The 91,016-nt window shown below is 61.6% G+C and carries 82 protein-coding genes, 1 tRNA gene and 1 pseudogene; 32 read left to right on the top strand and 52 right to left on the bottom strand.

Annotated features, from left to right (window positions below):
• Window positions 1-202 precede the first annotated feature (202 nt).
• From DEM27_RS29705 to DEM27_RS29660, 10 genes are all read right to left on the bottom strand, one after another.
• On the bottom strand, window positions 203-1,555 hold the full coding sequence (locus tag DEM27_RS29705) for a bifunctional folylpolyglutamate synthase/dihydrofolate synthase (RefSeq protein WP_109461873.1): 1,353 nt from the start codon (window positions 1,553-1,555) through the stop codon (window positions 203-205).
• Window positions 1,556-1,581: 26 nt separating this feature from the next.
• Entirely contained in the window at window positions 1,582-2,541 is a 960-nt protein-coding gene (gene accD, locus DEM27_RS29700) for an acetyl-CoA carboxylase, carboxyltransferase subunit beta (protein ID WP_245446218.1), read from the bottom strand.
• Window positions 2,542-2,598: 57 nt separating this feature from the next.
• Window positions 2,599-3,438, bottom strand: coding sequence for a tryptophan synthase subunit alpha (gene trpA, locus DEM27_RS29695; protein WP_109461872.1), 840 nt, complete (start codon window positions 3,436-3,438; stop codon window positions 2,599-2,601).
• 4 nt (window positions 3,439-3,442) lie between these two features.
• A complete protein-coding gene (gene trpB / locus DEM27_RS29690; protein WP_109461871.1) occupies window positions 3,443-4,663 on the bottom strand; it encodes a tryptophan synthase subunit beta in 1,221 nt (406 codons plus the stop codon).
• 3 nt (window positions 4,664-4,666) lie between these two features.
• The gene (locus tag DEM27_RS29685; RefSeq protein WP_109461870.1) at window positions 4,667-5,335 is read right to left on the bottom strand and encodes a phosphoribosylanthranilate isomerase; all 669 of its coding nucleotides are present in this window, start codon (window positions 5,333-5,335) and stop codon (window positions 4,667-4,669) included.
• Between the two features lie 75 nt (window positions 5,336-5,410).
• A complete protein-coding gene (locus DEM27_RS29680) occupies window positions 5,411-6,172 on the bottom strand; it encodes a M48 family metallopeptidase (protein ID WP_109461869.1) in 762 nt (253 codons plus the stop codon).
• A gap of 93 nt (window positions 6,173-6,265) precedes the next feature.
• Entirely contained in the window at window positions 6,266-6,703 is a 438-nt protein-coding gene (locus tag DEM27_RS29675; RefSeq protein ID WP_109461868.1) for a DUF2852 domain-containing protein, read from the bottom strand.
• Between the two features lie 157 nt (window positions 6,704-6,860).
• Window positions 6,861-8,141, bottom strand: a complete 1,281-nt coding sequence (locus DEM27_RS29670; protein ID WP_109461867.1) for a polyhydroxyalkanoate depolymerase — start codon at window positions 8,139-8,141, stop codon at window positions 6,861-6,863.
• A 253-nt stretch (window positions 8,142-8,394) separates the two neighbouring features.
• Window positions 8,395-9,822, bottom strand: a complete 1,428-nt coding sequence (locus DEM27_RS29665; protein WP_109461866.1) for a pyridoxal phosphate-dependent decarboxylase family protein — start codon at window positions 9,820-9,822, stop codon at window positions 8,395-8,397.
• A 72-nt stretch (window positions 9,823-9,894) separates the two neighbouring features.
• Window positions 9,895-10,848, bottom strand: coding sequence for a glutathione S-transferase family protein (locus DEM27_RS29660; RefSeq protein ID WP_109461865.1), 954 nt, complete (start codon window positions 10,846-10,848; stop codon window positions 9,895-9,897).
• A 172-nt stretch (window positions 10,849-11,020) separates the two neighbouring features.
• Here DEM27_RS29660 and DEM27_RS29655 point away from each other — a divergent pair, with 172 nt between their 5' ends.
• Window positions 11,021-11,620 (top strand): nitroreductase family protein, encoded by a 600-nt coding sequence (locus DEM27_RS29655; protein WP_109461864.1) that lies wholly within the window; start codon window positions 11,021-11,023, stop codon window positions 11,618-11,620.
• 190 nt (window positions 11,621-11,810) lie between these two features.
• Here the strand turns inward: DEM27_RS29655 and gyrB are convergent, their stop codons facing one another.
• From gyrB to DEM27_RS29630, 5 genes are all read right to left on the bottom strand, one after another.
• On the bottom strand, window positions 11,811-14,246 hold the full coding sequence (gyrB, locus tag DEM27_RS29650) for a DNA topoisomerase (ATP-hydrolyzing) subunit B (RefSeq protein WP_109461863.1): 2,436 nt from the start codon (window positions 14,244-14,246) through the stop codon (window positions 11,811-11,813).
• Between the two features lie 148 nt (window positions 14,247-14,394).
• Window positions 14,395-14,760 (bottom strand): helix-turn-helix domain-containing protein, encoded by a 366-nt coding sequence (locus tag DEM27_RS29645; protein WP_109461862.1) that lies wholly within the window; start codon window positions 14,758-14,760, stop codon window positions 14,395-14,397.
• Window positions 14,757-15,320: a Smr/MutS family protein gene (locus DEM27_RS29640; protein WP_109461861.1), complete on the bottom strand. Its 564-nt coding sequence runs from the start codon at window positions 15,318-15,320 to the stop codon at window positions 14,757-14,759. The genes DEM27_RS29645 and DEM27_RS29640 overlap by 4 nt, the downstream gene beginning before the upstream one ends.
• A complete protein-coding gene (mltA, locus tag DEM27_RS29635; RefSeq protein ID WP_109461860.1) occupies window positions 15,320-16,438 on the bottom strand; it encodes a murein transglycosylase A in 1,119 nt (372 codons plus the stop codon). Before mltA ends, DEM27_RS29640 begins: the two co-directional genes overlap by 1 nt.
• Complete coding sequence (locus tag DEM27_RS29630; RefSeq protein WP_109461859.1) at window positions 16,435-17,136, bottom strand: Tim44/TimA family putative adaptor protein; 702 nt, start codon at window positions 17,134-17,136, stop codon at window positions 16,435-16,437. Before DEM27_RS29630 ends, mltA begins: the two co-directional genes overlap by 4 nt.
• Before the next feature lie 152 nt (window positions 17,137-17,288).
• On the opposite strand from DEM27_RS29630, the gene DEM27_RS29625 reads away from it, so the two are divergent.
• Together DEM27_RS29625 and secB are read left to right on the top strand one after the other, a co-directional pair.
• Window positions 17,289-17,810, top strand: a complete 522-nt coding sequence (locus DEM27_RS29625) for an FxsA family protein (RefSeq protein WP_109461858.1) — start codon at window positions 17,289-17,291, stop codon at window positions 17,808-17,810.
• 104 nt (window positions 17,811-17,914) lie between these two features.
• Window positions 17,915-18,379: a protein-export chaperone SecB gene (secB, locus tag DEM27_RS29620; RefSeq protein ID WP_109461857.1), complete on the top strand. Its 465-nt coding sequence runs from the start codon at window positions 17,915-17,917 to the stop codon at window positions 18,377-18,379.
• Between the two features lie 81 nt (window positions 18,380-18,460).
• Here the strand turns inward: secB and dnaQ are convergent, their stop codons facing one another.
• Genes dnaQ through DEM27_RS29595 form a run of 5 tightly spaced genes read right to left on the bottom strand, consistent with a single transcriptional unit; the run spans window position 18,461 to window position 22,069 of the window.
• On the bottom strand, window positions 18,461-19,165 hold the full coding sequence (gene dnaQ / locus DEM27_RS29615; RefSeq protein ID WP_109461856.1) for a DNA polymerase III subunit epsilon: 705 nt from the start codon (window positions 19,163-19,165) through the stop codon (window positions 18,461-18,463).
• Window position 19,166: 1 nt separating this feature from the next.
• On the bottom strand, window positions 19,167-19,766 hold the full coding sequence (gene coaE / locus DEM27_RS29610; RefSeq protein ID WP_109461855.1) for a dephospho-CoA kinase: 600 nt from the start codon (window positions 19,764-19,766) through the stop codon (window positions 19,167-19,169).
• On the bottom strand, window positions 19,763-20,623 hold the full coding sequence (locus tag DEM27_RS29605; protein WP_109461854.1) for a shikimate dehydrogenase: 861 nt from the start codon (window positions 20,621-20,623) through the stop codon (window positions 19,763-19,765). The genes coaE and DEM27_RS29605 overlap by 4 nt, the downstream gene beginning before the upstream one ends.
• On the bottom strand, window positions 20,616-21,215 hold the full coding sequence (locus tag DEM27_RS29600) for a Maf-like protein (protein WP_109461879.1): 600 nt from the start codon (window positions 21,213-21,215) through the stop codon (window positions 20,616-20,618). Before DEM27_RS29600 ends, DEM27_RS29605 begins: the two co-directional genes overlap by 8 nt.
• A gap of 32 nt (window positions 21,216-21,247) precedes the next feature.
• Complete coding sequence (locus DEM27_RS29595; RefSeq protein WP_109461853.1) at window positions 21,248-22,069, bottom strand: pyruvate, water dikinase regulatory protein; 822 nt, start codon at window positions 22,067-22,069, stop codon at window positions 21,248-21,250.
• Window positions 22,070-22,492: 423 nt separating this feature from the next.
• Between DEM27_RS29595 and hemE the strand changes: the two genes are divergently transcribed.
• From hemE to DEM27_RS29555, 8 genes are all read left to right on the top strand, one after another.
• Window positions 22,493-23,509 carry a uroporphyrinogen decarboxylase gene (hemE, locus tag DEM27_RS29590; RefSeq protein ID WP_420028867.1) on the top strand — a complete coding sequence of 339 codons (1,017 nt, stop codon included), beginning with the start codon at window positions 22,493-22,495 and terminating at the stop codon, window positions 23,507-23,509.
• Window positions 23,506-24,042: a protoporphyrinogen oxidase HemJ gene (gene hemJ, locus DEM27_RS29585; protein ID WP_109461851.1), complete on the top strand. Its 537-nt coding sequence runs from the start codon at window positions 23,506-23,508 to the stop codon at window positions 24,040-24,042. The genes hemE and hemJ overlap by 4 nt, the downstream gene beginning before the upstream one ends.
• 182 nt (window positions 24,043-24,224) lie before the next feature.
• Window positions 24,225-25,490 carry a transcription termination factor Rho gene (gene rho, locus DEM27_RS29580; RefSeq protein ID WP_109461850.1) on the top strand — a complete coding sequence of 422 codons (1,266 nt, stop codon included), beginning with the start codon at window positions 24,225-24,227 and terminating at the stop codon, window positions 25,488-25,490.
• An 87-nt stretch (window positions 25,491-25,577) separates the two neighbouring features.
• A complete protein-coding gene (gene mnmE, locus DEM27_RS29575) occupies window positions 25,578-26,897 on the top strand; it encodes a tRNA uridine-5-carboxymethylaminomethyl(34) synthesis GTPase MnmE (RefSeq protein ID WP_109461849.1) in 1,320 nt (439 codons plus the stop codon).
• 61 nt (window positions 26,898-26,958) lie between these two features.
• Window positions 26,959-28,830, top strand: a complete 1,872-nt coding sequence (mnmG, locus tag DEM27_RS29570; protein ID WP_109461878.1) for a tRNA uridine-5-carboxymethylaminomethyl(34) synthesis enzyme MnmG — start codon at window positions 26,959-26,961, stop codon at window positions 28,828-28,830.
• A 4-nt stretch (window positions 28,831-28,834) separates the two neighbouring features.
• Window positions 28,835-29,485: a 16S rRNA (guanine(527)-N(7))-methyltransferase RsmG gene (gene rsmG, locus DEM27_RS29565; protein WP_109461848.1), complete on the top strand. Its 651-nt coding sequence runs from the start codon at window positions 28,835-28,837 to the stop codon at window positions 29,483-29,485.
• A 5-nt stretch (window positions 29,486-29,490) separates the two neighbouring features.
• The gene (locus DEM27_RS29560) at window positions 29,491-30,285 is read left to right on the top strand and encodes a ParA family protein (RefSeq protein WP_109461847.1); all 795 of its coding nucleotides are present in this window, start codon (window positions 29,491-29,493) and stop codon (window positions 30,283-30,285) included.
• A 32-nt stretch (window positions 30,286-30,317) separates the two neighbouring features.
• Window positions 30,318-31,202, top strand: a complete 885-nt coding sequence (locus DEM27_RS29555) for a ParB/RepB/Spo0J family partition protein (protein WP_109461846.1) — start codon at window positions 30,318-30,320, stop codon at window positions 31,200-31,202.
• A gap of 37 nt (window positions 31,203-31,239) precedes the next feature.
• On the opposite strand, the gene holA is transcribed toward DEM27_RS29555, so the two are convergent.
• The 3 genes from holA to leuS are packed head-to-tail and all read right to left on the bottom strand — an operon-like array spanning window position 31,240 to window position 35,428.
• On the bottom strand, window positions 31,240-32,277 hold the full coding sequence (gene holA, locus DEM27_RS29550; protein WP_109461845.1) for a DNA polymerase III subunit delta: 1,038 nt from the start codon (window positions 32,275-32,277) through the stop codon (window positions 31,240-31,242).
• Window positions 32,278-32,286: 9 nt separating this feature from the next.
• A complete protein-coding gene (gene lptE / locus DEM27_RS29545) occupies window positions 32,287-32,808 on the bottom strand; it encodes an LPS assembly lipoprotein LptE (protein WP_109461844.1) in 522 nt (173 codons plus the stop codon).
• Entirely contained in the window at window positions 32,798-35,428 is a 2,631-nt protein-coding gene (leuS, locus tag DEM27_RS29540) for a leucine--tRNA ligase (RefSeq protein ID WP_109461877.1), read from the bottom strand. Before leuS ends, lptE begins: the two co-directional genes overlap by 11 nt.
• 182 nt (window positions 35,429-35,610) lie before the next feature.
• Between leuS and DEM27_RS29535 the strand changes: the two genes are divergently transcribed.
• Together DEM27_RS29535 and DEM27_RS29530 are read left to right on the top strand one after the other, a co-directional pair.
• Window positions 35,611-36,273: a YggS family pyridoxal phosphate-dependent enzyme gene (locus DEM27_RS29535; protein WP_109461843.1), complete on the top strand. Its 663-nt coding sequence runs from the start codon at window positions 35,611-35,613 to the stop codon at window positions 36,271-36,273.
• A gap of 107 nt (window positions 36,274-36,380) precedes the next feature.
• Window positions 36,381-38,294, top strand: a complete 1,914-nt coding sequence (locus DEM27_RS29530; protein WP_109461842.1) for a propionyl-CoA synthetase — start codon at window positions 36,381-36,383, stop codon at window positions 38,292-38,294.
• A gap of 72 nt (window positions 38,295-38,366) precedes the next feature.
• Here DEM27_RS29530 and DEM27_RS29525 read toward each other — a convergent pair whose 3' ends face one another.
• Window positions 38,367-39,068, bottom strand: a complete 702-nt coding sequence (locus DEM27_RS29525; protein ID WP_109461841.1) for a DUF1013 domain-containing protein — start codon at window positions 39,066-39,068, stop codon at window positions 38,367-38,369.
• A 204-nt stretch (window positions 39,069-39,272) separates the two neighbouring features.
• Between DEM27_RS29525 and acs the strand changes: the two genes are divergently transcribed.
• Window positions 39,273-41,231 (top strand): acetate--CoA ligase, encoded by a 1,959-nt coding sequence (gene acs, locus DEM27_RS29520; protein ID WP_109461840.1) that lies wholly within the window; start codon window positions 39,273-39,275, stop codon window positions 41,229-41,231.
• Window positions 41,232-41,362: 131 nt separating this feature from the next.
• Here acs and DEM27_RS29515 read toward each other — a convergent pair whose 3' ends face one another.
• Both DEM27_RS29515 and DEM27_RS29510 read right to left on the bottom strand, forming a co-directional pair.
• Entirely contained in the window at window positions 41,363-41,836 is a 474-nt protein-coding gene (locus DEM27_RS29515) for a thermonuclease family protein (protein WP_109461839.1), read from the bottom strand.
• Window positions 41,837-41,912: 76 nt separating this feature from the next.
• The gene (locus DEM27_RS29510) at window positions 41,913-42,137 is read right to left on the bottom strand and encodes a DUF1674 domain-containing protein (protein WP_109461838.1); all 225 of its coding nucleotides are present in this window, start codon (window positions 42,135-42,137) and stop codon (window positions 41,913-41,915) included.
• A 129-nt stretch (window positions 42,138-42,266) separates the two neighbouring features.
• On the opposite strand from DEM27_RS29510, the gene htpX reads away from it, so the two are divergent.
• The 4 genes from htpX (at window position 42,267) to purH (ending at window position 48,118) form a co-directional block, all read left to right on the top strand.
• Window positions 42,267-43,229, top strand: a complete 963-nt coding sequence (gene htpX, locus DEM27_RS29505; RefSeq protein WP_109461837.1) for a zinc metalloprotease HtpX — start codon at window positions 42,267-42,269, stop codon at window positions 43,227-43,229.
• Window positions 43,220-44,623 carry an RsmB/NOP family class I SAM-dependent RNA methyltransferase gene (locus tag DEM27_RS29500; RefSeq protein ID WP_420028866.1) on the top strand — a complete coding sequence of 468 codons (1,404 nt, stop codon included), beginning with the start codon at window positions 43,220-43,222 and terminating at the stop codon, window positions 44,621-44,623. Before htpX ends, DEM27_RS29500 begins: the two co-directional genes overlap by 10 nt.
• Before the next feature lie 114 nt (window positions 44,624-44,737).
• Window positions 44,738-46,423 (top strand): heparinase II/III family protein, encoded by a 1,686-nt coding sequence (locus tag DEM27_RS29495; RefSeq protein WP_109461835.1) that lies wholly within the window; start codon window positions 44,738-44,740, stop codon window positions 46,421-46,423.
• Between the two features lie 78 nt (window positions 46,424-46,501).
• A complete protein-coding gene (gene purH, locus DEM27_RS29490) occupies window positions 46,502-48,118 on the top strand; it encodes a bifunctional phosphoribosylaminoimidazolecarboxamide formyltransferase/IMP cyclohydrolase (RefSeq protein ID WP_109461834.1) in 1,617 nt (538 codons plus the stop codon).
• A 59-nt stretch (window positions 48,119-48,177) separates the two neighbouring features.
• On the opposite strand, the gene DEM27_RS29485 is transcribed toward purH, so the two are convergent.
• Both DEM27_RS29485 and DEM27_RS29480 read right to left on the bottom strand, forming a co-directional pair.
• Window positions 48,178-49,572, bottom strand: coding sequence for an MFS transporter (locus DEM27_RS29485; protein ID WP_245446214.1), 1,395 nt, complete (start codon window positions 49,570-49,572; stop codon window positions 48,178-48,180).
• A 34-nt stretch (window positions 49,573-49,606) separates the two neighbouring features.
• Window positions 49,607-54,391, bottom strand: coding sequence for an NAD-glutamate dehydrogenase (locus DEM27_RS29480; RefSeq protein WP_109461832.1), 4,785 nt, complete (start codon window positions 54,389-54,391; stop codon window positions 49,607-49,609).
• A 254-nt stretch (window positions 54,392-54,645) separates the two neighbouring features.
• Between DEM27_RS29480 and pdxY the strand changes: the two genes are divergently transcribed.
• The 3 genes from pdxY to DEM27_RS29465 all read left to right on the top strand — a co-directional run bounded on the left by pdxY (window position 54,646) and on the right by DEM27_RS29465 (window position 57,994).
• Window positions 54,646-55,521 carry a pyridoxal kinase PdxY gene (gene pdxY, locus DEM27_RS29475; protein ID WP_109461831.1) on the top strand — a complete coding sequence of 292 codons (876 nt, stop codon included), beginning with the start codon at window positions 54,646-54,648 and terminating at the stop codon, window positions 55,519-55,521.
• A gap of 53 nt (window positions 55,522-55,574) precedes the next feature.
• Complete coding sequence (locus DEM27_RS29470) at window positions 55,575-56,267, top strand: carbonic anhydrase (RefSeq protein ID WP_109461830.1); 693 nt, start codon at window positions 55,575-55,577, stop codon at window positions 56,265-56,267.
• Between the two features lie 134 nt (window positions 56,268-56,401).
• Window positions 56,402-57,994 (top strand): GGDEF domain-containing protein, encoded by a 1,593-nt coding sequence (locus tag DEM27_RS29465; protein WP_165823670.1) that lies wholly within the window; start codon window positions 56,402-56,404, stop codon window positions 57,992-57,994.
• A 120-nt stretch (window positions 57,995-58,114) separates the two neighbouring features.
• Here the strand turns inward: DEM27_RS29465 and DEM27_RS29460 are convergent, their stop codons facing one another.
• From DEM27_RS29460 to DEM27_RS29450, 3 genes are all read right to left on the bottom strand, one after another.
• The gene (locus DEM27_RS29460) at window positions 58,115-58,936 is read right to left on the bottom strand and encodes a lytic murein transglycosylase (RefSeq protein WP_109461828.1); all 822 of its coding nucleotides are present in this window, start codon (window positions 58,934-58,936) and stop codon (window positions 58,115-58,117) included.
• Between the two features lie 209 nt (window positions 58,937-59,145).
• Window positions 59,146-60,180 carry an aspartate-semialdehyde dehydrogenase gene (locus tag DEM27_RS29455; RefSeq protein WP_109461827.1) on the bottom strand — a complete coding sequence of 345 codons (1,035 nt, stop codon included), beginning with the start codon at window positions 60,178-60,180 and terminating at the stop codon, window positions 59,146-59,148.
• A gap of 308 nt (window positions 60,181-60,488) precedes the next feature.
• On the bottom strand, window positions 60,489-61,055 hold the full coding sequence (locus DEM27_RS29450; RefSeq protein ID WP_109461826.1) for an NADPH-dependent FMN reductase: 567 nt from the start codon (window positions 61,053-61,055) through the stop codon (window positions 60,489-60,491).
• A gap of 249 nt (window positions 61,056-61,304) precedes the next feature.
• On the opposite strand from DEM27_RS29450, the gene DEM27_RS29445 reads away from it, so the two are divergent.
• Entirely contained in the window at window positions 61,305-63,188 is a 1,884-nt protein-coding gene (locus DEM27_RS29445) for an MFS transporter (RefSeq protein WP_109461825.1), read from the top strand.
• A gap of 73 nt (window positions 63,189-63,261) precedes the next feature.
• Here the strand turns inward: DEM27_RS29445 and lpxE are convergent, their stop codons facing one another.
• The 5 genes from lpxE to DEM27_RS29420 all read right to left on the bottom strand — a co-directional run bounded on the left by lpxE (window position 63,262) and on the right by DEM27_RS29420 (window position 67,284).
• The gene (gene lpxE, locus DEM27_RS29440; protein WP_109461824.1) at window positions 63,262-64,002 is read right to left on the bottom strand and encodes a lipid A 1-phosphatase LpxE; all 741 of its coding nucleotides are present in this window, start codon (window positions 64,000-64,002) and stop codon (window positions 63,262-63,264) included.
• Window positions 64,003-64,073: 71 nt separating this feature from the next.
• Entirely contained in the window at window positions 64,074-64,859 is a 786-nt protein-coding gene (locus DEM27_RS29435) for a phosphatase PAP2 family protein (protein WP_109461823.1), read from the bottom strand.
• Window positions 64,860-64,979: 120 nt separating this feature from the next.
• Complete coding sequence (leuB, locus tag DEM27_RS29430) at window positions 64,980-66,092, bottom strand: 3-isopropylmalate dehydrogenase (RefSeq protein ID WP_109461822.1); 1,113 nt, start codon at window positions 66,090-66,092, stop codon at window positions 64,980-64,982.
• A 223-nt stretch (window positions 66,093-66,315) separates the two neighbouring features.
• Window positions 66,316-66,921 (bottom strand): 3-isopropylmalate dehydratase small subunit, encoded by a 606-nt coding sequence (gene leuD, locus DEM27_RS29425; RefSeq protein WP_109461821.1) that lies wholly within the window; start codon window positions 66,919-66,921, stop codon window positions 66,316-66,318.
• Between the two features lie 135 nt (window positions 66,922-67,056).
• Complete coding sequence (locus DEM27_RS29420) at window positions 67,057-67,284, bottom strand: hypothetical protein (RefSeq protein ID WP_109461820.1); 228 nt, start codon at window positions 67,282-67,284, stop codon at window positions 67,057-67,059.
• Between the two features lie 112 nt (window positions 67,285-67,396).
• Here DEM27_RS29420 and DEM27_RS29415 point away from each other — a divergent pair, with 112 nt between their 5' ends.
• Window positions 67,397-68,305 carry an HpcH/HpaI aldolase/citrate lyase family protein gene (locus DEM27_RS29415; RefSeq protein ID WP_109461819.1) on the top strand — a complete coding sequence of 303 codons (909 nt, stop codon included), beginning with the start codon at window positions 67,397-67,399 and terminating at the stop codon, window positions 68,303-68,305.
• Complete coding sequence (locus tag DEM27_RS29410) at window positions 68,302-68,508, top strand: DUF1737 domain-containing protein (protein ID WP_109461818.1); 207 nt, start codon at window positions 68,302-68,304, stop codon at window positions 68,506-68,508. Before DEM27_RS29415 ends, DEM27_RS29410 begins: the two co-directional genes overlap by 4 nt.
• Window positions 68,509-68,606: 98 nt before the next feature.
• Here the strand turns inward: DEM27_RS29410 and DEM27_RS29405 are convergent, their stop codons facing one another.
• A complete protein-coding gene (locus DEM27_RS29405; protein ID WP_109461876.1) occupies window positions 68,607-69,047 on the bottom strand; it encodes a metallopeptidase family protein in 441 nt (146 codons plus the stop codon).
• Window positions 69,048-69,266: 219 nt separating this feature from the next.
• Here DEM27_RS29405 and DEM27_RS34800 point away from each other — a divergent pair, with 219 nt between their 5' ends.
• The 6 genes from DEM27_RS34800 (at window position 69,267) to DEM27_RS35125 (ending at window position 76,539) form a co-directional block, all read left to right on the top strand.
• Window positions 69,267-70,223: an ImuA family protein gene (locus DEM27_RS34800; RefSeq protein WP_245446211.1), complete on the top strand. Its 957-nt coding sequence runs from the start codon at window positions 69,267-69,269 to the stop codon at window positions 70,221-70,223.
• Between the two features lie 40 nt (window positions 70,224-70,263).
• Window positions 70,264-71,688 carry a Y-family DNA polymerase gene (locus DEM27_RS29400; protein ID WP_420028865.1) on the top strand — a complete coding sequence of 475 codons (1,425 nt, stop codon included), beginning with the start codon at window positions 70,264-70,266 and terminating at the stop codon, window positions 71,686-71,688.
• Complete coding sequence (locus DEM27_RS29395; protein ID WP_109461816.1) at window positions 71,685-75,113, top strand: error-prone DNA polymerase; 3,429 nt, start codon at window positions 71,685-71,687, stop codon at window positions 75,111-75,113. The genes DEM27_RS29400 and DEM27_RS29395 overlap by 4 nt, the downstream gene beginning before the upstream one ends.
• Before the next feature lie 246 nt (window positions 75,114-75,359).
• Window positions 75,360-75,713 carry a (2Fe-2S)-binding protein gene (locus tag DEM27_RS29390; RefSeq protein WP_245446220.1) on the top strand — a complete coding sequence of 118 codons (354 nt, stop codon included), beginning with the start codon at window positions 75,360-75,362 and terminating at the stop codon, window positions 75,711-75,713.
• Complete coding sequence (gene bfr / locus DEM27_RS29385) at window positions 75,679-76,176, top strand: bacterioferritin (RefSeq protein ID WP_128755593.1); 498 nt, start codon at window positions 75,679-75,681, stop codon at window positions 76,174-76,176. The genes DEM27_RS29390 and bfr overlap by 35 nt, the downstream gene beginning before the upstream one ends.
• A 102-nt stretch (window positions 76,177-76,278) precedes the next feature.
• Complete coding sequence (locus tag DEM27_RS35125; protein ID WP_337250488.1) at window positions 76,279-76,539, top strand: VOC family protein; 261 nt, start codon at window positions 76,279-76,281, stop codon at window positions 76,537-76,539.
• A 30-nt stretch (window positions 76,540-76,569) separates the two neighbouring features.
• Here DEM27_RS35125 and DEM27_RS35120 read toward each other — a convergent pair.
• From DEM27_RS35120 to obgE, 11 genes and pseudogenes are all read right to left on the bottom strand, one after another.
• Window positions 76,570-76,770 (bottom strand): annotated as a pseudogene (locus DEM27_RS35120) (helix-turn-helix domain-containing protein); the annotation flags it as partial.
• A gap of 69 nt (window positions 76,771-76,839) precedes the next feature.
• Window positions 76,840-77,370, bottom strand: a complete 531-nt coding sequence (locus tag DEM27_RS29375; protein WP_109461813.1) for an RNA pyrophosphohydrolase — start codon at window positions 77,368-77,370, stop codon at window positions 76,840-76,842.
• 40 nt (window positions 77,371-77,410) lie between these two features.
• Window positions 77,411-78,607 (bottom strand): divergent polysaccharide deacetylase family protein, encoded by a 1,197-nt coding sequence (locus DEM27_RS29370; protein WP_109461812.1) that lies wholly within the window; start codon window positions 78,605-78,607, stop codon window positions 77,411-77,413.
• A gap of 72 nt (window positions 78,608-78,679) precedes the next feature.
• Window positions 78,680-80,002 carry a S41 family peptidase gene (locus DEM27_RS29365; protein ID WP_109461811.1) on the bottom strand — a complete coding sequence of 441 codons (1,323 nt, stop codon included), beginning with the start codon at window positions 80,000-80,002 and terminating at the stop codon, window positions 78,680-78,682.
• Entirely contained in the window at window positions 79,992-81,395 is a 1,404-nt protein-coding gene (locus DEM27_RS29360; RefSeq protein WP_109461810.1) for a murein hydrolase activator EnvC family protein, read from the bottom strand. The genes DEM27_RS29365 and DEM27_RS29360 overlap by 11 nt, the downstream gene beginning before the upstream one ends.
• Window positions 81,396-81,520: 125 nt before the next feature.
• Window positions 81,521-82,003 carry a 23S rRNA (pseudouridine(1915)-N(3))-methyltransferase RlmH gene (gene rlmH, locus DEM27_RS29355; protein ID WP_109461809.1) on the bottom strand — a complete coding sequence of 161 codons (483 nt, stop codon included), beginning with the start codon at window positions 82,001-82,003 and terminating at the stop codon, window positions 81,521-81,523.
• A 102-nt stretch (window positions 82,004-82,105) separates the two neighbouring features.
• On the bottom strand, window positions 82,106-82,600 hold the full coding sequence (rsfS, locus tag DEM27_RS29350; RefSeq protein WP_109461808.1) for a ribosome silencing factor: 495 nt from the start codon (window positions 82,598-82,600) through the stop codon (window positions 82,106-82,108).
• 97 nt (window positions 82,601-82,697) lie between these two features.
• Window positions 82,698-83,285, bottom strand: a complete 588-nt coding sequence (locus DEM27_RS29345) for a nicotinate-nucleotide adenylyltransferase (protein ID WP_205908979.1) — start codon at window positions 83,283-83,285, stop codon at window positions 82,698-82,700.
• 37 nt (window positions 83,286-83,322) lie between these two features.
• Window positions 83,323-84,606, bottom strand: coding sequence for a glutamate-5-semialdehyde dehydrogenase (locus DEM27_RS29340; protein WP_109461874.1), 1,284 nt, complete (start codon window positions 84,604-84,606; stop codon window positions 83,323-83,325).
• On the bottom strand, window positions 84,599-85,762 hold the full coding sequence (gene proB / locus DEM27_RS29335; RefSeq protein WP_109461806.1) for a glutamate 5-kinase: 1,164 nt from the start codon (window positions 85,760-85,762) through the stop codon (window positions 84,599-84,601). The genes DEM27_RS29340 and proB overlap by 8 nt, the downstream gene beginning before the upstream one ends.
• A 1-nt stretch (window position 85,763) precedes the next feature.
• A complete protein-coding gene (gene obgE / locus DEM27_RS29330; RefSeq protein ID WP_109461805.1) occupies window positions 85,764-86,819 on the bottom strand; it encodes a GTPase ObgE in 1,056 nt (351 codons plus the stop codon).
• Window positions 86,820-86,903: 84 nt separating this feature from the next.
• Between obgE and DEM27_RS29325 the strand changes: the two genes are divergently transcribed.
• Window positions 86,904-87,764 carry an endonuclease/exonuclease/phosphatase family protein gene (locus DEM27_RS29325; RefSeq protein WP_109461804.1) on the top strand — a complete coding sequence of 287 codons (861 nt, stop codon included), beginning with the start codon at window positions 86,904-86,906 and terminating at the stop codon, window positions 87,762-87,764.
• A 145-nt stretch (window positions 87,765-87,909) separates the two neighbouring features.
• Here DEM27_RS29325 and DEM27_RS29320 read toward each other — a convergent pair whose 3' ends face one another.
• From DEM27_RS29320 to rplU, 4 genes are all read right to left on the bottom strand, one after another.
• Window positions 87,910-88,497 (bottom strand): GNAT family N-acetyltransferase, encoded by a 588-nt coding sequence (locus DEM27_RS29320; protein ID WP_109461803.1) that lies wholly within the window; start codon window positions 88,495-88,497, stop codon window positions 87,910-87,912.
• Window positions 88,494-89,123 (bottom strand): GNAT family N-acetyltransferase, encoded by a 630-nt coding sequence (locus DEM27_RS29315; protein WP_109461802.1) that lies wholly within the window; start codon window positions 89,121-89,123, stop codon window positions 88,494-88,496. Before DEM27_RS29315 ends, DEM27_RS29320 begins: the two co-directional genes overlap by 4 nt.
• Window positions 89,124-89,248: 125 nt before the next feature.
• Window positions 89,249-89,518 (bottom strand): 50S ribosomal protein L27, encoded by a 270-nt coding sequence (rpmA, locus tag DEM27_RS29310; RefSeq protein WP_109461801.1) that lies wholly within the window; start codon window positions 89,516-89,518, stop codon window positions 89,249-89,251.
• A gap of 29 nt (window positions 89,519-89,547) precedes the next feature.
• Window positions 89,548-89,862 carry a 50S ribosomal protein L21 gene (rplU, locus tag DEM27_RS29305; RefSeq protein WP_109461800.1) on the bottom strand — a complete coding sequence of 105 codons (315 nt, stop codon included), beginning with the start codon at window positions 89,860-89,862 and terminating at the stop codon, window positions 89,548-89,550.
• 303 nt (window positions 89,863-90,165) lie between these two features.
• Here rplU and DEM27_RS29300 point away from each other — a divergent pair.
• A tRNA-Ser gene (locus DEM27_RS29300) sits at window positions 90,166-90,255 on the top strand.
• The last annotated feature ends 761 nt before the right edge of the window (window positions 90,256-91,016 follow it).

The raw sequence follows: 91,016 nt of genomic DNA, 5'->3' as shown, positions 1-91,016 counted from the left end.
GATGCGTCTGGGCCTCGCAAAGGGCGCGGTTCGCTTCGAGGATGTCCTGTATTTCGAGTGAGCGCCTCCGCCAAAAAATGTGGAATCACTAAAATTTTAGCGATTCCACATTTACGTTAGTGGCTGGGCTTCGACCGGGCTTTTTTGTATTTTCAGAGCATTTCCGGACGCAAAACCGCTGCGCACTTTTGCTGGAATTGCTTTAGGTTGGCGGAGTGCCGTTTTCGGCAAGCACATTGCCGGCGAGATAAAGCGAGCCGCCGATCAGGATGCGTGGCGGTGGATCGCCGGCCTTGACCAGACGTCGTACGCCGGCCAGCGCTTCGCCGAGATTAGACACCGGTTCGGCGACCAGTTCGGCGTCGTAGGCGGCACTCGCCAGCACCACCGGATCGATGCCGGCATCGCTGCCGTGGATCGGAACGGCGAAGACATATTCGGCAAGGCCGCTGAAGGCGCGAAAATAACCGACCGGATCCTTGGTGTTGATCATGCCAATGATCAGGAACAGTGGCCGCGGCTGGCGTTCCTCGAAGGATGCCATGGTTTCGGCGATCACCTCGCCGGCACCGGGATTGTGCCCGCCATCCAGCCAGATTTCCGAACCTTCCGGCGCCTCGGCGACCAGCACTCCCTCGGTCAGCCGCTGCAGCCGGCCGGCCCATTCGACCGACGCCATGGCCTTGTCCATCATCGCTTCGGTGACGGTAAAACCGGCTGACCGGATGGCGCGGATCGCCGCCGCCGCATTGGCATATTGATGCCGGCCCGGCAGGCGCGGCAGGGGCAGATCGGACAGGCCGTGTTCGTCCTGGTAGATCAGCCGCCCGAATTCTTCGTAAGCGACAAAATCCTGGCCGAACACCTGCAGCGGGCAGCCGAGTCGTTCCGCCGTGGCGATCAGCACCTCGCGCGCCGCCTCGAACGGCTGCTGGCCGATGACGACGGGATGGCCGCGCTTCATGATGCCGGCCTTTTCCGCCGCGATCAGCTCGACGCTGTCGCCGAGATAGGCCTGGTGATCGAGCGAAATCGGCATGATCACCGAAACCGCCGGATCGGCAATGACATTGGTGGCATCGAAGCGGCCGCCGAGCCCGACTTCGATGATGGCGACATCGGCGGGCTGTTCGGAAAACAGGATGAAGGTGACAGCCGTCAGGATTTCGAAAACGGTGATCGTCTGGCCGCCATTGGCTTCCGCCACGCGGCGCACCGCATCGGCAAAAACCGCATCATCGACCAGCTGGCCGCGGCCGCCGCGCACGCCGACGCGATAACGCTCATGCCAGTTGACCAGATGCGGCGAGGTGTGGACATGCACGGCAAGGCCGGCGGCTTCCAGAAGCGCGCGGCTGAAGGCCGTCACCGATCCCTTGCCGTTGGTGCCGGCGACGTGGATGACCGGCGGCAGACGGCGCTGTGGATTGCCGAGCATATCCAGAAGCCGGGTGATACGGTCGAGCGAAAGGTCGAAACCCTTGGGATGCAGGCCGAGAAGCCGTTCGATTTCCCGGGCCGCCTCACTGGTGGCGGATTGGTGCATGGGGATCATCCCGCCACTCCCTTATGCTGTCGCCGTCAATTGACGACGGTTATCTCGGCCGTCTTGCCGGTGCGTGCTGCTGCATGCGCGCCATTGGCACCATTGCTGCCGTTGGCGCCATTCGTGCCATTGGCATGCAGGTCGGCCGGCTTGCGCATCAGGATTTTCAGCAACCGTGCCAGCGTCGAGGGAATATCGTGTCGCTTGACGACAAGATCGACCATGCCATGTTCGACGAGGTATTCCGAGGTCTGGAAACCTTCGGGAAGCTTTTCGCGCAGGGTCTGCTCGATGACGCGCTTGCCGGCAAAGCCGATTTCCGCACCCGGCTCGGCCAGGTGCAGGTCGCCCAGCATGGCGTAGGAGGCGGTGACGCCGCCGGTGGTCGGGTTGGTGAGCACGACGATATAGGGAAGACCGGCTTCCTTGAGCAGGTTGACGGCAACCGTGGTGCGCGGCAGTTGCATCAGCGACAGGATGCCTTCCTGCATGCGGGCGCCGCCCGAAGCCGGGAACATCACCAGCGGGCATTTTTCGGTTATGGCGCGCTCGAAGGCGCGAACGATCGCTTCGCCGGCAGCCATGCCGAGCGAACCGCCGATAAAATTGAACTCGTGCACGACGGCGACCAGCTTCAGGCCCTCGACCTTGCCGAGGCCGGCGAGGATCGTATCCTCCTGCTCCGTCTTCAGCCGGCTATCTTTCAGGCGGTCGATATATTTCTTGGAATCGCGGAATTTCAGCGGGTCCTGCGCCACCTTCGGCTGCGGCAGGGCCTCGTATTCGCCATTGTCGAACAGGTCTTCCAGGCGCGCCTTGGCCGGCATCTTCATGTGATAACCGGAGGCGGGAATGACCCACTTGTTTTCTTCCAGATCCTTGTGGAAGACCATCTCGCCGGTCTCCGGGCACTTGATCCAGAGATTGTCGGGGACTTCCCGGCGGCCCAGCATGGAGTTGATCCGCGGGCGGACGTAATTTGTGATCCAGTTCACTTGCAATACTCCTGATTGCCCGCGCCGAAACCGGCGCCGGGATGCTCTATGGAGAAACTATTCGGCAGCAACAGGGCGGGCGGCACGAACACCGGTCGAAAGTCCACGCACGAATGTAACGACGGAATTGACCGTATCCGGTGATGCCTTGCCGTCCGCCGTCAGGCTGCCGGCGATTTGAGCGACGATGGCGGTGCCGACGACGACGCCGTCTGCCGCTGCACCGATGAGACGGGCATGTTCGGCCGTCTTGACGCCGAAACCGACGCAGACGGGCAGATCGGTATGCGCCTTGATCTTCGACACGGCGGACGAGATCCGCGACGGATCCGGCAAGGCCGAACCGGTGATCCCGTTCATCGAGACGTAATAGACGAAACCCGACGTGTTCTTCAAAACCGCCGGCAGGCGCTTCTCATCCGTCGTCGGCGTCGACAGGCGGATGAAGTTGATGCCCTTGGCGAGTGCGGGAATGCAGAGTTCGTCATCCATTTCCGGCGGCAGGTCGACGACGATCAGGCCGTCGATGCCGGCTTCCAATGCATCGTCGAGAAAACGCTCGACGCCGTAGATATAGATCGGGTTGTAATAGCCCATCATGACGATCGGCGTCGCCTGGTCGCCCTTGCGGAACTCGCGGGCGAGATCGAGCGTCCTGGCAAGCGTCTGGCCTGCCTTGAGGGCGCGCTGGCCGGCAACCTGGATCGCCGGGCCGTCGGCCATCGGATCGGAGAACGGCATGCCGAGTTCGATGACATCGGCGCCGGCGCCCGGAAGCGCCTTGAGGATCTGCAGCGAGGTGTCGAAATCCGGATCGCCGCCCATGAAATAGGTGACGAGGGCCGGACGGCCTTCGGCTTTGAGATCGGCGAAACGTTTGTCCATACGGGCGGTCATGATCTTAAAGCTCCATACCGAGGATCTTGCCGACGGTGAAGATGTCCTTGTCGCCGCGGCCGGACAGGTTCATCACGATGATCTGGTCCTTGCGCATTTTCGGCGCGCGCTTGATGACTTCGGCCAGTGCGTGGCTGGGTTCCAGCGCCGGGATGATGCCCTCGAGCTTGGTCAGGACCTGGAAGGCGTCGAGCGCTTCATGGTCCATGATCGGCACATATTCGACGCGGCCGATATCGTTGAGCCAGGAATGCTCCGGGCCGATGCCGGGATAATCGAGGCCGGCGGAAATCGAATGGCCTTCCTTGATCTGGCCGTCGCTGTCCTGCAGCAGATAGGTGCGGTTGCCGTGCAGCACACCCGGCGAGCCGGCGGTGATCGAGGCGCAATGCTCTTCGCCGTCGAGGCCCTTGCCGCCAGCTTCGACGCCGACGATCTGCACGTCCTTGTCGTCAAGGAAGGGATGGAAGATGCCGATGGCATTCGAACCGCCGCCGACGGCCGCAACGACAAGATCCGGCAAACGACCTTCGGCGGCGAGGATCTGCTCGCGGGCCTCGGTGCCGATCACCGCCTGGAAATCGCGCACCAGTTCCGGATAGGGGTGCGGGCCGGCGGCGGTGCCGATCAGATAATAGGTGTCGTCGACATTGGTGACCCAGTCGCGCAGCGCCTCGTTCATCGCGTCCTTGAGCGTGCCGCTGCCGGCGGTCACCGGCACGACTTCGGCGCCGAGAAGCTTCATGCGGAAAACGTTCGGCGCCTGGCGCTGCACGTCGGTCGCGCCCATGTAGACGACGCAGGGAAAACCGAAGCGGGCGGCAACGGTGGCAGAGGCAACGCCGTGCTGGCCGGCGCCGGTCTCGGCGATGATGCGCGTCTTGCCCATACGCTTGGCGAGCAGGATCTGGCCGATGCAGTTGTTGATCTTGTGCGAGCCGGTGTGGTTCAGCTCTTCGCGCTTGAAATAGATCTTGGCGCCGCCCAGATGCTCCGTCAGGCGTTCGGCGAAATAGAGCGGGCTCGGGCGGCCGATATAATGGGCGCCGAGGTCCTTCAACTCCGCCTGGAAAGCCGGGTCGGTTTTCGCCTTGTTCCATTCGTCCTGCAGATCGAGGATCAGCGGCATCAGGGTTTCGGCGACGAAGCGTCCGCCGAAGATGCCGAACCGGCCATCTTCATCCGGGCCGGCGCGAAACGAATTGGGTTTTGGCGTCTCGTTCACTCTTTAGCTCCCCGCAACCGCTTTTCGCCCGGTCGCTTCTTTTACGGCGTCGAAAAATTCGTCGATCATCGCCAGGTCCTTGACCCCGGGGGCGTTCTCGACACCCGACGATATGTCGATGCCGGGCGCCTTCGTCACGGCCAGGGCAAGGCCGACATTCTCCTTGTTCAGCCCTCCGGAAAGCATGTAATCCACGCTTCCGTCAAGCGATTGCATCAGCGTCCAGTCGAAAGACACGCCGTTTCCGCCCGGCAGATCGGAGCCGGCGGGCGGCTTGGCGTCGAACAGGAAACGATCGACAATGCCTATATAGGCATCGATCCTGTCGAGATCAGCGGCCTCGCGCACGGAAAATGCCTTGATCACCGGCAGGCCGTACAGCGCCCGCACCGTCAGCACCCGATCCGGCGTTTCCGATCCGTGCAGCTGCAGCATGTCCGGCTTCAAGAGCGCGACGATCTCGTCGAGATCGTCATTATCGGCATTGACGGTGACGGCGACGATCTTCACCCGGCCACGCACGGCATCGGCAAGCTTGCCGGCGATATCCGGCTCGATGTTGCGCGGGCTCTTGCCGAAGAAGATGAAACCGATATGGGTCGCGCCGCGGCGAACCGCGCGGTCGATCGCCTCGGGCGTCTTCAATCCGCAAATCTTGATGTCGGGCTTCATGGGCTCGCAAGTGCCACGAAACGGGCAAAGAGTCGAGCCGAAATGCGACTTGCCGCCGTCCGGCCCCGGCTGCGCTCAGCCAAAATCGATGGCGTGCAGCATCGAACCGTGCCGTTTTAGCCAGGCTTTGGCCTCTTCCATCTCCGGGCAGAGTTTTTCGCACAGCGCCCAGAAGCGCGGACCGTGGTTCATCTCTTTGAGATGCGCCACCTCGTGGGCGGCGAGATAATCGATCACCAGCGGCGGCGCCATGACGATGCGCCAGGAAAAACTCAGATTTCCGTCGACCGAGCAGGACCCCCAGCGGCTGCGGGTATCCTTCATGCTGATCGAATTGACCGGACGGCGGATACGGTAGGCATGCGCATCCACCAGCGCTTCCAGTTCGCGCCGCGCCTCCTTCTTGAGGAAATCGGCAAGCCTGCGGCCCAGATGTTCCTCGAGGCCGCTGACGCGGATGACCGGTTCGCCGTCGACCAGCACCGCCTCCGTCAGCCCGCGCAGACGGCCGGTATGTTCGATGCGGTGCCTGACGCCGCGCAGCAGGATGGCGCTGCCAGAGCGCAGGCCGGCTTCCTCGGGGAATTTTGCCAGCTTGGTCAAAAGCCAGCCCTGGTGCCGGTCGAGGAAGGCGTTGACCTCGCGATCGGCGAGACCGGAAGGAATGGTCATCTTCAAGGCGCGGCCGCCGGGCTCGATACGTAGCGTGATGCGGGTTGCCTGGTTGTGCTGGCGGATCGTCAAGGGCATGGAGCGGCCGGCGACGTCGAGCACCCGCTTGACCGGGGCCGGCAGTGGCTTGGCGGCTTTCTTCGGCTTTTTCTTGAAAGGGAACATGCGCTGCTTTTATCCGATTCGCCCGTGGTCAAGGCAAATAAAAACCGGCATCGGAAGGATGCCGGTTTGCAAAATCACAGGATCTTCCTGACGTCAGGGCGTCGAAAATCCGGGAACGCCACCGGTGCTGTCATCGCGCCGGGAGGTGTTGCGCTCGCGCATAAAGCGGTCGAACTCTTCCTGGTCTTTGGCGCGACGCAGTTCGCGGACATAGCTGTCGAATTCGGCACGCATCTCGTCGAGCTTGCGGCGTTCTTCTTCCAGCCGGTCGAGTTCGGCCTTGCGCCAGTCGTCGAAAGCGACGTTGCCCGTATCGAAGTGCGGGCGGCGGCGATGCATGTTCTTGCGGCAGCCGGCAAAGAAGCCGTCCGTCGCCTCGTTGACGTCACGCTTGAAACCACGCAGGCGGTCGCCGAAAATGATGTAGGCAAGCATGGCCAGGCCTAGGGGCCAGAAAACCACGAAGCCGAGCACCATCAGAGCGATAGTAGCCGGCGTCCAATCCGGACGGAGCAATGCTGACTGATTCATCGTTCATAACCCTCGTTTCCAGGGGTCAGCCGTTTGCCAACCCTGGAAAACGATGTGGTTACCGCCGATCACCGCTTCAAGACAGCCTGTTCCCAAATCGGACAAGCCGTTGATTTGAAATTTCTAATTCAGCGTCTTCGGCAGCATGCGATATCCCTCAGGCGGACTTGCCGCCCTTGATGATACGCTTGATGCCGGGACGGGCAGTGATGGCGGAATGTTCGCGTGCGAAAGCGATGATGCGCGGTGCGATCTCGCGGCGGAACCGCGAGCCGTTGAAGACACCGTAATGGCCGACATCCGGCTGCATGTAGTGCATGCGCTTTTCGTCGGGGATGTTGGTGCAGATCGTCTGCGCCGCCCTGGTCTGGCCGACACCGGAAATATCGTCGTTTTCGCCTTCGACGGTAAGCAGGGCGACATTGCGGATGGCGCCGGTATCGACGCGCTTGCCACGATGCAAAAGCTCACCCTTCGGCAGAGCGTGCTTGATGAACACTTCCTCGACGGTCTGCAGGTAGAACTCGGCGGTCAGGTCCATCACCGCCAGATATTCGTCATAGAAGTCACGATGTTTTTCCGCCGGCTCACCGTCGTTCTTGACGAGGTGCAGGTAAAAATCCTTGTGCGCGATCATATGGCGGTCGAGGTTCATCGACATGAAGCCGGAGAGCTGCAGGAAACCCGGATAGACCGGACGCATGAAGCCAGGCTGCGGCCACGGCACCGTCATGATGACATTGTCCTCGAACCACTCGATCGGCTTGTTCTTGGCCAGCTCATTGACGGCGGTCGGATTGATACGCGTATCGATAGGCCCGCCCATCAGCGTCATCGAGGCCGGCGCCAGCGGATCGTTTTCCGCTTCCATGCGCGCCACGGCAGCCAGCACCGGCACGGAAGGCTGACAGACGGCAACGACATTGGTCTGCGGGCCGAGGTGATGGATGATGTCGATGACGTAGTCGATGTAATCGTTGAGATCGAAGTTGCCTTCGGTCAACGGCACCATGCGCGCATCGATCCAGTCGGTGATATAGACGTCGGCGCTCGGCAGCAGGGCTTCGACCGTGCCGCGCAGCAGCGTGGCATAATGGCCGGACATCGGCGCAACGATCAGGATCTTCGGATCCGAGGCATGGGCGGCAGGCAGGGCGCGCTCGAAATGCAGGAGATTGCAGAAAGGTTTCGACCAGACGACTTTTTCCGTCACTGCCACAGCCTTACCATCGACCGTCGTTTCCGGAAGGTTGAAAGCCGGCTTGCCATAACGGCGCGTGACGCGCTCGAACACTTCCAGCCCGGCAGCGACGGAACGGCCGACCGCCGTATAGGACAAGGGATTGAGCGGGTTGCGGTAGGCAAGCCGGGTCATCTCCGCGGCAGCCCGGAAGGGCGCCATGGCTGCATGGTTCATTTCATAGAGCTGATAAAACATAGGAAGCGCTACCTCTCTTGAGACAGTCCAAAAACGCCGCTCCCAATTCGACGTATAATGAGCCCGCCGATCGGCGGAAGGTGACAGACTAGCAGTTTTTTGCTGCATGGCAACAAAGTTAAACCTTGAAGGAAATCCGCCAGCCTTGCGCTGCAAACCCGGATTTCCCTCGCGGAAAGAATGGCATGGCATATATTAAAGTTCCGTCCCCGGAAGCTGGTTAACGATCCGGCTATCACAACTTGGCAGGATCCTACTCCCGGTTCATGGGGTGAGGCTTTCCTGCAAGCTCGGTGATAACGGAAAATGCGGTCTCCAGGTCTTCTTCCCGCATGTCGAACTGCCCGGCCTGGAAGCGGATCGCCAGCTGGCCGTCCACGCGGGTCTGGGTCAGGTAGATCCGACCGTCGTCATTGATGCCGTTGACCAGCCGCTGGTTATGGTCGTCGGCATCGGCGCCTTCCGGTGGCGTGTGGCGGAATGAAAAGAGCGACAGAACCGGTTCGGAGACGATCTCGAAACCTGGCTCCTGGCGTAGCCGCTCGCACAGGATCCGAGACCAGGCGACGTGATTGCGGATCATCGTGCGCAACTCTTCCAGCCCGTGATGGCGCAGCAGGAACCACAGTTTGAGCGCCCGGAACCGCCGGCCGAGCGGCACGCTCCATTCGGAATAGTTGACGATGCCGTCGCGACCATGAGTCTTCAGATATTCCGGCTGGATCGCCAGCGTCCGCACCAGATCTTCGGGTGCGCGCACGAACTGGACCGAGCAATCGAACTGCGCCCCCAGCCATTTGTGCGGATTGAAGACGATGGAATCGGCAGCCTCGATGCCGGCCCAGAGATCACGGAATTCCGGGCAGATCATTGCCGAGCCGGCCCAGGCCGCATCGACATGCACATAGAGACCGTGTCGATGCGCCACCGCGATGACTGCGCCGATATCGTCGCAGGCGCCGACGCTGGTACCGCCGACGCAGGCGATGACACCCGCAGGCAGCAAACCGGCCGCCTTGTCACGCTCGATCGCCGCTTCCAAGGCAGCCACATCCATGGCGCGCCGTGCGCCCGTTGCCGGAATACGCACGAGATTGTCCGAACCGACACCGGAAACCCAGATGGCCCGGTCGATGGAAGTGTGGACCTGATCGGAGGAATAGATGCGCACCGCCGGGTTCGCCGAAAGCCCCTTGCTGTTACCCTGCCACTGCAGCGCCTTTTCGCGCATGACGAGGACCGCGGCCAGGGTGGCGGACGAGGCGGAATCCTGGATGACGCCGGAAAAGCCCTCGGGCAGGCCGAGCGCCTGCCGCAGCCAGTCCACCATGCGGGTTTCCAGCTCCGTCGCCGCCGGCGAGGTTTGCCAGAGCATGCATTGCGCGGCCATCGCCGTCACCAGATATTCGGCGACCACGGAGGCCGGCGCGGCATTGGCCGGGAAATAGGCAAAGAACCGCGGATGCTGCCAATGGGTCATGCCCGGCACGATAAAATCTTCGAAATCCCGGAAGATGCTGTCCATCGCTTCGCCGGATTCCGGCGGTGCATCGGCGATCCTGCCGGCGATATCCCCCGGCATCGTTTTGGCGCGCACCGGCCTCTCGCGCAATGTTTCCCGGTATTGCGCGCCCCAAGCCGCTGCCTTTTCCGACCAGCGGCGAAATTCCTCGTCCTGCATCCAATGCCTCCCGAACTCCAACACACCGACCATAGGACGGCGCGTGGGCAGCGTCGAGACCCCGGAGGCGGGTTACAACACTTCGGAGAGATCCGGCCCGACCGGAACGATGCCGTTCGGATTGAGCGAGGCGATGGAATAATATCCCTGCTTGATGTGGTCGATATCGACCGTCTTCCGGATGCCCGGCCAGTCCAGCATCGCACGCACGAAGGGGCGCAGGTTGCGATAGTCGGCGACCCGCCGCAGATTGCATTTGAACAGGCCATGATAGGCCACGTCGAAACGCACGAGTGTCACGAACAGGCGAATGTCGCTTTCCGTCGGATGGTCGGCAAAGAGGAAACGCTTGCCCTCCAGCGCTGCGTCGACCTCGTCGAGGCAGCGGAAGACATCGTTGAACGCCTCTTCGTAAGCGACCTGCGTCGTGGCGAAGCCGGCGCGATAGACGCCGTTGTTGAGAGCGGGATAGATCTTGTCGCTGAAGGCATCGATGGCGGAGCGATGAGCCGCCGGGTAGAGATCGATGTCGTTTTTCGCCAGCGGACCAAAACCGGTGTTCAGCATGCGCAGGATATCGGCGGACTCGTTGTTGACGATGGTGTTCTTCTGCCTGTCCCACAACACCGGCACCGTGGCGCGGCCGGTATAGCGCGGATCGGCCTTGGTGTAGATCTCGTGCATATAAAGCGCGCCGTTGACCGCGTCGGTCGTGGCGCCCGGATAGGAGCCGAAGCGCCATCCTTCTTTGGTCAGGGCCGGCTCGACGATGGAAACGGCAATGACGTCCTCAAGTCCTTTCAGCGAGCGGCCGATGAGGGTGCGCGACGCCCAGGGGCAGATCAGGGCGACGTAGAGATGATAACGCCCCGCTTCGGCGGCAAAACCACCCTCCCCGGTCGGGCCGGCGGCGCCATCGGCCGTGACCCAGTTGCGGAACCCGGAGATCTGGCGGACGAAGCCGCCCTTGTCGTCCTTCGCCTGCACGGGATGCCAGTCGGCCGTCCATTTTCCTTCGACGAGCATCGATCTTCACTCCAATCCGGAACCTTTGCTTTTGTCGTTGCATAGCGTGATTTCGCAGCGCTGACCCGTTCTTTTCCGGCGACACAGTGTCAATCGAATGCGGATCTGCGCCTTGCGCTTTACAGGCGCCTGCCTATCTTGAAGAGGTTTTCCCACCACAACGGATCCCGACATGACGAGCAGCAACCACCGCCAATCCGAGCACGACATCGATGCGCTTTTTCTCGACCGCTGGTCGCCCCGCGCCTTCACCGGCGAAACCATCGACGAGAAAACGCTGCTGACGATCCTCGATGCTGCCCGTTGGGCGCCATCGGCCGGCAACGGCCAGCCCTGGCGTTTCGTCTATGCCCGGCGTGACAGCGCCGCCTGGCCGGTATTGCTCGACATTCTCGACGAGTCGAACCAGCGCTGGGCCAAAAATGCCGCAGCCCTCGTCATCCTGATTTCACGTACGCATAATATTTCCGCAACCACCGGCGAACGGCGCGCCGCCTATACCCATGCCTTCGATACGGGAGCGGCCTGGATGGCGCTGGCTTTGCAGGCGACGAAGCTTGGCCTCCACGCGCACGGCATGGGTGGTATCGACCGGGCGAAGGCAATGTCGGTGCTGGACGTGCCAGCCGAAGATTACCGCGTGGAGGCCGCCGCCGCGATCGGCCGGCTGGCAGGCAAGGAAACGCTCCCCGATGATCTGCGGGCACGCGAACTGCCGAGCCAGCGCAAGGCCCTTTCAGAGGTGGCTTTCGAAGGGAAATTCGCCGGCTAGAGTATTTTGTTTTTGCCGCATTGTCCGACGCCGAAGCGATTCCGCTTCGGCTGGAAATGCTCTAGCAGCCGGACTTTTGAGTTTGTTTCACGTGAATCATATTAACCATGATTCACGTGAAACACTAAGCGCTTGAATCTTTTGGCGGACTTTTTTGTCAACCTATAGCGTCCGCCATCCCCAGAAAAGACTAGATATCCAGGTTTGCGACGCTGAGGGCGTTTTCCTGGATGAACTCGCGGCGCGGCTCGACCTCATCACCCATCAGGCGGGAGAACAGGCCGTCGGCATTGGTCGCATCGGTGACGCGGACCTGCAGCAACGAGCGGACGTTGGGATCCAGCGTCGTTTCCCACAGCTGCTCGGCGTTCATTTCGCCAAGGCCCTTGTAGCGCTGCATCGAGAGGCCCTTGCGGCCGGAAGCGAAGATCGCGTCGAGCAATGCCCGCGGGCCGGAGAGTTCGATGCGGCCTTCCTTGCGCACCAGCGCCGGCGGGGCGGCGTAGATGTCCTTGAGCCGCGATGTCATCTGGTCGATGTAGCGGGCATCCGAAGAGCCGATCAGCGCCATGTCGAGCACCGCGACTTCCTTGACGCCGCGCACCATGCGTTCGAAACGCAGGCCGCCGTCGGCAGCCACGTGGCCGGTCCAGCCGCGCTCGGTCTCTTCGGCGATCAGATCCAGCCGCTGGGCGACATCGGCCGCCATCTGTTCGACCCGCGCACGATCGGTGGTCAGTTCGACATTCAGGGCGCCGGTGATCGCCGCCTGTTCGACGAGCGAACGGCTGTAACGCGAATGCAGGCCATCGATCAGGCTGCGCAGACGCAAAGCGTCCTGCACCACTTCGCGCAGGTCATGACCGGTGCGGACTTCACCCGAGGCGAGATGCAGTGCGGCATCGTCCAGGCCCATGCCGATGAGATATTCTTCGAGACCCTTCTCGTCCTTGACATACTGCACCGACTTGCCGCGCGTCACCTTGTAGAGTGGCGGCTGGGCGATGAAGAGATGGCCGCGCTCGATCAGCTCCGGCATCTGGCGGAAGAAGAAGGTCAGCAGCAAGGTGCGGATGTGGGCGCCGTCGACGTCGGCATCCGTCATGATGATGATCTTGTGGTAACGCAGCTTGTCGGCGTTGAACTCGTCCTTGCCGATCGAGGTGCCGAGCGCGGTGATCAGCGTGCCGATTTCCTGGCTCGATAGCATCTTGTCGAAACGGGCGCGCTCGACATTGAGGATCTTGCCGCGCAGCGGCAGGATGGCCTGGCTTTCGCGCGACCGGCCCTGCTTGGCGGAACCGCCGGCCGAATCACCCTCGACCAGGAACAGTTCGGACTTCGCCGGATCACGCTCGGAGCAATCGGCAAGCTTGCCGGGCAGCGAGGCGATGTCGAGGGCACCCTTGCGGCGCGTCAGTTCGCGGGCGCGGCGGGCGGCTTCGCGGGCGGCAGCGGCTTCGATGACCTTGCCGACCAGAACCTTGGCATCGGCAGGGTGCTCCTCGAGCCAGGTGCCGAGCGCTTCGTTGACGAGGCTTTCGACCACCGGCCGCACTTCCGACGAGACAAGCTTGTCCTTGGTCTGCGACGAGAATTTCGGATCCGGCACCTTGACCGACAGCACGGCCGTCAGGCCCTCGCGGCAGTCGTCGCCGGTCAGCGACACCTTCTCCTTTTTCGTCAGGCCGGAGCTTTCGCCATAAGAGACGATCTGGCGGGTCAGGGCGGCGCGGAAGCCGGCCATGTGCGTGCCGCCATCGCGCTGCGGAATATTGTTGGTAAAGCACAGCACGTTTTCATGGTAGCTGTCGTTCCACCACATCGCGACTTCGACGGTGATGCCGTCCTTCTCGCTGCGGATCGCCACCGGCTTCTGGACAAGCGGCTTCTTGGCGCGATCGAGATAAGCGACGAAGGCTTCGAGGCCGCCGTCATACATCATCTCTTCCTGCTTGATGTCGGAATGCCGCTTGTCGGTCAGGAGGATGCGCACGCCGGAATTCAGGAAGGCGAGTTCGCGCAGGCGATGCTCGAGCGTGCCGTAATCGAATTCCGTCATCGTGAAAGTCTGCGGGCTGGCGAGGAAGGTGACTTCCGTGCCCGAGCGGCCCTCGTAATCGCCGATCACCTGCAGCGGCGCATCGGCGACGCCGTGGGTGAAGGCGATTTCGTGCAGCTTGCCACCGCGGCGGATGCGCAGCTTCAGCCAGACGGACAAGGCGTTGACGACAGACACGCCGACGCCGTGCAGACCACCGGAAACCTTGTAGGAGTTCTGGTCGAACTTGCCGCCGGCATGCAGCTGCGTCATGATGACTTCGGCTGCCGAAACGCCCTCGCCGGTGTGGATGTCGGTCGGGATGCCGCGGCCGTTGTCGGTCACCGTCACCGAACCGTCCGGATTGAGCGTTACCGTCACGATGTCGGCATGGCCGGCCAGCGCTTCGTCGATGGCGTTGTCGACGACTTCGTACACCATGTGATGCAGGCCGGAACCGTCGTCCGTATCGCCGATATACATGCCCGGCCGCTTGCGAACGGCATCCAGTCCCTTGAGAACCTTAATGGAGTCGGCACCGTATTCGGCGTTGGCGCCGGTTTCGGTCTCAGGTGTGTCTGTCATCAAGAAGTCTTTCCAGATTTGTCAGAGAAGACGCGAAGGATTCTCAGGCGAATCACGCTATTATCCTCTGTCGAATATAGGGATTTTAGGCGCAAGTTCCAAATCTCCGCGGCTGGAACCCGGCATAAAACAGGGGATGAAGGCCGGTTTAGGACGGCTTCGAGGCATTTTTCACCATCATGTCGAGCTGTTCTATCAGCTGCGGGTCAAGTTGGCGAATCACCCGCGCCAAACGGTTGGCAAAGGCGGTGTATTCCGGCGGCAGGCCCGACGTATCGAGGCTGACATGCGGATCGGAGACGCCGGCCAGCATGAACAGTTCTTCCGCCTCGTCCCAGATGATGTTGAAATAACCCGCCACCCGCTGCAGGAAATCGAAGCTCGGCTTGCCGCGCCGGCCATGTTCCAGGGCGGAAAGATAGGCGGGCGAAACGCCGATCGCCGCAGCCATCTGCTTTTGCGACACACCCTTGCGTTCCCGCAGGCTGCGCACGGCCATGCCGAAGGGAGTCATAAGGCCTCCCGCCCGCGCCGGGACAGCCGCACATACAGCGCGCCCTCGCCGCCGTGATGTTGGGCCGCCGGCTCGTGCGACGAGATCAGGTAACGGAATTCCGGCTTCGAGAACCACATCGGCACGGCCCGCTTCAGCGCGCCTTCGCTGCCCATCGAGCTGCCCTTGCCGGTGATGATCAGCACGTGCCGCATGCCGCGTTCGTGAGCGCGGATCAGGAAATCGAGCAGCATGACATGCGCCTCGCTCTGCACCATGCCGTGAAGATCGATACGGGCTTCGAGCGCCAGGCGACCGCGGGCGAGCTTGCGCTTGACCGGTTTTTCCAGCGGGTGGTGCCGTGGCGGCGACGGCTTCTTTTCCGCCTGGCCGGTCTCGGCGGCCTTGTTCGCCGCAATGCCGGGTTTTTCCTTCGAGGATATTTCCTGCGGCGGCGGTGGCGTTTCAAGATCCTCGAAGGCCATGAGGTCCTCGAGCTTGCCGGGCAAAGCGCGGGCAGAGCGGGCAACCTTGCCCCACAGGATGCGCTCCTCGGCGTTCAGCTTGCGATCCTTCGCCATCAGCGAAACCTCGCCGCTGCCGCGTTCGGAACCAGGATGTAAAAATCGGCGGCGTTGCGCACCGTTCCCGCCAGCTCCCCGGCCGCATCACCCGAGCCGGTAAAGATATCCCCCCGCGCCGGGCCCACGATGGCGGTTCCGGTATCGAGCGCCAGCATCAACCGCGCAAACGGCTTTCCGCCATCCAGATGGGTGAGGTTTTCCGAGCGGATGAAAAAGGGAAAGCCGAACGTATGGATAAGCCGATCGACCGCCAGCGACCGGCCGGCGACGAGCGGCACTTTCGCGGCAGCGACCGGGCCCGCCGAAAGATCGTCGACTGCGGCCTCGCGAAAGAAGATGTAGGAGCGATTGTGCCACATCACCTCGTCCATCTGCTCCGGATGGGCGGTCAGCCAGGCGCGGATTGCCTGCATGGAGATATCACGGGCGTCGATCTCGCCGCGATCGATCAACAGCCGGCCGATGGCGGAAAACGGGTGGCCGGCCTTGGCGGCATAGGTGATGCGCCGGACGCTGCCGTCGGCATATCGCAGCCGGGCCGCACCCTGGACATGGGCGAAAAACACGTCGATCTTCGATTTCGCCCAGGCGATCTCCAGGCCGCGTCCGGTAAGATGTCCCCGGTCGATAGCCTGCCGGTCGGCATAGGCGCTAAAACCGTCGGGGCCGGCGAGCGCGAAGGCATAGGATGAGTCGAGCCCTGATGGACGGTTGCTATCGTCGATGTCGGCAAGATCATGCGGGCGGCGATAGAACGGATGTCTCCACTCGCCTTCCCGGCGTTCCGAAACCGCGACTTCCGGTTCGTAGAAGGCGGTGACGAAACCGGCATGGCCATCCCGCCTGGCGATGCGAAACGGCGTACAGTGCGCCTCGAAAAATCGCCGCGCCTCCTGCGCGCTGCGGGGAAAAGCATGGCCGGCGGCTTCGAGAAGGGGGAGGAGATCGGCTGTCGAAAGGCCGAGCGAACCGGTGCGATAGGGTTTTATCTCGGTCACATGACGAAGACAGGCGCCCATGGGCGCCAGCAGGGATGTCGGATCATCCTCGCTCCAGCCGGGAAGCTCTGCAAAGCTTAGGGGCTGGAGCGTAAAATCTGAGGGATCGGCACTCATTGTTCCGATTCGGTCGCGATCAGCTTCCAGTTCGGATCACGCGAACGCAGGTCGCGGGCAAATGTCCAGACATCGTTGACTTCGGCAACGGCCTCGGCATCCCCGTCGATCAGCGTGCCGGCCTTGTCGTAGGTCGCCGAAATCAGCTGCGAGGCGATGCGGAGCGTCAACTGCGCCTCGTTGTCCTTCATTTCCGCATGCAGGACTTCGGCCTTGTCGATGCCGACGAAGGTCGATTTCACCGCTTCGCCACGGCTTTCGCGATCGACGATCGCTGCATCGAAACCTTCATAGACCTCGCGGGAGAGGAGATTGCGCAGCGTCTTGCGGTCACCGTCGGCAAACGCCATGACGATCATCTCATAGGCCATGCGGGCGCCGGTCAGAAATTCCTTCGGGTTGAAGGTGGGATCCGCCTTGAGGATTTCGCGCAGGCCGCGATTGAGATCGGTGTCAGGCTTGGCAAAGGCGTCGATGGCGGCAAAACGATCGTCGCCTTCGGCGGCATCGCGACGCGGCAGGGTCACCACCTTGCCGTTTTCAGCCGATTCCGGTCCCTTCGACAGATCACGCGCCGAATAGGGATCGAACGGCGGTTTCTCGTTTCCGGTTCGCCGGCCGAGCACGCTGCGAAGCTGCAGGAATATCAGGACCGCCGCTACCAGAAAAAAGAGTGTCACGAAATCGCTAGAGCCCATATCGTTCCAGAACCGCTGTTAAAATTTGTCGTCTTCCAACCCATATAGTCTGCATGGGCCGATCATTCAAATAGCCAAAGCACATCTTTGGTCCCGACGTCTTAAGCGTTATACGGTTAAACGATCCTCAAACTCTCGCACGGAACAACGAAATGCGATTTTCTTTCCTGCCCGCGATCTTCCTGCTGCTGCCGTTTGCGGAAATCGCCGGTTTCATTCTGGTCGGTCAGGAGATCGGTGTGCTGGCGACGCTGGGGCTGGTGATCGCCACGTCGATGCTGGGAATTTTCCTGCTGCGGCAGCAGGGTCTCGGCATTCTCCGCAGGATTTCCGCCGAAAGTCGCGACGGCGGCGTTCCGAGCCGCGAACTCGTGCACGCGGCGATGATCGTGATCGCCGGCTTCCTGCTGCTGCTGCCGGGCTTCATCACCGACATCATCGGCCTGTTGTTGTTCATTCCGCCGGTGCGCGATCTCGCCTGGAAACTGCTGAGCCCGCGTATCGTCGTGATGGGTTCGAAGAATTTTTATGCATCCGGTTATCCCGGCGGCCAACCCGGCGGTCCACGCAACAGCCGGAACGGCGGCCCGGTGGTCGACCTCGACGACGATGATTTCAGCCGCGGGCCCGATCCCAACTCCCCCTGGTCGGACAAGCCGCGCATCGGTGACTGAAAGATGACGCTTGCGGGAAAACCGAGCCGGAAGCGGCAAGGGTTGTAAGCCGAAATGCGAAATGGTAGATGGCTTCACCCCTAGAACGCCGCAAGGAACAGCCTATGGCCAATGAGCAAAGCCCGAGCCTCAATATTCTGGCTCAATACATCAAGGATCTTTCCTTCGAAAACCCCGGCGCGCCGCGGTCCTTGCAGTCCCGCGACCAGGCACCGGACATCAACATCAATGTCAACGTCAACGCCAATCCGCTGTCGGATTCGGATTTCGACGTTGTGCTGTCGCTGAATGCCGAAGCCAAGGATGGCGACAAGGTTCTGTTCAACTGCGAACTGATCTATGGCGGCGTCTTCCGCATCACCGGTTTCCCGCAGGAACACATGCTGCCAGTTCTCTTCATCGAGTGCCCGCGCCTCCTGTTCCCCTTCGCACGCCAGATCGTTGCCGACGCAACCCGCAACGGCGGCTTCCCGCCGCTGATGATCGACCCGATCGATTTTGCGCAGATGTTCACGCAGCGCATGGCCGAAGAACAGGCCCGCGCCAAGGTTTCAGCCGTTCCGAACTGAACGACCTGAAAACTTTCCGATCTTTTGACGCCCGGATATTGTCCGGGCGTTTTATTTTGTCCTTGCGGCCGGGCCGTTGCTTCAGGCGTCGTATCGCTGCCAGAGGCCCTTGGCCCCGAGGCTTGCGACCAGCGCATCATGCGCCGTTTTTTCCTCGACACTGATACGGGGCGGCAACGCATGCGGGCGCCGGCGAACACCGGCAATGACGTCGTCGTCCTGCCCCGCAGTGGTTCTGGACGACGACCCGGTCTGGCTGAGACCAAGGGCCGCCTGACGGCCACCGATCATCTCGATATAGACTTCCGCCAAAAGTTCGGAGTCGAGCAGTGCGCCGTGCTTGGTGCGGTGGGAGTTGTCGATGCCATACCGGCGGCAGAGTGCATCGAGCGAATTCGGGCCCATCGGATTTTTGCGGCGTGCCAGCGCCAGCGTATCGATCACCTGGTCCGGCAGAACGGCCGGCATGCCAAGGCGCCCGAGCTCCGCATTGATGAAACCCATGTCGAAATTGGCGTTGTGGGCGATCCATTTCGCGCCCTGGAAGAACGACACGATTTTTTCCGCGACATCGGCAAAGACAGGCTTGTCCTTGAGGAATTCATCGGTGATGCCATGGATCGCCAACGCATCCGGATGCACCTTGGTGTTGCCCGGATTGATATACAGATGCAGCGTGTTGCCAGTCGGAAAATGATTGAAGAGCTCGATGCCGCCGATTTCGATGATCCGGTCCGTCTTGTTGTCGAGGCCGGTGGTTTCCGTATCGAAAATGATCTCGCGCATCTCAGCTCTCTCTTGTCTTGTCGGCCCGCAACGCTGCGATGACATCCAGCACCTGCCGGCGGGCGGTATCCATGCCGTTGCCGGTATCGATCAGATAATCGGCCCGTTGGCGTTTTTCACCATCCGGCATCTGGCGAGACAGGATCATCGCAAATTTTTCTTCCGTCATGCCCGGTCGCGCCAACACCCGCCGGCGCTGGATCTCCGGATCGCAGGTAACAACGACGACGACATCGACGCGATTTTCTCCGCCGGTTTCGAACAGCAGCGGTATATCGAGCACGACCATGTCGGCGCCGGCCGACGTGCTGCTCTCGATGAACGCTTTTTCCTTTTGCCGCACCAGTGGATGCACGATGGCCTCCAACTGCCGGAATTTATCCGGATTCCCCGACAGTTGCCCGGATAATTTTTCGCGGTTCACGACGCCGTTTTCGACGACGCCGGGAAAGGCCTGCTCGATCGGTGCGGCGGCTTCGCCGCGATAGAGATCGTGTACGACCTTGTCGGCATCATTGACCGGAATGCCCTCGGCCGCAAACATCGCAGCCGTCGTCGACTTGCCCGTGCCGATCGAACCGGTGAGACCGATGAGGATCATGCGTGTGCCGCCATGTCCGCGATGATGAGCGAACGCACCGCCTCTTCCACCACCGGCCGCCTGCCGAACCATTTTTCAAATCCCGGTACTGCCTGATGCAACAACATGCCCAGGCCATCGACGGTGGCGAAACCCTGCTGCTCCGCCTGCTGCAGGAAAGGCGTGCGCAACGGCACATAAACAATGTCGGTCACCACCGCACCGGACGAAAGCGGCGAAAAGTCGATGGTCACAGCCTGCTCGCCATCCATACCCAGCGATGTCGTGTTGACGAACAGGCCGCAGTCTTGCAGCACTTCGCCCAGCGCTTCCTGCGGATGGGCGTGTACCTTCGGGCCGAAACGATCAGCGAGTTCCCGGGCACGGGCCAGGGTGCGGTTGACCACATGCACCTCAGAAAATCCCCGATCCCTTACCGCCTGGATCACCGCCCGCGCCGCACCGCCGGCACCGAAGATCACGGCCTTCTTGTGCCCATCCCATCCGGGCTGGCGTTCATCCAGATTGGCGGCAAAACCGTAACCGTCGGTATTGGTGGCAAAAATCAGCCCATCCTGCCGCCACAGCGTATTGGCAGCGCCGAGTTCTTCCGCGAGCGCATCCGGCCGGTCCGCCAGTTTGTAGGCGGCTTCCTTGTGCGGGATGGTGACATTGCCGCCGCGAAAATCGGACGAACCGTCTTTCACCCCCGCAAGAAAACTTTCGAAATTTTCCGGCGCGACATCGACGGCACGATAGGCGCCCGGCAATCCGAACTGCTTTAGCCAAAAATTATGGATCAGCGGCGATCGCGAATGTTTGATCGGGTGGCCGACGACAAAGGCATTGCCGGCAATTGTTTCACGTGAATCATGCATCGATAACACCAAGATTGCGCAGATGCTCGAGCAGGGGCAGCATCGGCATGCCGACAATGGTAAAATAGTCGCCGTCTATGGCGGAGAAAAGCTGGATTCCCTCGCCTTCCAACTGATAGCCGCCGACGCTCCTGAAAATTGTTTCTCCCACCCGGTCGAGATAGGTCTCGACAAATTCCGCGTTGAAAGCGCGCATGGTCAGCCTGGCATGCGCAACCTCCCTGACCAGGATTTCATTGTCGCGGGCAAGCACGATTGCGCTGTTCAGTTGATGGGTCCTGCCCGCCAGCGACAGGAGATTTTCTGCGGCTTCCCGCCGGTCCTTCGGCTTGTGATAGACGCGCGCGCCAAGCGACATGGTCTGATCGGACCCCAGAACGACAGCGCCCGGAAAACGACGGCTGACATCCAGCGCCTTGGCTTCCGCCAGCACCAGCGCCACCTGATCCGGTGTCGCGCCCTTTTGTTCCAGCGGCGCCTCGATCGCCCTCTCGTCTATTTCGGCGGCGACGGCTTCGAAGCGCAGCCCGGCATTTTCCATCAAGCCGCGCCGGAACGGGCTTGAGGACGCCAGGATCAGGGGAAGCGGCATCGGCATGATCCTCCAGATGGACAGAGCCGCGATTAGCGCAGCTTTGGCCGCAAGGCAACGATGGCGGCCGCGGTTTCTTCGATCGAACGGCGCGTCACGTCGATAATCGGCCAGTTGTGACGGGCGCATAAGGAACGGGCGTATTTCAGTTCCTCCGAAATCGTCGCCCGGTCGGTGTAATGGCCATTGTTGAAATCGGACGTGGTCCCGAGGATGCGGTTTTCACGCACCTGCGAGATCCGGTCGGACGTGGCGATCAGGCAGACGATCAGCGGCTTCGTGGCACCCAACAGACTTTCCGGCAAGGCGACGCCATTGACGATCGGGACATTGGCGGTCTTGATGCCGCGATTGGCGAGATAGATGCTCGTCGGCGTCTTCGAGGTACGGCTGATGCCGACCAGCACCACATCGGCTTCCTCATAACCATCCGGCGCCTGGCCGTCGTCGTGGTCCATGGTGAAGTTCAAAGCCTCGATGCGGGCGAAATAATCGGCATTCATGCGATGCTGCGCACCGACCCGGCGGCGCGACGGCGCGCCGAGATAGGCCTGAAACGTATTCATCACCGGTTCCAGCACATTGACGGAGGGAACTTCGATCTCTTCGCAGCGTTCTTTCACGAGGGCAGCCAGTTCCTGGTCGACCACCGTATAAAGAACGATGCCGGGTTCCTTGTCGATTGCCTGCAGTACCGGCAGCAGTTGTTTGCGATTGCGGATCAGCGGATAGACGTGTTCCACCGGATTGTGCAGCTTGAACTGAGCCGAGGCTGCCCGGCCGGCGGAGATGAGAGTCTCGCCGGTTGAGTCAGAAATAAGGTGCAGATGGAAGAAGTTTCTTCTGTTCTCCACGTTAAACTCCACCCCCTGTTGAAAACCATGGATAAGATCGAGCCTGAGACGGAGCCGGCCGCAAGGCAAGGGAAAACTGCCGATTTATCCACACCACTATCCCTGGCGCATTGCGAATATCCGGAACTGTGGGTTCTGTGGACAAGTGTTTTCCGGCTTTTTCTTATCCACAGGAAGTCCCCAGATCGAATGCCAGTCCATTCTCGCACATCCCACTGATTCCAAAACGAAATCATCTTGCTTCTCCCGTTTCGCGCCGACGTGCATGAATTGATCCGGGCAGATTGCTGAAGGGCGCGTCAAAATGAGCAGGCTGGGGATGGATTTTAATCCTTGATACCCACCGACTCTAAGAAATAGAAAAACCTTTGAAATGATTTCTTTGTTTTAGGGAAAGCCGCATTGACCGACGACCGCAAGATCATGAGAGTGCTGAACGGTGAGACCATCTGTCCGCCTCCCATCTGGCTGATGCGCCAGGCCGGCCGGTATCTGCCGGAGTACCGGGAAACCCGCGCCAAAGCCGGCAGTTTTCTCGATCTGTGTTATTCGCCGGAATTTGCAACGGAAGTGACGCTGCAGCCGATCCGTCGTTACGGCTTCGACGCCGCGATCCTGTTTTCCGATATTCTGGTCATTCCCGATGCACTGAAGCGCAATGTACGTTTCACCGAAGGCCATGGACCGGAGATGGATCCGATCGACGTGTCCGGCATCGAAGCCTTGAAGCCGGATGCCGTGCTTGGCCACCTCAAGCCGGTGTTCGAGACGGTCAGTCGCCTGCGCCGTGAACTGCCGCAGGAAACCACCCTGCTCGGTTTCTGCGGCGCGCCCTGGACGGTGGCGACCTACATGATTGCAGGCAAAGGCACACCGGACCAGGCGCCGGCCCGGCTGTTTGCCTATCGCGAGCCGAAGATCTTTGCCGAACTGCTCGCTTTTCTCGCCGACATCTCCGCCGATTATCTCGTGGCGCAGATCGATGCCGGTGCCGATGCCGTACAGATCTTCGATTCCTGGGCAGGCGTTCTCGGCGAGACCGAGTTTGCCGCCTATGCGGTCGAACCGGTGCGACGGATCATCGCGTCGGTCAAATCCCGGCGGCCGAAAGCCAGGATCATCGCATTTGCCAAGGGCGCCGGATACATGCTGCGCGACTATCGCCAGAAGACCGGCGCGGACGCCATCGGCCTCGACTGGTCGGTGCCGCTGGCTTTTGCCAGGGAGTTGCAAAAGGACGGCCCGGTGCAGGGCAATCTCGATCCGATGCGTGTGGTGGCCGGCGGCAAGGCGCTGACCGACGGCATCGATCACATCCTCCAGGAACTCGGCCAGGGCCCGCTGATCTTCAATCTCGGCCACGGCATCACGCCGCAGGCGGACCCGGCGCATGTGACGACCCTTGTCGATCGGGTGCGGGGTTGGGATCGGACACGATGACGCAACAGACGGATCCGCGCGAAGGCGCCAGGGCGAAATGGCGGGCGTTGACGGCGATCGCGGTTTTTGCCGCCGTGCTCGGCGGTCTCTATGTCTGGCAGAACGATCAATTCTACCTGTGGGCCAAGGCGTTCCATATCGTTGCCGTCATCTCGTGGATGGCCGGCCTGCTGTATATGCCGAGGCTGTTCATCTATCACACCGATGCCGAACCCGGTTCGAAACAATCGGAAACCTTCAAAGTGATGGAAAGGCGGCTGATGAACGTGATCATGCGGCCGGCCATGATCATCACCTGGCTGCTTGGCCTCTACCTTGCCTGGTCGATTTACGGTTTCCAGGGCGGCTGGCTGCATGCCAAGATCGCGCTTGTCGTGCTGATGACGGGATACAACGACTATCTTGCCAAGTCCGCGCGGATCTTTGCACAGGACGGGCCGCGCAAACCGGCGCGCCATTGGCGGTTCATGAACGAAGTCCCCACCCTGCTGATGATCGCCATCGTTATCCTCGTGGTGGTCAAGCCCTTCTGAATGCGAATGTTTTAATTTCGCTGTTTTTGACGTTCCCTCTTGCGGCGCTGCAAGTGAGTCGCTATTTTCCGCGCATCTCTTCTCGTGGCATGTGTAACATTTTATCGTCTGCGGCCTTTATCCGTAGCACTGATGACGATCAGCACGCCTTTCCCCGAAAAAATTGAATTGTGGTCCCCTTCATGGCTGAAATGAAGCTTCAAGAACTTAAGAATAAGACTCCGACTGATCTTCTCGCATTTGCCGAGTCGCTCGAGGTCGAGAACGCCAGCACGATGCGCAAGCAGGAGCTGATGTTCGCGATCCTCAAGATGCTCGCCAGCCAGGATGTCGAGATCATCGGCGAAGGTGTCGTCGAAGTTCTTCAGGATGGTTTCGGTTTCTTGCGTTCGGCCAATGCCAACTATCTGCCCGGCCCCGACGACATCTACATTTCCCCTTCGCAGATCCGCCGCTTTTCGCTGAAGACCGGCGACACCGTCGAAGGCCCGATCCGCGGCCCCAAGGAAGGCGAACGCTATTTCGCGCTGCTCAAGGTCAATACCATCAATTTCGACGATCCGGAAAAGATCCGTCACAAGGTCCACTTCGACAATCTGACGCCGCTCTATCCGAACGAGCGTTTCAAGATGGAGTTGGACAATCCGACCTCCAAGGATCTCTCTGCCCGCGTCATCGACCTGGTGGCGCCGCTCGGCAAGGGCCAGCGTGGCCTGATTGTCGCGCCGCCGCGCACCGGTAAAACGGTTCTGCTGCAGAACATTGCCCATTCCATTACCGCCAACCATCCGGAATGTTACCTGATCGTCCTCCTGATCGACGAACGTCCGGAAGAAGTGACGGACATGCAGCGCTCGGTGCGTGGTGAAGTCGTGTCCTCGACTTTCGACGAGCCGGCCGTGCGCCACGTCCAGGTTGCCGAAATGGTCATCGAAAAGGCGAAGCGTCTCGTCGAGCATGGCCGCGACGTGGTCATCCTGCTCGACTCGATCACCCGCCTCGGCCGCGCCTACAACACCGTTGTTCCTTCCTCCGGCAAGGTCCTGACCGGTGGTGTCGATGCCAATGCCCTGCAGCGCCCGAAGCGTTTCTTCGGTGCGGCGCGCAACATCGAAGAAGGCGGGTCTCTCACCATCATCGCCACGGCGCTGATCGATACCGGCAGCCGCATGGACGAAGTGATCTTCGAAGAGTTCAAGGGCACCGGTAACTCGGAAATCGTGCTCGACCGCAAGGTGGCCGACAAGCGTATCTTCCCGTCGATGGACATCCTCAAATCGGGCACGCGTAAGGAAGACCTGCTGGTTCCGCGCCAGGACCTGCAGAAGATCTTTGTCCTTCGCCGGATTCTCGCGCCGATGGGCACGACCGATGCAATCGAATTCCTCATCGACAAGCTGAAGCAGACCAAGACCAATGGTGACTTCTTCGACTCGATGAACACCTGAGTTTTTAATTAGCCGGATTCAATCGAGTTTGAGGTATGTAAGGTGGGCTGCTTCGCCCACCTTTTCGTTTTTTGGGATAAAGATCGGATGCGCGATACCATCTTTGCATTGTCCAGCGGTGCGCCTCCGGCCGGTGTCGCAGTCATTCGGGTGAGCGGAACGCAGGCGTGGCAGGTATTCCAAGCTTTCGGTATCAGCCAGGGCGTAGCACGCCGGGCAACGCGTCGCCGCCTTCTTACCGACGATGGCGATCTGCTCGACGAGGCGATCGTCATATCGTTTCCTGCCCCCTACTCCTTCACCGGCGAAAACTGCCTTGAACTACAGATCCACGGCGGCCGGGCGGTGATTTCCGCCGTTCTGGGCAGGTTGTCGCGGATCGCTTCTTTTCGTCTGGCTGAAGCCGGAGAATTCTCCAGGCGTGCCTTTGAAAACGGCAAGATGGATCTGGTGGAGATCGAAGGTCTTGCGGATCTCATTCACGCCGAAACGGAAATGCAGCGGCGGCTTGCCGTCGAGCAGAGCTCCGGCGGTTTATCCGCCCTTTATTATGCCTGGGCCGATCGTATCACTCGCGCCCGGGCACTGATCGAAGCGGAGCTTGATTTTGCTGATGAAGACGATATCCCGGGTTCGGTGTCACATCTGGTTTGGCCGGATCTTGAAGGGCTGCTTCTGGACGTGACGCGTCATCTGGAGGACGGCAGGACGGCGGAAATCATACGAGACGGACTCAAGGTGGTTATTGCCGGTCCACCGAACGCCGGCAAATCGACGCTTATGAACAGGCTGGCCGAACGCGATGTCGCCATCGTGACCGACGTCGCCGGCACGACGCGGGATGTTCTACATGTCGATCTCGATATGGATGGCTTTTCCGTCCGGTTGTATGATACAGCCGGCCTGCGATCGACCGACGATCGCATCGAGCGGATCGGCATCGACCGCGCGCGCATCAAGATCGACGAAGCGGATATCATTCTTTATCTGGATGAGATTGGAAACGATTCGCTATCGAAACAAAATTTTGTCACGCAGGCAAAAATACTGCACATTGGGACCCAGGCGGATCGGCATCGACAGGACGATGTCGCTACCAGTTACGATCTTCATATTTCCGCGGCTACCGGCCAGGGTTTGGCGGAATTGCGGCAACTGCTGCTTTCCGATGTCGGTTTCATCGGTGAGAGAGCAGCATTCTCGATGCCCGCCAGGGAGCGTCAGCGCCAGAATTTGCGTAATATGGTTGAAGACCTCGGTCTCGCTCTGATAAAGACGAATGAGAGCCTGGATATCCGGGCGGAATATTTGCGTCGCGCTTCGCAAGCGCTGGAGCGAATGACGGGGCGAATAGACGTTGAGGATTTGCTCGGCGTAATCTTCTCGGAATTTTGTGTCGGCAAATGATTCACGTGAAACATCGCTAATAACGTTCCACGTGAAACACATTTCTCTTCTGGAGTTGAACATGACCCGTATTTACGATGTGATCGTGGTCGGAGGTGGCCATGCGGGAAGCGAGGCGGCCGCTATTGCCGCCAGACTTGGTGCAGACGTGGCTCTGGTGACGCATAAGCGTGATACGATCGGCGTCATGTCCTGTAATCCCGCCATTGGCGGCCTGGGCAAAGGCCACCTCGTCCGCGAAATCGACGCCATGGACGGCTTGATGGGACGTGTTGCCGACGCCGCCGGTATTCAGTTTCGGATGCTCAACCGCAAAAAGGGGCCGGCTGTCCGCGGACCGAGAACCCAGGCAGATCGAAAGCTTTATCGCTTGGCGATGCAAGCGGAGATTTTCTCCTATCCAAACCTTCAGGTTCTTGAGGGTGATGCATTTGACATCGATCTTCAGAATGCGATTATCAAGCATCTAGTTCTGCGAGATGGAACACGACTCGCCTGCCGTTCTATCGTTCTTACCACCGGCACATTTCTACGGGGTCTGATTCATATCGGCGATGTCAAGATTCCCGCCGGCCGGGTCGGTGAAGAGCCTTCGATCGGATTAAGCAGCACGCTTGGCCGTTTCGGACTCGAAATGGGTCGCCTGAAGACGGGCACGCCCGCGCGCCTTGACGGCTCGACCATCGACTGGGCTAGTATCGGTGCACAGGATGCAGATGACGAGCCGGTGCCGTTCTCCTTCATGACCGATCGCATCATCAATCCGCAAATCAAATGCGGGGTCACCCGGACGACGCCGGAAACACATCGAATCATTGCCGAGAATCTTGGTCGTTCGGCAATGTATTCCGGCCAGATCGAGGGAATCGGACCTCGCTATTGCCCCTCGATCGAAGATAAGATCGTTAAATTCGGTGAGCGTGACGGTCACCAGATTTTCCTTGAGCCCGAAGGCCTGGATGATGACACCGTCTATCCAAATGGCATCTCGACGTCGCTTCCGGCGGAGGTTCAGGAGGCGTTTATCCGGACGATCCCGGGGTTAGAGCGCGTGGTCATCCGCCAGCCGGGTTATGCGATCGAATATGATCATATCGATCCGCGCGAACTGACGCTTGGTTTGGAAGTGAAAAAGATCCCCGGTCTTTTTCTCGCCGGCCAGATCAACGGCACAACCGGCTACGAAGAAGCCGCTGCGCAGGGATTGGTAGCCGGCTTGAATGCCGCGTGCCTCGCCGCTGGCAAGCCGCCCTTTCATTTTAGCCGGACCCAATCCTATATCGGCGTGATGATCGATGACTTGACGTCGCGTGGAATCGCGGAACCTTATCGCATGTTCACCTCGCGAGCGGAGTATCGCCTGTCTTTGCGTGCTGACAATGCCGATATGCGACTGACACCGATAGCCACGGAACTCGGATGCCTGTCCCCAGCCCGGCAGGAGCGTTTTAATGCTTTCAATGTCAATTTGATCGAGGCGAGGACGCTGCTGAAAACATTGTCACTGACGCCATCGGAGGCGTCGAGATTTGGAATCAAGCTGAATCAGGATGGGCAACGACGAACCGCCTATGATCTTCTCTCCTATACCGATCACTCGCTTTCCAGTTTGAGGGCTGTGTGGCCGGAACTGGCAGATATTGATAAGCGGGTAGCTGACGCAGTGGAGATCGAGGCGATTTATGCGGTTTATATGGACCGGCAGGCGAGCGATATCGCCGAAGTTGCTCGAGAAGAGGAGCGGCATATTCCTGTCGATTTCGATTTCTCCGCGTTGCCGGGCCTCTCCAATGAGTTAAAGCAGAAATTGCATCAGGCCAGGCCGACCAATATCGCACAGGCGTCGCGGGTGGATGGCATGACACCCGCTGCCATCGCGCTGATCCTGGCTTTCCTTCGCAAGATGGCCGCTGGCCAACAAAAAGTTGCCTGATACAATGCAAGAGAGTCCCTGGGTTGAACTGAACGGCCTGCGTGTTTCACGTGAAACATTGGAGCGGCTGGAGACCTTTGCCGATCTTTTCAGCAAATGGGCCACGATCATAAACCTGGTGGCTCCCTCCACCAAGGATGATCTTTGGCGGCGGCATATACTCGATAGCCTGCAGATTTATCAGCTTTGCCCAGGTAATCACAAATGGTTGGACCTCGGCAGCGGCGGTGGTTTTCCCGGCGTGATCACTGCCATTTGCCTTGCCGAGGCCGGCGAAGGCTGGGTTCATCTCATCGAGAGCAACCACAAGAAGGCTGCGTTTTTGCGCACTGCGCTGCTGCAGACCGGAGGGCGCGGCTCTGTTCATGCCGTTCGCATCGAAGCGGCGCCGGCGGAGGTTTCGGAATGCGACGTCGTGTCGGCGCGGGCCTTGGCGGATCTGGATCTTTTGCTCGAATATGTCGAACCTTGGGCGATCAGCAACAAAAATCTCAAGGCTCTACTGCACAAAGGCCGGGATTATGCCACCGAGATCGATAAAGCACGTGGCCGATGGCACTTCGATCTGTTAAAACATCAAAGTGTGATTGAGCGGGATTCCGTTATTCTAGAAATCACCGGCATCAAACGAATGAATGCATCATCCTCCAGGTGAATTGTATGGCAAGCGAGAAGAATCGCATCATCACCATTGCTAATCAAAAGGGTGGCGTCGGCAAGACGACAACCGCGATCAATCTTGCGACGGCCTTGGCTGCTATCGGAGAGCGTGTGTTGATCGTCGATCTCGATCCTCAAGGCAATGCAAGCACGGGGTTGGGCATCGATCGTCGTGACCGCAAGTTATCCTCCTACGATCTTCTGATGGGGTCGCATGGCATATTGGAGACGGTGGTCGAAACGGCCGTGCCGAATCTTTATATCGTGCCGTCGACCATGGATTTGCTCGGCTTCGAGATGGAGATCGCGCAAAAAAGCGATCGTGTCTTCCGCCTTCGCCGTGCTTTGCAGCAGGATGAGGCGCTGGCGTTTTCTTACATCCTGGTGGATTGCCCGCCTTCCTTCAATCTGTTGACGATGAATGCCATGGCCGCCGCTCATTCGGTGCTGGTACCGTTGCAATGCGAATTCTTTGCACTGGAAGGCTTGAGCCAGCTTCTGGAAACCGTTGGACAGATTCGCCAAACGGTCAATCCGGCCTTGGATATTCAGGGTATTGTGCTGACAATGTTCGATGCGCGCAACAATCTCGCCCAGCAGGTCGTGCATGATGTTCGCAGTCATTTGGGTGAGAAGGTCTACCACACGCTGATTCCGAGAAATGTACGTGTTTCGGAAGCGCCGTCTTATGGTAAACCCGCTATTCTTTATGATCTGAAGTGCGCTGGCAGCCAAGCTTATCTCCAGCTTGCCTCCGAAGTGATCCAGCGTGAACGTCAAAGGAAAGCCGCCTGACCCGTCGGGTAGCCGGTATGTGAGAGTGCAGCATGAACGACGATATCTCCAAGCGCCGCCTCGGTCGCGGTCTGGCCGCACTTATCGGTGAGATGGACCAGCCGCTTCCGGTTGGCGGAAACAAGCCGGGTGTCAATCCCGACCGGATGATTCCCATTGAGTTCGTCAGCCGGAATCCGAAGAATCCTCGCCGTTATTTTAACGAGGACGAACTGCAGGATCTTGCCAGTTCCATTCGACAGCATGGGATTGTGCAACCTGTCGTTGTTCGGACGGCTGGATCAGAACGGTATGAGATAATAGCTGGTGAACGTCGATGGCGGGCGGCGCAGCTGGCCGGGCTGGTCGAAATTCCGGTCATTGTCCGGGATGTCGATGACCGTACGGCGCTTGAGATCGCTATTGTCGAAAACGTCCAGCGCTCCGACCTGAACCCCCTGGAAGAGGCACTGGGATACGAACAACTGATTGCCGAGCACGGCTACACCCAGAACGATCTTGGCGAGATCATCGGTAAAAGCCGCAGCCACGTGGCAAACAGCCTTCGGCTACTCAAATTGCCTGATCCGGTGCGTGACATGTTGGCGGCAGGTTCGTTGTCGGCCGGACATGCGCGGGCGCTGGTTTCGACGTCTGATCCGACCGTGCTCGCAAAGACGATCGTTTCCAAAGGCATGTCGGTTCGCGATGCCGAGCGCCTGGCGCAAAACGATATCAAGGCACAGAATGATCCTGCTTACGGAACAATTCGACGAGAGGAAAAGGACTCCGACACGCTGGCGCTGGAGCGCACGTTGTCGGACGCTCTGGGCCTGGATGTCAGCATAAACCATCGCGGCAGCGGCGGTCAGATCAAGATTGCTTATAAGACTTTGGAGCAACTGGAAGACGTCTGCCGGTTATTGGAACGCCGTTAAACCGCACTGGTTCGATGTTCCGGTCCGGGGTTTCGGATCAGCTCTTGCGGCCGGCCTGTAGAACCACGGCCAGCAGCGTCTGAAGGGCAATGCTTTCTTCCAGGCTTTGGCGCTGGCGGGTCTGCAATATGGCCGATTGCACCCGGTTCATCTCACGGGCAATGGTGGCAGCGGACCAGTTTTTCAACAAGGCTTCGATAACCGGTTTGCGGCGAAAATACAGGTGGCGGCCGAGAGTCTGCATGATTTGCGCCGGTTGTGTGTTCTTTTCGTCCATCTCGGCGCGCATCACATCGAGAAGCTGCAGCTGCCGCAGGCAACTCTGCAACACCAGGAAGATCGACATTTTCGACGTGGCGATCTTGCGGGTTTCATGCAGGAAACCCTCTTTGTCGCCTTTCAGCACCGCGTCAACCGCATCGTCTGCGGATATGGCGCTGGCATCGCCGATGATATCGAAGACATGCTGTTCATCGACCGTATCCAGGCCGCGGCAATATAGCGCGAGCTTCTGAATTTCGTTGCGTGAAGCAATACGGTCGCCGCCCAGAAACTCCAGGAGCAGATGGCGGGCAGACGGCGTGATTTTCAGGCTTTCGCTTGAGAGTTCCGAATCGACAAGCGCATTCAGGGCCCTGCCGTCGTCGGAATAACAGGGAATAGAAGCGATGCTGCGGGCACCGTCCGCCAGTTTGCGCAAGCCTACGCCCTTCTTGAGGTCGCCCGCCTCTAAAATTAGCGTACAATCTTCCGGAGGCTTATCGATCAGCGCCTGTACGGCCTCGATAACGGGCTTTTCGTTAGAGACGCCCCGCAGCCAGATCAGGCGCTGGCCACCGAAAAGACCGATGGCATAAGCTTCGTCCAGCAATCGCCCGGCATTGCCGTGCAAGTCGGTCACATCGAGCTTGACGAAGGCGAATGGATCGTCGGCGGGGACCTTGGTTCCCGCTGCAATCAGACCGGCCCGCTCGGATACCAGGCCACGATCCGGCCCGTAGATGATAAAGATGCGATAAAGCCGCGCGGAGTTTCGCAGAAACTGATCGAACTCGTGAGACTTCACTTCCGCCATGGAACAGCCTTACCGGCCAAGCGCGATGGCCAGATCGGTCCGGATCAGCTCCGCCAGTTCCCGGGCCGCACGGTTTTCGGCATCGCGGATCGCCCGCAGCTTGGCGAATTCCTGGACGGGGAAGTCGACCAGCGATGTGGCCGAACGATGTCCGGTGCGCAGCACCTGTCCGTCTGAAACGCGCCGCATCGTGTAATCGCCGTTGACGACGATCTGGCCCGCGCGGGCCGTATCGGAGGATTCGACCAGCAGAACGCCGGTGACATAGCTGGCGACAGTCAGCTGAACGTCGTAATCGGCTCTCGCCGGCTCTCCGGCGCCGCCGGAGGTCAGGAAGATCAGGCGGTTGCGGACTTGCTGCCCGACGCGGCTACCGGCCGGTGAATAGGAGATCGCCGCCAGGTTCCGCGCGACACCGGTCGATTCGGAATAAAGCGGGCGCACCTGGCAACTGCTCGCAAGCAGCGCCAGGGCGATGACGACAGCGGTGCTGCCTTTCCGGAGAAATTTCACGCTCACGTCAAACGACAATGTTTACGATCCTTTGCGGCACCACGATGATCTTCTTCGGCGTCTGGCCAGCAAGAGCCGCCTGTACGGCGTCGAGCGCGAGCACGGCCTGCTGGACGGCATTCTGGTCCGCATCGCGCGCGATTGTCAATTCGGCGCGCTTCTTGCCGTTGATCTGTACCGGGAGGACGATCTCGCTGTCGATCACGAGGGCGGCATCGAATACCGGCCAGGAAGCCTGGGCCACCAGGCCTTCATTGCCGAGCGCCGCCCAGCATTCCTCGGCGAGATGCGGCGTCATCGGCGCGATTAGCAGGATGAGGATCTCGGCCGCTTCGCGAACGGCGGCGGCATAGGCCTCGTCCGCCTTGCCGGCAGCGACATTGCCGAAAGGCCCGGCAACCGCATTGACCATCTCGTAGATGCGCGCCACGGCCTTGTTGAAGTTCAGCTTGTCGAAATCGCCCTGCACGGCCTGAAGTGCCTTGTGGGCGGCTTGCGAAACGGGAAGGGCCTCGCCTTCCTTAGCCGGCTTCGACTTGACCTTGCGCAGCTTTTCGGCGGCCTCCGAGATCAGGCGCCAGACGCGCTGAACAAAGCGATGGGAGCCTTCGACGCCGGCTTCGGACCAGATGACGTCACGATCCGGTGGCGAGTCGGACAGCACGAAGAAGCGGGCGGTATCGGCGCCGTAGGCGGCGATGATATCGTCGGGATCGACGACGTTCTTCTTCGACTTCGACATTTTTTCAATGGAGCCGATCTTCAGCTCCTCACCGGTCGACAACAGGACGGCGCGGCGCTGGCCGTCGATCTCGTCGATGCGGATATCGGCCGGAGCGATCCATTCCCGGGCCGTGCCCTCGCCGCGGCTATAGGTTTCGTGCACCACCATGCCCTGGGTGAACAGGCCCTTGAACGGCTCCTTGAGGTCCAGGTGGCCTGTCTCGCGCATGGCGCGGGTGAAGAAACGGGAATAGAGCAGGTGCAGGATCGCATGCTCGATGCCGCCGATATACTGGTCGACGGGCAGCCAGTGATTGGCGACCTCGGGTGATGTCGGTTCGTTTTCCCATGGTGCGGTGAAACGGGCGAAATACCAGCTCGAATCGACGAAGGTGTCCATCGTGTCGGTTTCACGCCGCGCATCCTTGCCGCATTGCGGGCAGGCGACGTGACGCCAGGTCGGATGGCGGTCGAGCGGGTTGCCTGGCTTGTCGAAGGTGACGTCGTCGGGCAGCTTGACCGGCAGGTCCTTCTTCGGCACCGCCACGACGCCGCAGTCGTCGCAGTGGATGACCGGGATCGGGCAGCCCCAATAACGCTGGCGGGAAATACCCCAGTCGCGCAGGCGGAAATTCACCTTGCGCTCGCCCTGCGGCTGGTTGCCGAGAAGCTGGGTGCTCAGTCGTTCGGCCACGGCGTCGAATGCCGCCTCCGTCGTCATGCCGTCGAGGAAGCGGGAGTTGATCATTACGCCGTCATCGACATAGGCCTCGTTGCCGATTTTGAAGCTGGCGGGATCGCCGTCCTTCGGCATGACCACTGGTGTCACCGGCAGATCGTATTTGCGGGCGAAGTCCAGGTCGCGCTGGTCGCCGGCGGGGCAGCCGAAAATCGCGCCGGTGCCATAGTCCATCAGCACGAAATTGGCGATGTAGACAGGCAGTTCCCAAGCGGGATCCAACGGGTGCTTGACGCGGATGCCGGTGTCCATACCCTTCTTTTCCGCCGTCTCCAGGGCGGCGACGGAGGTGCCGGCACGGCGGCATTCTTCGGCGAAAGCCTCGATGTCAGGATTGCCGGCAGCGGCTTCCCTGGCCAGCGGGTGGTCGGCGGCGATCGCCAGGAAGGAGGCGCCGAACAGCGTGTCGGGGCGGGTCGTGTAGACCGTGACTTCGTGGCTGCCGGCCGGCGCCGTGCCTTCGGCGATCTCCCAGCGGATCGTCATGCCTTCCGAGCGGCCGATCCAGTTCTTCTGCATCACCCGCACTTTTTCCGGCCACTGGTCGAGCGTATCGAGCGCGTCCAGGAGATCCTGGCTGAAATCGGTGATCTTGAAGAACCACTGCGTCAGCTCGCGCTGTTCCACCAGCGCGCCGGAGCGCCAGCCGCGGCCGTCGATGACCTGCTCGTTGGCGAGAACGGTGTTGTCGACCGGATCCCAGTTGACCTTCGATTGCTTGCGGTAGACCAGGCCCTTTTCCAGGAAATCCAGGAACAGGTGCTGCTGGCGATGGTAATATTCGACATCACAGGTGGCGAATTCACGGCTCCAGTCGAGCGACAGGCCCATGGATTTCAGCTGGTTGCGCATCGTCGCAATGTTCTGGTAGGTCCAGTCCTTGGGATGCACCTTGTTCTGCATCGCGGCGTTTTCCGCCGGCATACCGAAAGCGTCCCAGCCCATCGGGTGCAGGACATTGTAACCGCGGGCGCGCTTGTAGCGGGCGACGACGTCACCCATGGCGTAGTTGCGCACATGGCCCATGTGCACCCGGCCCGAAGGATAGGGGAACATTTCGAGGACGTAATATTTTTCGCGCGGATCGTTGTTGTCGGTGACGAAAACGCTGTTTTCGTTCCACGTCTTCTGCCAACGGGGTTCGGTGTCGCGCGGATTATAACGTTCGGAGGCCATGGGATCGATATTCCAGGAAATCAGGGAGAATTGGCCGTGACCTTCATCATGAAACCGTCCAAGCGTCAAGTTTTCCGCCGGCCGGGTCAGGCAAAGTTTATCACGGGTGGAGCACCGAAGCTTGGCAACGGTGAGGCGAAGGTTTAGCTAACGCAGAGAACCATGCGACAGATGAGGATGGCATGACGCAATTGCAAGAACGTCTCGAGGCGGTGAAAGGCCGGATAACAGCCGCCGAACGGAAGGCAGGCCGCCCCGCGGGCGCGGTGACGCTTGTTGCCGTCTCCAAGACATTCGAAGCCGACGATATTCGTCCGGCCATCGCCGCCGGGCAACGGGTCTTCGGCGAAAACCGTGTGCAGGAAAGCCGGGGCAAGTGGCCGCAGCTGAAGGCGGAAACTTTGGGCATCGAGCTGCATCTCATCGGGCCGCTGCAATCCAACAAGGCGGCGGAGGCGGTGGCGCTGTTCGACGTCATCGAGACGGTGGACCGGGAAAAGATCGCCCGGGCGCTGGCCGCGGAAATGCAGCGGCAGGGACGCACGCCGCGGCTCTATATCCAGGTCAACACCGGCCTGGAGCCGCAGAAGGCCGGCATCGCGCCGGACGAGCTGCCGGCTTTCGTGGCGCTTTGCCGCGGTGAACTGGCGCTTGAGATCGAAGGACTGATGTGTATTCCGCCGGCGGATGAAAATCCCGGGCCGCATTTTGCCCTGCTGGCAAGACTGGCCACAGAGGCGGGCGTCGAAAAGCTGTCGATGGGCATGTCCGGCGACTACGAGACGGCGATTGCCTTCGGCGCTACAGGTGTGCGGGTCGGGTCGGCGATTTTCGGCAGCCGCTGATTGGTCTTTATGCCTAGGGCTTTGGTCTTGCTTTCCAGGCCCTGTATTCCCCCGGTAAATGGGGCTAGGCTGTTTACAGCTTGGCGTTTGCATACCGGGAGGAAAGAATGCAAAGCACTTATGCCCAAACCTATGCGGCGTGGCAGGCCGATCCTGAAGGTTTCTGGAGGGGGATCGCCGAAACGCTTCATTGGTCCCGACCGGCCGATACCGTCTTCGACGCCGGAGATGGCGTTTACGGGCGCTGGTTCATCGGCGCGGAAACCAATACCTGTTTCAACTGCGTCGATCGCCATGTGGCCGATGGACGCGGCGGCCAGAAGGCGCTGATCTACGACAGCCCGATGACCGGCAAGGTTGCCAGTTTCACCTATGAGGAGATGCTGGCCGAGGTCGTGGCCGTTTCCGCCGCCCTGCGCCGCCTCGGCGTCGGCAAGGGCGACCGTGTCATCCTCTACATGCCGATGGTTCCGGAAGCGGTATTTTCGATGCTGGCCTGCGCCCGGCTCGGCGCCATTCATTCGGTCGTGTTCGGTGGCTTTGCGGCGCATGAACTGGCAACGCGCATCGACGATTTCGACGCCAAGCTGATCATCGCCGCCAGTTGCGGGCTGGAGCCGGGCCGCACGGTCGCCTATATGCCGCTTGTCGACCACGCCATCGAACTCGCCAGGATCAAGCCGGAACACTGCCTGGTGCTGCAGCGACCGGAATTGCAGGCGGAGCTGAAACCCGGCCGCGATGTCGATTTTACCAGCGCGGTGGCCGCGGAAAAAGCTGCCGGTACCAGCGTTGCCTGCACGCCGGTCAAGGCAACCGATCCGCTCTACATTCTCTACACCTCCGGCACGACCGGCCAGCCGAAGGGTGTGGTCCGCGACAATGGCGGCCACATGGTGGCGCTGAAATGGAGCATGGAGAACATCTACGGCGTCAAGCCCGGCGAGGTCTTCTGGGCGGCGTCGGATATCGGTTGGGTGGTCGGCCATTCCTACATCGTTTACGGCCCGCTGCTGGCGGGCAACACCACCATCCTGTTCGAAGGCAAGCCGGTCGGCACGCCCGATGCCGGCACCTATTGGCGGGTGATCGCCGATCACGATGTCAAGGTGATGTTCACCGCGCCGACGGCCTTCCGCGCCATCCGCCGCGACGATCCCGAGGGGGAATTTGCCCGGAAATACGATCTATCCGGCTTTCGTGCCCTGTTTCTCGCTGGTGAACGGGCTGATTCGGAAACCATCAAATGGGCCGAACGCATTCTCGACGTCCCGGTGATCGACCATTGGTGGCAGACGGAAACCGGCTGGCCGGTGGCGGCCAACCCGCTGGGCCTGGGGTTGCTGCCGGTCAAATACGGCTCGCCCGCCGTTCCCTTGCCCGGCTATACGATCGAGGTGCTGGATGACGAAGGCCATCCGGTGCCGGCAGGTACGCTCGGCAACATCGTCGTCCGGCTGCCGCTGCCACCCGGCAACCTCGTGACGTTCTGGAACGCCGACGAGCGGTTTCGCGCCGCCTGCCTGGAGGAATTTCCCGGTTACTACAAGACCGCTGATGCCGGCTACATGGATGAAGACGGCTACATGTTCATCATGGCCCGCACCGACGACATCATCAATTGCGCCGGCCATCGCCTGTCGACCGGCGCGATGGAAGAAGCCTGCGCCCTTCACCCTGACGTCGCGGAATGCGCCGTGATCGGCATTGCCGATGAATTGAAGGGCCAGGTGCCCTGCGGTTTCCTGGTGCTGAAGAACAAGGTGGCGCGGGATGTCAGGGAGATCGAACGCGAGGTGATTTCGCTGGTGCGCGAGGAAATCGGCCCGGTCGCCGCCTTCAAGTCGGTGATGATCGTCCAGCGCCTGCCAAAAACCCGCTCGGGAAAGATCCTGCGCGGTACCATGCAGAAGATCGCCGACGGCCTGCCGTGGAAAATGCCGGCGACCATCGACGATCCGGTCATTCTCGAAGAGATCACCGCCGTGCTGCAGGGACGCGGCCTGCATCATCCCGGTTGAAGCAAACGAAAAAAGCCCGCAGCACCGTTCAGGCGTTGCGGGCTTTTGCGTTCGTCTTTCGCGACGCGACGATCAGTATTGATCGTCCTCGTCTTCGTCTGTGCGCGTCGACTTGAGCGACTTGAGCTTGGCGAAGACGGCGTCGGCGTCGATCTCTTTTTCTTCTTCCCGATCGTAGCTGAAGCCGAGGCGTTCGGTTTCCTGGGTCGGCTGCAGGGTGGCGCCGAGCTCGGCGGCGGTCGGCAGCGGACGGCCCTTGGCGGCCTTTTCGACTTCGAAATCCAGATCGATCTGGCTGCACAGGCCAAGCGTCACCGGATCCATCGGCGTCAGGTTGGCGGCATTCCAGTGGGTGCGCTCGCGGATCTGCTCGATCGTCGACTTGGTGGTGCCGACCAGGCGGGAGATCTGGGCGTCCTTGAGTTCGGGATGGTTGCGCACCAGCCAGAGAATGGCGTTCGGACGATCCTGGCGCTTGGAAACCGGTGTGTAGCGCGGCCCCTTGCGCTTCGATTCCGGCACGCGCACCTTCGGATCGGAAAGCTTGAGCTTGTGGTTGATGTTGGCTTCGCCGCGGGCGATTTCTTCGCGCGAAAGCTGGCCGGTCGAGATCGGATCGAGGCCCTTGATGCCCTGCGAAGCTTCACCGTCGGCAATCGCCTTCACTTCCAGCGGGTGCAGTTTGCAGAACTGGGCGATCTGGTCGAAAGACAATGCGGTGTTATCGACCAGCCACACGGCCGTCGCCTTCGGCATGAGCAGTTGTTGAGCCATGGATATAGTCCTTCTGTCGGCCCGCGCCGGGGTCGCGGGACGTGGTATCACCACAAATTTCCGGAAATTAGACTGCTCTATATAGGCATTGTGTCATAATTGCAATTCTCCAAGAGACAAATGACCTTTGTCTAATTGCCGGAACGGGTTGACCTGCTATGAAGGTCGCACATAGATAATGGCATCAACATGAGGGAGGAGTTCATGTCAGCCAAGCTTTATCCGGTTCTTAAATCGGCAAAAAGCCGCGCGCTCATCGACGGCGATACCTATCAGAAATGGTATACCGAGAGTGTCGAAGATCCTGATCGCTTCTGGGGCAAGCATGGCAAGCGCATCGACTGGTTCAAACCCTATACCAAGGTCAAGAACACGTCGTTCACCGGCAAGGTTTCCATCAAGTGGTACGAAGACGGTATTACCAACGTCTCCTACAACTGCATCGACCGCCACCTGAAGACGCATGGTGAAAAGACCGCGATCATCTGGGAAGGCGACAACCCCTATGTCGACAAGAAGATCACCTACAACCAGCTCTACGACCAGGTGTGTCGCCTCGCCAACGTGTTGAAGAAGCACGGCGTCAAGAAGGGCGACCGGGTGACCATCTACATGCCGATGATCCCGGAAGCGGCCTATGCGATGCTGGCCTGCGCCCGTATCGGCGCCATTCATTCCGTCGTCTTCGGCGGCTTCTCCCCCGATGCGCTGGCCGGCCGTATCGTCGACTGCGAATCGACCTTCGTCATCACCTGCGATGAGGGCGTGCGCGGCGGCAAGCCGATCCCGCTGAAAGAAAACACCGATACCGCCATCGACATCGCCGCCAAGAACCACGTGATCGTCAACAAGGTGCTCGTCGTGCGCCGCACCGGCGGCAAGACCGGCTGGGCGCCGGGCCGCGACCTCTGGTATCACCAGGAAATCAACACGGTGAAGCCGGATTGCCCGCCGGTGAAGATGAAGGCGGAAGATCCGTTGTTCATTCTCTATACCTCGGGTTCGACCGGCAAGCCGAAGGGCGTGCTGCACACCACCGGCGGTTATCTCGTCTACGCCTCGATGACGCATCAATACGTCTTCGATTATCGCGATGGCGACGTCTACTGGTGCACGGCGGATGTGGGCTGGGTGACCGGTCATTCCTACATCGTCTACGGTCCGCTCGCCAATGCGGCGACGACGCTGATGTTCGAAGGCGTGCCGAATTTCCCCGACCAGGGCCGCTTCTGGGAAGTCATCGACAAGCACAAGGTCAACATCTTCTACACGGCGCCGACGGCGATCCGTGCGCTGATGGGCGCCGGCGACCATTTCGTCAAGCGCTCGTCGCGCGCTTCGCTGCGGCTGCTCGGATCGGTCGGCGAACCGATCAATCCGGAGGCCTGGGAATGGTACTACAATGTCGTCGGCGAGCAGAAATCGCCTGTGGTCGATACCTGGTGGCAGACGGAAACCGGCGGCATCCTGATCAGCCCGCTGCCGGGCGTTACGGATCTGAAGCCGGGTTCGGCGACGAAGCCGTTCTTCGGTGTCCAGCCGCAGCTCGTCGACAACGAAGGCAAGGTGCTGGAAGGGGCGGCCGACGGCAATCTCTGCATCACCGACAGCTGGCCCGGCCAGATGCGCTCCGTCTACGGCGATCACCAGCGTTTCATCCAGACCTATTTCTCGACCTACAAGGGCAAATATTTCACCGGTGACGGCTGCCGTCGCGACGAGGATGGTTATTATTGGATCACCGGCCGCGTCGATGACGTTCTCAACGTCTCGGGGCATCGTCTCGGCACGGCGGAAGTGGAATCGGCGCTTGTGTCGCATCACCTCGTTTCCGAAGCTGCCGTCGTCGGTTACCCGCACGGCCTCAAGGGTCAGGGCATCTACTGCTACGTCTCGCTGATGGCCGGCGAGCAGGGCACGGATGCCTTGCGGCAGGAACTCGTCAAGCATGTCCGCAAGGAAATCGGCCCGATCGCCACGCCGGATAAAATCCAGTTCGCGCCCGGCCTGCCGAAAACCCGCTCCGGCAAGATCATGCGCCGCATCCTGCGCAAGATCGCCGAAGACGATTTCGGCGCGCTCGGCGATACCTCGACGCTGGCCGATCCCGGAGTCGTCGACGACCTGATCGCCAATCGCCAGAACCGCGCCGACGCGGCATAAGCGCCGTCACCAACGCTTTCACACCGAAACCCGGCTTCCTTTGTGGCGGCCGGGTTTTTCTTGTGACACGTCATCTCTTGTTTTTGCGCAGGTTCGAAGGCCGAAGCCACGCATATTGCGGCGGCATTGTTTTACGGAAATGCCGTCTCGTTGACGGCCGAACATGTTTCGCCGTCTTTGCGACCGCCATCATAGGTCCTGGCATATCCGGCAAACAAAAGGGCCTCAGCCGGATTCACGCCACTTGCGAATGTGACGTCGGCGACGATGCGGCCGAAATATTTGTCACCGGAAATATCTCGAAGCCAGAGGGTCGGGTTTTCTGAAGCAAGATCCGCAAGAAGTTTTTTAGCCTGTAGTGCGGCATTTCTCGATTGCGCGCAGCGTGCCCGCAATTCGGGCGTATCGATGCCGCGCAAGCGGACATAGACCTCGATCCGCTGTTGCGGCCATGGGCGTGCCTCCACCAGCAAGGTATCGCCATCGATGACGCGGATCACCTGAGCTTCGACGGGACCGGCTATCACGCCCTGCTCGCGGCTCCAGGTTTCGCCCTGCACCGCAAAAAAGCTGGCGCTGCCAAAGAAGCAGGCAAACAGAAGCATCCGCAGCCGATTTGAGAATATATCCATACAAGGATATAATTCCTAAAAATGGCGCCGGTCAATAGGAATTATATCCTTAGAAATCGATGGCCCGGCCGTTGATTTCCCAGTCGCCGAACCGTGCCGGGTCGGCGCCGCCGCGGCCGCCGATCTCTTTCGGCAAGGACGCTTCGTTTTCCGCCTGGCGACGTTCCTCTGCTTCCTTCAGGGCGCGCAGAGCGGCGGGAGGCAAGTGTTTGCCGGTTTCGTGCAATGTGCTGGAGCTTTCGCTGTTGTCATTGTCGGCTTGGGCTTCCGCCATGGCTCTATTCCGTAAAAACATTGAAAATCGCGGCTGAATAACCAAATCATAGGAGCCTTGGGGGAGAAAGAAAAGCGCCGGCCCCAAATGCCGCCTCGACCCTGCCGGATGACAACCTTGGAGACCGACATGAATCTCATGCGTACTGCCATGCTGCTTGCCTTCATGACAGCCCTGTTCATGGGAGTCGGTTATCTCATTGGCGGACAATCCGGCATGCTGATTGCCTTCGTCGTGGCGGCTGGCATGAACTTCTTTTCCTATTGGAATTCCGATCGCATGGTGCTTTCGGCCTACCGCGCCCAGGAAATCGACGAACGCAACGCCCCGGAATTTTACGGCATCATCCGCGACCTTTCCAGGAATGCCGGCCTGCCGATGCCGCGCGTCTATCTCTACGACAGCCCGCAGCCGAATGCCTTTGCCACTGGCCGCAATCCGCAAAACGCTGCGGTCGCCGCGTCGACGGGCCTTCTGCGCGCATTGACGCCGCAGGAGGTGGCCGGCGTCATGGCGCATGAACTGGCGCATGTCCAGAACCGCGATACGCTGACCATGACCATCACGGCAACGCTGGCCGGTGCCATTTCCATGCTCGGCAACTTTGCCTTCCTCTTCGGCGGCAATCGCAACAATAACAACAATCCGTTCGGCGCCATCGGCGTGATCGTCGCCATGATCGTGGCGCCGCTGGCGGCGATGCTGGTGCAAATGGCGATCAGCCGCACCTGCGAATATTCCGCCGACCGGCGCGGCGCGGAAATTTGCGGCAACCCGCTCTGGCTTGCCTCGGCGCTCGGCAAGATCGCCGGTGCAGCCCAGCACATCCACAATGACGATGCCGAGCGCAATCCCGCCACGGCGCATATGTTCATCATCAATCCGCTGTCGGGCGAACGCATGGACAATCTGTTCTCGACCCATCCGAACACCGAAAACCGCATCGCGGCGCTGCAGCGCATGGCGCAGGAAACCCGCCCGGCCTCGACGCCGACGTCGCAAGCTGATACTGCGGTGCGAAAATCGCGCTCCGTTCCGCCGACAGGCTGGGGTCGCGGCAACTCTCAGCCACCCAAAGGTCCCTGGTCTTGACGTCACAGAACAAGCCGGCATTTCGCCGGCCGCGCAAAAAGCAGCCTGCCACCACCAACGCAACGAGCGGTCCCGACGACAAGCCGGGTCTCGAAGCGCGGGCGGCGGCGGCCAAGCTTTTGGGCGCTGTCGTCGATCGGCGGGTCTCTCTGGACGGCATGCTCGATGCCGAACATGGCAATCCGGCCTACAAGGCGTTGAACGATGCCGACCGCGCTTTGGTGCGCGCCATTCTCAACTCGGCGCTGCGTCATCTGCCGCGCATCGGCGCGATGCTGTCGTCGCTGCTCGACTCGCCGCTGCCCGAAGGCGCGCGTGCTCTCGATCATGTCTTGACCGTTGCCGCCGCACAGATCCTCTATCTCGACGTGCCGGATCATTCGGCGGTGGACCTTGCCGTGGAGCAGGCCAACCGCGATCCGCGCAACCGGCGTTTTGCCGGCCTTGTCAACGCCGTCTTGCGCCGTATGGCGCGCGAGAAGGATGCCTTGCTGGCGCAGACAGCTGCCATCCCCGCCATGCCGTCATGGTTTTTCGACCGGCTTTCCGCGGTCTATGGTCGTGAGGCGGCGGCGCGGATTTCCGAAGCGCAGACCAGCCCCGCCGCCATCGACCTGACAGTGAAGGGCGATGCGGCTTACTGGGCGGAAAAGCTCGGCGGCATCGTGTTGCCCACCGGCAGCGTGCGGCTTGCCGCCTTCGATGGCAGCGTTGCCGATCTTCCCGGTTTTTCGGAAGGACAATGGTGGGTGCAGGATGCGGCGGCGAGCCTGCCGGCCCGGCTGTTCGGTCCGCTTGCCGGCAAGCGGGTCGTCGATCTCTGTGCCGCGCCGGGCGGCAAGACGGCGCAGCTTATCCTGGCCGGCGCCGAGGTGACGGCGCTCGATCTCTCTGCCAATCGCCTGAAACGGCTGGACGGCAATCTGGCGCGGCTCGGTTTTTCGGCACGGACGGTGGAGGCCGACATGGCCTCCTTCCAGCCCGAGGAACTGTTCGACGCGGCCCTGCTCGATGCGCCCTGCTCGTCCACGGGCACGACGCGCCGTCATCCCGATGTGCTCTGGACCAAGGGGCATCAGGATATCGCCAAGCTGGCGACGGTGCAGGAGCGGCTGCTCCGCCATGCCCTGACGCTCGTCAAGCCGGGTGGCCTCGTCGTCTTCTCCAATTGCTCGCTCGACCCGCTCGAAGGCGAGGCGATGGTGGCGCGTATCCTTGCCGAACTGCCGGATGTCCGCCGTGTTCCGGTCGCCGCGACGGACTGGCCGGGCCTCGAAGACGCGATCTCCGCCGAAGGCGCATTCCGCACGACGCCGGCCATGTTGCCGGCTCACGAAGGGTTTGCCGGCGGGCTGGATGGATTTTATGCCGTTGTGTTGCAGCGCAGCCAATAAAATCAGCCTATTAGCCGTTATAAGCCAGTGGACGAATGCCGGCACGCCCGCGTGCCGAATTGACGCAACTTGTCCAACGCTTTATCCATGGGTCGGCGGAGTAAACAATCTCACATGAAGCTTGCGAGCCGTCGGCACCTCTTCTACCTGTATTTGCGTGAAACGTGGCGACGGACAAGGCGCCGGTTTGCGCTGATGCGCTTCCGGCTGACACGGTCTTCCGTGCAGATTCCGGAACGGCTGATCGTCGCCCCCACCGATCTCAGGATCATCGATCCCTTCGTCGCCGAAGAAATCCTGGAAGGGCGCTTTCCGCTTGCCGGCCGCGTACTCGCCACCAATGGCGAATCGCCCTTCGTGATGGACATGCCTTCGCGGGCTTTCGCACACAGGCTTCACGGTTTTACCTGGCTTCGCCATATCCGCGCCGATAAGACGGACAATGCCTGTTCGAATGCCCGCGCCATCGTCGATCAGTGGATCCATATGCATGGCCGTCGCGTCGGCGGTGTCGCCTGGGATCTCGATGTCACGGCGCAGCGGCTCATCTCCTGGCTGTCCCATTCGCCCGTCGTGTTGCAGGGCGTGGAGAGCGGATTTTACCGGCGCTTCATGAAAAGCCTGGCGGTGCAGATCCGGTATCTCCGGCGCATGGCGCGCCATAGCCCGGATGCGGAGGCGCGGTTCCGCGCCCGCATCGCATTGGCCATGGCATCGGTCGCCATGCCGGTTCGCGCCTCGGCGCTGCGGCGGGCGGGAATGGAGCTCGACCGGGAAATCGAACGCCAGATCCTGCCGGATGGCGGTCATGTCTCCCGCAATCCAAGGACGGCGCTCGACCTGTTGCTCGATCTGCTGCCGCTGCGCCAGACCTATGTCAATCTTGGCCACGATGTTCCCGCCAAGCTGATCCCCGGTATCGACCGCATGTATCCGGCCTTGCGTTTCTTCCGCCACCAGGGTGGCGACCTCGCCTTGTTCAACGGTGCGACGTCGACGCTCGCCAACGAGCTGATGTCGGTGCTGCGGTATGACGAGACATCGGGCCAGCCGTTCCGTATGCTGCCGGATCTTGCTTACCATCGTCTTTCGGCCGGCAATACGGTGGTGATCGTCGATACCGGCTGTCCGCAATCGGTCGACCTGTCGCGTCTGGCGCATGCCGGATGCCTGTCCTTCGAGATGTCGTCGGGCCGGCACCGCTTCATCACCAATTGCGGCGCGCCGAAATTCGCTGCCGACGCCTATCGCCAGATGGCGCGGTCGACGGCAGCGCATTCGACCGCGGTTCTCAACGACACCTCGTCGTCGCGCCTGTCGCAGTCGGAATTTCTGGGGCCGGTCATGGTTGCCGGCGTTTCGGCCGTCGAGGTGTCGCGGGTCGATACCGCCGACGGCAGCGATTGCCTTGTGGCGTCGCACAACGGTTATGCCCTGCCTTTCGGCGTGCTGCACGAACGCGAGTTCCGGCTTTCGGCAAACGGGACGCGACTAAGCGGTTTCGACCGGTTCCTGCCCATCCCGGGACGCAATGCCGGCGGCAGCGATACGAGGGATGTCGTTCTGCGATTTCACGTCCACCCGGCCATCGACATCGTTCCGAAGAGCGAGGACAGCATTCTGCTCAGCGCTCCGGACGGGGAAACCTGGCTGTTTTCGGTGCCGGGGCAGATTATCGAGATCACCGAGGACGTGTTTTTTGCCGATTCCTCCGGCGTGCGCCAATCCGAGCAGCTGGAAATTGCCTTCTCCGCCGTCGCCGTGGCGGAAATCCGCTGGGAACTGGCGCGGCAGAAATAGTTTCGTTCCCTCCGGCGCCAAGCTGTGATAGGCGACCCTCGATCGCAATTTCCGCTGCAGGCTATCCGGAGCACGTTCATGGCTGTCGTTTCCAAAAAAATCCCCGCCCCTGACAAGGTCAAGATCCGCACGGCGCTTTTGTCCGTTTCCGACAAGACCGGCATCGTCGAGTTGGCGCAGACCCTGATCGCCCACGGCGTTCGCCTTTTATCGACCGGCGGCACACACAAGGCGATTGCCGCCGAAGGCCTGCCGGTGACTGACGTTTCCGAACTCACCGGGTTCCCGGAAATCATGGACGGCCGCGTCAAGACGTTGCATCCGCGTGTCCATGGCGGACTTCTGGCCATTCGTGACGATGCCGAGCATGTTGCGGCGATGAAGGAACACGGCATCGAATCCATCGATCTCGTCGTCATCAATCTCTATCCGTTCGAAGACGTTCGCGCCGCCGGCGGCGATTATCCGACGACGGTGGAGAATATCGATATCGGCGGCCCGGCGATGATCCGCGCTTCGGCCAAGAACCATGCCTATGTGACGATCCTGACCGATCCGGCCGATTATCCGGCTGCCATGCAGGCGCTGCGTTCCGACGACGGCCAGACCTCCTACGCCTTCCGCCAGACGCTGGCCGCCAAGGCCTTTGCCCGCACCGCGGCCTATGATGCTGCCATTTCCAACTGGTTTGCCGAAGCCCTCGACATCGAGATGCCGCGCCACCGCGTCATCGGCGGCGTGCTGAAGGAAAAGATGCGGTACGGCGAAAACCCGCACCAGAGCGCCGGTTTCTACGTCACCGGCGAAAAGCGCGCCGGCGTGGCCACCGCCGTGCTGCTGCAAGGCAAGCAGCTCTCCTACAACAACATCAACGACACCGATGCCGCCTTCGAGCTGGTCTCGGAGTTCCCGGCCGACAAGGCGCCGGCCTGCGCCATCATTAAGCATGCCAATCCTTGCGGCGTGGCGACGGGCACCAGCCTGCTCGATGCCTATCGCCGGGCCTTGTCCTGCGACAGCGTTTCGGCGTTCGGTGGCATCATTGCGCTGAACCAGACACTCGATGCCGCTGCCGCGGAAGATATCATCAAACTGTTCACCGAAGTGATCATCGCGCCTGACGCCAGCGACGAAGCCAAGGCGATCGTCGCCCGCAAGCCCAACCTGCGCCTTCTGGTGACCGGTGGCCTGCCCGACCCGCGTTCGCGTGGCCTTTCGGCCCGCACCGTCTCCGGCGGCCTGCTGGTGCAGACCCGCGACAATGGCATGGTGGAAGATCTCGACCTGCGGGTGGTGACGAAGCGGGCGCCGACGGCGCAGGAACTGGAAGACATGAAGTTCGCCTTCACCGTCGCCAAGCACGTCAAGTCGAATGCGGTGGTCTATGCCAAGAACGGCCAGACGGCCGGCATCGGCGCCGGGCAGATGAGCCGGGTGGATTCGGTGCGCATCGCGGCGCTGAAGGCGGAAGATGCGGCCAAGGCTGCCGGTTGGGACGGGCCGACGACCCGCGGTTCGGCCGTGGCCTCCGAGGCCTTCCTGCCCTTCGCCGACGGCCTGCTGGAAGCGATCGCTGCCGGTGCCACCGCCGTCATCCAGCCAGGCGGTTCCATGCGTGATGAAGAGGTGATTGCTGCGGCCGACGCCCATGGCATCGCCATGGTCTTCACCGGCATGCGGCATTTCCGTCACTGATATTTTTGAGCCGTTCCGGTCTGCTTCCGGTGCGGCGTAAAAAGATCGAGCCGGCCGGGTCATGTCCCAGCCGGCTCTTTCGTTTTTTCGGCAGGATAAGGTGTTGCAACCAGCAGGATCAGCCCTGCCAGCAGGAAGACAAGCAGCGTCGCCATGCCGAAGCGGGCGGAGCCGCTCCAATAGGTGACGAGCGAGAAGCTCAGCGTTGCCATGAAGCTGGTGGCGCGGCCCGACAGCGCATAGATGCCGAAATAACGCCCGGCTTCCGAGGGGCTGACGCTGCGCGCCAGATAGGACCGCGACGACGCCTGGACCGGACCGAAGGACAGGCCGACCAATAATCCGTAGAGCAGGTAGATCTTTTCCGCAGCGGTGCCGAACAGGCCGCCGCCGTCGGCGGTGGGAAGCTGCACGAGTCCGAAGAGCGTGAAGCCCTGCCCCGTCGAGACCATGCCGAAGGTGGCGGCGAGCAGCAGCACGAGGCTGATCAGGACCGTGACCTTGGAGCCGAGATGCCGGTCGATGCTGCCGGCGGCCCAGCAGCCGAAGATGGCGACGACATTGAGAATGATGCCGAAAACGCCGATCTCGATCGTCGCCCAGCCGAACATGGCGGCGGCGAAGGTGCCGCCCAGGATCAAAAGGCCGTTGACGCCATCCTGATAGAGCATGCGCGCCACGAGAAACCGCAGGATGCCGGCCCTGTGCTTGAGTTCGCCGAGCGTCGTACCGAGCTCGCGCAACCCGGTGCGAACGGCGGCGGCAAACGGCAGCCCGCGCGGCGCATCCGGTGTGAAGAAGAACATCGGCAGGATGAACAGCAGGTACCAGACGGCGGAAATCGGTCCGGTGATCCGCGCATCCTCTCCAGCTTTGGCATCCAGTCCGAACAGCGGATCGAGCCCGAGAAGCGTTTTTCCGCTCTCGGGATTGGCGGCCAGGAACGCCACGACGGTGATCAGCACGATCATGCCGCCGAGGTAACCGAGGCCCCAGGCGAGGTTGGAAATGCGCCCGACATCCCGCTTGTCGACCAGCCGCGTCATCATCGAATCGTTGAAGACGATCGAAAACTCCGCCGAGATCGATGCCAGCACCATGAAGACGATCGGATAGATGATCGGCGAGCCGGGTTCGGCAAACCAGAGCAGGCACAGGCTGACGATCTTGATCGCCGCGAAAAAGGCGATCCACGGCTTTCTGGCGCCGGACTGGTCGGCGATCGAGCCGAGGATCGGCGACAGGACGGCGATGATGATCGCCGAAACCGTCGCCATGTTGCTCCAGGCCGCTTGCGCGCCCACGGGATCTTCCGTCAGGCGCGCGACAAAATAGGGACCGAAGATGAAGGTCGTCACCACGGTGAAGAACGGCTGGGCGGCCCAGTCGAAGAGCATCCAGCCCCAGATGCCCCGTGAGGATCTTGGCAGCGTTTCCGTTGCCAAGCTCGTCACGCTGTCCTTCTCCCTGCCGTCGGAGCGTATGGCGTCATTCCGTCAGGCCCCGGGCCAGGTCGCCAAGCAGGCCGGCGGCGACGGTCAGCTTGGCAAGGCTGGCATCGCCGCTGTCGCCGAGCAGCACCAGCTGTTCGCCGAGACGGTTGATGCGAATGCGATCTTCCGCCTGCCAGGCCTGGACCGGCTGCTTCTCCTTCGGATGACGCGTCAGCGCCGTCGTGACGATGTCGCGCCGTGCCGCCGAGATCTGGTCGAGGCTGCGGGACAGCGCCAGGTTCTCGTAATGATCGGCGGGCATGATGCGCTGGCCGCCGGCGAGCAGCCGGCCGATGCGGAAGGTCTGCGACACCGCAAAATAGCATTCGGCGGCGCGCACGAGATTGTGACCGGTGCGGGCGGCGATCTGCATGATCTCCGGCGTCAGGACGAGGCCGAGCAGGCCGGCGACATCCTTGGCCAGCGCTTCCGGCACGCCGGACGCCACGTATTCCGCTTCCCGCTCCTCGACCTCCTTCGCCATGTCCGCCGGCATGACGGACTGGATGCTCGACTTCAACCCCTTGACGCCCGCCAGCAGCCGGGCGCCGGCTTCCTCGACCGTGCCTTTTTCCAAGCCGGTCTTGAGGATCAGCCGGGTAATGCCGGCATAGAAGCTGCCGATATCGGCATAGAGGCGGTTCTGTGCCTGGCCGCCGATCTTGCCGTCCAGCGCATCGGTTTCGGCCCAGAGGCGGGTCAGGCCGAAACCGTCGCGTGCCAGCGAGGCAGCCTTGACCACTTCGGAAGAGGTCGCACCCGTCGCATCGCTCATCTGCACCACAAAACCGGGACCGCCGCGGTTGATGACCTCGTTGGCGAGCACGGTGGCGATGATTTCACGGCGCAGGCGGTGGGCGGCGATGTCGCCGGCATAGGCCTTCTGCATCTTGCCCGGGAAATACTGCATCAGCACGCTCTGGAAGGCTGCATCGTCAGGCAGGTCGCCGGAGATCAGCGCGTCGAAGAGCACGAGCTTGGCGTAAGAGAGCAGCACGCCGATCTCCGGCCGCGTCAACGGCTTTCCGGCGGCATACCGTTCGGCGAGCGCCGCATTGTCCGGCAGGACTTCCACCTTGCGGTTCAGCTGGCCGGCCGCTTCCAGCACGTTCATGAGCCGGCTCAGTTCTTCGGCGTTGCCCTGCCCTTTTCGCTCCGTCATCGAGATCGCCAGCGACTGCAGGTAGTTGTTGCGCAGCACCAGGGCAGCGACCTCGTCGGTCATCGAGGAGAGCAGCTGGTTGCGTTTCGGCCGCGGCAGGCGGCCGTCCTGCATCGGGATCGACAGGGCGATCTTGATGTTGACCTCGACGTCGGACGAATTGACGCCGGCCGAGTTGTCGATGGCGTCCGAGTTGCAGCGGCCGCCCTTCAGCGAGTAGGCGATGCGGCCGCGCTGCGTCACGCCAAGGTTGGCGCCCTCGCCGATGACGCGGGCGCGCACCTCGTCGGCGGTGACGCGGATCGGGTCGTTGGCACGGTCGCCGACATCCGTATCGGTTTCATTCAGCGCCTTGATATAGGTGCCGATGCCGCCGAACCACAGGAGATCGACCTGCGCCCGCAGGATGGTGCTCATGATTTCGAAGGGCGTCGCCACCGTCTTGTCGAGGCCGATGGCGGCTGCCGCCTGCGGCGTCAGGCTGACGGATTTTTCCGAACGCGAGATGATCATGCCGCCGGCGGACAGGCGCGAACGGTCGAAATCCTGCCAGCTCGACCGCGGCAGGCCAAACAGCCGCTTGCGCTCGGCAAAGGTGGTAGCCATGTCCGGATCGGGATCGATGAAGATGTCGCGATGGTCGAAGGCGGCGATCAGCCGGATCTTTTCCGACAGCAGCATGCCGTTGCCGAAGACGTCGCCCGACATGTCGCCGACGCCGGCGACGGTGAAGGGCGTCGTCTGGATGTCGATGTCGAATTCGCGGAAGTGGCGCTTGACGGTTTCCCAGGCGCCGCGGGCGGTGATGCCCATCTTCTTGTGGTCGTAGCCGGCCGAACCGCCGGAGGCGAATGCGTCGTCGAGCCAGAAGCCGGCTTCCTGGGCAAGCCCGTTGGCCGTATCGGAGAAGGTCGCCGTGCCCTTGTCGGCGGCAACGACGAAATAGGGGTCGTCGCCGTCAAGCCGCAAGGTATCGGCCGGCGGCACGATGTCGGTGCCGACGATATTGTCGGTGATCGACAGCATCGTGCGGATGTAGGTCTTGTAGGCCTCGGTGCCGGCGGCGAAGACCGCGTCGCGGCTGCCGCCCACCGGCAGCTGCTTGGGGAGGAAGCCGCCCTTGGCGCCGACCGGCACGATGACGGCGTTCTTGACCTGCTGCGCCTTGACGAGGCCGAGCACTTCGGTGCGGTAGTCCTGGGCGCGGTCCGACCAGCGCAGGCCGCCGCGCGCCACCTTGCCGAAGCGCAGGTGCACGCCTTCCACCTCGACGCCGTAGACGAAGATTTCGCGGAAAGGCCGCGGTTCCGGCAGGCCGTCCAGCAGTTTCGGATCGAGCTTGAAGGCGAGCATCGCCTTCGGCGAACCATCGGCGTTGTGCTGGAAATAGTTGGTCCGCAGCGTCGAATCGATGGCGTTGACGAAGCGGCGCAGGATGCGGTCGTCGTCGAGGCTCGGCACGGAGGCGAGCGCCGTCTCGATCTTCTGGTGCAGCTCCGTGAGTTTCTTGATGCGGACCTTTTCGGCGAGATCGGGGGCCAGCATGGTGTTGAACAACTGGAAGATCAGCGCGGCGATTGCCGGATATTTCCCGAGCGTGTCGGCGATATAATCCTGCGAATAGGCGATGCCCGTCTGCCGCAGATAGCGGGCATAGGCGCGCAGCACCGTCACTTCGCGGCCGTTGAGATCTGCCGAAAGGATGAGACGGTTGAAGCCGTCATTGTCGATGCGGCCTTCGAAGGCGGCGATGAAGGCATCCTCCAGAACCTTGCCGTGCCTGGCGAGGTCGACCCGGCGGCCGTTTGCCGTCTCGAGGATCATGTCGTGCAGCACCACCAGGGCCTCACCGTCCTTACGGGCGACATGAATGTCGAAGGTGCGTTCGCTGATGACGTTGAAGCCGAGGTTTTCGAGCAGCGGCACGCGGCGTGACAGGGCGAGGTTCTGGCGGCCGTGGAAGATCCGCAGCGACAGGGTTTTGACGCCGTCGCTGTCGCGGTTATGGAAGCCGATGCGGATCGCTGCACCTTCGGCGCAGGCGGTGATGTTGGCGAGGTCGGCAACCGTGTCCTCAGGCGTGAACGCTTCCTGGTAGGCCTGGCCGACGTCGATCGCCGGGGCTTTCGGTCCGGCCAACGCCGCAAAGCGCTCGTCCCAGCGCGAGGCGATGCGGCGGATCGTTTCCTCCAGCCTGGCCTGCGGGATGCGCGGCGTGGCGCCGGCGGAGCGGCCGATGATGAAATGCACCCGGGCGACGCCACCCTCGGGGAAAGCCGGATAATAGGCGGAAACCCGGCCGTCATAGACGGTCTTCAGATAGTCGCCGATCTTTTCCCGGACGACGGAATTGTATTCCTCGCGCGGCACGTAGACGATCACCGATACGAAACGGTCGAAATGATCGATGCGCGGCAGCACGCGCACGCGCGGCCGTTCGGACAGTTCGTTGATCTGTTCGCAGAAACGCGCCAGCAGGCTGGTATCGATCTGGAACAGATCGTCGCGCGGATAGGATTCCAAGGTGTTCTGCAGCGTCTTGCCGGAATGGCTCTTCGGGTCGAAACCGAAATGGTCGATGACCTTCTCGACCTTGGAACGCAGCAGCGGGATCTGTGCGGCGGCATAAGTATAGGCCGTCGAGGTGAACAGGCCGACGATGCGCAGCTCGCCGACGACATTGCCCTCCTCGTCGAAACGCTTGACGCCGATGTAATCCATGTAGGCGCGACGATGCACGACGGACTTGACGTTGGCCTTGGTGACGATCAGGAAATCCGGCCCCTGCAGGAAGGCGAGGATTTCCGGGGTGGTCATCACCGCGTCCTTGCCCTGGCGCAGCACGCGGACATCGGGATCGGAGAGGATGCCGAGGCCGGTGCCCTTGTCGCGCTCGATCTTCGCCTCTTCGCCCTTGCCGGAATAGACGTAGTCGCGCATGCCGAGGAAGGTGAAATTGTCCTGGCGCAGCCAGTCGAGGAAGGCATAGGCCTCGTCGCGGTCGGTCTTGCGGCGGGTGCCGCCGAAGGCGGCGAGCTCGCTCATCACCGTGTCCAGGCGCGACAGCATCGGCTGCCAGCCGTCGACGGCGACATGCACCTGGTTGAGCAGGTGTGTCAGGCGGTTTACCAGATCGGCCGCCTGCTCCGCCGTCAGCGGCGCCAGATGCAGCTGAATGTGGCTGACCCGGCTTTCCGGCGTGCCGGGGCGATCGGCGGAATACAGGGTGACTTCCCCGTCGGCCTGCCGCAGCAGGATCGGATGAACGGCGAGATGGATGTCGCGATAAGAAGAGGTAACCTCGCCCATGACCGAGTCGTAGAGGAAAGGCATGTTGCGGTCCGTGACCGTCAGCACCGAGACGGGCACACCCAGCGGATCGACGCCTGCAAGCGTTTCCACGTGAACGCGGGCGGCATTGCCGTTCCAGGCGCCCAGTTCGCGGGCGGCGTGGGCTGCGGAAAGGGCGAGCATCTCGGGAGAATAAAGCTCCAGGTCGTCATTGCTGGCACGCCCGAAGAGCAGTGCGGGATCGATGAACGCCTCCCCCGTCGCCGCGGCGATCTTGCGCGCGCTTTCGATCTGTTTTTCGCGTTTCGGTGTGTTTTTGCTGCCCATCGACGTCATTCCCCCATGCGGTTCGGCGAAGTTTAGTCAAATTGCGAATAAATGATTGTCAAATCATGATGGAAACGCCGATTTTTAAAAAATTATGACCTCGAAACGGCAAGGGTAGCCGCAGCCGCGCAATTTTTTGATTTTCCGGCCTCTTCCTGTAGATAGGAGAAGAAGTTCATCATTTTGTGAATGCGGTTGACATCGACGGCCGAAAGGGATGAACAACGCTGCTGGTGCAGATCGGAAGAGGTCCCATGAGCGAAGATAAGCGCGGCGCGGTCATTGTCATCTCCAGCCATGTGATCCGCGGTTCGGTTGGAAATCGGGCAGCCGTCCTCGGCCTGGAGGCTCTCGGCTTTCCGGTCTGGGCGATGCCGACCATCGTTTTGCCCTGGCATCCCGGCCGCGGACCTGCAACCCGGCTTACCTTTCCGGAAGGCGATTTCGACAAGGCGATCGACGACCTCATCCGTGCGCCGTGGATCGACGAGGTCTCGGCAGTGCTGTCGGGTTATTTCGCCAACCCGGCCCAGGCGCATGCCGTGGCGCGGCTGGTGACGGCGCTCAAGGAAAAGAAGCCGGATCTGATGTATGTCTGCGATCCGGTGATGGGTGATCTCGGCGGCCTCTACATCGCCGAGGCGACGGCGACGGTCGTTCGCGACCAGTTGATCCCGCTGGCGTCGCTGGCGACGCCGAACCGCTACGAGCTTGCCTGGATGGTCGGTTCGCAGCTGGACGACAACACCGCAATCATGGATGCGGCCCTGTCGCTGGGGCCGCCGCGCATGCTGGTGACGTCCGCCGTGCCGATGATGGCCGGCGGCACGGGCAATCTTTATCTTTCCGGCCGCCATGCGCTGCTTGCCGAACACCGGCTGATCGACAATCCGCCGAACGGGCTCGGCGACCTGCTTGCCGCCGTTTTCCTGGCGCGGCTTCTGGACGGGGTCGACGAGGAAAAGGCCTTGCAGCTCGCAACGGCCTCGGTCTACGAAATCCTGGCACGCACGGCCAAGCGGGGCAGTGACGAGTTGACGCTGGAAAGCGATCTGGCAAGCCTGTCGACGCCGATGGCGATGGTGCAGATGCGCCGCCTCGTCCATCCGGCCCAGCAGCGCAAGCGCTGAGCCCGGCGTGCCGCGACAATCGTTAATGACGTGAAAGAAGGATCCCCAGAACCATGCATCGTTTTCCTTCGCCGCTCCTGGACGGCTACAGAAATTTCATGGACGGTCGTTACATCGAGGAACGCGAACGGTATCGCGCTCTGGCGGAAAACGGCCAGAAACCGCAGATTCTTCTCATTGCCTGTTGTGACTCCCGCGCCGCGCCGGAGATCATCTTCGGCAGCCGGCCCGGCGAGCTTTTCGTCATGCGCAACGTTGCCAACATGATCCCGCCCTATGAGCCGGACGGGCATTTCCATGCGACGTCCGCAGCCCTCGAATATGCTGTTCAATCGCTGCGGGTCAAGGATATCGTCGTCATGGGCCACGGTCGCTGCGGCGGCATCCAGGCCGCGCTCGATCCGGCGGCCGAGCCGCTGTCGCCGGGCGATTTCATCGGTCGCTGGATGAGCCTCCTGAAACCGGCGGCCGAGCAGATCCAGAGCAACGACGTCATGACCGCAAGCGAGCGGCAGACGGCGCTGGAGCGCGTCTCGATCCGCAACTCGATCAGGAATCTTCGGACCTTCCCCTGTGTCAGCATCCTGGAGGAGCGCGGCAAATTGCAGGTGCATGGGGCGTGGTTCGATATTTCCAACGGCGAATTGTGGATCATGGACGCCAAGACCGGCGATTTTCGTCGTCCCGACCTCGAAGAAGTCGTTTCCGAGCCGGAACAAGACGTGGTTGCGCCGCCGGACGCCTAGCGCGCGGCGTGTCCATGCGTTCAGATGTTCTTAACGGCGGAGGGCTAGTTTTCGTATCCGGAAGAATTTCATGTCGAGGGCGGTTTCGCGCGTGACGGTCTTCCATGCAGTTGTCTTATCGGCGGAAACCGTTCATGAACCTGACGACCATCAAGAACGTGGTGATGGCGGCGATTTTCTTGCCGTCGCTGTTCATGCTCATCGGTTCCATCGCCGTGGTGCGCACCTCCTACCTGGAATATCTGGCGCTCGACGAGGACAAGCATTACGCCGACCTCCTGTCGCAGGCCGGCTCCATCGCCGCCTCGGCCCTGCCGCAGGAGGCCCGTACGACGATCGCCTATCTGGCCGACGATAGCCCTCGAACCACGTCGGCGATGCACGAGGCGCGCATGGCGATGGACCAGGCGCGCCAGGATTTTTATTTTGCCGTGTCCGACGCGGTGATCGTCGATGACAGGCTCGAGCAACTGCTGGAGAGCTGGAAGGAAACCCACCAGAACATTCTTGCTTTCCGGGCGAAGGTCGATGCCGGCGAGGCGTCGGTGCGGGAAATCATCGGGGCCTATCGTCCTTCGGCCCTGATCCAGCTCGAAGTGGTGGATTTCCTGGGGACGCGGATCACGGACAGGACGCTGCTGCATAAGTCGGTCGAGTTCTTCAACATCCTCACGACCCATCAGGGCGGGCTGGTGACGAACTTCCTCGTTCGCCGCAGCCTGGCCGAAAACGGTCTCGACGTCGCCGACCGTGATGCCCTGGCGACAGCCCAGGCCCTGCATCGCGCCGGCATCAGCCAGTTACGATATCACACCGACACGCCGGTCATCAACGATATCATGGCCTTCGAGCAGTCGGAGACCGGAAAGAAGATCGAGCGATTCGCGCAGGCCGTACTCGCGAACGTCCTGCCTTTGGCTCATGATTCGGTCAACGAATGGGATAAGCTCCAGAAGGTGCGGTTCGATTTCTGGCGGGCGAAGATCGGTGAAGAAATCGCCGACATCCGCAAGTCCGGCGACGACCTGGCGGCGCGTGCCCGTCTCCACCTGATGCTGGTGCTCGGCATATCGGTAACGCTGCTGGTGCTCGTGGCAGTCGTCATCATCCTTGCAGCGCGCGGCGTCAACCTGGTCGGCAGGCTGACCCGGGAACGTGAAATCCTGATCAACGAGTTGCGCAGTGCCGCCCAAACCGATCTTTTGACGGGACTCTACAATCGCCGCGGTTTCGAACAGGCTGCCGTGACGATCCTCAGCCAGGCGGTCGGCCTGCGCTGGGTCTCGATCGTCCTGTTCGATCTCGACCATTTCAAGCAGGTCAACGATGCGCATGGCCACGATGCCGGCGATGTGGTCCTGAAAGAGATCGCCCTCGTCGCACGGCGGAATTTCCGCAATTTCGATCTGCTGGTGCGCCATGGCGGCGAGGAGTTCCTGGCACTTCTGCCCGATTGCACCATCGAAGAAGCGTCGCGGATTGCTGAAAAGGTCCGGATCGCCATCGAGGCGGCGGAGATCGCCCTGCCCAACAGCGAAAAGCTGAAGATAAGCGCCAGCTTCGGATGTGCCGGACGCGAGGAAAAATCCGGCCGCCATGTTCTCGAACCGCTGATCAAGCGGGCGGATCTGGCTCTTTATGCCGCCAAGCTCCCCGGCCGCAACCGGGTGGTGGCGGATGCCTTCATTCCCGACAATCAGGACCGGTCGCGCAAGCGCATGGCGTGAAGCGGCCCTTTTTCATCCGGTGCCGGCCGACAAGGCTCAGCTTTCATCCAGACGCGAAGCCCCATAAACAAAACCCCGCTGGAGGGCGGGGTTTGCAGATCGTTGAAGATTTCGCGGCGATTACTGACCGTCGATCTGGGCACCGATATGGGCGATGGCGCGCTGATAGACCGATGCGGCGTTCCAGCCCTGCAAGGCACTGAAATTCGTCTCGCCCGGCTGATAGCCGCCGCCGCGGCTCCAGCCGTGGCCGCGCAGGAAGTTGGCGGTGGACGCAAGCGCGTCCGCCTTCGAACCGACGAGGTCGATGCGGCCGTTGCCGTCGCCATCGACGCCGTAGCGGACGACGTTGCGCGGCAGGAACTGTGTCTGGCCGATTTCACCGTGTGCCGCGCCGCGGGCGTTCGGGCTCAGCGAACCGTTGCCGACGAGTTGCAAGGCTGCATAGAGCTGGTCGGTGAAGAAGTCGGAACGGCGGCAGTCATAGGCCAGGGTGGCGACGGCCGACAGCGTGTGCTCCTTGCCGAGGAAGCCGCCAAAACCGGTCTCCATGCCCCAGATGGCCAGAAGCGGGCCGGCCGGCACGCCGTAGCGCTGCTCGATGCGGGCAAACAGCGCCGCATTGCTCTTTTTCATGCTGCGACCGCGGGAGATGATCGCCTGGCCGCCGCGCTTCTGCATGAACTGTTCGAAGGACAGCTTGAAGCTCTTCTGGCCGCGGTCGGCGCGAATGGTGGCGGTGTTGTATTGTACGCCGGCAAACGCTTTCTTGAGCACGGAGGCGCTGACACCCTGGCCGGCTGCCTGCCGCTGGAAATCGTCGACCCAGGCCGAGAAGCCGGCGGCATTGTTGCCGCATTGGGCGGCGGAAGCGGCCATCGGGGCCGCGACGAAGGCCGCCGCGCCCGCAAGTGCCGCCAGGACCATGTTCTTGACGCGCATGAAAAACCCCGTGTTCAGATCTTCGATCGTGTTTGAAACATGCCGGTAACGGCCATACCTATCGTCGTTGCCTCAACAGAACGCCAGTACATCGTGCTGCAAGCTCGCGATGAATAGAAAATCATTACCTCGGGCATGTAAAGGAAAAGCTCCGCAGTCCCGGAACGGGACATGCGAAGCTTTTATTCGATAATGGTTTCTAAAGCGTATCAGGCCGCCTGCTTCTTGGCCTTGATCAGGCCGCGGTTGACCAGCAATTCGGCGATTTGTATTGCGTTGAGGGCAGCACCCTTGCGCAGGTTGTCGGAAACGACCCAGATGTTGAGGCCGTTCTCGACCGTCGCATCTTCACGGATTCGTGAAATATACGTGGCGTCCTCGCCGGCGGATTCGTACGGGGTGACGTAGCCGCCGTTCTCGCGCTTGTCGATGACGAGGCAACCCGGTGCCTCGCGCAGGATGTCGCGGGCCTGGTCGGCGGTGATCTCGTTTTCGAATTCGATGTTGACCGATTCGGAATGGCCGATGAAGACGGGCACGCGCACGGCCGTGCAGGTGACCTTGATCTTCGGATCGAGCATCTTCTTGGTTTCGGCCAGCACCTTCCATTCTTCCTTGGTGTAGCCGTCTTCCATGAACACGTCGATGTGCGGGATGACGTTGAAGGCGATGCGCTTGGTGAACTTCTTGTTCTCGATCGGATCGGCAACGAAGACGGCGCGCGTCTGGTTGAACAGCTCGTCCATGCCGTCCTTGCCGGCGCCGGAGACCGACTGGTAGGTCGAGACGACGACACGCTTGATCTTGGCGAAGTCGTGCAGCGGCTTCAGCGCGACGACGAGCTGCGCCGTGGAGCAATTCGGGTTGGCGATGATGTTCTTCTTGGTGAAGCCGGCAACGGCATCCGGATTGACTTCCGGAACGATCAGCGGCACCTCGGCGTCGTAGCGCCAGGCAGACGAGTTGTCGATGACGACGCAGCCCTGCGCGCCGATCTTCGGCGACCACTTCTTGGATACGTCGCCGCCGGCCGACATCAGGCAAATGTCGGTGGTGGAGAAATCGTAGTTCTCGAGGTTGGAAACCTTCAGAGTCCTGTCGCCGAAGGAAACTTCCGTGCCCTGCGAACGGGCGGAGGCGAGAGCCACCACTTCATCGGCGGGGAAACCGCGCTCGGCGAGGATATTGAGCATTTCCCGGCCGACATTACCGGTTGCTCCCGCGACTGCTACCTTGAAACCCATGTTTAAGCTCTCTTTCTCTTCTCTCCGCGGGCTGGTGAGGGGAAGCCGCGAAAAACGCGGTTTCCGATCCCCGGCCGAGCCGGGGAGAGAGCGGCAGGCCAGAGACGTCAGACGGTTTTCGTCGTCGTTTTGGCCTTGGTTTTGGAAGAAACCGGAGCAGGAGACATCCGCCCGGCAGATCGTGCCAGGTGATTCCGGTCAGCGATGACATCGCGCAGGATCATGTACGGTTTCCTTTTCCGCTGCTGCTATTACGATTTTTTGCCGCGGAGTCAAGTCGCTTTGCCGGCCAGCGGCAAGCCGGTCTTTTACGCGCCGGACTTTGTTTCCTCGATGAAGGCGACGAAGCCGACCAGGAATTCCGCAAGCCGCTCGCGGATCTTGTCGTCGATGAGTGCGCCGGAGGCATCGAATGCCGCGCCGGCATGCGGCACCATCAGGCGGCCGCCGAACCAGGCGCGGGCTTTGAGCGTGCGCAGCACCGGCAGCCAGGCGTCCTGCGACAGGATCGTGCCGAAATTGCCGGGCGAGGCGCCGAGCACCGCGACGGGGCGATCGCCGAAGATGCGGGCGATGTCGGCACTCGGCCGCGTCATCCAGTCGATGGCGTTCTTCAGCGGGCCTGGCAGGGAGTTGTTGTATTCCGGCGTGACAATGATGAGCCCGTCGGCGGCGGCCACCTTCTCCTTGAGGGCCGAAACCGCGGCGGGAATCCCCGATTGTGCTTCCAGATCGCCGTCGTAGAGCGGAATGCCGTGGATGGTCTGTGCGTCGAGCGCCGCACCGTCCGGCATCAGCGATACGGCTGCGCGAAGCAGAGCGGTGTTGTAGGAGCCTTTGCGCAGGCTGCCGGAGATACCGACCAGGGTCACCATGGGTTGCCGTCCTTTCATGTGCCGGGCTTGCGCTTTCAGTTTTGGGCCATGCGTGCCGCGAAATCCAGCCGGAGGCTGCGACAATTTGCATGGTTTCATTAGACTAAAGTCATAATCCCAAAGGCGCTCTCTTCCTTGCCGCGGTTTTCTGCCACTCTTGTCATGAGCGTGCCCGTCCGTCTGGACGACCTGGAGGAGAGCAAGGGTTCCGGCACGCCTACATTTTTTGCATTCTGTGGAGGACAGACAATGGCAAATGTCGCAACTGCGGAGGGCGCCAAGGCCCGGCCCATGACCGGCGAGGAGAAGAAAGTCATCTTCGCCTCGTCGCTCGGCACCGTTTTCGAATGGTATGATTTCTATCTGTACGGCTCGCTGGCGGTCTATATCGGCGCCAGCTTCTTCAGCCAGTATCCGGAAACGACGCGCAACATCTTCGCGCTTCTGGCTTTCGCCGCCGGCTTCCTGGTCCGCCCCTTCGGTGCGCTGGTCTTCGGTCGCCTCGGCGACCTCGTCGGTCGCAAATACACCTTTCTCGTCACCATCCTGATCATGGGTCTTTCGACCTTCCTGGTCGGTGTCCTGCCCGGGTCCGCCTCGATCGGCATTGCAGCACCCATCCTGCTGCTCGCCCTGCGCATGCTGCAGGGCCTGGCGCTCGGCGGCGAATATGGCGGTGCGGCAACCTATGTCGCCGAACATGCGCCACATGGCCGACGCGGCTTCTTCACATCGTGGATCCAGACCACGGCGACGCTCGGTCTTTTCCTGTCGCTGGTGGTGATCATCCTCGTGCAGATCGCCCTCGGCAAGGAGGCATTCGCCGCCTGGGGCTGGCGCATTCCCTTCCTGCTGTCGTGCGTCCTGCTCGGCGTGTCCGTCTGGATCCGTCTGAAGATGAACGAATCGCCAGCCTTCAAGAAGATGAAGGAAGAAGGCAAGGGCTCGAAGGCACCGCTGACGGAAGCGTTCGGCCAGTGGCGCAATGCCAAGATCGCCCTGCTCGCGCTGTTCGGTGCCGTCGTCGGCCAGGCCGTCGTCTGGTATTCCGGCCAGTTCTACGCGCTGTTCTTCCTGCAGAACATCCTGAAGGTCGATGGCCAGTCGGCCAACATCATGGTGGCGATCTCGCTTCTGATCGGCACCGGCTTCTTCGTCGTCTTCGGCGCTCTGTCGGACAAGATCGGCCGCAAGCCGATCATCATGGCCGGCCTCATCCTTGCCATGCTCACCTATTTCCCGCTGTTCAAGGCACTCACCTGGGCCGGCAACCCGGCTCTGGCGGAAGCTCAGGCCAATGTCCGTGCCACCGTCACCGCCGATCCGGCAGACTGCAAGTTCCAGTTCAACCCGACCGGCACGGCGAAGTTCACCACGTCCTGCGACATCGCGACCTCGTTCCTGACACGCAACTCCGTCCCTTACGACGTGGTTGCAGGTCCGGCCGGTTCGCCGGCAACGGTGAAGATCGGCAACGAAACGGTCACCAGCTACGATGCCGTCGCCGCCGGCGACCAGGCAAAGGCGCTGAACGGCGCTTTCGAAAAGCAGGTCAACATGGCGCTGCATGACGGCGGTTATCCGCTGGTGCGCGGCGCCGCCAAGGTTGCGGATGCAAAGCTCGACGCCTTTGTTGCCGCCAACCCGGAACTCGGCCTGAATGCCGAAGCCATCCGTGCCGGCGAAAAGGCGACGGTTCCTGCCGATAAGCTGGTGGCCGACAAGCTCCTGACCGCCGAAGAAGCGAACGGCGTCACCGAAATGGCGGTCTACACGATCGCCAATGGCGGCGCCTTCTCCATGGTGGCCGATCCGGTGCGGGTGAGCTGGGTTGGGGTCATCGCCGTGCTCACGGTTCTCGTCATCTACGTGACGATGGTCTACGGCCCGATCGCGGCCTTGCTGGTGGAGCTCTTCCCGACCCGCATTCGCTACACCGGCATGTCGCTGCCCTATCACATCGGTAACGGCTGGTTCGGCGGCCTGCTGCCGGCGACGGCTTTCGCGATGAGTGCGGCCAAGGGCGACATCTATTACGGCCTCTGGTATCCGATCGTCTTCGCCGGCATCACGCTGGTGATCGGCATCCTGTTCCTGCCGGAAACCAAGGACCGCGATATCCACGCCGACTGAGCGTCGGGTTCGATCCGAAGCGGCCGGCGACATCTGCCCGGCCCATCCCCCGGCGCTTCCGGCGCCGGGTTTTTTATGTCCGGAGCGCCGGATGGCGCGGTGTCGGCCAGCCGTTGTCGCTGGTGGCGAAGACCAGGCCGTAGCGTGAAAAGACGATCGCCATGAAGAAGGAGAACCAGCCGCCGAAGGCCAGGCCGGCAATGATGTCGCTCGGATAATGCGCCCCCACCATCAGGCGGGTCATGCCGAGCCAAAGGCCGGCGGCAAGGAAGATCGGCGACCAGCGCGGACAGAGCAGCGCCAGCGCGACGAAAAACGCGCCGATGGTGGTGGAATGGCCGGAAGGAAAGCTTTCGAAGCCGGCATCGCCGGCGAGAGGATGGAAGCCGAAGGCGCCGAACTGGTCGAATTTTTCCGGTCGGGCGCGGCCGATCAGGCGCTTGAGAAGATTGGCGAGAAGGCCCGAAGCGGCAATGCTGATCAGCACATAGGCGCCGACGGCGCTCATGAACATCGCCCGTCCCCGTTCCGTCGGCGAACGCAGCAGCCGTGCCAGCGCAAGCCCCTCGAAAAGCAGGAAGGCGCTGATGAAGAGGATCCATCCGGATTTGCCGAGATCGGTCAGGTTCCGGCCGAAAAAGCGGATCTCTTTCGGCAGATCCCGGGCATTTTCGCCAAAATGGCTATCATAGAGAAGCGCAAGGATGAGGACCAGATTGCCGGTCAGGAAAAGAGCGGCCTGCCAACGCAGGCATGGCCATTTGCCACGGTTGCGCCGCATGCGCCGATCGAGCGTCGCCATCAGGTTTTTCATCGGCGTCCCCTGCCCCGGTCCCCACGCGGCAGGGCCGACGTTCGTTCTAGATCGCCGCTGCTACAGTTTTTTTAAAGCCGCCGGGCGGAGTGCTGAAAAATCGTCATGCCGATGAAGCGCGGCCGGGGCCAGCCCTCCGGCGACAGGGTGAAGATGACGCCGTAGCGGGCAAAGACCACGGCCGTGGCAAAGGCGAACCAGGCGCCGAGCGCCAGCCCGGCCACGACATCGCTCGGATAATGCACGCCGATGATGATGCGTGTCGCGCCGAGCCAGAGGCCGAGGCCGACGAACAGCAGGCGAAACCGCGGGAACAGCAGCGCCAGCGCCACGAAGACCGCGCCGACATGCGCCGAATGGCCGGAGGGAAAACTTTCATACAGAAAGCTGCCGTTGAAGGGATCGAAGTGGAAGATGCCCGTGCTGTCGTACAGCAGCGGCCGCGCCCTGCCGATCGCCAGTTTCAGGATGTGGACCGTCACGCTGGCGGCGACGACCGAAAGGCTGAGATAGACCGCCATCTGCGTCAGGATCGCCATGCGGTAGCGGCGGCGGACGTTCGACAGCCGTTTGCCGATGAGCAGGCTGACGGCAATCACGGTGACGGTGACCGTCAGGATCGTCGCCAGCTTGCCGATGTCGGTGATGTCGCCGGCGATGGTCACCAGGCGGTGAGGCAGATCCTTTGCCGTCCGTCCCAGGGCCGCATCGAAAACGAAGAAGGCAATGGCGATGACGTTCAGCGCCGAAAGCGTATAGCCCAACCAGGCCAGGCGCCTGTGATGCTGCGCTCTCGCCCGATAGCGTTGCGCCAGTCGCGCCAGGAAACGGTTATGGACGGATATGGGCAGGATCATCGCTCCGGTCGGCCACGGTCCTGGCGGAGATAGGAAGGGCAGGACCTTCCGTCAATGAAACGCCGCCTCTCCAAAGTGGAGAAGCGGCGTTTTATGTTTCACGTGAAAAGCGGAAATGCCTTACGCCGAAATCGCCTTGAACTCGGCGAGGATCGCCTCGCCCATCTCGACGGTGCCGACCTGCTTGCAGCCTTCGGCCATGATGTCGCCGGTGCGGATACCCTTGTCGAGCACGTTGGCGATGGCCTTTTCCAGGTTATCCGCCTCGGTGACGAGGTTGAAGGAATAACGCAGGCACATGGCGAAGGAAGCGATCATGGCGATCGGGTTGGCGATGCCTTTGCCGGCGATGTCGGGAGCCGAACCGTGCACCGGCTCGTACAGCGCCTTGCGCTTGCCGGTCTTGGCGTCCGGGGCGCCGAGCGATGCGGACGGCAGCATGCCGAGCGAACCGGTCAGCATGGCGGCGACGTCGGAGAGCATGTCGCCGAACAGGTTGTCGGTGACGATGACGTCGAACTGTTTCGGCTGGCGCACCAGCTGCATGCCGCCGGCATCCGCCAGCATGTGCTCGAGCTGCACGTCGGAATATTTCGCCTTGTGCGTTTCCGTCACCACCTGGTTCCAGAGCACGCCCGACTTCATGACGTTGCGCTTCTCCATCGAGCAGACGCGGTTCTGGCGGGTGCGGGCCAGTTCGAAGGCGACGCCGGCGATGCGCTCGATCTCGTAGGTATCATAGACCTGGGTGTCGATGCCGCGCTTCTGGCCGTTACCGAGGTCGATGATTTCTTTCGGCTCGCCGAAATAGACGCCGCCGGTGAGTTCGCGCACGATCAGGATGTCGAGGCCTTCCACCAGTTCCGGCTTCAGCGACGAGGCGGCCGCGAGCGCCGGGTAGCAGATCGCCGGGCGCAGGTTGGCAAACAGTTTCAGGTCCTTGCGCAGGCGCAGCAGGCCGGCTTCCGGGCGAACCTCGTAAGGAACGGCATCCCACTTCGGGCCGCCGACGGCGCCGAACAGCACGGCATCGGCGGCGAGCGCTTTGGCCATGTCCTCTTCCGAAACGGCAGAGCCATGCGCATCATAGGCCACACCGCCGACCAGGCCTTCGTCGAGAACGAAACCCGTGCCTTTCGCCTCGTTCAGATAGGCGATGATCTTGCGGACCTCGGCCATGGCTTCCGGACCGATGCCGTCACCCGGCAGAAGGAAAAGATTGCGCACTGTCATGGAAAAACCCCTGTATTGGGACGCTTGTTTTGGGAAAGACGTTGCGGGCGTTCTTAAACGCCGCAGTCCTGTATTTCAAGCAGCGTCACTGCGATCTTGGCGAGGTTTTGCCGTGCGGCTACAGGTGAGCGGCGCAAGGCGGGCCGCCGTCCTGCGGGCAACAAAAAAGCAGCCCTGGACCGGGCTGCTTCATGATGATGACCGTCTTCTCGCCGGATCTGGCTCAGGCCCAGGGGCGGCTTTCTGCATTCGACTTCTCGAAGCTGTCGATGCTGGCCGCCTTTTCGAGCGTCAGGCCGATGTCGTCGAGGCCGTTGAGCAGGCAGTGGCGCTTGAAGGCGTCGATGTCGAAGGAGATGCGACCACCGTCCGGACCGGTGATTTCCTGCTCTTCGAGATCCACCGTCAGGATGGCGTTGGAGCCGCGCTGGGCGTCGTCCATCAGTTTTTCCAGATCTTCCGGGCTGACGACGATCGGCAGGATGCCGTTCTTGAAACAGTTGTTGTAGAAGATGTCGGCGAAGCTGGTGGAGATGACGCAGCGGATACCGAAATCGAGCAGGGCCCACGGTGCATGCTCACGCGAGGAGCCGCAGCCGAAATTGTCGCCGGCAACCAGGATTTTTGCGTTCTGGTAGGCGGGCTTGTTGAGCACGAAGTCTTCGTTCAGGCTGCCGTCTTCCTTGTAGCGGGCTTCGGCGAAAAGGCCGGTGCCAAGACCAGTCCGCTTGATCGTCTTCAGGTAATCCTTCGGAATGATCATGTCGGTGTCGATGTTGACGACCGGGAGCGGCGCAGCGACGCCGGTGAGCTTTGTAAACTTATCCATGGGACCTGCCTTGTATCATGCGGACGTGTGTCATGCGGATTTCCCCTGCCAATAGAGGAAATCCGGGCAAAATTGAAGGAGAATTTTGACAGGCGTCCGTCGCGGCAGGCCGGCAGCATGCTGCCGGAGAGCGAATCACATGTCGATGATCGTGCCGCGGCCGTCGTTCCAGACGCGATTCGGCTGGCGGCCAGTGCGGGCACGCACCGGAGCCGGTTTCAGCTTCATGGAAACGGCACGGGCGATCATCACGGCCGCAAGCACGCCGGCAAAGGCAAGTGTCACGGAAAAGGTGAGGAACGCAAGCACGGCGACCAGAGTAACGGCGGAGAGGGTGAAGAAGAATGAACGGAGGTTCTGCATGATTTTCAAGCCTTTCTCTGATTGCAATGTGGTCCCTTGATTGCCCTTGTGCAAGGGGAGCGTGGCATTTTGTTGACTTGCGCCGCCGGTCAAAGCTTGGCAGAACTTGGTCATGCCTGCTTCGTCGCATTTCCGCTCCGTCCATCTGCGCCGCTCGGTCCTCAGCGTGCCCGCCATCAACCGCAGGGCGCTTGAAAAGGTGCACGAACTGGATTGCGATGCGGTGATTTTCGACCTGGAGGATTCGGTCGCACCGGAGAAAAAGGCCGAAGCGCGCGACAACCTGAAACGGTTTTTTTCGCAAACGCCGCTTGCCGGCCGCGAAGCCATCATTCGCATCAATGCCCTGTCCTCGGATTTCGGCGCCGAGGACATGGAGACCGTGCTGGCGCTGCGTCCGCAGGCCGTGCTGCTGCCGAAGGTCGACAGCCCCGATGACATCCTGGCGGTTTCCGATCTCCTCGATGAAAACGACGCGCCGGAGAGCCTGCGGATCTGGGCGATGGTGGAGACCCCGCGCGCCATCCTCAATATCGCGGCGATCGCCGAGACCGGGCGCACCGAAGGGCCGCGGCTCGATTGTTTCGTCGTCGGCCTCAATGACCTGCGCAAGGAGACCGGCGTCCTGCCGCTGCCCGGCCGCACCTATCTCGTGCCGTGGCTGATGCAGGTGGTTCTCGCCGCCCGCGCCTACGGCCTCGACGTCATCGACAGCGTCTGCAACGATTTTCGCGATCTCGACGCCTATGATACCGAGTGCGGCCAGGGCCGCGCCATGGGGTTCGACGGCAAGATGCTGATCCACCCCGCCCAGATCGACGCCGCCAACCGGCATTTTGGCCCGGCTGAAGCGGCCGTCAGGGAGGCCAAGGCGATCATAACCGCCTTCGCCGATCCCGCCGCCGCCGGCCTCGGCGTCGTCAATCTCGACGGACGCATGGTCGAGCGCCTGCATCTTGAAGAGGCCGAGCGATTGATGCAGAAAGTCCGCCTCATTGCCGAACGAAAGGCTGCCCGATGAAACTCTACCGCTTCCTGACCGGTCCCGACGACGCGTCCTTCTGCCACAAGGTCAGTGCCGCGCTCAACAAGGGGTGGGAGCTTGAAGGATCGCCGACGCTTTCCTTCAACAGCCAGACGGGCCAGATGATCGCCGGCCAGGCGGTGGTGAAAACGGTGCACGGCAAGGAATACGATCCGGAGATGAAGCTCTCCGAGCAATAGAGCAAGTTCCAGCAAAAGTGCGCAGCGGTTTTTGCGTCCGGAATTGCGTAGAAACAAAAAGATAGAGTATTTCGCTTTCCAGAGAATTGCCCTGACGCTCAGTGCCCGTCCGCTGCCGTCTCGGCGCTTTCCTCGATGCGCTCCATGTCGTCGTCGCTGAGGCCGAAGTGGTGGCCGATCTCGTGGATCAGCACATGGGTGATGATATCGCCCAGCGTTTCTTCGTTCTCCGCCCAATAGTCGAGGATCGGCCGGCGATAGAGCGTGATGCGGTTCGGCATCTCGCCCGTATCCATGGTGAAACGTTCGGTGATGCCGCGTCCTTCGAAAAGACCGAGCAGGTCGAAGGGCGTCTCGAGCGCCATGTCCTCGAACACTTCGTCGGTGGGAAAATCGGAAATCTCGATGATCAGGTTGTCGGTAAGAGAGCGGAATTCTTCCGGCAGGTTGCCATAGGCCTCAATCGCCAACGATTCGAATGTACTGATCGTTGGCGCATGACGTTCACGCCAATCTTCGGTCTGGTCGATACGGGCCATCATCGCTCCTTATTGCTGACACCATATAGGCCCTTTGCCGGCACTTTTCGAGTGCGGATTTCGGGACAGGAATAAATTCACAAAGAATCCTGTTGACTCTCCTGTGCACCTCTGGAATCCATAAGAACATAAAGTGAACATGGAGGCGCCGCACCGGATGGCCCGCCTCCTGCCCTGATGAAACGGGCCCTTATGACAATCGAATGAGGAGTGACGTCCATGGCCGGAAACGCCGTGGCGCGAGAGGCGCTTTTTGCCCTGCGCGAAACCATCGCCCGTATCGAAGGCAAGGTTTTGCCTGCCGATACCACCTGTGTCGGTTCAAAGGCGGAAAAGCCGTTCGCAGCCCGGCCGAAGCCGGGTGAGGAGCCGTCGAGCAGATTTTTGCCGCTTGGTGTGCCGGCTTTCGATGCGGTGCTGCAGGGCGGTCTGCCGCTTGGCGAACTGATGGAATTTCGCGGCGCCGAGTTGCGTGATGCCGGCGCCGTCACGGGTTTTGCTCTCGGTCTCTGCGTGCTGCTGCACCGGCATTTCGCAAAGGTGACCGGCCGGCCGCTGGTCCTGTGGATCGGCGAAAAGGTGGTGGCGATGGAAGCCGGCCTCCCCGTGGTGCAGGGGCTGCAGGATTTCGGCCTGCCGGCGAACCATCTTCTCTATGCCGCGCCGAAGGGCATCGACGAAGCCTTGTGGCTGGCCGAAGCCGGGCTGGAAAGCCGGGCCTTCTCGGCCGTGCTCCTGGAGGTGCGCGGCAATCCCGCCCGTTTCGGGCTGACGGAAAGCCGGCGGCTGAGCCTGAAGGCGCGGGCTGTCGGATGTTCCCTGCTGCTGTTGCGGCAGGCCGGAGAGGAAGAGGCGAGCAGCGCCGTTTTCCGGCTGCGCATCGGGCCGGCCCCGGCCGTCTCCCGGCGTCTGCCGGATGGCTCCACCCTGCCTTGGAGTCTCGGCAACCCGGCCTTTCACCTTGCTTTCGAAAAGAGCCGGCTGCCGGCTCTTGCGGATTTTTTCCTGGAGTGGAACCCCCATGACCGCCAGTTCTCTGCCCTCCCCCTTCCCGCCGCCGCTTCTGGCGAAAAGCCGCAGCCAGCGCATTCTGGCGCTCTACTTTCCGCATCTGGCGACCGACCGCATCGCCCGCAGCCGCTGGGGCATGTCGTGGCGTTGCACCGGGCGTCCTGACGGGCCGCCGCTGGTCTGTGCCGCATCGGTCAAGAATGCCATGCGGCTGACGGCGCTCGACGAGGTTGCCGAAAGGATCGGCCTGAAAAAGCTGCAGGGCGTGGCGGAGGCGCGGGCCATCCACCCGAAGCTGGAGGTGATCATGGCGGATGCCGCCGCCGACCGGCGTTTCCTGGCGGCGATCGCCGATTGGTGCGATCGCTACACGCCGCTGGTCGCGCTCGACGGCGAGGACGGAATTTTCCTCGACATCACCGGCTGCGCCCATCTTTTCGGCGGCGAGGCGGCCCTGCTCAAGGATGTATTGTCGAAACTGCAGCAATTCGGCCTCGACGTGCGCGCGACCGTCTCTTCATCCCCCGGCCTCTCCTGGGCCATCGCCCGCTACGGCCAGGAAACGATCGTCGGTGACGGCGAGGCCGAGCGGGCTTTGGCGCCCCTGCCCCTCTCGGCGCTGCGCCTCGACGAACAGATGGTTCTGTCGCTCTTCAAGGTCGGGTTGCGGCAGATCGGCGATCTCTTCCACAAGCCGCGGGCACCGCTTGCCCGCCGGTTCGGCGCCGGCCTGCTTCTGCGCCTGGACCAGGCGCTCGGCCGGGACGAAGAACCGATTTCGCCGCGGCGGCCGGTGGCCAGCCTGTCCGTGGAGCGGCGGCTCGCCGAACCGGTCCAGGCGGAGGAGGATCTCCTGCATCTCGCCCTGCAGCTGGCGATAGCGCTGAAGCCGGAACTGGAAAGACAGGGGCTGGGCGGCCGTCTTTTCGAACTGCTTCTTTTTCGTGTCGATGGTGCGGTCTTGCGCCTGTCGGCCGGCGCATCGCTGCCGTTGCGGGAGCCGAAACGGATGGCCGCATTGTTCCGCGACCGGTTCCAGGCGCTGCATGACGATCTCGATGCCGGATTCGGAATCGATATTATCCGCCTCAACGTTCTGCAGTCGGAAAGTTTCTCGGCCGAACAGCAGGATTTTTCCGGCTCAGGAAACGAGCAGGCCGGCCTCGGAACCTTCATCGATCAGGTGGCCGCCCGCTTCGGTGCCGATTGTCTGCTTGCGCCCGTCGGCCGGCAAAGCCACCTGCCGGAACGCGCTTTCCTGTTCGTGCCGGCGGCGGAGGTGGTGCAGGGCCTGTCGAAAACGCCGCCGCTGGCAGCGGAAGCCACCCCATGCCGTTCCGAGCGGCCGCTACGCCTTTTCCGCCATCCCGAGATCGTCGAGGCCACCGCCGCCGTACCGGAAGGGCCGCCGGTCAGTTTCCGCTGGCGGCGCACCCTCCACCGGGTGCGTCGCGCCGAAGGACCGGAGCGGCTGGCCTCGGAATGGTGGATTGATGCAAAAGATACGTTCACGCGCGATTATTTCCGCGTCGAGGACGAGGTCGGGCGCCGCTACTGGCTGTATCGTGAAGGCCTGTATGAGCGCGAGACCAATGCGCCGCTCTGGTATATGCAGGGGGTCTTCGCATGAGCGCCGCCGGCTTTTGCGAAATCGGTGCCCGCACCCATTTTTCCTTCCTGGAAGGGGCCTCCAGTGCCGAAGACATGGTTGCCCAGGCCTCCCGGCTGGGTCTGTCCGGCCTCGGCATCGCCGACCGCAATTCCGTTGCCGGCGTGGTGCGGGCGCATTCGAAAGCCAAGGCGATCCTGGAAACATACGAAGCGGCGATGGCCGGAAAACCCTGGCAGACGGAAAAGGGGGAAGAACTGCTCGATCCCATCGCCGTTCAGCCGGGCGCCCGCCTCGTCTTCTGCGACGGAACGCCCGACATCCTTGCCTTTCCCGTCAATCGCCGGGGCTGGGGTCATCTCTGCCGCCTGCTGAGCGCCGGCAACCTGCGCTCGGACAAGGGGACTTGCACCCTGTATGCCGCAGATCTGATGGAATGGCAGGAGGAGTTGATTCTGGTGGTGGTGCCGGATCGCAGGCGCCGGGATCCGGCCGGCTGGCAGCATCTCGAAGATTTTCTGGCAAGCCTGAAAACCTGCTGCCCCGGCCGGGTCTATCTTGCTCTTTCTCCCCATTACGACGGTTATGACCGGCTAATTTTTGCGGAACTGGGCGTGCTTGCGGAAAAATTTCACCTGCCGCTCATCGCGACCAACGAGCCGCTGTATCACGTCGTGGAGCGGCGCCCGCTGTCCGATGTCGTGACGGCGATCCGCCATCATGTCACGATTGCCGAAGCCGGGTTTCTGCTGGCCGCCAATGCGGAGCGCCACCTGAAGGACTGCGCCGAACTGCAGCGGATTTTTCGCGCCTATCCAGAGGCCGTCGCCAATACGGGAAAACTGTTTCGTCGGCTATCTTTTTCGCTCGATGAGCTTGGCCATCTCTATCCCATCGAGACAGGCGACGACGAAACACCGATAATGACCCTGAAACGGTTGACCTGGGAAGGTTTTGCCAGGCGTTTTCCCGAGGGTGCGTCCGGCGCCATCGTCCAGCAGATCGGCCAGGAGCTCAAGCTGATCGAGGAAAAGGATTATCCATCCTATTTCTTGACGATCCGCAACATCATGCAGTTTGCCCGCAGCAAGGACATCCTCTGCCAGGGAAGGGGATCGGCCGCCAATTCGACGGTCTGTTATTGCTTGGAAATCACCGATGTCGACCCGAGGAAGATGAAGCTTCTCTTCGCACGGTTTTTATCGACGGAACGCCATGAGCCGCCGGATATCGATGTCGATTTCGAGCATGCCCGCCGCCAGGAGGTCATCGACTATATTTATGACACCTATGGCAAGGAATATGCCGGTCTTGCCGCCGCCGTCACGACATACCGGACCCGGTCGGCGGGCAGGGAGGTCGCCAAGGCCTTCGGCCTGTCGGAAGACGTGCAGTCTGCCCTCGTCGCTTCGGTCTGGGGCTGGTGGACGCATGGTTTTTCCGACGAACAGGCCAGGGCCGCCGGTCTCGACACGCAGGACCGCACGACAAAGCAGGTCCTCGAATATACCGGTTTGCTCATGGCGTTCCCCCGGCATCTGACCCAGCATGTCGGCGGCTTCGTCATCACCCGGGATCGTCTCGACGAGATCGTCCCGATCATGAATACGGCCTCGGAAGACCGCTTCATGATCGAATGGGACAAGGACGACCTCGATACGATCGGCCTGTTCAAGATCGATGTGCTGGCGCTCGGCATGCTGACATGCCTGGGCAAGGCTTTCGACCTGCTGCAACTGCATTATGATCGGAAAAAATCGCTCGCTGATCTCGGTCATGCCGTCCACGCCGACGAAGGTCCGGTCTACGACATGATCTGCCGGGCCGATACGATCGGCGTCTTCCAGATCGAAAGCCGGGCGCAGATGAGCATGCTGCCACGCCTTCGGCCGCGCGAATTCTACGATCTCGTCATCGAGGTGGCGATTGTTCGTCCCGGTCCCATCCAGGGCGACATGGTCCATCCCTATCTGAAGCGCCGCGAGGAGTGGCGCACCCATAAAAAGCAAGTGGAATTCCCCAAGCCGGAATTGAAGGCGATCCTCGAGCGTACCCTCGGCGTGCCGCTGTTCCAGGAGCAGGCAATGCAGATCGCCATCACCGCCGCGGGTTTCGAACCGGCGGAAGCGGACCGGTTGCGCCGGGCAATGGCGACGTTCAAGCGGACGGGCACGATCACCTATTTCCACGACAAGATGATCGCCGGAATGACGGAAAGAGGTTACGACAGGGAGTTCGCCGAGCGGTGTTTCAACCAGATCAAGGGGTTTAGCGAATACGGTTTTCCCGAAAGCCATGCGGCCTCGTTCGCGCTGCTCGTTTACGCTTCTTCCTGGTTCAAGACCTATTATCCGGACATTTTTTGCGTTGCGATGCTGAATTCGCAGCCCATGGGGTTTTATGCGCCGGCGCAACTGGTGCGTGACGCGCGGGAGCACGGCGTCGTAGTCCGTCCTGTCGATATCAATCATTCCGACTGGGATTGCCTGCTGGAAGATGACGACTTCGATCCGTTGCGGGTGGATCGGCGGCATGCCTCGATGCGAAGCGTCATCCTGACGGAAAAAGCCGTGCGCCTCGGATTCCGGCAGGTCAAGGGCGTGAGCGAAAACGAGATGCGGGCCTGCGTTGCACGGCGTGGTGCCGGATATGGTTCGGTGCGTGATCTCTGGTTGCGTTCCGGCCTGTCCCGGTCTGCCATCGAGCGGCTGGCGGATGCCGATGCGTTCCACTCCATCGGCCTTGACCGCCGCGACGCGTTGTGGGCGGTCAGGGCCTTGGATGAGAAGGCGGCGGCGGAGCACCTGCCGCTCTTCGATCGGGGGGCCAACAACGATCTGCAGCGGGAGCCGGATGTGATCTTGCCGGCGATGTTGCCCGGCGAACAGGTGATCGAGGATTATCGTGCCCTGTCGCTGTCGCTCAAGGCTCATCCGGCCGCATTCATGCGGCAGCGTTTCTTCCAGGCGGGAGTGACCTGCAATCGTGACCTTGCGACGGCCCCGAAGGGGCGGCGTGTGGGCATCGCCGGCCTGGTGCTGGTGCGCCAGCGGCCGGGATCGGCGAACGGTGTGATTTTCATGACCATCGAGGATGAAACCGGGGTCGCCAATGCGATTGTCTGGAACAAGGTTTTCAATCGTTACCGCCCCGTGGTCATGGGCGCGCGGGTGGTGCTTATCAGGGGTCGGCTGCAGCGGGAAAACGGGGTGATCCATGTGGTTGCCGAACAACTGGAAGATATGACGCCGCTGCTGACCTTGCTGCAGCAAGGCAAGGCAGGTGATGCGCCGCCGACGGAGGGACCGCAATCAACGGCGTTTGCGTTGCGTCGCCATGGCCAAGGCAATGAAAGTGGTTATGAGCGAGGTGACGAGAGGCAAAAGGCGCGCAGGGCCGCCGCCGAGGCGGCGCAGGTCATGCCGAAGGGGCGCAACTTTCATTGAGTCGCGGATCCAGGGGCCTTGTTTTTCCGGAAATGACCTCCGGTCGGTGGATTTTTCGTCCTCAACAAAAATATTTTTGGAAATTTTTGCGGTTTTATGACGCAGGCTTTTGCAAAGAATCGGCTTGGGCGCTGTCCCTAAGGTTATGAAAATACGATAAATTTTATCAAGTTTAGATCGATTCCAATCTTTGTCGATCAAGGCAAAGGCAGTTTTTTGTTGACAGCAAATATCCTCTTTTGCTTTATGAAACCAATTCAGTACGTTGCGTATGACAGGCAAGACGACATGCTGGTTTGCAGCTGCAACTTCATAAGCGTAAAAGAGATCGAAGACACCATCGTCGCGCTTCTCGACGAGGACTGTTGGCAGCTGATCGTGCCGGCAAAAGTCTATCACGCGATGGAAAAACGCGGCCGTTGCTGCGGTTGTTTCCCCAATGTGGTGGACATCATCATCCGCACAACCGAACATTACCACAGCCGGCGTGACTCGACGGACGCCGAAATATTTGATTTTATGGCCCGCCTCAAAGAATTCCATGAAGAAAACAGGAGAGCGGACCTTGAAAGGCGACAAAAGAGTCATCGAGCGGCTTAACGAGGCATTGTTCCTCGAACTGGGCGCGGTCAATCAATATTGGCTGCATTATCGCCTTCTTGAAGACTGGGGATATACCAAGCTCGCAAAGAAGGAACGTGCCGAATCGATCGAAGAGATGCAACATGCCGACAAGCTCGTCGCCCGCATCATCTTCCTCGAAGGCCACCCCAACCTGCAGACGGTTTCGCCGTTGCGCATTGGCCAGAACGTCAAGGAAGTGCTGGAAGCCGATCTTGCCGGCGAATATGACGCCCGCACCTCGTACAAGAAGTCGCGCGACATCTGTTACGAGGCCGGCGATTATGTTTCCATGAAACTGTTCGAACAGCTGTTGATCGACGAGGAAGGCCATATCGACTTCCTCGAAACCCAGCTTGAGCTTCTCGACAAGATCGGTGAAGCGAAATATGGCCAGCTGAACGCCGGCTCTGCCGACGAAGCCGAAGGCGACGAACACTAAGGTTTTTCCGCATTTTGCTGAAAAGCGGAAATTTTAAATTGCCAAGCATTTCATGCTGTTGAAAGAGCCGCCCGCGATACAACGCGGGCGGTTTTTCATTTTATGATGTCGCGAAAGTTCAAGATCTTCCGCAGCCGCTCTCCTATGTGTCCGAGCGTTAGAAAAGGAGCATCCATGAATTTCCGTTATACCATCCTCTATGTCGACGACGTTCGGGCCAGTCTCGACTTCTTCACCCGCGCCTTCGGCTTCGAAATCGCCTTCCTGCATGAGAGCGGTGATTATGGCGAGCTTTCGACCGGCGCGACCAAGCTTGCCTTCTCCTCGACGGCCTTGATGCGGCAGCTGGGCAAACAACCGTAAAAACCGTCGCTCGCAGCCCCGGCATTCGCGTGTCATATGGGCCTGATCGCTGTAGCCGAAATCTGTCGCCATCTCGGCCAGCGGTTCATCGGCGGAAAGGGCGGAAACGGTGCGTCGCGCCCGTCCGAGGCGACGCCAGAAATCCGGCGGCGGCAACCGGCATTCGCGCAATCGCCGCTGCAATGTCCGCGGCGAAGCGCCGGCGTCCCTGGCGATGCGGGCAAGCGGCATGATGCGGGCCGGCGCCCTGGCCTTGTGGCTCCAGCCGACATGCAGCATGGTTGCGTCTCCTGCCGGTCCCTACCGCCCGGCGAGGTGGCTGAATTCCGCCACTACGGTGTCGTAGACACTGCGCTTGAACGATACGATCAGGCCGGGCAACTCGTGCATCGGCTTCCACGCCCAGGCATCGAATTCCGGCTCGTGGCCGCCCGGCGGCGGGTTGATGGCGATCTCGGTTTCGTCGCCTTCGAAGCGGAAGGCAAACCAGCGCTGCGTCTGGCCGCGGAACCTGCCCTTGAGGCCGATGCCGATCAGCTGCGGCGGCAGGTCGTAGTTGATCCAGTTCGGCGCTTCCGCGAGCAGCGATACCGAACGCATGCCGGTCTCTTCGTAAAGCTCGCGATAGGCGGCTTTCAGCGGGTCTTCGTTCTTGTCGATGCCGCCCTGCGGCATCTGCCACAGCTGCGGCGAGCCGTCATATTCGGAATTGCCGATGGGGATGCGTTTGCCCGCCCAGACCAGCCCCTGGCGATTGAGCACCATGATACCGACGCAGGGGCGATAGGGCAGGTCTTCGGCTTTCACGGGGGCGTTCCTGTTCTTGCTCATGTCATTGATCTCAAGGGTTGGCATCTCAATAGTCGGCATCTCAGGGGGTGGTTGCCAGCGCCGAGACACCGACGATCTCGATGCCGCGAAGCGATGCTTCGTCGCTCCACTGGCGGATGGCGGCGATGCTTTCGTCGAAGGCGGAGGCGACGCCGATCGCCTGGCCGTTGCGCCGGGCGATGCGCTCCAGCTCGTCCAGCTTGGCGAGGATCGCGTCGGTGTTCAGCTGTCCGTCCAGCTGCACGTCGGCAAAGGCGTGCGGCATGTCCAGCGCCTTGGCGAAATTGCCCGTCTGCGTCTGCGCCACCGATCCGTCGTCGAGAAATAGCAGGCCGCGGGCGGCGATGTCGCGCATGACCGGGTCGAGCGCATCGGCATCGGAGAGGAAACGGCCGCCGAGGTAGTTCATCACGCCGGTGTAATTGGTGATCTTGCCCAGCGCCCGATGCAGGTCGGCGATGTTGTCGTCCCTGGATTGCGAGGTCAGCAGCGTGCCCGGGCCGGGATCGTTATCCGGATAATCGAACGGCTCCAGCGGCAGCTGGATGAGAATCTCGTGGCCGCTGCGCCGGGCTTCCTGCATCCAGCGCTGCAGGCTGTTGCCGCTGGCGGCAAAAGCGAAGGTGATTTCTTCCGGCAACTGCTTGATGGCGCGCTGCGTGCCCGTCTGGCTGAGGCCGAGGCCGCCGACGACGATGGCGATGCGGGTGCTGCGGCTCCCGGACCACGGGCGGGCATATTGCTCCACCGGGCGCAATCCGTCCTTGCCGATGATCGGCAGCTTTCCGAAGGGGCTGTCTTCCAAGAGGTCGTCGTTCGGCAGGGCGGCCATGCGCGGATCCTGGCCGACAGCGGCCGTGCCGATCAGCACCGGCCCTTTGCCGTCTCTCGTTTTCGGCGAATATTTGGTGACGACGGAACCGTCATTGGTCAGCGTCCGCTCGACCTTGGCGCCGGAATGCGATTTTTCGCGCGGCAGGCCGCCGGGGTCTTTCGAAAGTTTTTCCGCGGCGATGTCGCCGGTGCTCTGCGCCGTCTCCGCCGGCTTTTCAGCCTGGGTGACTTCGGTGTCGGAGGGGCGGCTCAGCTTTTCGGAGGGCAGGAGGGCATAAACGGAAACGGCGCCCACCACGACAAGCCCGAGGACGGAAAACACGGCGGCCGCGGTCAGGCGGCCATAAGGCTTTCTGGCCGCGGCGCGGTTCCTGCCCAGCGGTTCGTGGAGATCCGTTCCCAATGATGCGCCCGCCCCGATCGCGAATCAAAAGGCGCCGGCCCCCACGCGAGGGGCCGGCGCCTTTCAAGATATTTACTTGGTGACCTCGGCCTTGTCGGCGATCGGCGGGAAGGACGGATCCTTCTTGACGCCGCGCAGCAGGTCGAGGGCGTAGTTGAGCTGCACGTCGTCCTTGGGTTCCGGCGGAACGTAGGCAACGGAGCCGGAGCCCTCTTCGGTCTCGTTCTGGCCCTTGATGTGGCCCGGCAGGCTGGATTCGCCTTCCATGGTCACCTTGCCCTGCAGTTCGACCGGCAGCGGCTGGTCGACCTTGATATCCGGCTGGATGCCGGTGCCCTGGATCGACTTGCCGGACGGTGTGTAATACAGCGCCGTGGTCAGGCGCAGCATGCCGTTCTCGCCGAGCGGGATCATGGTCTGGACCGAACCCTTGCCGAAGGACCGGGTGCCGAGAACCGTGGCGCGGTGCATGTCCTGCAGGGCGCCGGCGACGATTTCGGAAGCCGATGCCGAACCGCCGTTGATCAGCACGATCACCGGCTTGCCGTCGGTCAGGTCGCCCGGGCCGGCGTTGAAGCGGCGGGTTTCGTCCGGGTTGCGGCCGCGGGTCGAAACCACTTCGCCACGCTCCAGGAAAGCGTCGGAGACATTGATCGCCTGGTCGAGCAAGCCGCCCGGGTTGAGGCGCAGGTCGAGCACGTAGCCCTTCAGCTTGTCGGCCGGCACTTCCTTCTTGATGTTGACGATCGCCTTTTCGAGGTCGTCATAGGTCTTTTCCGAGAAGGAGATGACGCGCAGGTAACCGACATCGCCTTCGACGCGCGACTTGACGGCGCGGACCGGAATGATGTCGCGGACGATGGTCAGTTCGATCGGCTTGTCGGCGCCTTTGCGCAGGATGGTCAGCTTGATCGGCGTGTTGATCTCGCCGCGCATCTTGTCGACCGCATCTTCGAGCTTGAGGCCGCGCACCGGCTGGCCGTCGATCTCGGAGATGAAGTCGCCGGCAAGCACGCCGGCGCGGGCGGCCGGCGTATCGTCGATCGGGGTGATGACCTTGACGAGTTCTTCTTCCATCGTCACTTCAATGCCGAGGCCGCCGAACTCACCCTTGGTCTGGGTGCGCATGTCGTCGGCATCCTTGGCATTCATGTAGCTGGAATGCGGATCGAGCGAGGTCAGCATGCCGTTGATGGCATTCTCGATGAGCTTGTCTTCCTGCGGCGGGGTGACGTACTGGGCGCGCACGCGCTCGAAGACGTCGCCGAAGATCGACAGTTCCTTGTAGGTGGACGCACCTGCGGCGACCGCAGGCATGCCAGCCGAATAAATGACGCTCATCGCCGTCGCACCCATCAGAGCGCCCACGAGAACAAGTGAAGCCCTACGTATCATTGCGTGCCTTTCCAGTGCCTGTCGCGGTCCACCACGGTCGGGAATCGACCGGCTGGTCGCCTTTTCGAAATTCAATGTAAAGTGTCGGACGATCCGTTTCCAGCGCCAAAGCCGTCGCGCTCGCCACTCTTTTCTCACCCATGACCGCAAGGGGTTCGCCGGCGAAGACGAATTTGCCCTGGCGCGTCTTGATCTGATCCATGCCGGACATCACCAGGTGGTAGCCGTCGCCTGTGTTCAGAATGACCACCTGGCCATAGCTGCGGAAAACTCCGGCGAAAACCACCGAGCCGTCCGCAGGCGCCGTGACCAGCATGCCCGGGGTGGATGCGATCGTCATGCCCTTGGCCGGGTGTCCGGTGCCGTCGGCATCGCCGAACTGGCGGATGATCTCGCCTGCAACCGGAAGCTCCAGCTTGTTTTTCAAATCGGAGAAAGCATATGCAGGCGCAATGCGGTTTTTGTCGGGCACGCCGCTCTCGGCGAGTTCTTTTGCCTTCTGCCGCTGCTCGTCGGTCATGGCACGGCGCTTTTCCTCCTCCGCTTGGGCGAGGGCGGCGGCTTCCCCCACGGAGGCGATCTCGGTTTCCAGCGAGCCGATCAGGCCCTCGAGACTGGTGGCCCGGGCTGCCAGCTCTTTCGCATGCCGTCGCTCCGCCTCCAGTTCGTCGACCGTCTTGCGGCTCAGCTTGTCGTTCTCGACGATGAGCAGGTCCATGCGCCGCTCTTCCTCGAGATTGTTGGTGACGGTGGTGGCAAAATTGGCCTTTTCCGCCAGGATTGCGGCAGAAAGGGTCGCCAGTTCCTGCAGGTCGGCGGCCAGGCGCTCCGTCTCCTTGCGGATGCCGGGAACGACGGCGCCGAGCAGGATGGCGCTGCGCACGGAGGCGAGCGCATCGTCGGGCGTCACCAGCAGGGCCGGCGGCGGATTGCGGCCCATCCGTTGCAAGGCGGCCAGAACCTCGGCCAGCAGGCCACGGCGCTCCTTCAATGAGCCATGGACCTTGTCGCGGCGGATATTGAGGTCCGCGAGTTTTTCCCCGCTGGCGGCGATCTGCTTGTCGAGCTGCTTGCGGCGATTTGCCGAATCGATCAGTGCCGAACGCAGGCTGACGGTGCTTTTCTCCAGAGCATCGATGTTTTGTTTCAAGCTCTCGGCTTTTTCGGCCGAAAGCGTCATGGTCCGGGAGAGCGTCTCCAGTTCGCTCCGCGTCAGATCCCGCTCGCGCTGCAGTTCGGCGGTCGGATCGGCTTCCGTCACGGATCTCGGCTGGGTCGCCGTCGTTTCCTGGGCAAAAGCTTGCGGCAGCACACTGATGGCGACGGCAAGACCGAGACCTGCCGCCACCTGCGGCAAGCGCGCTTTTTTCGGTCTGCGGTGCGGTGCGTCCATTCGGCCTGCTGTCGTCACGGTCAAAAGAAGCCGGAATCTAAGCTGATTTGCGGCCCGTCGCCAAGGAACATCGCCGTTACCGATTAAGGAAAGACGAAAATCCGGCGGCGATGTGGCCGCATCCCTCAAATTCGGTGATAGGGATGGCCGGACAGGATGGTGACGGCGCGATACAGCTGCTCGGCGATGAGAATGCGCACCAGCTGGTGCGGCCAGGTCATCTTGCCGAGGCAGAGCGTGGCGTCCGCCCTGTCGTAGAGCGCCGGATCGAGCCCGTCGGCGCCGCCGACAGCGACCATCAGGTCACGTTTGCCGTTGTCGCGATACTGGCCGATCATCGTCGCAAAGGCTTCGCTGTCGAGCGCCTTGCCGCGTTCGTCGAGGAGAATGAGAACGGCGCCTTCCGGCAGCGCCTTTTCCAGCATGCCGGCTTCTTCGCGCTTGCGGGTCGCGGCATTGGCGGCGCGGCTTTCGGCCACTTCGACAACGCGCGAAAATTCCAGGCCGATCGCAGGCCCGGCCTTGGCCAGCCGTTCGAGATACCGGGCCGCAAGATCTTTCTCAGGCCCGGCTTTGAGCCGGCCGACAGCAAAAAGGCCAATCCGCATGTCTGTTTCCGTCCGTCCATGGCCGAGCCCGTTTCGGCGGCTTCACTGCCGCCGCGACGGTCCGACCTTATCGTCCTTCGGCAAACATGCCGGCAGGAACGATCAGTGCCGCGTCTCTTCTTCGAGATCCGGGGCAGCCCACATCTTTTCGATGTTGTAGAACTCGCGGATTTCGGGGCGGAAGACGTGGACGATGATGTCACCCGTGTCAATCAGCACCCAGTCGCCGGTTTCCAGACCTTCGACGCGAGCGTTGCCGAAACCCTCTTCCTTGAGGTCGGAAATCAGGTGGTCGCTGATGGCGGCGACATGCCTGTTCGAACGGCCGGAGACGACAACCATGTAATCTCCAAGCGCCGATTTTCCGGCAATGTTGATGGTGACGATATCTTCTGCCTTCGAGTCCTCCAGGCTGAGGAGGACCAGTTGAAGAGCGCGGGCAGCGGCATCGGCGCCACGTTCCGGGCTTTTAGGGGCGGCGACGGACGCTCTCCCCTTGGCGTGTACTGTTGTCAGAGTTCTTCCTTTCCTTGGCGTAACAGCAACAGGCACTGACGATTCGGGCAGATTGCCCCAATCATCGATAAAGATAGGCATCAAACCCTTAAGGTTTCAAGACATGCGGGTTTGCTGTTTTATCAGATAAGCGCCTCTATGGCCGTTTTGCCGCATTTCGGCAGAGATGGTCGGCCGATCATTTTGCGCCGGCGGCGCGAAGTGCAGTCGAACTCAGCGTCGAGCGCGGACCGTGGATGAAGGTCCAGGCCGGCGCTCGCTTCCGCCAGAGCACGCCGGCATCGTCTTCGTCGAGCCGGGCGAAACCGAAGCGTTGCGCCATCTTGGAAGAGAGGTAGGAAAGCGTCGCGCCCGGCCGGTCGATCACGGCGATCGGAAAGGTGCAGGCGATGCCCTGCCAGTTCTGCCACTTGTCGAAACTCTTGAGGTTGTCGGCCCCCATGATCCAGATGAAATGCACATGCGGATTGAGCGCCTTCACCCTGGCCAGCGTTTTTGCCGTATAGCTGCCGCCGAGCGTCTTTTCGAAGGCGGTGACCTTGATGCGTGGATTGGCCGCCACCTTCTCGCTCCAGGCGAGCCGTTGCGACAGCGGCGCGAGATTGGAATGGCTTTTCAACGGGTTGCCCGGTGTCACCATCCACCACAGCTGGTCGAGGCCGAGACGGCGGAGCGCGATGTCCGCCACCAGGGCATGGCCCTGGTGCGGCGGATTGAACGAACCGCCGAACAGGCCCACGACCATGCCGCGTTCGGCATGGGGCATGATCAGATAGCGGCGGTCGATCCTGTCTGCTGTCACGTCACGGTCTGGTCTGGCCGGTGCCGCGCACACGGTATTTGAATGAGGTCAGCTGCTCGACGCCCACCGGGCCGCGGGCATGCATCTTGCCGGTGGCGATGCCGATCTCGCCGCCCATGCCGAACTCGCCGCCATCGGCAAACTGCGTCGAGGCATTGTGCAGCAGGATGGCGGAATCGATCTCGTTGAAGAAGCGCGCGACCACCTCCGCATCCTCGGCGATGACAGCCTCGGTGTGGTTGGAGGAATAATGGTCGATATGCTTGATCGCGCCGGAAATGCCGTCGACGATGGCGACCGAGATGATCGCGTCGAGATATTCGGTGCGCCAATCCTCCTCGGTGGCCGGCCTGAAGGCCGGGAAGACCTTCAGCACCGCGGCGGAGGCACGGATCTCGCAGCCCGCCGCGGTCAGGGCTTCCAGGATCGGCATCAGGTGCGTGCCGATCGCGGCACTATCGACGAGCAGGGTCTCGGCCGCGCCGCAGATGCCGGTGCGGCGCATCTTGGCGTTGACGACGATCGATTTTGCCATCTCCAGATCGGCGGAGGCATCGACATAGATGTGGCACAGGCCTTCCAGATGGGCGAAGACCGGCACGCGCGCCTCGTTCTGCACCCGCGCCACCAGGCTCTTGCCGCCACGCGGCACGATGACGTCGATTGAGCCGCCAAGACCGGTAAGCATGGCGCCGACGGCGGCGCGGTCGGTGGTCGGCACCAGCTGGATGGCGTGTTCCGGCAGGCCGGCGGCTTTCAGGCCGCGCACCAGGCAGGCATGGATGGCCTGTGACGAGCGGCGCGAATCCGAGCCGCCGCGCAGGATCACGGCATTGCCGGCCTTGAGGCACAGGGCGCCGGCATCCGCTGTCACGTTCGGCCGGCTTTCATAGATGACGCCGATGACGCCGAGCGGCGTGCGCACGCGCTCGATGTGCAGCCCGTTCGGCCGGTCCCATTCGGCGATCACGCTGCCGACCGGATCCTCGAATGCTGCGATGGCGCGAACACCGTCGGCCATTTCGCGAATGCGTTTTTCCGTCAGCGTCAGCCGGTCGATGAAGGACGGCAACATCTCGGTGCCCTCGACATCCCTGAGGTCTTCGGCGTTGGCGGCGAGGATAGCCGGCGTGGCAGCGACGATCTCGTCCGCCATGGCGTTCAGCGCCCGGTTCTTCGCCTCGGTGGATGCGGTCGCCAACGGTCGGCGCGCGGCCTTGGCCTTGGCGCCGATGTCGTTCATCAGCGCTTCGATATCCAGGGTCTGCGTCACCTTCTCAAGCATGGGCTGCATCCTTCGTTCGTTCTTTCGTGGCCCTGACGGTCATCACCAGGTCGTCGCGGTGCACCATGGCGGCGCGGCCGGCATAACCGAGAATGGCTTCGATCTCGCCCGACTTGCGGCCGGCGATCTGGCGGGCCTCGTCGGCATCGTAGCTGACGAGGCCGCGGGCGATTTCCCGGCCTTCCGCACCGATGACGGCAATCGTATCGCCGCGCTCGAATTGCCCGACGACCGTGCGCACGCCGGCCGGCAGCAGGCTCTTGCCGGATTGCAGCGCGTTTTCCGCGCCGCTGTCCACATGCAATTCGCCGGCCGGATGCAGCTGCCCGGCAATCCAGGTCTTTCGCGCCGTGACCGGCGTACCCGAAGGTGCGAACCAGGAGGAGCGGGCACCGCTTTCGATGGCCTGCAGCGGATGATCCGGCTTGCCGGAAGCGATGATCATGGCGCAGCCGGCACCCGTGGCGATCTTGCCGGCATCGATCTTGGTGCGCATGCCGCCGCGCGACAGTTCCGAAGCCGCGCCACCGGCCATCGCCTCGATGTCGGGCGTGATCGCCTCGATCGTGTCGAGGAAACGGGCTTCGGGGTCGAGATGCGGCGGCGCCGTATAGAGGCCGTCGATATCGGAAAGTAGCACCAGCAGGTCCGCGCCGGTCATCGTCGCAACGCGAGCGGCGAGGCGGTCGTTGTCGCCATAGCGGATTTCGCTGGTGGCGACGGTATCATTCTCGTTGATGATCGGTACGGCGCCGAGCCTGAGCAGCTGGTTGATCGTCGCCTTGGCGTTGAGATAGCGGCGGCGTTCTTCCGTGTCGCCGAGTGTCAGCAGGATCTGCCCGGCGATGATCGCATCGCGAGACAGGCTCTGTGTCCAGGCACGCGCCAGAGCGATCTGGCCGACGGCGGCGGCGGCCTGGCTTTCCTCGAGCTTCAGGGCGCCGGCCGGAACGTTCAGCACCGAGCGACCGAGCGCGATGGCGCCGGACGACACCACGAGAACATCGGTGCCGCGGGCCTTGAGCGCGGCGATGTCGGCGCACATGGCGTCAAGCCAGGACTGCTTCAGCCCGGACTTGCGGTCGACGAGAAGGGCGGAGCCGATCTTGATGACGATGCGCCGATAGGAGGCGAGCGGTTTGCGGCCGTTGCTCATCTCATTCCTCGTCCTCGACATCGTCCTGTACCGGCACGCTGCGATCCGGCAGCGCCGTATCGCCGCCGCTGCTGGCGACAATGATGTCGCGCAGCGCCCGCAACGCATCCGTCATGCCTTCGCCGGTCGCGGCCGACAACAGCATCGGCGGCCGGCCGCAAGCCTTCTCAAGCTCCTTGGCCTTCTTCTTGCGTTCCTTTTCGTCGAGCGTGTCGATCTGCGACAGGGCGACGATCTCGGGCTTGCCGATCAGGTCGCCGCCATAGGCGTCGAGCTCGTGGCGTACGGTCTTGTAGGCCTTGCCGACCTTTTCCTCCTGCGCCGAGACCAGATGCAACAGCACGCGGGTGCGCTCGACATGGCCGAGGAAGCGGTCGCCGATGCCGACACCTTCATGGGCGCCTTCGATCAGGCCGGGAATGTCGGCAAGCACGAATTCACGGCCGTCGATGGTGGCGACGCCGAGATTGGGATGCAGGGTGGTGAACGGGTAGTTGGCGATCTTCGGGCGCGCCCGCGTCACCGTCGCCAGGAAGGTCGACTTGCCGGCATTGGGCAGGCCGACCAGGCCGGCATCGGCGATCAGCTTCAGCCGCAGCCAGATGGTCTTCTCTTCACCTTCGAGGCCGGGATTGGCCCAGGTCGGCGCCTGGTTGGTCGACGACTTGAAATGGGCATTGCCAAAACCGCCATTGCCGCCGGCCGCCAGGCGGAAGCGCTGGCCCTCGCGCACGAGGTCGACGATCAGCGTTTCGCCGTCTTCCTCGAGGATCTGGGTGCCGACCGGCACCTTCATCGTCACCTCTTCGCCGTTGGCGCCGGTGCGGTTTCTGCCCATGCCGTGCGTGCCGGTCTTGGCCTTGTAATGCTGCTGGTAGCGGAAGTCGATCAGGGTGTTGAGGCCGTTCACCGCTTCCACCCAGACATCGCCGCCGCGCCCGCCGTCGCCGCCGTCAGGCCCGCCGAATTCGATGAACTTCTCGCGCCGGAAGGAAACGGCACCCGCGCCGCCGTCTCCGGAGCGGATATAGACCTTTGCTTCGTCGAGAAATTTCATTTCAATGCCAATCGTTGGGTGTCAGGATGTTCGGGAAGTCGCCGCTTTGGATATAACCGGCTGCAGCGGAGGTCAAAGACTATCGTGAAGTTCGCGAGTTATAACATACAGTTTGGCATGGGTCTTGATGGGAAATATGACCTCGACCGTATTGCCGCAAGCCTTGCCGGCGCAGACGTCATCGCGCTGCAGGAAGTCACCAGAGGCTTCGAACCCAACGGATATGCCGATCTGGCGGGCGATCTGGCCACCTTCTTCCCGGACTATTTCTGGGTGTACGGTGCTCCCTGCGACGTGCATCTCGGCGCGGTTGTCGAGGACGGGCAGCGCCGCGAACGACGGCTGCAGTTCGGCAACATGATCCTGTCGCGCTGGCCGATCCTGTCGACGCGCACCCTGCTTCTGCCGCGCCAGCGCACCTTCGATCGCCTCAACCTGCAGCGCGGGGCGACGGAGGCGGTGCTGGAGACGCCGGCGGGACCGCTGCGCGTCTATTCGGTGCATCTCGACCATACCTCCGTCGAGGAGCGCATCATGCAGATCCGCTATCTCAAGGAGCGGGCGGGGCGGTTTACGGAGGAGGGCGGCGCGCTGACCGGCGCCAGCGAATTCCAGCTTGCCGATCCGCCGCTGCCGGAAGACTACATCCTGCTCGGCGATTTCAACATGCAGCCGGAATCGCCGGAATATGTCGCCATGGCGGGCAGCACCGATCCGGTCTACGGCCGCACGCTGCGCTCGCTTAACCCGGTGGACGCGCTGGGCTGGCTCGGCCGGCTGACGGCGGAAACCTATAGCTGTATCGATGCGAAGAACCATGGCCGGCGCCTGCAGCTGGATTACGGTTTCTTGAGCTACGGTCTTCTGGCGCGTCTCAAGGACGCGTTCATCGACACGACTGCCAAAGGGTCGGATCATTTTCCGCTCTGGCTGGAGCTCGAATGAGGTTTGCCGGGCCGCCCTCGACGTGAAAGGGCGGCCCGGCCGATGCCAAAGCATGTCGCGCAAAACTGTGCAGCGGTTTTGCGAAAACGACATGCGACAACAAAGGCCAAAGCGTGAGAGCGAACTTGAAAGATCGCGATACGATTTAGCGGCGTGGCGGCGGCACGAAGCTTTCCGCGGTCAGCACCGTTTCGATATGCGGCGCCATGGCGTTGCGGGCGAGGCAGAACGCGTCGCTGCATCCCGTCAGCCGGAACCCCAGCTTGTTCTGGATACGCAGCGAGGCCGGATTGTCCGCAAAGGCGCCGGAATGCAGCGTGATATCGGGCATGCGGCGGAAGAGCCGTTCGATGGTCGCTCCCGTTGCTTCGCTCATGTAGCCGCGGCCCCAATAGAAGCGGTTGAGCCAGTAGCCGAGATGCCATTGGCCATGCCGCAACTCGATGCCGACGACGCCGATATGGACGTCGTCGCCGGTGGTGATCGCCAGCGACCAGTCCGGCAGCATGCCTGACATCTGCGGCACCAGCCAATCCAGCGCATCCTGCCGGTGATAGGGCACCGGCACGCGCGACAGCATGCGGGTGACGCGGAAATCCGCAAAGGATTCGGCGATCGCATCGGCATCGCCGAGCCTGTGCGGCCGCAGGACGAGGCGTTCGGTGCGGATGACCGGGCAGGGGCCGGCACTCGGACGTGCGGTCTCGACACGGCGAAGGGTCTGCGCGTTCATCGCATGCCTCCCCAGCTTCTCAACGACATCCAGGTCTTGCGGTCGAGCCGGAACCACTCGACGGCGACGAGGCTGCCCATGGCGAGCGACGGAAACATCGCCGATCCCTGGAACTGGAAGCCGCACTTCTGGATCACCCGCCGGGAACCGATGTTGACGACGCGGCAGCGGGCATCGATCTGGTCGATATCCCGCGTGCGGAAAACCATGTCGATCAGCGCATGTGCGGCTTCGGTCATGTAGCCGCGGTTCCAATAGGGTTCGCCCAGCCAGTAGCCGATCTCGACGGTGCCGTCGTCTATGGGTTCGATACCGCAGCAACCGAGGAAGAGGCCGTTGTCGGCTTTGGTAATGGCATAGACGCACTTGCCAATACCGCCCTGTTTCGTGCGTCGCACGAAATCGGCTGCGTCGTTGACCGTGTACGGGTGCGGCATACGCGAGACCATTGTAGCGACTTTGGCGTTGTTGGCGAGATTGGCAAGGGCGTCGATGTCTTCTTCGTGCGGCGCGCGCAGGACGAGCCGTTCCGATAACAAGACAGGGCAATCGGTCCTTAACCGCTCCGGCCTCGGCCGTTCTTCGGGAGACCTCGATTGGTCGTCCCGCAACAATTCGCTTTGCATGGTTCAGTCCTCCGTTAGGGAAAAGAAAAAGGGGAGATGGCGCCCCATCTCCCCTTTTTTCTGGTCTGAACCTGGTGCGGTCAGCCGGGTCGATGAGACGCCGGCTGTTTTAGAGCGCTACCGGCTTATTCCGCTGCTTCGGCTTTCGGCATGACGGACACGTAGACGCGACCGTTGGCGCGCGTACGGTAATTCACATTGCCGGCCGTAAGTGCAAAGATCGTGTGATCCTTGCCGAGACCGACGTTCGCGCCCGGATGCCACTGGGTGCCGCGCTGACGCACGATGATGTTGCCCGGAACGACGACTTCGCCGCCGAACTTCTTCACGCCGAGGCGCTTGGACTGGGAATCGCGACCGTTACGCGAGGAACCGCCAGCTTTTTTATGTGCCATTGGATTTCTCCTTTACCTGACCTGGGTTCTTAGGCTGCCACGATGTCCGTGATGCGGACGACCGTGTGATGCTGACGATGGCCGCGCGAACGCTTGGAGTTCTGGCGACGACGCTTCTTGAAGGAAATGACCTTCTTGCCGCGGTTGTGCTCGACAACTTCGGCCTTGACCGAAGCGCCAGCCACGAAGGGCGCGCCGAACGTCGCATCGGCGCCGACGCCGACCACGAGAACCTCGGTGAATTCGATGCTGTCGCCGGCGGCGACATCAAGCTTTTCGATGGTCAGCACGTCGTTGGCTGCCACGCGGTACTGCTTACCGCCGGTCTTGATGACTGCGAACATTTTTTATCCTTTCATGTCCGTTTCCGGCTCTCGCTGGAAACCCAGCAGGCCGTCTTTTTATCAGTCGATATTAAGCAGGAATTTCAGGGCTTTAGTGCCCTCAGAACTCGAACTGCCGGTGAAACTCCACGAAGTGGAGGGAAATCGGGCGCAAGCTACCCCACGCCTATTCGCGTGCCGAGATACGTGAGCGGCCAATTTCTGTCAAGGCGAAACCACACCATTTATCGATATTTACCCTTGCCAGACCGGTTTGCAATGGTTATGAGAACGCCCGCGCCGAACAAGCGCCGACCGGACCGCGGAGAGGTGGCAGAGTGGTCGAATGCACCGCACTCGAAATGCGGCATACCTGCAAGGGTATCGTGGGTTCAAATCCCACCCTCTCCGCCATCAGATTGCTCTAGAGATCTGATTTTGTTGTGATTTCTCTAGGATCAATTGCCGCTTCCCCACTTTGACTTGCGGCTACGCACGGACGAATGCGAACGCGTGTGACCTATTTGCAATACCTGTGGTCAACCGCAAAGCCCCAAGCTTGTAGCAATCAGCAAATCAGCACATGCTTGAAGAATGGCGCGGCCTTGTGCCGAGCGGGATGGAGAAGCTGCCCAAATTTCACCCCGCGCGCCGGACGTTTCGAGGCGTCCGACCGCCATCACGGGCACCCCATAGACCGACCCCAAAAAAGCGCAACGTGAGAAGAGGCTGACTTGCAACAGGTCGCCAGGCCATATGCGCAAGGGCATCTCGGAAACCCTCCAAAGTTGCGGATACCATTTTGAAACGCCCATTCCGATAGGCTCCGCGACGTGGAGGGGGCGAGTTTGAGAATTTGGATTTCAGTTACGGGAGCGATTTTTATCGTATGCGCTTCAGTTGCCACCGGTGCAAATACACCCTGCAGCGGGAAGAAGGGCGGCATCGATCGTTGCCAGGAAAAGACCTTTATCTGCGATATCTGCGATCGTGTCCCAGGAGATGGTGTAGCTTCGGCGATCGCCGTGCCTTCCGGACAGAGCCGGGAATTGATCAGCTTGCTGCTGGCAGGCTGATGAGCGGATCATCGCTCATCGCGGCGATGGTTTCCAGTGTCATATAGCGGGATCGTTGGACTGCCCATTCATCGTTTTGTTCGAGTAGCAGCGCGCCAA

The sequence above is a fragment of the Rhizobium album genome (assembly GCF_003122325.1).
In the GTDB taxonomy this organism is placed as follows: Bacteria; Pseudomonadota; Alphaproteobacteria; order Rhizobiales; family Rhizobiaceae; genus Metarhizobium; species Metarhizobium album.
This window is presented reverse-complemented; position numbering and strand designations above follow the sequence as displayed.

Bases quoted from the DNA above. Each gene is read 5' to 3' on its own strand.
- DEM27_RS34800 (WP_245446211.1), top strand. From the start codon at position 69,267: ATGGCCGGAAACGCCGTGGCGCGAGAGGCGCTTTTTGCCCTGCGCGAA.
- secB (WP_109461857.1), top strand. From the start codon at position 17,915: ATGGCCAATGAGCAAAGCCCGAGCCTCAATATTCTGGCTCAATACATC.
- DEM27_RS29375 (WP_109461813.1), bottom strand. From the start codon at position 77,370: ATGAGCAAGAACAGGAACGCCCCCGTGAAAGCCGAAGACCTGCCCTAT.
- DEM27_RS29675 (WP_109461868.1), bottom strand. From the start codon at position 6,703: ATGAATCAGTCAGCATTGCTCCGTCCGGATTGGACGCCGGCTACTATC.
- DEM27_RS29360 (WP_109461810.1), bottom strand. From the start codon at position 81,395: ATGGACGCACCGCACCGCAGACCGAAAAAAGCGCGCTTGCCGCAGGTG.
- pdxY (WP_109461831.1), top strand. From the start codon at position 54,646: ATGAGCGAAGATAAGCGCGGCGCGGTCATTGTCATCTCCAGCCATGTG.
- DEM27_RS29705 (WP_109461873.1), bottom strand. From the start codon at position 1,555: ATGATCCCCATGCACCAATCCGCCACCAGTGAGGCGGCCCGGGAAATC.
- DEM27_RS29600 (WP_109461879.1), bottom strand. From the start codon at position 21,215: ATGCCGCTTCCCCTGATCCTGGCGTCCTCAAGCCCGTTCCGGCGCGGC.
- DEM27_RS29315 (WP_109461802.1), bottom strand. From the start codon at position 89,123: ATGCAAAGCGAATTGTTGCGGGACGACCAATCGAGGTCTCCCGAAGAA.
- DEM27_RS29420 (WP_109461820.1), bottom strand. From the start codon at position 67,284: ATGCAGAACCTCCGTTCATTCTTCTTCACCCTCTCCGCCGTTACTCTG.
- DEM27_RS29525 (WP_109461841.1), bottom strand. From the start codon at position 39,068: ATGGCTCAACAACTGCTCATGCCGAAGGCGACGGCCGTGTGGCTGGTC.
- DEM27_RS29480 (WP_109461832.1), bottom strand. From the start codon at position 54,391: ATGGGCAGCAAAAACACACCGAAACGCGAAAAACAGATCGAAAGCGCG.
- leuD (WP_109461821.1), bottom strand. From the start codon at position 66,921: ATGGATAAGTTTACAAAGCTCACCGGCGTCGCTGCGCCGCTCCCGGTC.
- lpxE (WP_109461824.1), bottom strand. From the start codon at position 64,002: ATGAAAAACCTGATGGCGACGCTCGATCGGCGCATGCGGCGCAACCGT.
- DEM27_RS29685 (WP_109461870.1), bottom strand. From the start codon at position 5,335: ATGAAGCCCGACATCAAGATTTGCGGATTGAAGACGCCCGAGGCGATC.
- DEM27_RS29460 (WP_109461828.1), bottom strand. From the start codon at position 58,936: ATGCGCGTCAAGAACATGGTCCTGGCGGCACTTGCGGGCGCGGCGGCC.
- mnmE (WP_109461849.1), top strand. From the start codon at position 25,578: ATGCGCGATACCATCTTTGCATTGTCCAGCGGTGCGCCTCCGGCCGGT.
- DEM27_RS29660 (WP_109461865.1), bottom strand. From the start codon at position 10,848: ATGCTCGTCGAAGGAAAATGGACGGCCGACTGGCATCCCGTGCAGGCG.
- trpA (WP_109461872.1), bottom strand. From the start codon at position 3,438: ATGACCGCCCGTATGGACAAACGTTTCGCCGATCTCAAAGCCGAAGGC.
- DEM27_RS29415 (WP_109461819.1), top strand. From the start codon at position 67,397: ATGCCTGCTTCGTCGCATTTCCGCTCCGTCCATCTGCGCCGCTCGGTC.
- hemJ (WP_109461851.1), top strand. From the start codon at position 23,506: ATGACGCAACAGACGGATCCGCGCGAAGGCGCCAGGGCGAAATGGCGG.
- DEM27_RS29630 (WP_109461859.1), bottom strand. From the start codon at position 17,136: ATGGGCTCTAGCGATTTCGTGACACTCTTTTTTCTGGTAGCGGCGGTC.
- coaE (WP_109461855.1), bottom strand. From the start codon at position 19,766: ATGATCCTCATCGGTCTCACCGGTTCGATCGGCACGGGCAAGTCGACG.
- DEM27_RS29515 (WP_109461839.1), bottom strand. From the start codon at position 41,836: ATGCTTCTGTTTGCCTGCTTCTTTGGCAGCGCCAGCTTTTTTGCGGTG.
- DEM27_RS29665 (WP_109461866.1), bottom strand. From the start codon at position 9,822: ATGCAGGACGAGGAATTTCGCCGCTGGTCGGAAAAGGCAGCGGCTTGG.
- DEM27_RS29655 (WP_109461864.1), top strand. From the start codon at position 11,021: ATGACGAGCAGCAACCACCGCCAATCCGAGCACGACATCGATGCGCTT.
- DEM27_RS29400 (WP_420028865.1), top strand. From the start codon at position 70,264: ATGCGGCTGACGGCGCTCGACGAGGTTGCCGAAAGGATCGGCCTGAAA.
- rlmH (WP_109461809.1), bottom strand. From the start codon at position 82,003: ATGCGGATTGGCCTTTTTGCTGTCGGCCGGCTCAAAGCCGGGCCTGAG.
- DEM27_RS29605 (WP_109461854.1), bottom strand. From the start codon at position 20,623: ATGCATGATTCACGTGAAACAATTGCCGGCAATGCCTTTGTCGTCGGC.
- DEM27_RS29320 (WP_109461803.1), bottom strand. From the start codon at position 88,497: ATGAACGCGCAGACCCTTCGCCGTGTCGAGACCGCACGTCCGAGTGCC.
- DEM27_RS29465 (WP_165823670.1), top strand. From the start codon at position 56,402: ATGAACCTGACGACCATCAAGAACGTGGTGATGGCGGCGATTTTCTTG.
- DEM27_RS29340 (WP_109461874.1), bottom strand. From the start codon at position 84,606: ATGCTTGAGAAGGTGACGCAGACCCTGGATATCGAAGCGCTGATGAAC.
- DEM27_RS29560 (WP_109461847.1), top strand. From the start codon at position 29,491: ATGGCAAGCGAGAAGAATCGCATCATCACCATTGCTAATCAAAAGGGT.
- DEM27_RS29410 (WP_109461818.1), top strand. From the start codon at position 68,302: ATGAAACTCTACCGCTTCCTGACCGGTCCCGACGACGCGTCCTTCTGC.
- gyrB (WP_109461863.1), bottom strand. From the start codon at position 14,246: ATGACAGACACACCTGAGACCGAAACCGGCGCCAACGCCGAATACGGT.
- DEM27_RS29445 (WP_109461825.1), top strand. From the start codon at position 61,305: ATGGCAAATGTCGCAACTGCGGAGGGCGCCAAGGCCCGGCCCATGACC.
- DEM27_RS29625 (WP_109461858.1), top strand. From the start codon at position 17,289: ATGCGATTTTCTTTCCTGCCCGCGATCTTCCTGCTGCTGCCGTTTGCG.
- hemE (WP_420028867.1), top strand. From the start codon at position 22,493: ATGAGAGTGCTGAACGGTGAGACCATCTGTCCGCCTCCCATCTGGCTG.
- DEM27_RS29535 (WP_109461843.1), top strand. From the start codon at position 35,611: ATGACGCAATTGCAAGAACGTCTCGAGGCGGTGAAAGGCCGGATAACA.
- DEM27_RS29470 (WP_109461830.1), top strand. From the start codon at position 55,575: ATGCATCGTTTTCCTTCGCCGCTCCTGGACGGCTACAGAAATTTCATG.
- DEM27_RS29395 (WP_109461816.1), top strand. From the start codon at position 71,685: ATGAGCGCCGCCGGCTTTTGCGAAATCGGTGCCCGCACCCATTTTTCC.
- rplU (WP_109461800.1), bottom strand. From the start codon at position 89,862: ATGTTCGCAGTCATCAAGACCGGCGGTAAGCAGTACCGCGTGGCAGCC.
- DEM27_RS29405 (WP_109461876.1), bottom strand. From the start codon at position 69,047: ATGGCCCGTATCGACCAGACCGAAGATTGGCGTGAACGTCATGCGCCA.
- rho (WP_109461850.1), top strand. From the start codon at position 24,225: ATGGCTGAAATGAAGCTTCAAGAACTTAAGAATAAGACTCCGACTGAT.
- leuS (WP_109461877.1), bottom strand. From the start codon at position 35,428: ATGGCCTCCGAACGTTATAATCCGCGCGACACCGAACCCCGTTGGCAG.
- mltA (WP_109461860.1), bottom strand. From the start codon at position 16,438: ATGAGTGCCGATCCCTCAGATTTTACGCTCCAGCCCCTAAGCTTTGCA.
- obgE (WP_109461805.1), bottom strand. From the start codon at position 86,819: ATGAAATTTCTCGACGAAGCAAAGGTCTATATCCGCTCCGGAGACGGC.
- DEM27_RS29450 (WP_109461826.1), bottom strand. From the start codon at position 61,055: ATGGTGACCCTGGTCGGTATCTCCGGCAGCCTGCGCAAAGGCTCCTAC.
- DEM27_RS29510 (WP_109461838.1), bottom strand. From the start codon at position 42,137: ATGGCGGAAGCCCAAGCCGACAATGACAACAGCGAAAGCTCCAGCACA.
- DEM27_RS29680 (WP_109461869.1), bottom strand. From the start codon at position 6,172: ATGTTCCCTTTCAAGAAAAAGCCGAAGAAAGCCGCCAAGCCACTGCCG.
- purH (WP_109461834.1), top strand. From the start codon at position 46,502: ATGGCTGTCGTTTCCAAAAAAATCCCCGCCCCTGACAAGGTCAAGATC.
- acs (WP_109461840.1), top strand. From the start codon at position 39,273: ATGTCAGCCAAGCTTTATCCGGTTCTTAAATCGGCAAAAAGCCGCGCG.
- DEM27_RS29670 (WP_109461867.1), bottom strand. From the start codon at position 8,141: ATGTTTTATCAGCTCTATGAAATGAACCATGCAGCCATGGCGCCCTTC.
- mnmG (WP_109461878.1), top strand. From the start codon at position 26,959: ATGACCCGTATTTACGATGTGATCGTGGTCGGAGGTGGCCATGCGGGA.
- holA (WP_109461845.1), bottom strand. From the start codon at position 32,277: ATGGCGGAAGTGAAGTCTCACGAGTTCGATCAGTTTCTGCGAAACTCC.
- DEM27_RS29555 (WP_109461846.1), top strand. From the start codon at position 30,318: ATGAACGACGATATCTCCAAGCGCCGCCTCGGTCGCGGTCTGGCCGCA.
- DEM27_RS29455 (WP_109461827.1), bottom strand. From the start codon at position 60,180: ATGGGTTTCAAGGTAGCAGTCGCGGGAGCAACCGGTAATGTCGGCCGG.
- DEM27_RS29495 (WP_109461835.1), top strand. From the start codon at position 44,738: ATGAAGCTTGCGAGCCGTCGGCACCTCTTCTACCTGTATTTGCGTGAA.
- htpX (WP_109461837.1), top strand. From the start codon at position 42,267: ATGAATCTCATGCGTACTGCCATGCTGCTTGCCTTCATGACAGCCCTG.
- dnaQ (WP_109461856.1), bottom strand. From the start codon at position 19,165: ATGCGCGAGATCATTTTCGATACGGAAACCACCGGCCTCGACAACAAG.
- proB (WP_109461806.1), bottom strand. From the start codon at position 85,762: ATGAGCAACGGCCGCAAACCGCTCGCCTCCTATCGGCGCATCGTCATC.
- DEM27_RS29640 (WP_109461861.1), bottom strand. From the start codon at position 15,320: ATGGCGAAGGATCGCAAGCTGAACGCCGAGGAGCGCATCCTGTGGGGC.
- DEM27_RS35125 (WP_337250488.1), top strand. From the start codon at position 76,279: ATGATGTCGCGAAAGTTCAAGATCTTCCGCAGCCGCTCTCCTATGTGT.
- rsmG (WP_109461848.1), top strand. From the start codon at position 28,835: ATGCAAGAGAGTCCCTGGGTTGAACTGAACGGCCTGCGTGTTTCACGT.
- DEM27_RS29435 (WP_109461823.1), bottom strand. From the start codon at position 64,859: ATGATCCTGCCCATATCCGTCCATAACCGTTTCCTGGCGCGACTGGCG.
- leuB (WP_109461822.1), bottom strand. From the start codon at position 66,092: ATGACAGTGCGCAATCTTTTCCTTCTGCCGGGTGACGGCATCGGTCCG.
- DEM27_RS29390 (WP_245446220.1), top strand. From the start codon at position 75,360: ATGAAACCAATTCAGTACGTTGCGTATGACAGGCAAGACGACATGCTG.
- rsfS (WP_109461808.1), bottom strand. From the start codon at position 82,600: ATGCCTATCTTTATCGATGATTGGGGCAATCTGCCCGAATCGTCAGTG.
- DEM27_RS29365 (WP_109461811.1), bottom strand. From the start codon at position 80,002: ATGATACGTAGGGCTTCACTTGTTCTCGTGGGCGCTCTGATGGGTGCG.
- DEM27_RS29645 (WP_109461862.1), bottom strand. From the start codon at position 14,760: ATGACTCCCTTCGGCATGGCCGTGCGCAGCCTGCGGGAACGCAAGGGT.
- DEM27_RS29345 (WP_205908979.1), bottom strand. From the start codon at position 83,285: ATGCCCCATGCCGAACGCGGCATGGTCGTGGGCCTGTTCGGCGGTTCG.
- DEM27_RS29530 (WP_109461842.1), top strand. From the start codon at position 36,381: ATGCAAAGCACTTATGCCCAAACCTATGCGGCGTGGCAGGCCGATCCT.
- rpmA (WP_109461801.1), bottom strand. From the start codon at position 89,518: ATGGCACATAAAAAAGCTGGCGGTTCCTCGCGTAACGGTCGCGATTCC.